Source organism: Enterobacter sp. ECC_219_Taxon_10 (assembly GCF_058354905.1).
This window is the reverse complement of the sequence record NZ_CM178005.1, coordinates 1,309,255-1,422,746: the sequence shown is the minus strand read 5'-3', so window position 1 is coordinate 1,422,746 and position 113,492 is coordinate 1,309,255. Positions and strand designations below refer to the sequence as shown.

The 113,492-nt window shown below is 55.5% G+C and carries 108 protein-coding genes, 7 tRNA genes and 2 pseudogenes (1 of these 117 running past the window's edge); 73 read left to right on the top strand and 44 right to left on the bottom strand.

Annotated elements, in window-relative coordinates; translation table 11 throughout:
* Positions 1 to 151: 151 nt before the first annotated feature.
* From ybfF to fur, 4 genes are all read left to right on the top strand, one after another.
* Positions 152 to 925: an esterase gene (gene ybfF / locus AC4ICF_RS06785; protein WP_316380488.1), complete on the top strand. Its 774-nt coding sequence runs from the start codon at positions 152 to 154 to the stop codon at positions 923 to 925.
* Positions 926 to 1,053: 128 nt separating this feature from the next.
* Positions 1,054 to 1,341, top strand: a complete 288-nt coding sequence (gene ybfE, locus AC4ICF_RS06780; RefSeq protein ID WP_014883017.1) for a LexA regulated protein — start codon at positions 1,054 to 1,056, stop codon at positions 1,339 to 1,341.
* A 155-nt stretch (positions 1,342 to 1,496) separates the two neighbouring features.
* A complete protein-coding gene (gene fldA, locus AC4ICF_RS06775) occupies positions 1,497 to 2,027 on the top strand; it encodes a flavodoxin FldA (RefSeq protein ID WP_008501067.1) in 531 nt (176 codons plus the stop codon).
* 290 nt (positions 2,028 to 2,317) lie between these two features.
* Positions 2,318 to 2,764, top strand: coding sequence for a ferric iron uptake transcriptional regulator (fur, locus tag AC4ICF_RS06770; RefSeq protein ID WP_028012361.1), 447 nt, complete (start codon positions 2,318 to 2,320; stop codon positions 2,762 to 2,764).
* A 92-nt stretch (positions 2,765 to 2,856) separates the two neighbouring features.
* Here the strand turns inward: fur and chiQ are convergent, their stop codons facing one another.
* The 4 genes from chiQ to nagE all read right to left on the bottom strand — a co-directional run bounded on the left by chiQ (position 2,857) and on the right by nagE (position 8,872).
* A complete protein-coding gene (chiQ, locus tag AC4ICF_RS06765) occupies positions 2,857 to 3,183 on the bottom strand; it encodes a ChiQ/YbfN family lipoprotein (protein WP_316380509.1) in 327 nt (108 codons plus the stop codon).
* Between the two features lie 47 nt (positions 3,184 to 3,230).
* Positions 3,231 to 4,628, bottom strand: coding sequence for a chitoporin ChiP (gene chiP / locus AC4ICF_RS06760; protein ID WP_316380489.1), 1,398 nt, complete (start codon positions 4,626 to 4,628; stop codon positions 3,231 to 3,233).
* Positions 4,629 to 5,075: 447 nt separating this feature from the next.
* Entirely contained in the window at positions 5,076 to 6,743 is a 1,668-nt protein-coding gene (glnS, locus tag AC4ICF_RS06755) for a glutamine--tRNA ligase (RefSeq protein WP_316380490.1), read from the bottom strand.
* Positions 6,744 to 6,922: 179 nt separating this feature from the next.
* A complete protein-coding gene (gene nagE / locus AC4ICF_RS06750; protein ID WP_439209961.1) occupies positions 6,923 to 8,872 on the bottom strand; it encodes a PTS N-acetyl glucosamine transporter subunit IIABC in 1,950 nt (649 codons plus the stop codon).
* A gap of 328 nt (positions 8,873 to 9,200) precedes the next feature.
* Between nagE and nagB the strand changes: the two genes are divergently transcribed.
* The 12 genes from nagB to AC4ICF_RS06690 all read left to right on the top strand — a co-directional run bounded on the left by nagB (position 9,201) and on the right by AC4ICF_RS06690 (position 16,066).
* Entirely contained in the window at positions 9,201 to 10,001 is an 801-nt protein-coding gene (gene nagB / locus AC4ICF_RS06745; RefSeq protein WP_028012356.1) for a glucosamine-6-phosphate deaminase, read from the top strand.
* Between the two features lie 55 nt (positions 10,002 to 10,056).
* Positions 10,057 to 11,205 (top strand): N-acetylglucosamine-6-phosphate deacetylase, encoded by a 1,149-nt coding sequence (nagA, locus tag AC4ICF_RS06740; RefSeq protein ID WP_028012355.1) that lies wholly within the window; start codon positions 10,057 to 10,059, stop codon positions 11,203 to 11,205.
* An 8-nt stretch (positions 11,206 to 11,213) separates the two neighbouring features.
* Complete coding sequence (nagC, locus tag AC4ICF_RS06735; RefSeq protein ID WP_028012354.1) at positions 11,214 to 12,434, top strand: DNA-binding transcriptional regulator NagC; 1,221 nt, start codon at positions 11,214 to 11,216, stop codon at positions 12,432 to 12,434.
* A gap of 45 nt (positions 12,435 to 12,479) precedes the next feature.
* Positions 12,480 to 13,232 (top strand): ribonucleotide monophosphatase NagD, encoded by a 753-nt coding sequence (gene nagD / locus AC4ICF_RS06730; protein WP_116343890.1) that lies wholly within the window; start codon positions 12,480 to 12,482, stop codon positions 13,230 to 13,232.
* Between the two features lie 248 nt (positions 13,233 to 13,480).
* The gene (gene asnB / locus AC4ICF_RS06725; protein ID WP_316380491.1) at positions 13,481 to 15,145 is read left to right on the top strand and encodes an asparagine synthase B; all 1,665 of its coding nucleotides are present in this window, start codon (positions 13,481 to 13,483) and stop codon (positions 15,143 to 15,145) included.
* 227 nt (positions 15,146 to 15,372) lie between these two features.
* Positions 15,373 to 15,449 (top strand) — tRNA-Met (locus AC4ICF_RS06720).
* A gap of 8 nt (positions 15,450 to 15,457) precedes the next feature.
* Positions 15,458 to 15,542 (top strand) — tRNA-Leu (locus tag AC4ICF_RS06715).
* A gap of 23 nt (positions 15,543 to 15,565) precedes the next feature.
* A tRNA-Gln gene (locus tag AC4ICF_RS06710) sits at positions 15,566 to 15,640 on the top strand.
* A gap of 32 nt (positions 15,641 to 15,672) precedes the next feature.
* Positions 15,673 to 15,747, top strand: a tRNA-Gln gene (locus AC4ICF_RS06705).
* Positions 15,748 to 15,764: 17 nt separating this feature from the next.
* A tRNA-Met gene (locus AC4ICF_RS06700) sits at positions 15,765 to 15,841 on the top strand.
* A gap of 39 nt (positions 15,842 to 15,880) precedes the next feature.
* A tRNA-Gln gene (locus AC4ICF_RS06695) sits at positions 15,881 to 15,955 on the top strand.
* Between the two features lie 36 nt (positions 15,956 to 15,991).
* A tRNA-Gln gene (locus tag AC4ICF_RS06690) sits at positions 15,992 to 16,066 on the top strand.
* Between the two features lie 108 nt (positions 16,067 to 16,174).
* On the opposite strand, the gene ubiF is transcribed toward AC4ICF_RS06690, so the two are convergent.
* Positions 16,175 to 17,350 carry a 3-demethoxyubiquinol 3-hydroxylase gene (ubiF, locus tag AC4ICF_RS06685; RefSeq protein WP_316380492.1) on the bottom strand — a complete coding sequence of 392 codons (1,176 nt, stop codon included), beginning with the start codon at positions 17,348 to 17,350 and terminating at the stop codon, positions 16,175 to 16,177.
* 135 nt (positions 17,351 to 17,485) lie between these two features.
* Between ubiF and miaB the strand changes: the two genes are divergently transcribed.
* The 10 genes from miaB to rihA all read left to right on the top strand — a co-directional run bounded on the left by miaB (position 17,486) and on the right by rihA (position 27,763).
* Entirely contained in the window at positions 17,486 to 18,910 is a 1,425-nt protein-coding gene (gene miaB, locus AC4ICF_RS06680) for a tRNA (N6-isopentenyl adenosine(37)-C2)-methylthiotransferase MiaB (protein ID WP_116341175.1), read from the top strand.
* Positions 18,911 to 19,073: 163 nt separating this feature from the next.
* Entirely contained in the window at positions 19,074 to 20,120 is a 1,047-nt protein-coding gene (locus AC4ICF_RS06675) for a PhoH family protein (RefSeq protein WP_028012349.1), read from the top strand.
* Entirely contained in the window at positions 20,117 to 20,584 is a 468-nt protein-coding gene (ybeY, locus tag AC4ICF_RS06670) for an rRNA maturation RNase YbeY (protein ID WP_003858677.1), read from the top strand. Before AC4ICF_RS06675 ends, ybeY begins: the two co-directional genes overlap by 4 nt.
* 84 nt (positions 20,585 to 20,668) lie before the next feature.
* Positions 20,669 to 21,547 (top strand): CNNM family magnesium/cobalt transport protein CorC, encoded by an 879-nt coding sequence (gene corC, locus AC4ICF_RS06665; RefSeq protein WP_021242574.1) that lies wholly within the window; start codon positions 20,669 to 20,671, stop codon positions 21,545 to 21,547.
* 5 nt (positions 21,548 to 21,552) lie between these two features.
* Positions 21,553 to 23,091, top strand: a complete 1,539-nt coding sequence (gene lnt, locus AC4ICF_RS06660; RefSeq protein ID WP_316380493.1) for an apolipoprotein N-acyltransferase — start codon at positions 21,553 to 21,555, stop codon at positions 23,089 to 23,091.
* A 409-nt stretch (positions 23,092 to 23,500) separates the two neighbouring features.
* Entirely contained in the window at positions 23,501 to 24,406 is a 906-nt protein-coding gene (locus AC4ICF_RS06655; protein ID WP_014831086.1) for an amino acid ABC transporter substrate-binding protein, read from the top strand.
* A 155-nt stretch (positions 24,407 to 24,561) separates the two neighbouring features.
* Positions 24,562 to 25,302, top strand: coding sequence for an amino acid ABC transporter permease (locus AC4ICF_RS06650; RefSeq protein ID WP_028012347.1), 741 nt, complete (start codon positions 24,562 to 24,564; stop codon positions 25,300 to 25,302).
* Entirely contained in the window at positions 25,302 to 25,976 is a 675-nt protein-coding gene (gltK, locus tag AC4ICF_RS06645; protein WP_013097580.1) for a glutamate/aspartate ABC transporter permease GltK, read from the top strand. Before AC4ICF_RS06650 ends, gltK begins: the two co-directional genes overlap by 1 nt.
* Positions 25,976 to 26,701, top strand: a complete 726-nt coding sequence (locus AC4ICF_RS06640) for an amino acid ABC transporter ATP-binding protein (protein WP_014883001.1) — start codon at positions 25,976 to 25,978, stop codon at positions 26,699 to 26,701. The genes gltK and AC4ICF_RS06640 overlap by 1 nt, the downstream gene beginning before the upstream one ends.
* Positions 26,702 to 26,821: 120 nt before the next feature.
* Positions 26,822 to 27,763: a pyrimidine-specific ribonucleoside hydrolase RihA gene (rihA, locus tag AC4ICF_RS06635; protein WP_316380494.1), complete on the top strand. Its 942-nt coding sequence runs from the start codon at positions 26,822 to 26,824 to the stop codon at positions 27,761 to 27,763.
* Positions 27,764 to 27,909: 146 nt separating this feature from the next.
* On the opposite strand, the gene AC4ICF_RS06630 is transcribed toward rihA, so the two are convergent.
* Positions 27,910 to 28,392, bottom strand: coding sequence for a zinc ribbon-containing protein (locus AC4ICF_RS06630; protein ID WP_316380510.1), 483 nt, complete (start codon positions 28,390 to 28,392; stop codon positions 27,910 to 27,912).
* Between the two features lie 216 nt (positions 28,393 to 28,608).
* Here AC4ICF_RS06630 and leuS point away from each other — a divergent pair, with 216 nt between their 5' ends.
* From leuS to lipA, 14 genes are all read left to right on the top strand, one after another.
* On the top strand, positions 28,609 to 31,191 hold the full coding sequence (gene leuS, locus AC4ICF_RS06625; RefSeq protein ID WP_116341181.1) for a leucine--tRNA ligase: 2,583 nt from the start codon (positions 28,609 to 28,611) through the stop codon (positions 31,189 to 31,191).
* Between the two features lie 14 nt (positions 31,192 to 31,205).
* Positions 31,206 to 31,775, top strand: coding sequence for an LPS assembly lipoprotein LptE (gene lptE, locus AC4ICF_RS06620; RefSeq protein WP_232935945.1), 570 nt, complete (start codon positions 31,206 to 31,208; stop codon positions 31,773 to 31,775).
* Positions 31,775 to 32,806, top strand: a complete 1,032-nt coding sequence (gene holA, locus AC4ICF_RS06615; protein ID WP_316380511.1) for a DNA polymerase III subunit delta — start codon at positions 31,775 to 31,777, stop codon at positions 32,804 to 32,806. Before lptE ends, holA begins: the two co-directional genes overlap by 1 nt.
* A complete protein-coding gene (nadD, locus tag AC4ICF_RS06610) occupies positions 32,799 to 33,464 on the top strand; it encodes a nicotinate-nucleotide adenylyltransferase (protein WP_316380495.1) in 666 nt (221 codons plus the stop codon). Before holA ends, nadD begins: the two co-directional genes overlap by 8 nt.
* Positions 33,465 to 33,732: 268 nt before the next feature.
* Complete coding sequence (rsfS, locus tag AC4ICF_RS06605) at positions 33,733 to 34,050, top strand: ribosome silencing factor (RefSeq protein WP_003858696.1); 318 nt, start codon at positions 33,733 to 33,735, stop codon at positions 34,048 to 34,050.
* Between the two features lie 3 nt (positions 34,051 to 34,053).
* On the top strand, positions 34,054 to 34,521 hold the full coding sequence (gene rlmH / locus AC4ICF_RS06600; RefSeq protein ID WP_003858701.1) for a 23S rRNA (pseudouridine(1915)-N(3))-methyltransferase RlmH: 468 nt from the start codon (positions 34,054 to 34,056) through the stop codon (positions 34,519 to 34,521).
* A gap of 28 nt (positions 34,522 to 34,549) precedes the next feature.
* Entirely contained in the window at positions 34,550 to 36,451 is a 1,902-nt protein-coding gene (gene mrdA, locus AC4ICF_RS06595) for a peptidoglycan DD-transpeptidase MrdA (protein ID WP_163330468.1), read from the top strand.
* Between the two features lie 2 nt (positions 36,452 to 36,453).
* Positions 36,454 to 37,566 (top strand): peptidoglycan glycosyltransferase MrdB, encoded by a 1,113-nt coding sequence (gene mrdB, locus AC4ICF_RS06590; RefSeq protein ID WP_042715186.1) that lies wholly within the window; start codon positions 36,454 to 36,456, stop codon positions 37,564 to 37,566.
* Positions 37,567 to 37,582: 16 nt separating this feature from the next.
* Entirely contained in the window at positions 37,583 to 38,692 is a 1,110-nt protein-coding gene (gene rlpA / locus AC4ICF_RS06585) for an endolytic peptidoglycan transglycosylase RlpA (RefSeq protein ID WP_316380496.1), read from the top strand.
* Positions 38,693 to 38,831: 139 nt separating this feature from the next.
* Positions 38,832 to 40,043: a D-alanyl-D-alanine carboxypeptidase DacA gene (gene dacA, locus AC4ICF_RS06580; RefSeq protein WP_116341193.1), complete on the top strand. Its 1,212-nt coding sequence runs from the start codon at positions 38,832 to 38,834 to the stop codon at positions 40,041 to 40,043.
* A 105-nt stretch (positions 40,044 to 40,148) separates the two neighbouring features.
* Positions 40,149 to 40,412: a DUF493 family protein YbeD gene (gene ybeD, locus AC4ICF_RS06575; RefSeq protein ID WP_003858718.1), complete on the top strand. Its 264-nt coding sequence runs from the start codon at positions 40,149 to 40,151 to the stop codon at positions 40,410 to 40,412.
* 95 nt (positions 40,413 to 40,507) lie between these two features.
* Entirely contained in the window at positions 40,508 to 41,149 is a 642-nt protein-coding gene (lipB, locus tag AC4ICF_RS06570; protein WP_316380497.1) for a lipoyl(octanoyl) transferase LipB, read from the top strand.
* A 290-nt stretch (positions 41,150 to 41,439) separates the two neighbouring features.
* Positions 41,440 to 42,393 carry a YbeF family transcriptional regulator gene (locus AC4ICF_RS06565; RefSeq protein WP_116341195.1) on the top strand — a complete coding sequence of 318 codons (954 nt, stop codon included), beginning with the start codon at positions 41,440 to 41,442 and terminating at the stop codon, positions 42,391 to 42,393.
* A gap of 207 nt (positions 42,394 to 42,600) precedes the next feature.
* On the top strand, positions 42,601 to 43,566 hold the full coding sequence (gene lipA / locus AC4ICF_RS06560) for a lipoyl synthase (protein WP_028012333.1): 966 nt from the start codon (positions 42,601 to 42,603) through the stop codon (positions 43,564 to 43,566).
* 81 nt (positions 43,567 to 43,647) lie between these two features.
* Here lipA and tatE read toward each other — a convergent pair whose 3' ends face one another.
* Together tatE and AC4ICF_RS06550 are read right to left on the bottom strand one after the other, a co-directional pair.
* Positions 43,648 to 43,848, bottom strand: a complete 201-nt coding sequence (tatE, locus tag AC4ICF_RS06555; protein ID WP_014882988.1) for a twin-arginine translocase subunit TatE — start codon at positions 43,846 to 43,848, stop codon at positions 43,648 to 43,650.
* Between the two features lie 125 nt (positions 43,849 to 43,973).
* On the bottom strand, positions 43,974 to 44,762 hold the full coding sequence (locus AC4ICF_RS06550; protein WP_166710426.1) for a deaminated glutathione amidase: 789 nt from the start codon (positions 44,760 to 44,762) through the stop codon (positions 43,974 to 43,976).
* A gap of 67 nt (positions 44,763 to 44,829) precedes the next feature.
* Between AC4ICF_RS06550 and crcB the strand changes: the two genes are divergently transcribed.
* The gene (gene crcB, locus AC4ICF_RS06545; protein ID WP_163330472.1) at positions 44,830 to 45,213 is read left to right on the top strand and encodes a fluoride efflux transporter CrcB; all 384 of its coding nucleotides are present in this window, start codon (positions 44,830 to 44,832) and stop codon (positions 45,211 to 45,213) included.
* Positions 45,214 to 45,432: 219 nt separating this feature from the next.
* Here the strand turns inward: crcB and cspE are convergent, their stop codons facing one another.
* Together cspE and pagP are read right to left on the bottom strand one after the other, a co-directional pair.
* A complete protein-coding gene (gene cspE / locus AC4ICF_RS06540) occupies positions 45,433 to 45,642 on the bottom strand; it encodes a transcription antiterminator/RNA stability regulator CspE (protein WP_002439184.1) in 210 nt (69 codons plus the stop codon).
* 190 nt (positions 45,643 to 45,832) lie between these two features.
* Positions 45,833 to 46,450, bottom strand: a complete 618-nt coding sequence (pagP, locus tag AC4ICF_RS06535) for a lipid IV(A) palmitoyltransferase PagP (RefSeq protein WP_439209962.1) — start codon at positions 46,448 to 46,450, stop codon at positions 45,833 to 45,835.
* A gap of 392 nt (positions 46,451 to 46,842) precedes the next feature.
* On the opposite strand from pagP, the gene dcuC reads away from it, so the two are divergent.
* Positions 46,843 to 48,210 (top strand): anaerobic C4-dicarboxylate transporter DcuC, encoded by a 1,368-nt coding sequence (gene dcuC / locus AC4ICF_RS06530; protein ID WP_163330473.1) that lies wholly within the window; start codon positions 46,843 to 46,845, stop codon positions 48,208 to 48,210.
* Between the two features lie 94 nt (positions 48,211 to 48,304).
* The gene (gene rna / locus AC4ICF_RS06525; protein WP_116341206.1) at positions 48,305 to 49,114 is read left to right on the top strand and encodes a ribonuclease I; all 810 of its coding nucleotides are present in this window, start codon (positions 48,305 to 48,307) and stop codon (positions 49,112 to 49,114) included.
* Here rna and AC4ICF_RS06520 read toward each other — a convergent pair.
* Positions 49,108 to 49,725, bottom strand: a complete 618-nt coding sequence (locus AC4ICF_RS06520) for a flavin reductase family protein (RefSeq protein WP_163330474.1) — start codon at positions 49,723 to 49,725, stop codon at positions 49,108 to 49,110. The two genes, rna and AC4ICF_RS06520, sit on opposite strands and share 7 nt — an antisense overlap.
* Positions 49,726 to 49,971: 246 nt before the next feature.
* On the opposite strand from AC4ICF_RS06520, the gene rnk reads away from it, so the two are divergent.
* Positions 49,972 to 50,382, top strand: coding sequence for a nucleoside diphosphate kinase regulator (gene rnk / locus AC4ICF_RS06515; RefSeq protein ID WP_061098890.1), 411 nt, complete (start codon positions 49,972 to 49,974; stop codon positions 50,380 to 50,382).
* Positions 50,383 to 50,505: 123 nt separating this feature from the next.
* On the opposite strand, the gene AC4ICF_RS06510 is transcribed toward rnk, so the two are convergent.
* A complete protein-coding gene (locus AC4ICF_RS06510; RefSeq protein ID WP_028012324.1) occupies positions 50,506 to 51,744 on the bottom strand; it encodes a zinc-dependent alcohol dehydrogenase in 1,239 nt (412 codons plus the stop codon).
* Positions 51,745 to 51,925: 181 nt separating this feature from the next.
* On the opposite strand from AC4ICF_RS06510, the gene uspG reads away from it, so the two are divergent.
* The gene (gene uspG, locus AC4ICF_RS06505) at positions 51,926 to 52,354 is read left to right on the top strand and encodes a universal stress protein UspG (RefSeq protein WP_316380499.1); all 429 of its coding nucleotides are present in this window, start codon (positions 51,926 to 51,928) and stop codon (positions 52,352 to 52,354) included.
* Between the two features lie 39 nt (positions 52,355 to 52,393).
* Here uspG and AC4ICF_RS06500 read toward each other — a convergent pair whose 3' ends face one another.
* The 6 genes from AC4ICF_RS06500 to ahpC form a co-directional block, all read right to left on the bottom strand.
* The gene (locus AC4ICF_RS06500; protein WP_163330476.1) at positions 52,394 to 53,161 is read right to left on the bottom strand and encodes a dimethyl sulfoxide reductase anchor subunit family protein; all 768 of its coding nucleotides are present in this window, start codon (positions 53,159 to 53,161) and stop codon (positions 52,394 to 52,396) included.
* Positions 53,161 to 53,718, bottom strand: a complete 558-nt coding sequence (locus tag AC4ICF_RS06495) for a 4Fe-4S dicluster domain-containing protein (protein WP_080327917.1) — start codon at positions 53,716 to 53,718, stop codon at positions 53,161 to 53,163. The genes AC4ICF_RS06500 and AC4ICF_RS06495 overlap by 1 nt, the downstream gene beginning before the upstream one ends.
* On the bottom strand, positions 53,715 to 55,991 hold the full coding sequence (locus AC4ICF_RS06490) for a molybdopterin-dependent oxidoreductase (RefSeq protein ID WP_316380500.1): 2,277 nt from the start codon (positions 55,989 to 55,991) through the stop codon (positions 53,715 to 53,717). The genes AC4ICF_RS06495 and AC4ICF_RS06490 overlap by 4 nt, the downstream gene beginning before the upstream one ends.
* Positions 55,988 to 56,563, bottom strand: a complete 576-nt coding sequence (locus AC4ICF_RS06485) for a TorD/DmsD family molecular chaperone (RefSeq protein ID WP_316380501.1) — start codon at positions 56,561 to 56,563, stop codon at positions 55,988 to 55,990. Before AC4ICF_RS06485 ends, AC4ICF_RS06490 begins: the two co-directional genes overlap by 4 nt.
* A gap of 189 nt (positions 56,564 to 56,752) precedes the next feature.
* Positions 56,753 to 58,318 (bottom strand): alkyl hydroperoxide reductase subunit F, encoded by a 1,566-nt coding sequence (ahpF, locus tag AC4ICF_RS06480; protein ID WP_163330479.1) that lies wholly within the window; start codon positions 58,316 to 58,318, stop codon positions 56,753 to 56,755.
* Between the two features lie 241 nt (positions 58,319 to 58,559).
* A complete protein-coding gene (gene ahpC / locus AC4ICF_RS06475) occupies positions 58,560 to 59,123 on the bottom strand; it encodes an alkyl hydroperoxide reductase subunit C (protein WP_014882974.1) in 564 nt (187 codons plus the stop codon).
* Between the two features lie 623 nt (positions 59,124 to 59,746).
* Here ahpC and citR point away from each other — a divergent pair.
* The 3 genes from citR (at position 59,747) to AC4ICF_RS06460 (ending at position 62,657) form a co-directional block, all read left to right on the top strand.
* A complete protein-coding gene (gene citR / locus AC4ICF_RS06470) occupies positions 59,747 to 60,646 on the top strand; it encodes a DNA-binding transcriptional repressor CitR (RefSeq protein WP_316380502.1) in 900 nt (299 codons plus the stop codon).
* 176 nt (positions 60,647 to 60,822) lie between these two features.
* Positions 60,823 to 62,046 (top strand): phosphoadenosine phosphosulfate reductase, encoded by a 1,224-nt coding sequence (locus AC4ICF_RS06465; RefSeq protein ID WP_316380503.1) that lies wholly within the window; start codon positions 60,823 to 60,825, stop codon positions 62,044 to 62,046.
* Positions 62,031 to 62,657, top strand: coding sequence for an IbrB-like domain-containing protein (locus AC4ICF_RS06460; RefSeq protein WP_316380504.1), 627 nt, complete (start codon positions 62,031 to 62,033; stop codon positions 62,655 to 62,657). The genes AC4ICF_RS06465 and AC4ICF_RS06460 overlap by 16 nt, the downstream gene beginning before the upstream one ends.
* Here the strand turns inward: AC4ICF_RS06460 and AC4ICF_RS06455 are convergent, their stop codons facing one another.
* Positions 62,658 to 63,818, bottom strand: a complete 1,161-nt coding sequence (locus AC4ICF_RS06455) for a pyridoxal phosphate-dependent aminotransferase (protein ID WP_316380505.1) — start codon at positions 63,816 to 63,818, stop codon at positions 62,658 to 62,660. It lies immediately after the preceding gene.
* A gap of 247 nt (positions 63,819 to 64,065) precedes the next feature.
* On the opposite strand from AC4ICF_RS06455, the gene AC4ICF_RS06450 reads away from it, so the two are divergent.
* The 4 genes from AC4ICF_RS06450 (at position 64,066) to AC4ICF_RS06435 (ending at position 67,345) form a co-directional block, all read left to right on the top strand.
* A complete protein-coding gene (locus AC4ICF_RS06450; RefSeq protein WP_316380506.1) occupies positions 64,066 to 64,680 on the top strand; it encodes a methylthioribulose 1-phosphate dehydratase in 615 nt (204 codons plus the stop codon).
* The gene (gene mtnC, locus AC4ICF_RS06445) at positions 64,677 to 65,366 is read left to right on the top strand and encodes an acireductone synthase (protein ID WP_166710410.1); all 690 of its coding nucleotides are present in this window, start codon (positions 64,677 to 64,679) and stop codon (positions 65,364 to 65,366) included. The genes AC4ICF_RS06450 and mtnC overlap by 4 nt, the downstream gene beginning before the upstream one ends.
* On the top strand, positions 65,363 to 65,905 hold the full coding sequence (locus AC4ICF_RS06440) for a 1,2-dihydroxy-3-keto-5-methylthiopentene dioxygenase (protein WP_316380507.1): 543 nt from the start codon (positions 65,363 to 65,365) through the stop codon (positions 65,903 to 65,905). The genes mtnC and AC4ICF_RS06440 overlap by 4 nt, the downstream gene beginning before the upstream one ends.
* A gap of 111 nt (positions 65,906 to 66,016) precedes the next feature.
* Entirely contained in the window at positions 66,017 to 67,345 is a 1,329-nt protein-coding gene (locus AC4ICF_RS06435) for an IS4 family transposase (RefSeq protein ID WP_479984861.1), read from the top strand.
* Positions 67,346 to 67,439: 94 nt separating this feature from the next.
* On the opposite strand, the gene AC4ICF_RS06430 is transcribed toward AC4ICF_RS06435, so the two are convergent.
* Positions 67,440 to 67,910: an SRPBCC family protein gene (locus AC4ICF_RS06430; RefSeq protein ID WP_316380937.1), complete on the bottom strand. Its 471-nt coding sequence runs from the start codon at positions 67,908 to 67,910 to the stop codon at positions 67,440 to 67,442.
* Between the two features lie 42 nt (positions 67,911 to 67,952).
* The gene (gene mtnA / locus AC4ICF_RS06425) at positions 67,953 to 68,969 is read right to left on the bottom strand and encodes an S-methyl-5-thioribose-1-phosphate isomerase (RefSeq protein ID WP_316380938.1); all 1,017 of its coding nucleotides are present in this window, start codon (positions 68,967 to 68,969) and stop codon (positions 67,953 to 67,955) included.
* Between the two features lie 104 nt (positions 68,970 to 69,073).
* Here mtnA and mtnK point away from each other — a divergent pair, with 104 nt between their 5' ends.
* The 6 genes from mtnK (at position 69,074) to AC4ICF_RS06395 (ending at position 74,627) form a co-directional block, all read left to right on the top strand.
* On the top strand, positions 69,074 to 70,273 hold the full coding sequence (mtnK, locus tag AC4ICF_RS06420; RefSeq protein ID WP_316380940.1) for an S-methyl-5-thioribose kinase: 1,200 nt from the start codon (positions 69,074 to 69,076) through the stop codon (positions 70,271 to 70,273).
* Between the two features lie 209 nt (positions 70,274 to 70,482).
* Positions 70,483 to 71,469, top strand: a complete 987-nt coding sequence (locus AC4ICF_RS06415; RefSeq protein WP_316380942.1) for a tyrosine-type recombinase/integrase — start codon at positions 70,483 to 70,485, stop codon at positions 71,467 to 71,469.
* 24 nt (positions 71,470 to 71,493) lie between these two features.
* Positions 71,494 to 71,826 carry a hypothetical protein gene (locus AC4ICF_RS06410; RefSeq protein WP_491466198.1) on the top strand — a complete coding sequence of 111 codons (333 nt, stop codon included), beginning with the start codon at positions 71,494 to 71,496 and terminating at the stop codon, positions 71,824 to 71,826.
* 381 nt (positions 71,827 to 72,207) lie between these two features.
* A complete protein-coding gene (locus AC4ICF_RS06405; RefSeq protein ID WP_316380944.1) occupies positions 72,208 to 72,684 on the top strand; it encodes a hypothetical protein in 477 nt (158 codons plus the stop codon).
* 16 nt (positions 72,685 to 72,700) lie between these two features.
* On the top strand, positions 72,701 to 74,230 hold the full coding sequence (locus tag AC4ICF_RS06400; RefSeq protein ID WP_316380946.1) for a PAAR domain-containing protein: 1,530 nt from the start codon (positions 72,701 to 72,703) through the stop codon (positions 74,228 to 74,230).
* A complete protein-coding gene (locus AC4ICF_RS06395) occupies positions 74,211 to 74,627 on the top strand; it encodes a hypothetical protein (protein WP_316380947.1) in 417 nt (138 codons plus the stop codon). The genes AC4ICF_RS06400 and AC4ICF_RS06395 overlap by 20 nt, the downstream gene beginning before the upstream one ends.
* A 43-nt stretch (positions 74,628 to 74,670) precedes the next feature.
* On the opposite strand, the pseudogene pbp4b reads toward AC4ICF_RS06395, so the two are convergent.
* The 5 genes and pseudogenes from pbp4b to AC4ICF_RS06370 all read right to left on the bottom strand — a co-directional run.
* Positions 74,671 to 75,593: pseudogene (pbp4b, locus tag AC4ICF_RS06390) on the bottom strand (penicillin binding protein PBP4B); the annotation flags it as partial.
* Positions 75,594 to 75,717: 124 nt separating this feature from the next.
* Entirely contained in the window at positions 75,718 to 76,959 is a 1,242-nt protein-coding gene (locus AC4ICF_RS06385) for an LVIVD repeat-containing protein (RefSeq protein WP_316380949.1), read from the bottom strand.
* Entirely contained in the window at positions 76,956 to 78,020 is a 1,065-nt protein-coding gene (locus AC4ICF_RS06380; RefSeq protein WP_116341243.1) for a sugar ABC transporter substrate-binding protein, read from the bottom strand. The genes AC4ICF_RS06385 and AC4ICF_RS06380 overlap by 4 nt, the downstream gene beginning before the upstream one ends.
* Positions 78,021 to 78,039: 19 nt before the next feature.
* Positions 78,040 to 79,035: an ABC transporter permease gene (locus AC4ICF_RS06375; RefSeq protein ID WP_232935925.1), complete on the bottom strand. Its 996-nt coding sequence runs from the start codon at positions 79,033 to 79,035 to the stop codon at positions 78,040 to 78,042.
* Positions 79,032 to 80,534, bottom strand: a pseudogene (locus AC4ICF_RS06370) (sugar ABC transporter ATP-binding protein). The gene AC4ICF_RS06375 and the pseudogene AC4ICF_RS06370 overlap by 4 nt, the downstream one beginning before the upstream one ends.
* A 158-nt stretch (positions 80,535 to 80,692) precedes the next feature.
* Here AC4ICF_RS06370 and AC4ICF_RS06365 point away from each other — a divergent pair.
* The 4 genes from AC4ICF_RS06365 to AC4ICF_RS06350 all read left to right on the top strand — a co-directional run bounded on the left by AC4ICF_RS06365 (position 80,693) and on the right by AC4ICF_RS06350 (position 83,447).
* Complete coding sequence (locus AC4ICF_RS06365; RefSeq protein ID WP_316380952.1) at positions 80,693 to 81,781, top strand: oxidoreductase; 1,089 nt, start codon at positions 80,693 to 80,695, stop codon at positions 81,779 to 81,781.
* A gap of 57 nt (positions 81,782 to 81,838) precedes the next feature.
* A complete protein-coding gene (locus AC4ICF_RS06360; protein WP_316380954.1) occupies positions 81,839 to 82,582 on the top strand; it encodes an SDR family NAD(P)-dependent oxidoreductase in 744 nt (247 codons plus the stop codon).
* A gap of 183 nt (positions 82,583 to 82,765) precedes the next feature.
* Positions 82,766 to 83,062, top strand: coding sequence for a type II toxin-antitoxin system RelE family toxin (locus tag AC4ICF_RS06355; protein ID WP_316380956.1), 297 nt, complete (start codon positions 82,766 to 82,768; stop codon positions 83,060 to 83,062).
* Positions 83,043 to 83,447 carry a helix-turn-helix domain-containing protein gene (locus AC4ICF_RS06350; protein WP_316380957.1) on the top strand — a complete coding sequence of 135 codons (405 nt, stop codon included), beginning with the start codon at positions 83,043 to 83,045 and terminating at the stop codon, positions 83,445 to 83,447. Before AC4ICF_RS06355 ends, AC4ICF_RS06350 begins: the two co-directional genes overlap by 20 nt.
* On the opposite strand, the gene AC4ICF_RS06345 is transcribed toward AC4ICF_RS06350, so the two are convergent.
* From AC4ICF_RS06345 to entC, 7 genes are all read right to left on the bottom strand, one after another.
* On the bottom strand, positions 83,444 to 83,641 hold the full coding sequence (locus AC4ICF_RS06345) for a YbdD/YjiX family protein (RefSeq protein ID WP_006809671.1): 198 nt from the start codon (positions 83,639 to 83,641) through the stop codon (positions 83,444 to 83,446). The two genes, AC4ICF_RS06350 and AC4ICF_RS06345, sit on opposite strands and share 4 nt — an antisense overlap.
* 116 nt (positions 83,642 to 83,757) lie before the next feature.
* Complete coding sequence (cstA, locus tag AC4ICF_RS06340; protein WP_163330488.1) at positions 83,758 to 85,863, bottom strand: pyruvate/proton symporter CstA; 2,106 nt, start codon at positions 85,861 to 85,863, stop codon at positions 83,758 to 83,760.
* A 149-nt stretch (positions 85,864 to 86,012) separates the two neighbouring features.
* Positions 86,013 to 86,426 (bottom strand): proofreading thioesterase EntH, encoded by a 414-nt coding sequence (entH, locus tag AC4ICF_RS06335; RefSeq protein WP_116341260.1) that lies wholly within the window; start codon positions 86,424 to 86,426, stop codon positions 86,013 to 86,015.
* Complete coding sequence (gene entA / locus AC4ICF_RS06330; protein WP_316380960.1) at positions 86,426 to 87,178, bottom strand: 2,3-dihydro-2,3-dihydroxybenzoate dehydrogenase EntA; 753 nt, start codon at positions 87,176 to 87,178, stop codon at positions 86,426 to 86,428. Before entA ends, entH begins: the two co-directional genes overlap by 1 nt.
* The gene (locus AC4ICF_RS06325) at positions 87,178 to 88,032 is read right to left on the bottom strand and encodes an isochorismatase (RefSeq protein ID WP_116341264.1); all 855 of its coding nucleotides are present in this window, start codon (positions 88,030 to 88,032) and stop codon (positions 87,178 to 87,180) included. The genes entA and AC4ICF_RS06325 overlap by 1 nt, the downstream gene beginning before the upstream one ends.
* Before the next feature lie 10 nt (positions 88,033 to 88,042).
* Positions 88,043 to 89,653: a (2,3-dihydroxybenzoyl)adenylate synthase EntE gene (gene entE, locus AC4ICF_RS06320; protein WP_316380961.1), complete on the bottom strand. Its 1,611-nt coding sequence runs from the start codon at positions 89,651 to 89,653 to the stop codon at positions 88,043 to 88,045.
* A 9-nt stretch (positions 89,654 to 89,662) separates the two neighbouring features.
* On the bottom strand, positions 89,663 to 90,838 hold the full coding sequence (gene entC / locus AC4ICF_RS06315; RefSeq protein WP_316380962.1) for an isochorismate synthase EntC: 1,176 nt from the start codon (positions 90,836 to 90,838) through the stop codon (positions 89,663 to 89,665).
* 187 nt (positions 90,839 to 91,025) lie between these two features.
* Between entC and fepB the strand changes: the two genes are divergently transcribed.
* On the top strand, positions 91,026 to 91,985 hold the full coding sequence (gene fepB, locus AC4ICF_RS06310; protein WP_316380964.1) for a Fe2+-enterobactin ABC transporter substrate-binding protein: 960 nt from the start codon (positions 91,026 to 91,028) through the stop codon (positions 91,983 to 91,985).
* An 83-nt stretch (positions 91,986 to 92,068) separates the two neighbouring features.
* Here the strand turns inward: fepB and entS are convergent, their stop codons facing one another.
* Positions 92,069 to 93,304 carry an enterobactin transporter EntS gene (gene entS / locus AC4ICF_RS06305; RefSeq protein ID WP_316380965.1) on the bottom strand — a complete coding sequence of 412 codons (1,236 nt, stop codon included), beginning with the start codon at positions 93,302 to 93,304 and terminating at the stop codon, positions 92,069 to 92,071.
* Between the two features lie 108 nt (positions 93,305 to 93,412).
* On the opposite strand from entS, the gene fepD reads away from it, so the two are divergent.
* From fepD to fepC, 3 genes are read left to right on the top strand one after another with little or no spacing between them, the layout of a single operon-like run.
* Positions 93,413 to 94,417, top strand: coding sequence for a Fe(3+)-siderophore ABC transporter permease (fepD, locus tag AC4ICF_RS06300; protein ID WP_316380967.1), 1,005 nt, complete (start codon positions 93,413 to 93,415; stop codon positions 94,415 to 94,417).
* Positions 94,417 to 95,406 (top strand): iron-enterobactin ABC transporter permease, encoded by a 990-nt coding sequence (gene fepG / locus AC4ICF_RS06295; RefSeq protein WP_316380972.1) that lies wholly within the window; start codon positions 94,417 to 94,419, stop codon positions 95,404 to 95,406. The genes fepD and fepG overlap by 1 nt, the downstream gene beginning before the upstream one ends.
* Entirely contained in the window at positions 95,403 to 96,197 is a 795-nt protein-coding gene (fepC, locus tag AC4ICF_RS06290) for an iron-enterobactin ABC transporter ATP-binding protein (protein ID WP_316380968.1), read from the top strand. The genes fepG and fepC overlap by 4 nt, the downstream gene beginning before the upstream one ends.
* Before the next feature lie 87 nt (positions 96,198 to 96,284).
* On the opposite strand, the gene entF is transcribed toward fepC, so the two are convergent.
* Genes entF through fes form a run of 3 tightly spaced genes read right to left on the bottom strand, consistent with a single transcriptional unit; the run spans position 96,285 to position 101,558 of the window.
* Positions 96,285 to 100,142, bottom strand: coding sequence for an enterobactin non-ribosomal peptide synthetase EntF (gene entF, locus AC4ICF_RS06285; protein ID WP_316380728.1), 3,858 nt, complete (start codon positions 100,140 to 100,142; stop codon positions 96,285 to 96,287).
* A complete protein-coding gene (locus AC4ICF_RS06280) occupies positions 100,139 to 100,351 on the bottom strand; it encodes an MbtH family protein (RefSeq protein WP_316380729.1) in 213 nt (70 codons plus the stop codon). Before AC4ICF_RS06280 ends, entF begins: the two co-directional genes overlap by 4 nt.
* A gap of 10 nt (positions 100,352 to 100,361) precedes the next feature.
* Positions 100,362 to 101,558 (bottom strand): enterochelin esterase, encoded by a 1,197-nt coding sequence (gene fes, locus AC4ICF_RS06275; protein ID WP_316380730.1) that lies wholly within the window; start codon positions 101,556 to 101,558, stop codon positions 100,362 to 100,364.
* Positions 101,559 to 101,704: 146 nt separating this feature from the next.
* Between fes and AC4ICF_RS06270 the strand changes: the two genes are divergently transcribed.
* Positions 101,705 to 103,945 carry a TonB-dependent siderophore receptor gene (locus AC4ICF_RS06270; RefSeq protein ID WP_316380731.1) on the top strand — a complete coding sequence of 747 codons (2,241 nt, stop codon included), beginning with the start codon at positions 101,705 to 101,707 and terminating at the stop codon, positions 103,943 to 103,945.
* Positions 103,946 to 104,006: 61 nt separating this feature from the next.
* Complete coding sequence (gene entD, locus AC4ICF_RS06265) at positions 104,007 to 104,681, top strand: enterobactin synthase subunit EntD (RefSeq protein WP_316380732.1); 675 nt, start codon at positions 104,007 to 104,009, stop codon at positions 104,679 to 104,681.
* On the opposite strand, the gene AC4ICF_RS06260 is transcribed toward entD, so the two are convergent.
* From AC4ICF_RS06260 to AC4ICF_RS06245, 4 genes are read right to left on the bottom strand one after another with little or no spacing between them, the layout of a single operon-like run.
* On the bottom strand, positions 104,632 to 105,474 hold the full coding sequence (locus tag AC4ICF_RS06260; protein ID WP_316380733.1) for a metal ABC transporter permease: 843 nt from the start codon (positions 105,472 to 105,474) through the stop codon (positions 104,632 to 104,634). The genes entD and AC4ICF_RS06260 overlap by 50 nt on opposite strands.
* A complete protein-coding gene (gene sitC / locus AC4ICF_RS06255; RefSeq protein ID WP_316380734.1) occupies positions 105,471 to 106,319 on the bottom strand; it encodes an iron/manganese ABC transporter permease subunit SitC in 849 nt (282 codons plus the stop codon). The genes AC4ICF_RS06260 and sitC overlap by 4 nt, the downstream gene beginning before the upstream one ends.
* Complete coding sequence (gene sitB / locus AC4ICF_RS06250) at positions 106,316 to 107,122, bottom strand: iron/manganese ABC transporter ATP-binding protein SitB (RefSeq protein ID WP_116341291.1); 807 nt, start codon at positions 107,120 to 107,122, stop codon at positions 106,316 to 106,318. Before sitB ends, sitC begins: the two co-directional genes overlap by 4 nt.
* 2 nt (positions 107,123 to 107,124) lie before the next feature.
* Positions 107,125 to 108,036: a metal ABC transporter substrate-binding protein gene (locus tag AC4ICF_RS06245; protein WP_316380735.1), complete on the bottom strand. Its 912-nt coding sequence runs from the start codon at positions 108,034 to 108,036 to the stop codon at positions 107,125 to 107,127.
* A gap of 212 nt (positions 108,037 to 108,248) precedes the next feature.
* On the opposite strand from AC4ICF_RS06245, the gene AC4ICF_RS06240 reads away from it, so the two are divergent.
* Genes AC4ICF_RS06240 through AC4ICF_RS06230 form a run of 3 tightly spaced genes read left to right on the top strand, consistent with a single transcriptional unit; the run spans position 108,249 to position 109,653 of the window.
* Positions 108,249 to 108,809, top strand: a complete 561-nt coding sequence (locus AC4ICF_RS06240; RefSeq protein WP_316380736.1) for a type IV secretion protein Rhs — start codon at positions 108,249 to 108,251, stop codon at positions 108,807 to 108,809.
* Positions 108,806 to 109,162 carry a putative T6SS immunity periplasmic lipoprotein gene (locus AC4ICF_RS06235; RefSeq protein WP_316380737.1) on the top strand — a complete coding sequence of 119 codons (357 nt, stop codon included), beginning with the start codon at positions 108,806 to 108,808 and terminating at the stop codon, positions 109,160 to 109,162. Before AC4ICF_RS06240 ends, AC4ICF_RS06235 begins: the two co-directional genes overlap by 4 nt.
* Positions 109,162 to 109,653, top strand: a complete 492-nt coding sequence (locus AC4ICF_RS06230; protein WP_316380738.1) for an Hcp family type VI secretion system effector — start codon at positions 109,162 to 109,164, stop codon at positions 109,651 to 109,653. Before AC4ICF_RS06235 ends, AC4ICF_RS06230 begins: the two co-directional genes overlap by 1 nt.
* Positions 109,654 to 109,794: 141 nt before the next feature.
* Here the strand turns inward: AC4ICF_RS06230 and nadS are convergent, their stop codons facing one another.
* The 3 genes from nadS to betT all read right to left on the bottom strand — a co-directional run bounded on the left by nadS (position 109,795) and on the right by betT (position 112,529).
* Positions 109,795 to 110,079: a NadS family protein gene (nadS, locus tag AC4ICF_RS06225; protein ID WP_316380739.1), complete on the bottom strand. Its 285-nt coding sequence runs from the start codon at positions 110,077 to 110,079 to the stop codon at positions 109,795 to 109,797.
* A gap of 2 nt (positions 110,080 to 110,081) precedes the next feature.
* The gene (locus AC4ICF_RS06220; RefSeq protein WP_316380802.1) at positions 110,082 to 110,357 is read right to left on the bottom strand and encodes an addiction module toxin RelE; all 276 of its coding nucleotides are present in this window, start codon (positions 110,355 to 110,357) and stop codon (positions 110,082 to 110,084) included.
* Positions 110,358 to 110,495: 138 nt separating this feature from the next.
* A complete protein-coding gene (betT, locus tag AC4ICF_RS06215; protein ID WP_029741651.1) occupies positions 110,496 to 112,529 on the bottom strand; it encodes a choline BCCT transporter BetT in 2,034 nt (677 codons plus the stop codon).
* Positions 112,530 to 112,657: 128 nt separating this feature from the next.
* Here betT and betI point away from each other — a divergent pair, with 128 nt between their 5' ends.
* Both betI and betB read left to right on the top strand, forming a co-directional pair.
* The gene (betI, locus tag AC4ICF_RS06210) at positions 112,658 to 113,245 is read left to right on the top strand and encodes a transcriptional regulator BetI (protein ID WP_491466214.1); all 588 of its coding nucleotides are present in this window, start codon (positions 112,658 to 112,660) and stop codon (positions 113,243 to 113,245) included.
* A gap of 13 nt (positions 113,246 to 113,258) precedes the next feature.
* Positions 113,259 to 113,492, top strand: partial view of a betaine-aldehyde dehydrogenase gene (gene betB / locus AC4ICF_RS06205; RefSeq protein ID WP_316380740.1) — the beginning only. The gene runs 1,239 nt beyond the window's last position; the window shows 234 of its 1,473 coding nt (coding positions 1–234); its start codon is at positions 113,259 to 113,261; its stop codon lies beyond the right edge, outside the window.

Here is a 113,492-nt window from a genome sequence, read left to right as displayed (position 1 = left end):
AGTCATTGGGATTATAAGGTCAAATCCCAACAGCGGATAGCGTCAAACCAGGTTGGCGGCAAAAGTCAGATTAAACTGGAACCTTGCAGCCGGGCGGCAGAATGGTCAACATGATACCCTAACCTGACATACGTAAAAAAAGAACTTTGCCATGAAATTGAATACCCGAGCGCAAACTGCACAATCGCCGAACAATAATTCCCCCATCGTGCTGGTTCATGGACTTTTTGGCAGCCTGGATAACCTGGGCGTGCTGGCCCGCGATTTGGTCAGCGATCACGATATTCTACAGGTTGATATGCGCAATCACGGGCTTTCCGGCCGCTCAGACGTAATGACCTATGCGGCAATGGCGCAGGACCTGCTGGATACGCTTGATGCGCACAATCTGCAGAAGGTGACCCTCATCGGGCATTCAATGGGCGGTAAAGCGGTTATGGCGCTCACCGCGCTGGCGCCAGAACGCATTTCCGGGCTTGTGGTCATTGATGTTGCCCCTGTGGACTACGACGTTCGACGTCATGATGAGATTTTCGCAGCAATTAATGCTGTAACGGCAGCTGGCGTTTCCACACGTCAGCAGGCGGCAACGGTTATGCGTGAGCATCTTGATGAAGAAGGCGTGGTGCAGTTCCTTTTGAAGTCGTTTGTTGACGGGCAATGGCGTTTTAACGTGCCGGTGCTGTGGGACCAGTACAACAACATCGTGGGCTGGGAAACCGTCCCCGCCTGGCCGCACCCTGCTCTCTTTATTCGCGGCGGCCACTCTCCTTATATTACCGACGCTTACCGCGACACGCTGCTGGCACAGTTCCCGCAGGCGCGCGCCCACGTGATTGCCGGGGCCGGGCACTGGGTTCACGCCGAAAAACCTGACGCTGTACTGCGCGCTATCCGCCGCTATCTCGCTGATACTGCAAATTGATTAAAAAGAGAGCGACTGGAAGATGACAGGCTTCCAGTCGTTGGCGTGCCGTTTTTGGTGATGTATGATGGCGCGCTTATCGCCCGGGCTTTAGCAGGGCGGCGTGTTTCCCCCGAAGTCTCAGAATCATGGCCAAAGAACAAACGGACCGTACGACACTAGATCTGTTCGCGAATGAGCGTCGACCGGGACGACCGAAAACGAATCCGCTTTCGCGCGATGAACAGCTGCGTATCAATAAACGCAATCAGCTTAAACGCGATAAAAATCGTGGGCTTAAGCGTGTCGAACTGAAGCTCAACGCTGACGCTGTCGATGCGCTTAACGAGCTGGCCGAGGCGCGTAATATCAGCCGCAGCGAGCTTATTGAAGAGATGCTCATCGCTCAGCTTGAGACGCTTCGCAGCCAGGCATAAGTCTGAAAAACCTCTTTATCGCCCTTTTCATGTAGCACAGAGTGCAGTCCTGCGCGATAGCGGTTTCCGCAGGGTTGCCAGTTCTGCTATTATTGCCCTTATCCGTGGCCGAATTGCGCCACCATACCATTAAGTTTCAAGAGGTTATTTTACTCATGGCAATCATCGGCATTTTCTTCGGCAGTGATACCGGCAATACCGAAAATATCGCAAAAAACATTCAGAAACAGCTCGGTAAAGACGTTGCTGATGTGCATGACATCGCCAAGAGCAGCAAAGAAGATCTCGAGGGCTATGACATTCTGCTGCTGGGTATTCCAACCTGGTACTACGGTGAAGCCCAGTGCGACTGGGACGATTTCTTCCCGACGCTGGAAGAGGTGGACTTCAACGGGAAGCTGGTCGCACTGTTTGGCTGTGGCGATCAGGAAGACTATGCCGAGTACTTCTGTGACGCGCTGGGGACGATTCGCGACATCATTGAGCCGAATGGCGCGGTTATTGTTGGTCACTGGCCGACTGCCGGTTACCACTTCGAAGCCTCTAAAGGCTTGGCCGATGACGATCATTTTGTCGGTCTGGCCATTGACGAAGACCGTCAGCCTGAGCTTACGGCAGAGCGTGTAGAGAAGTGGGTTAAGCAGATCCGTGAAGAACTCCACCTGGACGATATTCTCAACGCCTGATTTTTTCTACGGCGCAACGCAGGTTGCGCCCGTTTTCCAGGTAAAACCGATTAAATTAATTGCTACAAACTTTTAACTTTTTCGCCCAGACCTGTACAATGTCTCCCTGGCAAAATGTGGTTTCCATTGAGCAAGTTTGTTGGTGATACCACGTTTTTATAAGCATATTTTGCCTGAGACTTGCAGTTTTCATTTAGGCATGGCAGTTCTATAATGAGACGCATTAACCCAGGTGCATTTTCTGTCACTTCCTTCAGAAGTGAATCGTTTAGCAACAGGACAGATTCCGCATGACTGACAACAATACCGCATTAAAGAAGGCTGGCCTGAAAGTAACGCTTCCTCGATTAAAAATCCTCGAAGTGCTTCAGGGTCCAGACAATCACCATGTCAGTGCGGAAGACCTTTATAAACGTCTTATCGACATGGGTGAAGAGATTGGGCTGGCCACCGTTTATCGCGTGCTGAACCAGTTTGATGACGCGGGCATTGTTACCCGTCATAATTTCGAAGGCGGTAAATCTGTATTCGAACTGACCCAGCAGCATCACCACGATCACCTGATCTGCCTCGATTGCGGCAAGGTCATTGAATTTAGCGATGATTCCATCGAAGCGCGTCAGCGTGAAATCGCAGCTCGTCACGGCATTCGCCTGACCAACCACAGCCTGTACCTATACGGTCACTGCGCTGAAGGGGATTGCCGCGAGAATGAACACGCTCACGACACAAAATAAGTTAGCGTTCATACTCTGAGCCAGCCGCGAGGTTGGCTTTTTTTTGCGTCAAAAAAGCCCGGTAAGCAAAGTGCCACCGGGCGTAAAGCAACTTATTTATTGTTATTGCGTATCTCGTTCCAGATCTTATCGCAACGCTTCGCCACTTCCTGATCGTTACCGGTTTTACGCGCCTGAATACAGGCCTGATAATCCATCACCCGAACGTTCTCCTGCGTCGCGAACTGCTCATGCGCTTTCTCTTTCTTCAACACATTCAGCACGCTCCGACAGGCTTCGATTTTCTCCGGCGATCCTTCCGCGGTATTAATACAGGCGCTATACGCCTCCTTCAGACGGGAATCCTCTTTTGGCGCCTGAGTCTGAGCGCACGCCACCAGCCCTGATGCCAGCAACGCGACGATTACGATTTTTTTCATCATGTGCAGTCTCCAGACCGGCGGGACTCAGCCCGCCGGTGTGCTCATCAGAAGATGGTGAATGGGGCGATAACCATGAATTTGACGTCACGTTCATCCTGGAAGATGTTGCCGTAACCGCCCGCATAGCTTGGAATATCGGAGTGGTTGTCATACTGGGTGAAGTGCAGCTTGAACATCGTGCCTTTCGCGCGGCCATCCTGCAGGGTATAGATAGCATCCAGGCTGTAGGAGGACTCTTTCAGGCGATAGTTAGGATCGTAGTAGGCATCCGGCGTCGCCATGTCTGCTGGTTTTGCGTCCCAGGCGTATGCGTAAGAAGCCCCCACCGCCCAGCCAGGCAGGTTCCAGTTTTTCAGGTCATACATGGCGCCGAAGAAGACCGCTTTCTCGCCGTCGGCGTTGAAGTCGGAGCGGTTATCCCACCAGATATCCAGACGACCGTTGGATGATGCATAGGTCGGGGTCATACGCTGCAGGAAGTAGCCCTGCTGCCCTTCCGCCTTCACCCATGTCCCTTCCAGACGCAAATCAACCTGACCGACTTTGTAGCCGAAGGTCAGCGCCTGAAGCCACGCGGTGCCGTTATAAATGTCATTTACGCTGCCATCGCTGACCTTATCGCGCGTACCGTAGAACTGGTAGCTGGTGCTCAGCGGGCTACCGGCGATATCAAATTTGTAGCTGGCTTTAGCAAAATACTGATCGATATAGCCTTCCGCCTGACCAAATGCGGCTTCCAGAACCAGATCGTTTTTAAAGTCGTACTTCGCGCCCAGCGAGTGGAGGTAATCGACTTTGGTTTTCTTATCGTTCTGGTAGAACTTATCCATTTCGATGTGCCACGGCGCTTTGTACTCGTTGGTCCACATATAGGAGAAGCTCAACGCACCTGCGTCACCGTAGTCAAAGTTAGCCCCGGCTTCTGCACCCTGATAGGTACCAGGCATAAAGCTCCAGTGCGGCGCTAACAGCGTCTGGCCGGTTGGCTGAATATACCCCCCGCGCGCCCAGACCGGGCCGTATTTAAATTTCGCTGCAGCCTTATAAAGGCTGATACCGCTTTTATCTCCGGACCAGTCTTCGTCATAGGCTTTATTGCTGGAGGAGAAGGCAATTTCGTTCGGGTGGCCGCTGTCGCCGTTTTCCGCCATTTCGATTGCGGTAAATGCAGCAATATCCAGACCGAACATATCAGCGGCATAGCCTGACTGGAAGTCCAGGTTGGCGTTCCAGGTGGAGTGAGAGAGGTTGGTTTTGTATTTATCTTCTGTGACATCTTTACGGTCACGTTCACGCTGCCAGTAATAAATACCGCCAGTGAGGGTAGAATCTTCGATGAAACCTGCTGCTTTCGCCTCTGGTGTCACCACCAGGCCCGACATTGCTGTCACACCGGCAATAGCCAGCGCCAGCGCATTACGTTTGCCACTGAACGTACGCATAGATTATTCCTCTTTGACGAATTAAAACGCCTTAAACGGCGAAAATATAAAAGACCAAATGGTCAGGGGTAGTTATAAATACCCTCGAATTAACTACCGTCTTTAGGTTATTTTTCGCGACGCGAATTATCAATGCTTTTCAGTGGGCAAAAGTCAGGATTATGACGAAGTGCACATAATTGGTAGTGCTTTGTAACATTTAGCCGGATGCGAGGTGTGGCGGGGCTAAAACAGGTAATTTCAGCGTATTAGACCGTAAAAAAACACGTATTTGTTCTTATTCTCTTTTTTATCATAAAGACAAACTTTTTTTAGAAAAATAAGTAGCACCACGTTGACCAAAAATTTTAGTTGGCCTAATTACGGGTCTACTTTAACGATATGATCATTAAATAAAAAAACGCCGCTATAAGCGGCGTTTGTTTCTCATTGACCAGTGCAGCGTTATTATTCGCCGATCTTCGTCCAGGTATCACGCAAACCTACGGTACGGTTAAATACCGGCTTTTCTGCCGTACTGTAACGGCTGTCCAGGCAGAAGTAACCTTCACGTTCAAACTGGAATGCTTTGCCCGCTTCAGCCGCTTTCAGCGACGGCTCCGCGTAACCCTGTTTGATCACCAAAGATTCCGGGTTGATAGTCGCCAGGAAGTCTTCAGCTGCACCCGGGTTAGGGACGCTAAACAGACGATCGTACAGACGAATTTCTACCGGCAGCGCGTGGGAAGCGCTCACCCAGTGGATCACGCCTTTCACCTTGCGGCCATCTGCCGGATCTTTGCTCAGCGTCTCTGCATCGTACGAACAGAAGATGGTGGTGATGTTGCCTTCTGCATCTTTCTCTACGCGCTCGGCTTTGATGACGTAGGCGTTACGCAGACGCACTTCTTTACCCAGCACCAGACGTTTGTACTGCTTATTGGCTTCTTCACGGAAGTCAGCACGATCGATCCAGATTTCACCGCTGAACGGCACGTCGCGGCTTCCCATTTCCGGTTTGTTCGGATGGTTAGGCATGGAGACCAGCTCGCTTCCACCCTGCGGGTAGTTTTCGATAATCAGTTTCACCGGATCGATAACGGCCATCGCGCGCGGGGCGTTTTCGTTGAGATCTTCACGAATGCAGGATTCCAGAGACGCCATTTCGATGGTGTTGTCCTGCTTGGTCACGCCAATACGTTTGCAGAACTCACGAATAGAGGCGGCAGTGTAACCACGACGGCGCAGACCAGAGATGGTTGGCATACGCGGATCGTCCCAACCCTCAACGTGCTTGTCTGTTACCAGCAGGTTCAGCTTACGCTTGGACATCACGGTGTATTCCAGATTCAGACGAGAGAACTCGTACTGACGCGGATGCACAGGAATGGTGATGTTATCCAGCACCCAGTCGTACAGACGACGGTTGTCCTGGAACTCCAGCGTACACAGGGAGTGCGTAATGCCTTCCAGCGCATCGCTAATGCAGTGGGTGAAGTCGTACATCGGGTAGATGCACCACTTGTTGCCGGTCTGGTGGTGTTCCGCAAATTTAATGCGGTACAGCACCGGGTCACGCATCACGATAAACGGAGACGCCATGTCGATTTTGGCGCGCAGGCACGCTTTGCCTTCTTCGAAACCACCGGCACGCATTTTTTCAAACAGCGCCAGGTTCTCTTCCACGCTGCGATCGCGGAACGGGCTGTTTTTACCTGGCGCAGTCAGCGTACCGCGATACTCGCGGATTTCGTCAGCAGACAGTTCGTCGACGTATGCCAGACCTTTATTGATCAGCTCCACCGCGTAGGCATACAGCTGATCAAAATAGTCAGAGGAGTAGCAGATATCGCCAGACCAGTTGAAGCCCAGCCATTGCACGTCGTTTTTAATGGACTCAACGTATTCGATGTCTTCTTTTACTGGGTTGGTGTCATCGAAACGCAGGTTGCACTGCCCCTGGTAATCTTGCGCAATGCCAAAATTCAGGCAGATCGATTTCGCGTGACCAATGTGCAGGTAGCCGTTCGGCTCCGGCGGGAAACGCGTATGTACCGTGGTGTGCTTACCACTGGCCAGATCTTCATCGATGATCTGACGAATAAAGTTACTCGGGCGGGCTTCTGCCTCACTCATCGTGGATTCCTCAAAGCGTAAACAACGTATAACGGCGTATGATCTTATAAGCCGGACGTAGTGACAACCCTTAGTTACGGAAAATACGTATCAGATGAAAATAATGGGGGCATTTGCTGCAAAAAAAAGCGGCGGAGGATATCCCCCGCCGCTTAAGGCATGACTCTACTCAGGAGCGATTACTTGCCTTTAATCTCATACAGCGCTGTTTGGCCTGCAACTACCTGACCTTTCGCCTGAATGACCAGGCCGCTGAAGTCATCAATGTTGCTGCAAACGACCGGGCTAATCATGGAGCGCGCGTTGGCGTTCAGGAAGTCCAGATCCATTTCCAGAATCGGCTGACCCGCCACCACTTCAGCGCCCTCTTCTACCAGGCGAGTAAAGCCCTGACCGTTCAGCGCAACGGTATCGATACCCATATGGACAACGATCTCCGCGCCTTTTTCGGTTTCGAGGCAGAACGCGTGGTTGGTGTTGAAGATTTTCACGATGGTACCGGCCGCCGGAGACACAACGGTTTTGTCCGTTGGTTTCACCGCCACGCCGTCACCAACCGCTTTGCTGGCGAACGCTTCGTCAGGCACCTGCTCAAGCGCAACCACGTCACCGGTGACCGGGGACACCAGCGCAGCGATAGTCACCGCATTTGGCACGGCCTGCGGTTTTGCAACCGGCGCTTCAGCTACTGGAGCGCTATCCGTTGAGGCGGCAGCAACCGGCCCACGGGCGACCACTTTTTTCATTTCATCGCCGATAGATTCAGCTTTCGCACCCACGATAACCTGGATGGTTTGCTTATTCAGTTTCACCACACCAGACGCGCCCAGGCGTTTACACATCGCATCACTCACGCGCGCGGAATCACCCACGGTCAGACGCAGACGAGTAATACAGGCGTCAATCGCTTTCAGGTTGTCGGTACCGCCGACTGCGGCAATATAGCTGGTCGCCAGCTGGGTTAAACCTTCTTCGGTATTGCTGTTTGCTTCACTGGTAACAACATCTTCTTTCGTATCTTCGCGGCCCGGCGTTTTCAGGTTAAACATACGAATCACCGCGCTGAACAGAACGAAGTAGATAACGAAGAAGATCAGGCCCATCACCACCAGCATCCAGACGTTGCTGCTTGCCGCCGGCAGGTTGTACATCAACACGTAGTCAATGGCGCCTGCGGAGAAGGAGAAGCCCGCATGGATACCCAGAAGGGTGGCAACGAACAGGCTGATACCGGTCAGGATTGCGTGCATGAGGTACAGCAGCGGAGCCAGGAACATGAACAGGAATTCCAGTGGCTCGGTAACACCGGTCAGGAAAGCGGTAATCGCAACAGACAGCAGCATGCCGCCAACCATCGGACGACGCGCTTTTGGCGCGGCCAGGTACATAGCAAGCGCAGCACCAGGCAGACCAAACATCATAATTGGGAAGAAACCGGACATAAACATGCCCGCGGTGCCGTCACCCGCGTAGAAGCGGTTGATGTCGCCGTGGAAAACGGTGCCCGCCGCATTGGTAAACTCACCAATCTGGAACCATGCGATGGTATTCAGCACCTGATGCAGGCCTGTAGGGATCAGCAGACGGTTAATGAAACCGAAGATACCTGCGCCCATCGCACCCGCAGAAACGATCCACTCGCCGCCCGCATGAATGGCATGCTGCACCGGCGGCCAAACGTAGCCAAAGATCGCTGCCAGAACCAGGCAGAAGAAGCCCGTCGCGATCGGAACGAAACGTTTTCCACCGAAGAAACTCAGGAAATCAGGAAGCTTAATATTTGCCCAGCGGTTATACACGGCGCCGCCAACCAGACCGGTAATGATACCCGCCAGCACGCCCATATTGATTTCAGGGTTAATGGTTACCATCGCTTTCGTCAGGATGAAATAACCGACTGCGCCTGCCAGAGCCGCAGCCCCTGCACTGTCTTTTGACCAACTGGACGCGACGCCGATGGCGAATATCAGCGCCAGGTTATCAAAAATAGCGCCGCCTGCCTGAGCAATGAACGGCACATTAAGAAGATCGGGTTGCCCGAATCGCAACAGTAATGCTGCAACCGGTAGCACGGCGATAGGGAGCTGCAAAGCCCTACCGAGGCGCTGGAAAAAACCTAAAATATTCATCCTATTCCCCCTACGAGGCCCGTTATCGGGCTCGTGCAGTAACTATGTTTTTATTGTGTCGACAACGATTAATACAGTTGATGATTCACTGGCATTGTGAGTGTGTGAAAAATTAATTCGTATCGCAAATTAAACACCCATTTTTTGTGATTTTTGTCACCAAATATCGTAATCCCCCCTCCCTTTCACTGGCTAACAGCCAAAACTTATTTTATCATTCAAAAAATCAAGACGGATTGATCCGGCCTGAAAGGTTCCAGGTTACGCTTAAGCATCAGGTTCCGATTACCATCCGCCCACTCTTCTACTTTAACTCTTGAGGTGAACAATGAGACTGATTCCCCTGGCAACTGCTGAACAAGTCGGTAAATGGGCCGCTCGCCATATCGTTAACCGTATTAATGCCTTCAAGCCTACTGCCGATCGTCCGTTCGTTCTTGGCCTTCCAACCGGTGGTACTCCACTGACCGCGTACAAAGCGCTGGTTGAAATGCACAAAGCGGGCCAGGTTAGCTTTAAACATGTTGTAACCTTCAACATGGACGAATATGTTGGCCTGCCAAAAGAACATCCTGAAAGCTACCATAGCTTCATGCACCGCAATTTCTTTGATCACGTTGATATCCCAGCTGAAAATATTAACCTGCTGAATGGAAATGCGCCTGATATTGACGCAGAATGCCGTCAGTACGAAGAAAAAATCCGTTCTTACGGTAAAATCCACCTGTTTATGGGTGGCGTGGGCAACGATGGGCATATCGCGTTCAACGAACCAGCCTCTTCTCTGGCTTCCCGTACCCGCATTAAAACGCTGACCCATGACACCCGCGTGGCAAACTCCCGCTTCTTTGACGGTGACGTGAACCAGGTTCCAAAATACGCCCTGACCGTTGGCGTAGGCACCCTGCTGGATGCCGAAGAGGTGATGATTCTGGTGCTGGGCGGCGTGAAAGCGCAGGCGCTCCAGGCTGCCGTTGAAGGCAACGTTAACCACATGTGGACCATCAGCTGCCTGCAGCTGCATCCTAAATCAGTCATCGTCTGCGACGAACCGTCAACGATGGAGCTGAAAGTGAAAACGCTGAAATACTTCAACGAGTTAGAAGCAGAGAACATCAAAGGTCTGTAATTGAATAACCGCCTCTTCCACAAGAGGCGGCCGCTTTTTTTAACCGGGGGTCGTTATGTACGCTTTAACCCACGGTCGGATTTATACCGGCCATGAAATTCTGGATGACCATGCGATTGTTATCGCCAATGGCCTGATTGAACGTGTTTGTCCGCTGGCAGAGCTGCCGCCGGAGATTGAACAGCGCTCACTCAATGGAGCAGTAATCTCCCCCGGTTTCATCGACGTACAGCTGAACGGCTGCGGCGGCGTGCAATTCAACGACACCGCCGAGGCGGTGACGGTTGAAACGCTGGAAATCATGCAGAAAGCTAACGAGAAATCAGGCTGCACCAGCTATCTGCCGACGCTCATCACCAGCAGTGATGACCTGATGAAACAGGGTATCCGCGTGATGCGCGAATACCTGGCGAAACACCCGAATCAGGCGCTGGGTCTGCACCTGGAAGGACCATGGCTGAATATAGTGAAGAAAGGCACGCATAATCCGGATTACGTGCGCAAGCCTGATGCTGAACTGGTCGACTACATGTGTGCCAACGCTGATGTAATCGCTAAAGTGACGCTGGCGCCTGAAATGACCGGCACTGAGGTCATCAGCAAACTGGCTGCCGCCGGGATTGTGGTTTCCGCAGGCCACTCAAACGCCACGCTGAAAGAAGCCAAAGCGGGCTTCCGTGCGGGTATTACCTTTGCCACGCACCTTTACAACGCCATGCCGTATATTACCGGCCGTGAACCGGGTCTGGTCGGAGCGATTCTCGACGAACCAGACGTCTACTGCGGCATTATCGCTGATGGTATGCACGTTGATTACACCAACATTCGCAATGCCAAGCGGCTGAAAGGTGACAAGCTCTGCCTGGTCACCGATGCCACTGCGCCAGCAGGTGCAAATATTGAGCAGTTCATTTTTGCCGGTAAAACAATATACTACCGCAACGGACTGTGTGTGGATGAAAACGGTACGCTGAGTGGCTCCTCTTTGACCATGATTGAAGGGGTGCGTAATCTGGTTGAGCATTGCGGGATTGCGCTTGATGAAGTCCTGCGTATGGCCACCCTTTATCCGGCTCGCGCCATCGGCGTGGATAAACAGCTTGGCGGAATTGCACCAGGTATGGTTGCAAACCTGACGGCATTCACACACGATTATAAAATTATTAAGACCATCGTTAATGGTAACGAGGTCGTCACTGAGTAAGTAAAAGTATGACACCTGGCGGACAAGCTCAAATCGGTAATGTCGATCTCGTTAAACAACTTAACAGTGCGGCGGTTTATCGCCTGATTGACCAACATGGTCCAATCTCGCGGATCCAGATAGCCGAACAAAGCCAGCTTGCTCCCGCCAGCGTGACAAAAATCACCCGCCAGCTCATTGAGCGCGGTTTGATCAAAGAAGTCGATCAGCAGGCCTCCACCGGGGGCCGCCGCGCCATCTCCATTATTACCGAAACCCGCAACTTTCAGGCCATTGGCGTCCGGCTTGGTCGTCATGACACCACGCTCACGCTCTACGATCTGAGCAGCAAAGCCATTGCCGAAGAGCACTACCCGCTGCCCGAACGCACCCAGGAGACGCTGGAACACGCGCTGCTGAATACCATCGCGCACTTTATAGAAAGCTGTCAGCGCAAGATCCGCGAACTCATCGCCATCTCCGTCATTTTGCCGGGCCTCGTCGACCCGGAAAGCGGTGTAATCCGTTACATGCCGCATATTCAGGTTGAGAACTGGGCGCTGGTCGACGCGCTGGAGAAACGCTTTAAGGTGACCTGCTTTGTCGGCCATGATATTCGATCTTTAGCGCTGGCTGAGCACTACTTTGGTGCGAGTCAGGACTGCGAAGACTCTATTCTGGTGCGCGTACACCGCGGTACGGGCGCTGGCATTATCTCCAATGGCCGTATATTTATTGGTCGCAACGGTAACGTTGGCGAGATCGGCCACATTCAGGTTGAGCCACTCGGCGAACGCTGCCACTGCGGCAACTTCGGCTGCCTTGAAACCATTGCCGCCAACACGGCCATCGAGCAGCGCGTTCGCCACCTGCTTGAGCAGGGTTATCAAAGTCGCGTCACGCTGGACGATTGCAAGATAGGCACCATCTGCAAAGCCGCCAATAAAGGCGACGCCCTGGCCTGTGAGGTGATCGAGCAGGTAGGTCGCCATCTGGGGAAAACCATCGCTATCGCCATTAACCTGTTTAACCCACAGAAAGTGGTGATCGCCGGAGAGATTGTTGAAGCGGAAAAGGTGCTGCTGCCCGCCATCGAAGGCTGTATTAACACCCAGGCGCTGAAAGCATTCCGCCAGAATCTTCCGGTGGTTCGTTCGAAGCTTGACCATCGCTCGGCGATTGGCGCATTTGCGCTGGTCAAGCGCGCCATGCTCAACGGGATCCTGCTCCAGCATTTGCTGGAATCCTGATCGGACCTTATAGTAACGCCTTCTTTTTTTGATGTCGGAATGTCCATGACCATTAAGAATGTAATTTGTGATATCGACGGCGTGCTGATGCACGACAACGTTGCCGTGCCGGGTGCTGCGGAGTTTCTGCACCGCATCATCGACAAAGGAATGCCACTGGTTCTGCTCACGAACTACCCTTCCCAAACCGGTCAGGATCTGGCGAACCGTTTTGCCACCGCAGGCGTCGACGTGCCGGACAGCGTGTTTTATACCTCGGCAATGGCCACGGCGGATTTTCTGAAGCGTCAGGAAGGGAAAAAAGCTTACGTAGTGGGTGAAGGCGCGCTGATCCACGAACTGTATAAAGCAGGCTTTACCATTACCGATGTGAACCCGGACTTTGTGATTGTCGGCGAAACACGCTCCTTTAACTGGGAGATGATGCATAAAGCTGCCTACTTTGTCGCCAGCGGCGCACGCTTTATCGCCACCAACCCGGACACGCACGGGCGTGGTTTTTATCCTGCCTGCGGCGCGCTGTGCGCCGGTATCGAAAAAATCTCCGGTCGTCAGCCGTTTGTGGTCGGAAAACCGAGCCCGTGGATCATTCGTGCCGCGCTGAACAAAATGCAGGCCCACTCTGAAGAAACGGTCATCGTCGGCGACAATCTGCGCACCGATATCCTGGCCGGTTTCCAGGCGGGTCTGGAAACTATCTTAGTGCTTTCCGGCGTCTCGCAGATTGATGACATTGACTCAATGCCGTTCAGGCCAAGCTGGATTTACCCCTCCGTCGACGAAATCGACATTATCTGATACTGAACCACGCCTCAGGGCGTGGTTTTTCATTTTCAGCCATACAAACAAAACCCTATCTAACAAAAAGCGTATTTTATTGCATAATCATCAATAAAAGGATGAGTGACGTACTCTTTTTTCACTATTCCACAATCACTATTGCACTATTTCCGTTTTAGCCCGTAAAACCCTTGCGCCCCTTCCCCCTTTGCGGCATTTTCATAAGCAAGCAACATCACAATGCAACAGGGTTAACGGAGAAGGTTATGTGTTCAATTTTTGGCGTACTGGATATTAAAACTGACGCGGGCGAACTGCGTAAAAAGGCACTCGAACTGTCCCGCCTGATGCGCCATCGCGGACCGGACTGGTCAGGCGTATACGCCAGCGATAAAGCGATTCTGGCTCACGAACGTCTGTCTATTGTTGACGTCAACGCCGGTGCACAGCCGCTGTATAACGAGAAAAAAACGCACGCGCTGGCTGTCAACGGTGAAATCTATAACCATCAGGCGCTGCGCACCGAGTACGGCGACCGCTACGCGTTCCAGACAGGGTCTGACTGTGAAGTGATCCTGGCGCTGTATCAGGAGAAAGGTCCCGAGTTTCTCGACGATCTGCAGGGCATGTTTGCCTTCGCCCTGTACGACAGCGAAAAAGACGCCTGGCTGATTGGCCGCGACCACATCGGCATTATCCCCCTGTACATGGGCCACGATGAACACGGCAACTTCTATGTCGCGTCCGAAATGAAAGCCCTGGTTCCGGTCTGCCGCACTATTAAAGAGTTCCCGGCTGGCAGCTATCTGTGGAGTAAAGACGGTGAAATCCGTCCGTACTATCAGCGCGACTGGTTCGATTATGACGCGGTTAAAGACAACGTGACGGATAAAGCCGAGCTGCGTCAGGCGCTGGAAGATTCCGTGAAAAGCCACCTGATGTCAGACGTGCCTTACGGCGTACTGCTTTCCGGCGGTCTGGACTCCTCCGTGATCTCCGCGATTACCAAGAAATTCGCTGCTCGTCGCGTGGAAGATCAGGAGCGCTCCGAAGCCTGGTGGCCGCAGCTGCACTCCTTCGCCGTGGGTCTGGAAGGGGCACCTGACCTGAAAGCCGCGCAGGAAGTGGCAAACCATCTCGGCACCGTGCACCATGAAATTCACTTCACTGTGCAGGAAGGTCTGGATGCAATCCGCGATGTGATCTATCACATTGAGACCTATGACGTGACCACCATTCGCGCCTCCACACCGATGTACCTGATGTCGCGTAAGATCAAAGCGATGGGCATCAAGATGGTGCTCTCCGGTGAAGGTTCTGATGAAGTGTTTGGCGGCTATCTGTACTTCCACAAAGCGCCAAACGCCAAAGAGCTGCATGAAGAGACCGTGCGTAAGCTGCAGGCGCTGCACATGTTCGACTGTGCGCGAGCCAACAAAGCGATGTCGGCCTGGGGTGTGGAAGCGCGCGTGCCGTTCCTGGATAAAAAATTCCTCGACGTGGCGATGCGCATCAACCCAGAGGACAAGATGTGCGGCAACGGCAAGATGGAAAAACATATTCTGCGTGAATGCTTTGAATCCTACCTGCCGGCGAGCGTGGCCTGGCGTCAGAAAGAGCAGTTCTCTGATGGTGTTGGCTACAGCTGGATCGACACCCTGAAAGAGGTGGCGGCAAAACAGATTTCTGACCAGCAACTGGAAACCGCAAGCTTCCGCTTCCCGTACAACACGCCGGGCTCGAAAGAGGCGTACCTGTACCGTGAGATCTTTGAAGAGCTGTTCCCGGTTCCGAGCGCTGCCGAATGTGTTCCTGGCGGTCCGTCCGTGGCCTGTTCATCCGCAAAAGCCATTGAATGGGATGAATCTTTCAAGGCGATGAACGATCCATCAGGACGCGCAGTTGGCGTTCACCAGTCCGCCTATAAATAATCACAACGATTTCAAACAGGCTCCTCAGGGGCCTGTTTTTTTTGCCTCACCTTTCACCACCGAAAACCGATTAATAACCAATAATTGCCGAATATTCGGCCACGCTGTTCGCAACCTAACCAAACAGTCACATTCCGGCTATTTTCGTTGAAAAAGGTGTTGACGCTGCAAGGGTCTATACGCATAATGCGCCCCGCAACGCCGATAAGGTAACGCGAAAAAAAGATGGCTACGTAGCTCAGTTGGTTAGAGCACATCACTCATAATGATGGGGTCACAGGTTCGAATCCCGTCGTAGCCACCATCTTTTTTGCGGGAGTGGCGAAATTGGTAGACGCACCAGATTTAGGTTCTGGCGCCGCAAGGTGTGCGAGTTCAAGTCTCGCCTCCCGCACCATTCCCGGGTAAGCGTTGCACGGATGGGGTATCGCCAAGCGGTAAGGCACCGGTTTTTGATACCGGCATTCCCTGGTTCGAATCCAGGTACCCCAGCCATATTTCTTCGATTTTGCGGTTCTCCGCGGTATTGGGGTATCGCCAAGCGGTAAGGCACCGGTTTTTGATACCGGCATTCCCTGGTTCGAATCCAGGTACCCCAGCCATCGAAGACTGCAGTACTGGCTACGTAGCTCAGTTGGTTAGAGCACATCACTCATAATGATGGGGTCACAGGTTCGAATCCCGTCGTAGCCACCAAATTAAGATTATCGATTTGTTTCGGTAATAAAAAATTGTTGGGGTATCGCCAAGCGGTAAGGCACCGGATTCTGATTCCGGCATTCCGAGGTTCGAATCCTCGTACCCCAGCCAATTTAAAAAGTCGTTAAGCCGTATGTTTAACGCAATTGGGGTGTCGCCAAGCGGTAAGGCTCTGGTTTCTGATACCAGCATTCCGGGGTTCGAATCCCTGCACCCCAGCCACTCAAAACAAATAAGCCCGCTCTGCGGGCTTATTTGTTTTTGTTGCTCAGAATTGTGCGGCCTGATGCCCTCACCCTGGCCCTCTCCCACTGGGAGAGGGAATAATGATTAGAGTCCTAAGGCGTATTTCAGCGCCTGACGCTTCAGACCACCGGCACGCTCTGCTGCCATCAATCCGATGTTACGCAGAATGCGCACCGGAGCTACGTCATTGCTGAACCCGGCATAGAACAGATCCATCCCCGACTGCATGATGAAGTTATCCGCCATACGGCGCGTCTGGTAGCGCTTGAGTACCTGATGGCTGGCCCATGCCTCCGCATGACCGCGCGCATTGCTTAAAACATCCAGCAAGGCGTCGACGTCACGGTATCCAAGGTTGACTCCCTGCCCCGCCAGCGGGTGAATGGTGTGTGCCGCATCGCCCACCAGCGCCAGCCCTTCACGGGCATACTGTAACGCGTGGCGCCGCGTGAGCGGAAATGCCCCTGCGGCGACCGGCGTCACGTTGCCCAAACGGCTCGGGAAGTGAAGCAAGATCTCGCGCTGCAGCTGCTCCATCGACAGCCCCTGCAGCTGGCGAATGCGCGCCGGCTTGTCGTACCAGACCAACGACGCCCAGTTATCATACAGCGGTAAAAACGCGTGCGGACCGTTCGGAGTAAAGTGCTGCCAGGTGCTTTCGCCCGGCGCATTTTCGCACTGAACGGTAATCAGCATACAGGACTGCTGGTACTGCCAGGCATGAACGCCGATGCCCGCCATCTCCCTGACCTGCGAGTTAGCGCCATCGGCCCCGACAACCAGCTTCACTGCCAGCTCATCGCCGCTGTCGAGGATCAGTAGATAGCCACTCTCGTGAGGATGCAGAGCCTTAAGTGACGCAGGCATACGCAGCGTCACCTTCGGATGTGCCTCCAGCGCCTGCCAGAGCGCCAGCTGGAGCACGTTGTTTTCCACCATATAGCCCAGGCGCGGCAACTTCAGCTCAGCGGCGTCAAACGACACGTGAGCATTTTCCCACTCCCAGGTTTCAAGGCGGCTGTAAGGATGCGCACGCATCGCCAGCACCGCCTCCCAGACGCTCAGGCCGCGCAGCAGATCGACGGACGACGCGCTGATGGCGGAAATGCGCACGTCCGGTTTGCTGGCGGGATCGAATGCCGGCGGTGCCGACTGCTCAATTACCGTTACCTCAAATCCCTGCTGCGCCAGCCCCAGCGCCAGCGCGCCGCCGACCATACCGCCGCCGACAACGGCAACTTCGGTGTGTTGGAGTGTCATGGTCATTTTTCCTTCTTGGAGAATCCCTTAAGTTTACCGGATTTTTGCGGTCATGAGACACATAACCGTCACACTGGTCACAACCCCACCAAAGCATTACAATACGCGGCTTGCAATCCTGAGCTGAGCAAGTCGATGACTAAAAAACTCCATATAAAAACCTGGGGCTGTCAGATGAACGAATACGATTCATCCAAGATGGCCGATCTGCTGGATACCACCCACGGATACCAGCTGACTGAAAATGCGAAAGAAGCCGATGTGCTGCTGCTGAACACCTGTTCAATTCGTGAAAAAGCACAGGAAAAAGTCTTTCATGTGTTAGGCCGCTGGAAGCTTCTGAAACGGAAAAATCCGGACCTGATCATCGGCGTGGGTGGCTGCGTCGCGTCGCAGGAAGGTAAGCTGATCCGCCAGAGAGCCCCGTATGTGGATATCGTCTTTGGCCCTCAGACCCTGCACCGCCTGCCTGAGATGATCAATCAGGTTCGCGGTAACCGCAGCCCGGTTGTTGACGTCAGCTTCCCGGAGATCGAAAAATTCGACCGCCTGCCAGAGCCGCGCGCCGATGGCCCGACCGCTTTTGTCTCCATCATGGAAGGCTGCAACAAATACTGTACCTACTGCGTGGTGCCTTACACCCGTGGTGAAGAGGTCAGCCGCCCGGCAGATGACATTCTGTTTGAAATCGCGCAGCTTGCCGCGCAGGGCGTCCGTGAAGTGAACCTGCTGGGCCAGAACGTTAACGCCTGGCGTGGGGAAAACTACGACGGCACCATCGGCAGCTTTGCCGAACTGCTGCGCCTGGTGGCCGCGATTGACGGTATCGACCGAATTCGCTTTACCACCAGCCATCCGATGGAGTTTACCGACGACATCATTGACGTATATCGCGATACGCCAGAGCTGGTGAGCTTCCTGCACCTGCCGATTCAGTGCGGCTCTGACCGCGTTCTGAACCTGATGGGCCGCCCGCATACGGTGCTGGAGTACAAATCCACCATCCGCAAGCTGCGTGAAGCGCGTCCGGATATCCAGATCAGCTCCGACTTCATCGTTGGCTTCCCTGGCGAAACCGCTGATGACTTCGAGCGCACCATGAAGCTCATCGGTGAAGTAAACTTTGACGTCAGCTACAGCTTCATCTTCTCAGCGCGTCCTGGAACACCCGCGGCCGACATGGTTGACGATGTGCCGGAAGAAGAGAAAAAGCAGCGTCTGTATATTCTGCAGGAGCGCATCAATCAGCAGGCCAACGCCTGGAGCCGCCGTATGCTCGGCACCGTCCAGCGCATTCTGGTGGAAGGCACCTCCCGCAAGAGCATTATGGAGCTGTCCGGTCGTACCGAAAACAACCGCGTAGTGAACTTTGAAGGCACCCCGGATATGATCGGTAAATTCGTGGACGTCGAGATTGTCGAGGTGCTGACCAACTCGCTGCGCGCGAAGGTGGTACGCACCGAGGACGAAATGGGCCTGCGTATCGCAGAGTCACCGGAATCCGTGATCTCGCGTACCCGCAAAGAAAACGATTCTGGCGTTGGGATTTACCAGCCTTAATCCTTCAGGCCTGCCGCTTTGGCAGGCCTTGTATTTCCTCTCATCGCCCCCAATATCTTCCGCAACGCTTGCGCCTTTATTCTGTGGCGTGAATAATTTCGGTAATGACCGTTTTATTGCGCCGTGTGGCAGCGGGTCAGTTAACCAATCAAAGAGGAACAGTTTGAACATAGATACGCGTGAAATTAGCCTTGAGCCCGCAGACAACGCTCGCCTGCTGAGCCTGTGCGGGCCGTTTGATGACAACATCAAACAACTGGAACGACGTCTGGGTATCGAAATCAATCGTCGCGATAACCATTTCAAACTCACCGGACGCCCTATCTGCGTCAACGCGGCTGCGGATATTCTGCGCAGCCTGTATGTCGATACCGCCCCAATGCGCGGCGAGATTCAGGACATCGAACCGGAACAAATTCACCTCGCCATTAAAGAGGCGCGAGTGCTTGAGCAAAGCGCGGAAAGCGTGCCGGACTACGGCAAGGCGATCAACATTAAGACCAAGCGTGGCGTCATCAAGCCGCGCACGCCAAACCAGGCGCAGTACATCGCTAATATTCTTGACCATGACATCACCTTCGGCGTGGGTCCGGCGGGTACGGGTAAAACCTATCTGGCGGTTGCCGCGGCGGTCGATGCACTGGAACGCCAGGAGATCCGTCGCATCCTGCTGACCCGCCCTGCCGTGGAAGCGGGTGAAAAACTGGGCTTCCTGCCTGGCGATCTGAGCCAGAAGGTCGACCCGTACCTGCGCCCGCTGTATGACGCGCTGTTCGAAATGCTCGGCTTTGAGAAGGTTGAGAAGCTGATTGAGCGTAACGTTATCGAAGTGGCTCCGCTCGCCTACATGCGCGGTCGTACGCTGAACGATGCGTTCATCATTCTTGATGAAAGCCAGAACACCACCATCGAACAGATGAAGATGTTCCTGACGCGTATTGGTTTTAACTCGAAAGCGGTCATTACCGGTGACGTCACCCAGATCGACCTGCCTCGCAGCACCAAGTCCGGCCTGCGCCACGCCATTGAGGTGCTGTCAGAGGTAGACGAAATCAGCTTTAACTTCTTCCACAGTGAAGACGTGGTACGCCACCCGGTGGTCGCGCGCATCGTTAACGCCTATGAAGCCTGGGAAGAGGCGGATCAAAAACGCAGGGCCGAACAGGCCGCGGAACGTAAGCGCGAAGCGCAGGAGCAAGAACAGAAATGAGTCAGGTGATCCTCGATTTACAGCTGGCCTGTGAAGACAATTCTGGCATGCCAGAAGAGGCACAGTTTCAGAAATGGCTGGATGCCGTTATTCCTCAGTTTCAGGAAGAATCAGAAGTCACGATTCGCCTGGTGGATGAAGCGGAAAGCCACGAGCTTAACCTGACCTATCGCGGGAAAGATAAGCCGACCAACGTGCTCTCTTTCCCGTTCGAAGCGCCGCCGGGCATCGAGATGCCACTGCTTGGTGATTTGATCATCTGCCGTCAGGTAGTGGAACAGGAAGCCAAAGAGCAGCAGAAACCGCTGGAAGCCCACTGGGCGCATATGGTGGTACACGGCAGCCTGCACCTGTTGGGCTACGATCATATTGAAGATGACGAAGCGGAAGAGATGGAGTCCCTTGAGACAGAGATAATGCTTGCTCTGGGCTATGAGGATCCGTACATTGCCGAGAAAGAATAGTCAGTTACTGACTACCATGCCGCCGCGCAGGGACATAGCGCGGTGGTTAACGTTGAACTAATAAGAGAACCCTTAACAAACGCCATGAGCGACGACAATTCACACAGTAGCGACACGACAACCAGTAAAAAGGGATTTTTCTCCCTCATTCTGAACCAGCTTTTCCACGGCGAGCCGAAAAACCGTGATGAACTGCTGGAGCTGATTCGTGATTCCGGGCAGAACGACCTTATCGACGAAGATACGCGCGAAATGCTCGAAGGGGTTATGGACATCGCTGACCAGCGCGTCCGCGACATCATGATCCCCCGCTCGCAGATGATCACCCTGAAACGTAACCAGACCCTGGACGAGTGCCTCGATGTGATCATCGAATCCGCCCACTCGCGTTTCCCGGTCATCAGCGAAGATAAAGATCACATCGAAGGGATTTTGATGGCGAAAGATCTGCTGCCGTTTATGCGCAGCGATGCCGAAGCCTTCAGCATGGAAAAAGTGTTACGCCAGGCCGTGGTTGTGCCGGAAAGTAAACGTGTGGATCGGATGCTGAAAGAGTTTCGCTCTCAGCGTTACCACATGGCGATTGTTATTGATGAATTCGGCGGCGTCTCAGGTCTTGTCACGATCGAGGATATTCTTGAACTGATCGTGGGTGAAATCGAAGACGAGTACGACGAAGAAGAGGATATCGACTTCCGTCAGCTCAGCCGCCACACTTGGACCGTGCGCGCGCTGGCCTCGATTGAAGACTTTAACGACGCCTTTGGTACTCACTTCAGCGATGAAGAGGTCGATACCATTGGCGGACTGGTGATGCAGGCCTTTGGCCATCTTCCGGCGCGCGGTGAGACCGTTGACATCGACGGTTACCAGTTCAAAGTAGCAATGGCCGACAGCCGACGTATTATACAGGTTCACGTCAGAACGCCGGACGATTCACCGGTGCCAAAACTGGAAGATTAATGTAAATGGCATTTGCCCCATTGCTTGAACGCCAGCGCGTCCGTTTGCTGCTGGCGCTGTTGCTCGGAGCCAGCGGTACGCTGGCTTTTTCTCCTTACGATATCTGGCCCGCGGCCATTCTCTCCCTGATGGGACTTCAGGGCCTGACCCTGAACCGTCGTCCGGTACAGGCCGCCGCCATTGGCTACTTCTGGGGGCTGGGGCTGTTTGGTTCCGGCATTAACTGGGTCTACGTCAGTATCGCCCAGTTTGGCGGGATGCCGGGCCCGGTTAACGTCTTCCTGGTCGTACTGCTCGCTGCTTATCTCTCGCTGTACACCGGTCTGTTCGCCGGTATCCTTTCTCGCCTGTGGCCTAAAACCACCTGGCTGCGCGTCGCCATTGCCGCGCCGGTAGTCTGGCAGATTACCGAGTTCCTGCGTGGCTGGGTGCTGACCGGTTTCCCGTGGCTACAGTTCGGCTACAGCCAAATTGACGGCCCGCTGAAAGGTCTGGCGCCGGTAATGGGCGTTGAAGCCATTAACTTCCTGCTGATGGTGGTGAGCGGCCTGCTGGTCCTGGCGCTGGTCCAGCGCTGCTGGAAACCGCTGGCTGTGGCGCTGGTGCTGTTCGCCCTGCCCTTCCCGCTGCGCTATATCCAGTGGTTCACGCCTGAGCCTGAGCGCACCATGCAGGTTTCCATGGTGCAGGGGAATATCCCGCAGTCCATGAAGTGGGACGAAAAAGAGCTGCTGAACACCCTGAAGATCTACGCCAACGCCACCGAAGAGGTGATGGGTAAATCGCAGCTGATTATCTGGCCAGAGTCTGCCATTCCCGATCTGGAAATCAACCAGCAGCCGTTCCTGAACATGATGAACGACCTGCTGGTAGCGCGCGGCAGCACGCTGATTACCGGCATTGTCGATGCGCGGCTGAATCAGCAGAACCGCTACGACACCTACAACACTATCATTACGCTTGGGAAAGATAGCGAGTACAGCTATCACTCTACTGACCGGTACAACAAGAACCACCTGGTGCCGTTTGGTGAATTTGTCCCGCTGGAGTCGATTTTGCGCCCGCTGGCACCGTTCTTTGACCTGCCGATGTCCTCCTTCAGCCGCGGCCCGTACGTTCAGCCCCAGCTGCATGCGCACGGTCTGGCTCTTACGGCGGCCATCTGCTACGAAATCATCCTCGGCGAGCAGGTGCGGGATAACTTCCGTCCGGATACCGACTATCTGCTGACCATCTCCAACGATGCCTGGTTTGGTAAATCTATCGGCCCGTGGCAGCACTTCCAGATGGCGCGCATGCGTTCCCTGGAGCTGGCGCGTCCGCTGCTGCGCAGCACCAACAACGGCATCACCGCCGTGATTGGTCCGCAGGGTGAAATCCAGGCCATGATCCCGCAGTTTACCCGTGAGGTGCTGACCACTAACGTCACGCCAACCACGGGACTTACGCCGTACGCCCGCACCGGCAACTGGCCGCTGTGGATTTTGACCGCGCTGTTCGGCTTTGGCGCCGTGCTGATGAGCCTGCGTCAGCGTCGTAAGTAATCTCACCCCTCACCCTAGCCCTCTCCCCATAGGGGAGAGGGAACTGTTCTCTGCACATTTTCACTATCCAGCTCCGCCTTTTCCCCTCTCCCTTCCAGGGTGAGGGTGGAATTCAAATCTGGCACGCCTATTGCTTTATTTATTCACGCAAACGCAGTTTGGCTTAACGTGTAACCTTGTCGCACCAGCGTAGATCATCGGTAGCACCGAAACGGTGCAACGGGAGATTATTGCCTCTGAATGGTGCGGCGCGCTTCGCAAAAATAAACAATAACGCAGCAAAATCTTTACATTAAGCCAGACTAAATGTTAACAAGCTTGCATAACACTGCACTCGCATCGCGCGAGATATAACAACATCACAATGGGTATCAATGCGTCACTGGCGCTGATAAGAAAGGAGTTGGGTATGCAATTACGTAAACTGGCCACAGCAATGCTGGTTATGGGAATGTCCGCAGGCGTGGTTCACGCTGAAGACGCTCCGGCAGCAGGCAGCACTCTCGACAAGATTGCCAAAAACGGCGTCATCGTGGTCGGCCACCGTGAATCTTCCGTCCCGTTCTCTTACTACGACAACACGCAAAAAGTCGTGGGCTATTCACAGGATTACTCCAACGCCATCGTTGAAGCTGTGAAGAAAAAGCTGAACAAACCTGATCTGCAGGTGAAGCTGATCCCAATCACTTCACAGAACCGTATTCCACTGCTGCAAAACGGCACCTTTGACTTCGAGTGTGGCTCTACCACCAACAACCTCGAACGCCAGAAGCAGGCGGCCTTCTCTGACACCATCTTTGTCGTGGGTACCCGTCTGCTGACCAAAAAAGGCGGAGCGATCAAAGATTTTGCTGACCTGAAAGGCAAAGCGGTCGTTGTGACCTCCGGTACCACTTCTGAAGTCCTGCTGCACAAGCTGAACGACGAGAAGAAAATGGACATGCGCATCATCAGCGCGAAAGACCATGGCGACTCTTTCCGTACCCTGGAAAGCGGCCGTGCCGTCGCGTTTATGATGGATGACGCCCTGCTGGCGGGCGAACGTGCGAAGGCGAAGAAACCAGACAACTGGGATATCGTCGGTACCGCGCAGTCCAAAGAAGCCTACGGCTGTATGCTGCGTAAAGACGATCCGCAGTTCAAAAAGCTGATCGATGACACCATCGCTCAGGTTCAGACCTCCGGCGAAGCGGAAAAATGGTTCGACAAGTGGTTCAAGAACCCGATTCCACCAAAAAACCTGAACATGAATTTTGAACTCTCTGACGACATGAAAGCGCTGTTCAAATCTCCAAATGACAAGGCTCTTAACTAATTAGAACAACAGGGGCGGGATCTCCTGCCCTCTCGATTGTCGGGAAGCATGGACAGACTATACGTTGAGTGGTCGTTCCCCACTCAGCGCGAAAAATGAGCTTCTCACCAATCTTCGAGGGTAGCGCTGCTACCCTCTTTTTTCTGGAGTTTATTATGTCAATAGACTGGAACTGGGGCATATTCCTGCAACAAGCCCCGTTCGGCAACACCACCTATCTTGGCTGGCTGTGGAGCGGCTTTCAGGTTACCGTGGCATTATCGATAACGGCGTGGATCATCGCGTTTCTTGTCGGTTCGCTGTTCGGTATTCTGCGCACCGTCCCTAACCGTTTCCTTTCAACCATTGGCACACTGTATGTGGAACTGTTCCGTAACGTTCCGCTCATCGTGCAGTTCTTCACCTGGTATCTGGTCATCCCGGAACTGCTGCCGGAAAATATTGGCATGTGGTTCAAGTCGGAACTGGATCCGAATGTGCAGTTCTTTGTCTCCTCCATGATGTGTCTGGGGCTGTTTACCGCTGCGCGCGTTTGCGAGCAGGTGCGTGCCGCCATTCAGTCATTGCCGCGCGGACAAAAAAATGCGGGCCTGGCCATGGGCCTGACCCTGCCACAAACCTACCGCTATGTGCTGCTGCCTAACGCCTACCGCGTTATCGTTCCACCGATGACCTCTGAGATGATGAACCTGGTGAAAAACTCGGCCATCGCCTCAACCATCGGCCTGGTGGATATGGCTGCACAGGCGGGCAAGCTGCTGGATTACTCCGCTCACGCGTGGGAATCCTTCACCGCGATCACGCTCGCCTATGTTCTGATTAACGCTTTCATCATGCTGGTGATGAACCTGGTTGAACGCAAAGTACGCCTGCCGGGCAATCTGGGGGGCAAATAATGTACGAATTTGACTGGAGTTCTATTGTTCCATCCATGCCCTACCTGCTCGATGGTCTGGTAATTACCTTAAAGATCACCGCGATCGCCATCATCGTGGGTATCGTCTGGGGCACCCTGCTGGCCGTCATGCGACTGTCGAGCTTTAAGCCGCTCGCCTGGTTTGCGACCGCCTACGTTAACGTGTTCCGCTCTATTCCGCTGGTGATGGTGCTGCTGTGGTTTTATCTGATCGTCCCCGGCTTCTTACAGAACGTGCTGGGGCTGTCGCCGAAAACTGATATCCGCCTGATCTCCGCTATGGTGGCGTTCTCAATGTTTGAGGCCGCTTATTATTCAGAGATTATCCGCGCGGGTATCCAGAGTATCTCCCGCGGGCAGTCCAGCGCCGCGCTGGCACTGGGAATGACGCACTGGCAGTCCATGCAGCTCATCATTCTGCCGCAGGCGTTTCGCGCCATGGTTCCGCTCCTGCTGACCCAGGGTATCGTGCTGTTCCAGGATACCTCTCTGGTTTATGTTCTGAGCCTGGCGGACTTTTTCCGTACCGCGTCGACCATCGGTGAACGTGATGGTACGCAGGTCGAGATGGTGCTCTTCGCGGGTGCGGTCTATTTTGTGATTAGTTTAAGCGCGTCGCTGTTGGTCAGCTGGCTGAAGAAAAGGACGGTATAATGATTTCCCTGAAAAATGTTTCTAAATGGTATGGGCACTTTCAGGTGCTGACCGACTGCTCCACCGAAGTCAAAAAAGGCGACGTGGTGGTGGTGTGCGGGCCGTCCGGTTCCGGTAAGTCCACGCTGATCAAAACGGTTAATGGTCTGGAGCCTGTGCAGCAGGGCGAAATTGTTGTGAACGGCACCAAAGTGAACGATAAGAAAACCAACCTCGCCCAGCTTCGCTCTCACGTTGGCATGGTGTTCCAGCATTTTGAGCTGTTCCCTCACCTCTCCATTATTGAGAACCTGACGCTGGCGCAGGTAAAAGTGCTTAAGCGTGATAAAAAAGCGTCGCGAGAGAAAGGGCTGAAGCTCCTGGAGCGTGTGGGGCTTTCTGCGCATGCCGATAAGTTCCCGGCGCAGCTTTCCGGCGGCCAGCAGCAGCGTGTGGCGATCGCGCGCGCGCTGTGTATGGATCCGGTGGCCATGCTGTTCGATGAGCCCACGTCGGCGCTCGATCCTGAAATGATCAACGAAGTGCTGGACGTGATGGTCGAGCTTGCGCACGAAGGGATGACCATGATGGTGGTGACGCACGAAATGGGCTTCGCCCGTAAAGTGGCCAACCGCGTGATCTTTATGGACGAAGGGAAAATTGTCGAAGACTCACCGAAAGAAGAGTTCTTCGCCAACCCGAAATCCGAACGCGCCAAAGATTTCCTCGCGAAAATCCTGCACTAATCTTCTCGGTGCGCAATCTGCGGATTGCGCACTGCTTCACGCTTTCACTCAGTTCCTCTCGTCGGCGTCACATTGCAGCGTTAACCTTGTCACAAAATAACGCTACGTATGGAGAACGCTATGGCACAGCCAATTATTCTCGATTGCGATCCGGGTCATGATGACGCGATCGCGCTCGTCCTTGCACTTGCCTCCCCTGAACTCGATGTAAAAGCGGTCACCTCGTCCGCTGGAAACCAAACGCCTGATAAAACCCTGCGCAACGTGCTGCGCATGCTGACGCTGCTCAAACGCACCGATATTCCTGTCGCCGGCGGGGCCGTGAAGCCGCTGATGCGCGAGCTGATCATTGCCGACAACGTTCATGGGGAAAGCGGCCTGGACGGTCCGGTACTGCCGGAGCCGGGCTTTGCGCCGCAAAACTGCACCGCCGTGGAGCTGATGGCGAAGGTGCTGCGCGAAAGCGCGGATCCCGTGACGCTGGTAGCCACCGGACCGCAAACCAACGTTGCGCTGCTGCTAAACAGCCACCCGGAACTGCACGGTAAAATCGCCCGTATTGTGATTATGGGCGGCGCGATGGGGCTGGGGAACTGGACGCCGGCTGCGGAGTTCAACATCTTTGTCGACCCGGAAGCTGCTGAGATTGTCTTCCAGTCCGGCCTACCGATTGTGATGGCTGGGCTGGACGTTACCCACCGCGCGCAGATTATGGCGGACGATATTGAGCGTTTCCGCTCCGTGGGTAATACGGTCGCGACAACCGTGGCCGAACTGCTCGACTTCTTTATGGAGTATCACAAAGCCGAAAAGTGGGGTTTCCACGGCGCGCCGCTGCACGACCCGTGTACCATTGCCTGGCTACTGAAGCCTGAGATGTTTACCACTGTGCACAGATGGGTTGGCGTCGAGACGCAGGGGAAATACACCCAGGGGATGACGGTGGTGGATTACTATTCGCTGACGGGGAATAAACCGAATACAACCCTGATGGTGGATATCGACCGGGGGGCGTTTGTGGATTTGCTGGCGGAGAGACTGGCTTACTATAGTGCGGCCTGATGCCCTCACCCCAACCCTCTCCCACGGGGAGAGGGAGCAAACACTAAAAACGGCAACAGGTTGCCGTTTTGCTTTTACCTTTTGCGGCCTGATGCCCTCACCCTGGCCCTCTCCCACCGGGAGAGGGAACAAACCTGCGCTTTTATCTAAGGCTCAAACGGGCGACGCTGGAACTGATCGTACCCACACTTCGGACACAGCGGCAACACATCCGGCGTATACACCGCAATATGGTGATGGCACTTCTCACACACCAGATTCCCCAGCCCCACGACTTCACCGCTCTGGTACACGCCGTGATGGTTTAAATCCTGGAATACTTCGCGCCACTCCAGTTGGGTTTTATCGGTAATATCCGCCAGCTCCTGCCACAGGCTCTCTTTGATCACCCGCATAAAGACGCTGTCCGTGACCTCTTCCTGGCTCTCTTCGTAGCTACGCGCAAACTCCTCAAGATCGCGGCGCACGGCGCGCGTCACCTCTTCCACTTCGGTTCGCGTTAACTCACCCGTTTGCGTCACCCGGGCACGCGCCTGTTCGACCAGCGCGTCAATATCGCGCTCACCGTTACGCAGCCGTTCCGTCAGTGTCGCCACCAGTTCGCGGTAAAATTGAGCAACCTTGTTCATCATTTTGCCTCCCGGGTAAGTAACTATTTCTAATAATAGACCTTATTTCACCGCCGCTTTGTCAGGTGAAGCACAGACCCGGTAAATTCCTGCAAAGTGCAATTGCGCGAAAGGCTGTTTTGACGCGGGCGTTTGGGCTATGCTATGCGGATCTGAATTACCACATCCATTGGCTACATTTTTGTAGCTGTATTGAACACAGGACCACTGGCTGCCATGCAAGAGCAATACCGCCCGGAAGAGATAGAATCAAAAGTCCAGCAACACTGGGACGAGAAGCGCACCTTTGAAGTAACCGAAGACGAGAGCAAAGAGAAGTATTACTGCCTGTCGATGCTTCCCTATCCTTCTGGTCGACTACACATGGGCCACGTGCGTAACTACACCATCGGTGATGTGATCGCTCGTTACCAGCGCATGCTGGGAAAAAACGTTCTGCAGCCAATCGGCTGGGATGCGTTCGGCCTGCCTGCAGAAGGCGCAGCGGTTAAAAACAATACCGCTCCGGCACCATGGACGTATGACAACATCGCGTACATGAAAAACCAGCTCAAAATGCTGGGCTTCGGTTATGACTGGAGCCGCGAGCTGGCGACCTGTACCCCGGAATACTACCGCTGGGAGCAGAAGTTCTTCACCGAGCTGTACAAAAAAGGCCTGGTATACAAGAAAACGTCTGCCGTTAACTGGTGCCCGAATGACCAAACCGTTCTGGCGAACGAGCAGGTTATTGACGGCTGCTGCTGGCGCTGCGACACCAAAGTTGAGCGTAAAGAGATCCCGCAGTGGTTTATCAAAATCACCGCTTACGCTGATGAGCTGCTGAACGATCTGGATACGCTGGACCACTGGCCTGACACCGTTAAGACCATGCAGCGCAACTGGATCGGCCGTTCTGAAGGCGTGGAAATTACCTTCAACGTTGAGAACTACGATCAGACCCTGACCGTCTACACCACCCGTCCGGACACCTTCATGGGCGCGACCTACCTGGCCGTGGCCGCAGGTCACCCGCTGGCGCAGAAAGCGGCAGAGAACAATCCGGAACTGGCTACCTTCATCGACGAGTGCCGCAACACGAAAGTGGCCGAAGCCGACATGGCGACGATGGAGAAAAAAGGCGTTGCGACGGGCTTCTATGCTAAGCACCCGCTTACTGGCGAAGCGATCCCGGTCTGGGCGGCAAACTTCGTGCTGATGGAGTACGGTACCGGTGCGGTAATGGCCGTTCCGGGTCACGATCAGCGCGACTACGAATTTGCCACCAAATACAACCTGCCGATTAAAGCCGTTATTCTGGCTGCCGATGGTTCTGAACCCGACCTGACCGAGCAAGCGCTGACCGAAAAAGGCACCCTGTTCAACTCCGGCGAATTCAGCGGTCTGAGCTTCGAAGAGGGCTTCAACGCCATCGCCGACAAGCTGGCCTCACTGGGCGTGGGCGAGCGTAAAGTGAACTTCCGTCTGCGCGACTGGGGCGTCTCCCGTCAGCGCTACTGGGGTGCGCCGATTCCAATGGTGACCCTGGAAGATGGCACCGTGATGCCAACGCCGGAAGATCAGCTGCCGGTGATCCTGCCGGAAGACGTGGTTATGGACGGCATCACCAGCCCGATCAAAGCCGATCCTGAGTGGGCAAAAACCACCGTCAACGGCCAGCCTGCGCTGCGTGAAACCGACACCTTTGACACCTTTATGGAGTCGTCATGGTACTACGCGCGCTATACCTGCCCGCAGTACAAAGAAGGTATGCTGGATTCTGACGCCGCCAACTACTGGCTGCCGGTAGACATCTACATTGGCGGCATCGAACACGCCATCATGCACCTGCTCTATTTCCGCTTCTTCCACAAGCTGATGCGCGATGCCGGCATGGTGAACTCTGACGAGCCCGCTAAACAACTGCTGTGCCAGGGCATGGTGCTGGCAGACGCCTTCTACTACGTTGGCGCGAACGGCGAGCGCAACTGGGTTTCTCCGGTTGATGCAATCGTTGAACGCGACGAGAAGGGCCGTATCGTTAAGGCGACAGACGCTGAAGGCCATGAACTGGTTTATACCGGCATGAGCAAGATGTCCAAGTCTAAGAACAACGGTATCGACCCGCAGGTGATGGTTGAGCGTTACGGCGCGGATACCGTGCGTCTGTTCATGATGTTTGCCTCTCCGGCTGATATGACGCTGGAGTGGCAGGAATCCGGCGTGGAAGGCGCGAACCGCTTCCTGAAACGCGTCTGGAAACTGGTGTACGAACACACCGCACAGGGTGATGCCCCGGCACTGAACGCCGCTGCGCTGAGCGAAGATCAGCAGGCGCTGCGTCGTGATGTTCATAAAACGATCGCGAAAGTGACCGATGATATCGGTCGTCGTCAGACCTTCAATACCGCAATTGCGGCTATTATGGAACTGATGAACAAGCTGGCGAAAGCCCCGCAGGACGGCGAGCAGGATCGTGCCATCATGCGTGAAGCGCTGCTGGCCGTCGTTCGCATGCTGAACCCGTTCACGCCGCACGTCAGCTTCACCCTGTGGCAGGAGCTGAAAGGTGAAGGCGATATCGACAACGCGCCGTGGCCGGTGGCTGACGAGGCAGCGATGGTGGAAAACACCACGCTGGTGGTGGTCCAGGTCAACGGCAAAGTCCGTGGTAAAATTACCGTGGCGGTTGATGCAACTGAAGATCAGGTTCGCGAGCGCGCGGGCCAGGAACCTCTGGTTGCGAAATATCTTGAGGGCGTTACCTTACGTAAAGCGATCTACGTACCGGGTAAACTGCTCAATCTGGTCGTTGGCTAAGCGCGGGAGGAAACGTGCGACAACTGGCAACAATACTCTTATCTCTGGCGGTGCTTGTCACCGCTGGCTGTGGCTGGCACCTGCGCAACACCACGGCGGTGCCACCTGAAATGAAAACGATGATTTTCGACTCATCAGATCCGAATGGCCCGCTCAGCCGGGCTATCCGTAATCAGCTGCGCCTGAATGACGTTGAGCTTATCGAGAAAGGTACGCTTCGTCAGGATGTACCGTCCCTGCGTGTTGTCGGAGGGGGACTGTCTAAAGACACCGCCTCTATTTTCCAGGATGGTCGTACCGCTGAGTATCAGATGGTGTTGACGGTCAACGCGGCTGTACTGATCCCTGGTAAAGACATCTATCCGATCAGCACGAAAGTGTATCGTTCGTTCTTTGATAACCCGCAAACCGCGCTGGCGAAAGATGCCGAAGAGCAGATTATTATCAACGAAATGTATGACAAGGCGGCGGAACAGCTGATCCGCAAACTGCCAGGTATTGCAGCGTCTAACCGGGAAGGTTCTGACATTATTGAAAAACCGGATGCCAGCACGCCTCCTGTTTCTACCTCTCTGGGTAAATGATGATCAGGCTGTATCCTGAACAACTCCGCGCGCAGCTCAATGAAGGGCTGCGCGCGGCGTATCTGCTGCTCGGAAACGATCCGTTGCTACTTCAGGAAAGCCTGGATGCCGTGCGGCATGCGGCCGCGGCTCAGGGCTTTGATGAACACCATACCGTTCAGGTGGATAACACCACCGACTGGAACGCCCTCTTCTCACTCTGTCAGGCGATGAGCCTTTTTGCATCGCGCCAGACAATCCAGATCCTGCTGCCGGAGAACGGCCCTAACGCGGCCATCAATGAGCAACTCGCCACCCTGGTGAGCCTGTTGCACAGCGATCTGCTGTTAATTGTGCGCGGCAGCAAGCTTACCAAAGCGCAGGAAAATGCGCCGTGGTTCACCCAGCTCGCGACCCACGCGGTACTGGTCACCTGCCAGACGCCTGAGCAGGCGCACCTGCCTAAATGGGTGGCGGCGAGAGCAAAGCAGAACAACCTTCAGCTGGACGATGCGGCGAACCAGCTGCTCTGCTACTGCTATGAAGGCAACCTGCTGGCTCTGGCACAGGCGCTGGACAGGCTTTCCCTGCTCTGGCCGGACGGCAAGCTGACCTTACCGCGCGTTGAGCAGGCCGTGAACGACGCAGCGCACTTTACGCCGTTCCACTGGGTGGATGCGCTGCTCTCGGCGAAAAGCAAACGCGCCCTGCATATTCTTCAGCAGCTGCGCCTGGAGGGCAGTGAACCCGTCATTCTGCTGCGCACGCTGCAGCGCGAACTGTTGCTGCTGATAACGCTCAAGCGCCAGTCGGCCCATACGCCGTTGCGCTCCCTGTTTGATAAACACCGGGTGTGGCAAAACCGGCGGGCAATGACCACCGAGGCCATCAACCGCCTGAGTCATGAACAGCTTCGCCAGGCAGTGCAGCTTCTGATGCGCGCCGAGCTCACCCTAAAACAAGATTACGGCCAGTCGGTGTGGGCAGAGCTGGAAAGCCTTTCCCTGCTGCTCTGCCACAAGGCGCTGGCTGACGTATTTATTGATGGATAGTATGCACTCTTTACAGGCCCTGTATGGCGGCACCTTTGACCCGGTACACTACGGGCATCTGAAGCCGGTAGAAATTCTGGCGAATCTGATCGGCCTGCAGCGCGTTACCATCATGCCCAATAATGTCCCTCCGCACCGCCCCCAGCCTGAAGCAACCAGCGAGCAGCGAAAAGAGATGCTCGCTCTGGCTATCGCGGATAAGCCGCTCTTCAGGCTGGACGAACGGGAATTGCGTCGTGACACCCCCTCGTGGACGTCGGAAACGCTGCAGGAGTGGCGAGCTGAGCAAGGGCCGAACCAGCCGCTCGCCTTTATTATCGGTCAGGACTCCCTGCTCAACTTTCCCACGTGGCACAAGTATGAAACCATTCTGGAGAACAGCCACCTGCTCGTCTGCCGCCGTCCGGGCTACCCGCTGACCATGCGAGAAGCGCAATATCAGCAGTGGCTTGAACACCATCTCACCGATAACGTTGAAGATCTTCACAACCAGCCCGCCGGAAAGATTTATCTGGCGGAGACGCCGTGGTTTGACATCTCAGCCACCCTTATTCGCGAACGTTTACAGCAGGGTTTAGCCTGTGACGATCTGCTGCCAGCCCCGGTGCTGGCGTATATTCATACGCACGGGTTGTATCAGAAAACCGCAGATAAATAGCCGGAAGGCATAAAAAGCAGCATATTGATTATCCTGCCTTGACAGGTTAAGCCATACTGTTATCCTCCGCTGCCAGACTTTCCCGCCGAACGTTGCTTTACAGAAATTGTTTTACAAAAATGGCGATGCAATCTCAGGCGGAGGGTGGGATGATACCCGCCTTCAAAAACCCGGACGGCGACATTTGTCCCGACAGGGGCGTCAGTTCAGGTATACTGTCTGGCCACGAATTCATAGTTGTACAATCTCATTCACCCAGGGGGAAAACTTGCAGGGTAAAGCACTCCAGGATTTTGTTATCGACAAAATTGATGACCTGAAAGGTCAGGACATCATCGCTATCGACGTTAAGGGTAAATCCAGTATTACCGACTGCATGATTATCTGCACCGGGACCTCTACGCGTCATGTTGTTTCGATTGCCGACCATGTGGTTCAGGAATCGCGTGCAGCAGGACTGTTACCGCTTGGCGTTGAAGGTGAAGCAACCGCTGACTGGGTGGTTGTTGACCTCGGCGATGTAATTGTCCACGTCATGCAGGAAGAGAGCCGTCGCCTGTATGAGCTGGAAAAACTCTGGGGTTAATGCGTGAAGTTGCAGCTGGTCGCCGTCGGCACCAAAATGCCGGACTGGGTACAAACCGGTTTTACTGAATATCTGCGTCGTTTTCCAAAAGACATGCCGTTCGAACTGGTGGAGATCCCCGCCGGGAAGCGCGGCAAGAACGCGGATATCAAACGTATTCTCGACAAAGAGGGTGAACTGATGCTGGCTGCCGCAGGCAAGAACCGCATCGTCACTCTCGATATTCCAGGTAAACCCTGGGATACGCCGCAGCTGGCGCATGAACTGGAGCGCTGGAAGCAGGATGGCCGCGACGTCAGTCTGTTGATTGGCGGGCCTGAAGGGTTATCCCCCGCCTGCAAAGCGGCAGCAGAACAAAGTTGGTCTCTCTCTGCGCTGACGCTGCCCCACCCGCTCGTTCGGGTCCTGGTGGCGGAAAGCTTGTATCGCGCGTGGAGCATTACTACCAACCACCCCTATCACCGCGAGTAATGACTGACCAGGGTAGATTAAGCAGCGGATGAAACTACAGAATTCTTTTCGCGACTATACGGCTGAGTCCGCGCTGTTTGTGCGCCGGGCGCTGGTCGCCTTTTTGGGGATTTTGCTGCTTACCGGCGTGCTGATCGCTAACCTTTATAATCTGCAAATTGTCCGCTTTACCGATTACCAGACGCGTTCAAACGAAAACCGCATTAAGCTGGTGCCTATCGCGCCCAGCCGCGGCATTATCTACGACCGTAACGGCACCCCGCTGGCGTTAAACCGCACCATCTATCAAGTCGAGATGATGCCGGAGAAGGTTGATAACGTGCAGAATACGCTGGAGGCGCTAAGAAGCGTTGTCGATCTTAACGATGATGATATCGCGGCCTTCAAAAAGGAGCGCGCCCGCTCGCACCGTTTCACCTCCATTCCGGTGAAAACCAATCTGACGGAAGTCCAGGTCGCCCGTTTTGCGGTGAACCAGTACCGCTTCCCCGGAGTGGAAGTGAAGGGTTACAAGCGTCGCTACTATCCTTACGGCTCCGCGCTGACGCATGTGATTGGCTACGTTTCCAAGATTAACGATAAAGACGTCGAGCGTCTTGATAAAGACGGCAAGCTGGCGAACTACGCCGCGACGCATGATATCGGCAAGCTGGGGATTGAACGCTACTACGAAGATGTCCTGCACGGGCAGACCGGCTATGAAGAAGTTGAGGTTAACAACCGTGGCCGCGTCATCCGCCAGCTTAAAGAAGTACCGCCTCAGGCGGGGCACGACGTCTATCTGACGCTAGATCTCAAACTGCAACAGTATATTGAAACCCTGCTGGCAGGCAGCCGTGCGGCCGTGGTGGTCACAGACCCGCGCACCGGCGGCATTCTGGCCATGGTTTCTATGCCAAGCTATGACCCGAACCTCTTTGTTGACGGCATATCCAGTAAAGACTACTCCGGCCTGCTGAATGACCCTAACACCCCGCTGGTGAACCGCGCTACGCAAGGCGTTTACCCGCCGGCATCAACGGTTAAACCTTACGTGGCAGTCTCAGCGCTGAGTGCGGGCGTTATCAACCGCAATACCAGCCTGTTTGACCCGGGCTGGTGGCAGCTCCCCGGCTCTGAAAAACGCTATCGCGACTGGAAAAAATGGGGTCACGGCCATCTGAACGTCACTAAATCGCTGGAAGAATCTGCGGATACTTTCTTCTATCAGGTGGCGTATGACATGGGCATTGACCGCCTGTCTGAGTGGATGAGCAAATTCGGCTACGGACACTACACCGGCGTGGATCTGGCAGAGGAACGGTCCGGCAACATGCCCACCCGCGAGTGGAAGCTGAAGCGTTTTAAGAAGCCGTGGTATCAGGGTGATACCATACCGGTGGGTATCGGCCAGGGCTACTGGACGGCTACACCGCTTCAGATGAACAAAGCGATGATGATCCTCATCAACGACGGCGTGGTTAAGGTCCCGCACCTGCTGCAAAGTACCGTTGAAGACGGCAAAAAAGTGCCGTGGGTGCAGCCCCATGAAGCGCCGGTGGGTGACATCCATTCCGGCTTCTGGGAAATAGCGAAAGACGGTATGTACGGTGTGGCAAACCGTCCAAACGGAACCGCGCACAAGTATTTCGCGGGTACGCCATATAAAGTAGCCGCGAAATCCGGTACGGCACAGGTCTTTGGCCTGAAAGCCAATGAAACCTATAACGCACACCGCATTGCCGAACGTCTGCGTGACCATAAGCTGATGACGGCGTTTGCCCCTTATGATAACCCGCAAGTAGCGGTGGCGATGATTCTGGAGAACGGCGGCGCTGGCCCGGCGGTAGGGACCATCATGCGCCAGATCCTGGACCACATTATGCTGGGTGATAACAACACCGAACTGCCGGCTGAAAACCCGGCCGCCGCTGCGGCGGAGGACCAATAATCATGACGGATAATCCAAATAAAAAATCGCTGTGGGATAAAATTCACATCGACCCAGCCATGCTGCTGATCCTGCTGGCCCTGCTGGTTTACAGCGCCCTGGTTATCTGGAGCGCCAGCGGCCAGGACATCGGCATGATGGAACGCAAGATCGGCCAGATCGCGATGGGTCTGGTCATCATGGTAGTGATGGCGCAGATCCCGCCGCGCGTCTATGAAGGCTGGGCACCCTATCTCTACATCTTCTGCATTATTTTGCTGGTGGCGGTAGATGCGTTCGGTGCCATCTCAAAAGGGGCACAGCGCTGGCTGGATCTGGGCATTGTCCGTTTCCAGCCCTCGGAGATTGCCAAAATCGCGGTCCCGCTGATGGTAGCGCGCTTTATCAACCGTGACGTCTGTCCGCCGTCACTGAAAAATACCGCTATCGCCCTGGTGCTGATATTCCTGCCGACGCTGCTGGTTGCGGCGCAGCCTGACCTCGGTACCTCAATCCTTATCGCCCTCTCCGGCCTGTTTGTCCTGTTCCTGTCGGGCTTAAGCTGGCGCCTGATTGGTATCGCGGTGGTGCTGGTGGCCGCGTTTATCCCTATCCTGTGGTTCTTCCTGATGCATGACTACCAGCGCCAGCGCGTCATGATGCTTCTCGATCCGGAAACCGATCCGCTCGGTGCGGGCTATCATATTATTCAGTCCAAGATTGCGATTGGCTCCGGTGGCCTGCGCGGTAAAGGCTGGCTGCACGGTACCCAGTCACAGCTGGAGTTTTTACCGGAACGCCACACCGACTTTATCTTTGCGGTACTGGCGGAAGAGCTGGGACTGGTTGGCATCCTGATCCTGCTGGCGCTTTACGTGCTGCTCATCATGCGAGGATTGTGGATTGCGGCACGCGCGCAAACCACCTTTGGCCGCGTCATGGCAGGTGGATTGATGCTGATTTTATTCGTTTATGTCTTCGTAAATATTGGTATGGTGAGTGGTATTCTGCCGGTCGTAGGCGTACCGCTGCCGCTGGTGAGTTACGGGGGCTCGGCACTGATCGTGTTGATGGCCGGGTTTGGTATCGTGATGTCGATCCACACCCACAGAAAAATGTTGTCAAAAAGCGTATAAAAATAAGGGGATCGGAATGCGTAAGCAGTGGCTGGGGATCTGCATTGCGGCAAGTTTACTTGCGGCCTGCACAAGTGATGATGGTCAGCAACAGGCAACCGTCGCGCCGCCGCAGCCTGCGGTGTGTAATGGCCCAATCGTTGAAATCAGCGGTGCCGATCCCGTTTATGAACCGCTGAATGCCAGCGCGAATCAGGATTACGAACGCGACGGCAAAAGCTACAAAATCGTGCAGGATCCGTCCCGCTTTAGCCAGGCTGGCTTTGCCGCCATTTATGATGCTGAGCCGGGCAGTAACCTGACGGCATCGGGTGAAACATTTGATCCAATGCAGCTGACTGCGGCGCACCCGACGCTACCGATCCCAAGCTACGCCCGTATCACCAACCTGGCGAACGGCCGAATGATCGTCGTGCGTATTAACGACCGCGGCCCGTACGGTAACGACCGGGTAATTTCCCTGTCGCGCGCGTCAGCCGATCGCCTGAACACCTCGAACAACACCAAAGTTCGCATTGACCCGATTGTCGTGGCGCAGGATGGTTCGCTCTCCGGGCCGGGAACCGCGTGTACCACGGTGGCGAAACAGACCTATGCCCTCCCTGACCGCCCAAATCTGGACGGCGGCATGGGAAGCGTCTCCTCGCCAGCAGAGCCTTCTCAGCCGGCGGGAGAAATACGCCCGATCAGCAATGACACCCTGCAAAGCGATGATTCCACTGGCGCACCGGTAAAAAGCAGCGGCTTCCTTGGCGCACCAACGAACTTAGCCTCGGGCGTGCTGGAGGGCAGTGAGCCGACTCCCGCGCCGGTTGCCGCCCCCGTCGTGCAGCAGCCTGCCCCCGTAACGGCTCCGGTCACGACCCAGAGCGCAGCCGTTGCCGCTCCCGCAGCAGCCAGCGGCGGCTTTGTCGTTCAGGTGGGGGCTGTGAGCGATCGGGCCCGTGCCCAGCAGTATCAGCAGCGTCTCAGCCAGCAGTTTGGCGTACCAGGACGCGTCGAGCAAAACGGCGCGGTCTGGCGTATTCAGATGGGGCCGTTCTCCAGCAAGTCGCAGGCGGCGTCCCTGCAGCAGCGTTTGCAGAGTGAGGCACAGCTGCAGTCCTTTATCGCTGTTACGAAGTAATTAATCGGCGGTATCCGAAATGTCAGTTTGTGTAAAACACATTCACAAACTCATGCTTAAAGTCGGATGCCTGCCTGAATAGCATTTGCTATAGTAAGGCACTTTTTTTAATTCCATCACGGATGTCGTAGTTCTGACCATGAAGACCACTTTTTCTGCTCGTTTTGTGCAGCGCATGGCGCTGACCACGGCCCTTTGCGCGGCTGCACTCTCTGCAGCTCATGCTGATGACCTGAATATCAAGACCATGATCCCTGGCGTTCCGCAAATCGACGCGGAATCCTACATCCTGATCGATTACAACTCTGGCAAAGTGCTGGCAGAACAGAATGCCGATGCCCGCCGTGACCCGGCCAGCCTGACCAAAATGATGACCAGCTATGTTATCGGTCAGGCAATGAAAGCCGGTAAGTTCAAAGAGACGGATCTGGTCACCATCGGTAACGATGCGTGGGCTACCGGGAACCCGGTTTTCAAAGGTTCCTCGCTGATGTTCCTGAAACCAGGAATGCAGGTTCCGGTTTCTCAGTTAATTCGTGGTATTAACCTGCAGTCCGGCAACGATGCCTGTGTGGCCATGGCCGATTTCGCCGCCGGTAGCCAGGATGCTTTCGTCGGTCTGATGAACAGCTACGTTACCGCGCTGGGCCTGAAGAACAGCCATTTCCAGACCGTACACGGTCTCGATGCAGACGGTCAGTACAGCTCCGCGCGTGATATGGCGCTGATTGGTCAGGCGCTGATCCGTGATGTGCCGAACGAGTACTCTATTTACAAAGAGAAAGAGTTCACCTTCAACGGTATTCGTCAAACCAACCGTAACGGCCTGCTGTGGGATAACAGCCTGAACGTTGATGGCATCAAAACCGGCCACACCGACAAAGCCGGCTACAACCTGGTGGCTTCTGCCACTGAAGGCCAGATGCGTCTGATCTCAGCCGTGATGGGGGGTCGCACCTTCAAAGGTCGCGAAACCGAAAGCAAGAAGCTGCTGACCTGGGGCTTCCGCTTCTTCGAAACCGTGAACCCACTGAAGGCCGGCAAAGAGTTTGCTTCTGAACCCGTCTGGTTCGGCGATAACGACCGTGCTTCCCTGGGCGTGGATAAAGACCTGTATCTGACCATTCCACGCGGTCGTATGAAGGATCTGAAAGCAAGCTATGTGCTCAACACCACCGAACTGCATGCCCCGCTGCAGAAAAACCAGGTGGTGGGTACCATCAATTTCCAGCTGGACGGTAAAACAATCGACCAGCGCCCACTCGTGGTATTGGAAGAAATTCCTGAAGGCAATTTCTTCGGCAAAATCATTGATTACATTAAATTGATGTTCCATCACTGGTTTGGCTAAAAATCGAACACTTGAAAGTGTGATTTTGATCCCCATATACTAAGTATCCTGATAACTCCCACCTGACGTGGGAGTTATTCTTTTTGACGTTACGCCGGAGCTGACATGAAAACCAAACTTAACGAACTGCTTGAATTCCCTACCCCATTTACCTACAAAGTAATGGGTCTGGCGAAACCTGAGCTGGTTGATCAGGTGGTTGAAGTGGTACAGCGCCATGCGCCGGGTGACTACTCTCCGTCAGTAAAACCAAGCAGCAAGGGCAACTACCACTCGGTTTCTATTACCATCACTGCTACACATATCGAGCAGGTTGAGACGCTGTACGAAGAGCTCGGCAATATCGAAATTGTTCGTATGGTGCTGTAGTCCCTTTGCGGTTACCCGGTTTACCGGGTAACCCCTCTCCCCCGCTGTGATATACTCCCCCCTCATCTTTTGTTCCTCGTCTTCGGAGACGCGTTTTGTATCAGGATAAAATTCTGGTCCGTCATCTCGGGCTGCAACCTTATGAGCCTGTCTCCCAGGCTATGCACGAGTTCACCGATTCACGCGATGACGCTACCCCTGATGAGATTTGGCTGGTCGAACATCTGCCGGTATTTACGCAGGGCCAGGCGGGAAAAGCGGAACACTTATTAATGACGGGCGATATCCCGGTGATCCAGAGCGATCGTGGCGGACAGGTGACTTACCACGGCCCGGGTCAGCAGGTCATGTACGTCCTGCTTAATCTGAAGCGCAGAAAGCTTGGCGTGCGTGAGCTGGTCACTTTGCTGGAGCAAACCGTCGTCAACACGCTGGCGGAATATGGTATTGACGCGCATCCGCGTGCCGATGCGCCGGGCGTCTACGTTGGCGAAATGAAGATCTGCTCTCTGGGGCTACGTATTCGTAAAGGCTGTTCCTTCCACGGCCTGGCATTGAATATTAATATGGATCTTACGCCTTTCCAGCGCATAAACCCCTGCGGCTACGCCGGCATGGAAATGACGCAAATGCGCCAGTGGGTCGACACCGCTACGCCGGGGAATATACGCCCCGTGCTTCTGAAGAACATGTTAGCACTACTTAACAATCCCCCACACGAATATATCCCTGCTTAATATATCTTCCAGGCGGCCCGATAATTTGACGGGCCACTGTTTATTTACCGCTTTTACGCTTTACAATAAACCGCAGATTCTATATTTTCGAAGCGCCCGAATATTGCCGTTACATATTATTTAGCCTCCGGACAGCACGGCATACACAGGCTAAGTAACTTGAGTGATAATCACACAACTGTTTGTTTTTGATAAACAAGTGGAACAAAACCAACACTTTACGAATCTCTACAAGCATAATAAATAAATTCAACTATCATTCATGTTGTGAATGTATACGGAGTGAAAGCGTGGAGTATAATAATTTACCAGCCAAACGCCTGAATGACCCTGGTGGCGAAGACAAGCCGCAAATTTTTCGGACTTTACGTAATATTGACCTCAATTTACTGACTATTTTTGAGGCAGTATATGTCCATAAGGGGATCGTTAACGCTGCGAAAATTCTTAATCTCACGCCGTCTGCAATAAGCCAGTCAATTCAAAAGTTACGGGCTATATTTCCCGATCCCTTATTTATCCGTAAGGGTCAGGGCGTCACGCCGACGGCCTATGCAACACATCTCCACGAATACATTAGCCAGGGGCTGGAGTCGATTCTGGGTGCGCTGGATTTAACCGGAAGCTATGACAAACAGAGAACCATTACCATCGGCTGTTCTCCTTCTGTCGGCGTGCTGGTGATGCCTGCGATCTTCCAGGCCGTAAAAGAGCATGCGCCACAGCTTCTGCTTCGCAATGTGCCTCTCAACGAACCTGACGTTCAGCTTGCTCAGTTCCAGACGGATCTGGTTATTGAAAGCGGCAGCTTTAGTGCCCGGGCGCTGGGGCAAAATGTGCTTTACGCGGATAACCTGGTGCTGGTTTGCCGCAAGCAGCACCCCGCTCTCAGCGAGCCGTTAACCATTGAGAACCTGCGCAACTACGACCACTCGTCTTTCATGACCGAAGGACAGTCAAACCATGCCCTGCGTCAGCGTATTGATGAAATTTTCCCGGAACGTCAGATCAGCTTCAGCAGTTACAATATGTTCACCACCGCATCCCTGATCGGCAGCAGCGATATGCTGTGCATCATGCCTTCACGCCTGTATAACCTGCTGCGGAAATGCTGGCCGCTGGAGAGCATCCCGCTTAGCCAGCTCAATGCAGAATCTATCGAGATTTCACTGCATTACAACAAACTCAGCTTGCGCGATCCGGTGCTGGAAAACGTCATCCGCATTATCCGTCAGGCCTTCTGACCAAGCGTGCCAGTACACGTTCCTGCCGCTTGCAGGGCAAAACGCACAAAACAACAACTATTTTACAAATTGGCGACCTGACAGGCTGCTTTAAAACCCCTTTCAATGATATACTGCCTGTCGTTCGTTCAAAAATAGTTGATAAATACAACATTCCCTTGAATTGAAACGCTTTCCTTCGATATTCGCAACTGGAACACGCACGCTATGAGTAAACCCATTGTGATGGAACGCGGTGTTAAATACCGCGATGCCGATAAAATGGCCCTTATCCCGGTTAAAAACGTGGCTACAGAGCGCGAGGCGCTGTTAAGAAAACCGGAATGGATGAAAATCAAACTTCCGGCAGATTCTTCGCGTATCCAGGGGATCAAAGCGGCGATGCGTAAGAACGGCCTTCATTCAGTTTGTGAAGAAGCCTCTTGCCCGAACCTTGCTGAATGTTTCAATCACGGCACCGCGACGTTTATGATTCTGGGTGCCATCTGTACCCGCCGCTGCCCATTCTGCGACGTAGCTCATGGCCGCCCGGTGGCTCCCGATGCCAACGAACCGCAAAAACTGGCGCAAACCATCGCCGACATGGCGCTGCGTTATGTGGTTATCACGTCCGTCGACCGTGACGATCTGCGTGATGGGGGTGCTCAGCACTTCGCCGACTGCATTACTGCCATTCGCGAAAAAAGCCCAAATATCAAAATCGAGACGCTGGTTCCCGACTTCCGCGGCCGTATGGATCGCGCGCTGGACATCCTGACCGCAACGCCGCCAGATGTGTTTAACCACAACCTGGAGAACGTTCCGCGTCTTTATCGTCAGGTGCGTCCAGGCGCAGACTATAACTGGTCTCTGAAGCTGCTGGAGCGCTTTAAAGAAGCGCATCCGCATATTCCAACCAAGTCAGGTCTGATGGTCGGCCTGGGCGAAACCAATGACGAAATCATCGACGTTATGCGCGATCTGCGCCGCCACGGTGTGACCATGTTGACGCTCGGTCAGTATCTGCAGCCAAGCCGTCACCACCTGCCGGTTCAGCGCTACGTCAGCCCGGATGAGTTTGACGAGATGAAAGCCGAAGCGCTGGCGATGGGCTTTACCCACGCAGCGTGCGGTCCGTTTGTTCGTTCTTCTTACCACGCGGACATGCAGGCGAAGGGTGAAGAAGTCAAATAACGCAGTAATATTCATTTACAGTAATGCAAAAAAACCGGCCTCATGAGCCGGTTTTTTTTCGCAAGCCCTCAGGCATTGCCGTTACTCTTTGTGGGAAAGCTTCTCTGCCGGGATGTCCTCAGCGCTTTTCTTCGCGGCTGCGTCATCGTCGTTCATCGCTTTCTTGAAGCCTTTGATGGCAGCCCCCAGGTCACCACCCAGCGTGCGTAACTTCTTGGTACCAAACAGCAGGACGACCAGTGCGGCAACCACCAGCAGTTTGGTAATACTAATCTCACCCATAGATACCTTCTTTACATAAAACAGGCTGCATTCAGCGCCAAAACCCGATTGTATTAACGGTCATTTGGCGCGTGCACACAATAGCAATCTGTAACAAGGTGAATCAAGCATTGTTGAAAAAAACATCACAATAATTGCGGTGGCGCAAAGCGTCGGTTGCGAAGAACAGGTAATTGCTGACGCGCAAGCGCAATTCTTTCTAAAATTATCTCCGCCATCAGCAGAACGGGCGCTTCCGCTGCGGCGGCAATCGTGACGCCCAGCGGATCAACCACCCTGCTCTGTCCAATGTTTTTATTGCCGCACTCTCCGGAGGCAACGACATAGCAGGTCGTGTCCAGCGCGCGTGCCGCAAGCAGCGTTGCCCAGTGCTGCTCTTTTAGCGGCCCCTTAACCCATGCGGCAGGCAATACCAGCACGTCCGCCCCTTGCAACGCCAGATGCAGGGCCAGCTCCGGGAAACGCAGGTCATAACAGGTCATCAACCCCACCTTAAACCCGTCGATATCAATGAGCGGCGGAACAACATCTCCCGGATCAACGCGTCGCGATTCCTGAATGCTGAACGCATCATAGAGATGAAGCTTGGCATAGCGCGCAACAATTGCACCGTCACGGATAGCCACGAGCGTATTTACTGCGCGACCCGGCGTTGAGGGAACGTGCACGGTTAAGATGGTGGTCATCGTACTGCCCACGCTCTGGGCAAGCAGCTGCTGTAAAAATTCGCCGTCAAGGGATTGCGCGGACTTCACGGACAAATCAGGGTCATGATCATCCCTTGCCAATAGCGCCTCAGGAAGTACCAGCAGCGATGCCCCTTTCCGTCGGGCCTGCATCATCAGGTTAACGCACTGCACTGCGTTAACCCGCCAGTCAGGCGTGACTGCAAACTGCCCTACCGCAACATACATATTTGTCCCCTCATCATAAACAGCGTTAAACTCGCTACTCTTACACATCAAATAGCAGGTATTTAGCGTGTTACAACTCCTTTTAGCTGTTTTTATTGGTGGAGGCACAGGGAGCGTTGCGAGGTGGTTCCTGAGTATGCGTTTTAATCCGCTGCATCAGGCGATTCCAATGGGGACACTGGCCGCCAACCTGATTGGTGCTTTTATCATTGGTATGGGCCTGGCCTGGTTTAACCGGATGACGCACATCGATCCCATGTGGAAAGTCTTGATTACCACCGGCTTCTGCGGCGGTTTGACCACCTTTTCAACCTTTTCTGCGGAAACAGTTTTTCTCTTTCAGGAAGGTCGTATCGGCTGGGCGCTGGTGAATATCGCCATCAACATGATCGGATCCTTCGCGATGACGGGGATCGCATTTTGGTTATTTTCCTCTGTCAGCACGCATTAACTGCCGGAGCGTTAATGTTGGCTTAATTTTTCTCTGTCACTCTGGAGGCAATACTGAACGAGGGTGACAGAATGAAACAGAGTCTGATGAGCGCAGGCATAGTGTTGTTGAGCGTACTGATCGTGGCCAGCTTCCTGAAAATGTACCTGCTTGGCTGATTCATAACGAAAAAAACCCGCTCAATGAGCGGGTTTTGAAATTCTTGCTGACGCGTCTGAATTACAGAGCGATTACGTTAGCAGCAGAAGGGCCTTTGGCACCGTTAGTGATTTCGAACTCTACACGCTGACCTTCAGCCAGAGTTTTGAAACCATTAGACTGGATTGCAGAGAAGTGTACGAACACGTCTTTGCTGCCATCTTCAGGAGTAATGAAACCGAATCCTTTGGACTCATTAAACCACTTAACGTTACCTTTAATCTTAGACATCAAAATTACCTTTACATTAAAAAACGACACAAATGCTGTGTCGGTTACCAGTACATCAATTGTGGGACCTTTTGTCCAGCGGATCTTTGACAAAAAGTGACTAAAGTCGCGTTAATTTTCACTGGCAGATTTTTATCGCTTATGAATCAACGACTGCGCGTTTTTTCACCACCAAGTAACGTTATGTCAGTTAAAACTGAAAACGCATCCAGGCGAAGTAAACGTTACCGTTGTTGTATGTCCCCGGAATGTAGGTCATCTGGAACGTTGCAGGGCCATAGCCAACAGAGGCCAGAGGCAGCAACACAGGGATCGGAATATACTTCCAGTTGTCGCGCGCGGTCACCCCGGCGGTATAGCCCAGACCAACGTGGAAGTTCTCATCCGCTAACGGGCGCCAGGTTTTTTCCCAGCCGTAGCCACCAATCGGTTCCCACTTGTTAAAGGAGTCTTTGAAGGCCATCAGATAGATGCCATGCCAGTTTCCTTTTTCATCCCAGCGCGACTGCCCAAAACCCGCGCCCCAGGGACGCTCGTTGTATTTATCCGTTTTCTCTTTGTCGTAAGCAAAGCGCGCGTGCCACGTTATTGCCGGAACATAGAGATCATAATGTTCAGGTGCTGACCAGGTCTGCGATACATTATCCGTAAAAGTAGAGAACCAGCCTTTATCCGTCGCATTGTCCTCTGCCTTTGCAACAGAAGAAAACGTTAACTGGCCAATAATAAACAATAAAATAGAGAAAAAAGTATTACGTACACTCACAATGCAATTACCATTCTTGATATTCGAGGCAAAGTTTACCATAAAATAATTGAACCAAGCCTTAACAGCATCAGCGCTACTCTTAAATATCAGGCCCCTTTTCGGGAATATTCTTAAAGCGGAGTTCTGCACACGCTGAATAAACCCATACTATGTATGCCTACTGCCCGTTAACCGTCTCCAGGATTAACGGGCCAGATCACACAAAATCTTAACATTTTGTTATCATTAGATAGACATGTTACGCTATCTTTGACGGTCAAGATCCTTATGACATAAATGCCTGAGCCACGGCAAAAACGCTGTTATGCTGTTCGTTAGTCGTCTGTTTATTGATTTTAATCAGCAAGGACAGGCCATTAATTCGGCACATTTTCATCCTTCTTTTTATATTAATTTTTTATATCTCAGGGCATAAAGATACAGGGGAAATCATGCTTACGTTTATCGAGCTCCTAATTGGGGTCGTCGTCATTGTGGGTGTAGCGCGTTACATCATCAAAGGATACTCAGCCACAGGCGTTTTATTTGTTGGTGGGTTAACGCTGCTGATTATCAGCGCAGTAATGGGTCATCAGGTTTTACCTGCCAGCGCAGCCAGCACGGGTTACACCGCTACAGATATTGTTGAATATATTAAAATACTGCTCATGAGCCGCGGTGGCGATCTGGGTATGATGATCATGATGCTGTGCGGTTTTGCAGCCTATATGACCCATATCGGCGCGAACGACATGGTTGTGAAGCTTGCCTCGAAACCCCTGCAGTACATTAACTCGCCGTATCTGCTGATGGTTGCCGCCTATTTCCTCGCCTGCCTGATGTCGCTGGCCGTTTCATCGGCAACCGGGCTTGGCGTACTGTTAATGGCCACGCTGTTCCCGGTGATGGTGAACGTGGGCATCAGCCGCGGGGCGGCGGCGGCAATTTGCGCTTCCCCGGCGGCCATTATTCTCTCCCCTACGTCAGGTGACGTGGTGCTGGCGGCGAAAGCAGCCGAAATGTCGCTTATCGACTTCGCCTTTAAGACCACGCTGCCAATCTCGATTGTCGCCATTGTGGGAATGGGTATCGCGCATTTCTTCTGGCAGCGCTATCTCGATAAGAAAGAGAACATTAGCCATGAAATGATGGATGTAAGCGAAATCACCACCACCGCGCCTGCGTTCTATGCCATTCTGCCGTTCACGCCGATTATCGGCGTGCTCATTTTTGACGGAAAATGGGGCCCACAGCTGCACATTATTACTATTCTGGTTATCTGCATGCTGCTGGCTGCTGTGCTGGAGTTCATACGCGGTTTCAACACGCAAAAAGTCTTCTCCGGCCTTGAGGTGGCATATCGCGGTATGGCGGATGCCTTCGCGGGCGTGGTGATGCTGTTGGTTGCGGCGGGCGTCTTTGCCCAGGGCCTGAGCACGATTGGCTTTATCCAGAGCCTGATCTCCATCGCCACCTCGTTTGGCTCAGCCAGTATTATCCTGATGCTGGTCCTGGTGGTACTGACCATGCTGGCGGCAATGACCACGGGTTCGGGTAACGCGCCATTTTACGCCTTCGTTGAGATGATCCCTAAGCTGGCTCACTCGTCCGGTATCAATCCGGCTTATCTTTCCATTCCCATGCTCCAGGCCTCAAACCTGGGTCGTACCATCTCGCCTGTCTCAGGCGTGGTGGTTGCGGTTGCCGGGATGGCAAAAATCTCGCCGTTTGAAGTGGTGAAACGCACGTCAGTACCGGTGCTGGTTGGCCTGGTCATCGTCATTATTGCTACCGAAGTGCTGGTTCCCGGCGCCGCCTAAGTTAAATTCCTGATTGCCAAAAAGCGCCTGCGGGCGCTTTTTGTGCTTTAATAACCCACAAAAATGAATTGCGCACAACCAATCTGGAAATCACATGTTCAGGAAGGATATCGTTATCCCGTCTGGCGCAGCAGCGCTTGCACTCAGTCTCTTCTCAGCACAGGCCGAACCCCTCAAGGCCACGCAGTACGGCGATTTCGATCGCTATGTGCTGGCTTTGTCCTGGCAAACGGGGTTTTGTCAAAGCATGGTTGAGCGTAACCGCAATGAACCGGATGAATGTCGTTTGCAAAAAGAGCGCGATAATAAAACCGATTTTCTGACCGTTCACGGATTATGGCCAGGCCTTCCAAAATCGATAGCTGCACGCGGCGTGGATGAACGTCGTTGGATGCGATTTGGCTGCGCCACGCGTCCCATCCCGAACATGCCGGAAGTGAAGGCCAGCCGCAAGTGTGCTGCCGCCGAAACAGGGTTGTCGCTCTCCGGCGCGGCTAAGCTGAACGAGGTCATGCCGGGCGCGGGTGGAAACTCCTGTCTGGAACGGTACGAATATGCCAAACATGGTGTCTGCTTTGGTTTTGATCCCGACGCCTATTTCGGCACCATGGTGAGAATGAATCAGGAAATGAAAAACAGCGCCGTCGGTCATTTCCTTGCGGAAAATTACGGTAAAACCGTCAGCCGCAGTGATTTTGACAGCGCCGTTGCCAAAACCTGGGGCAAGGAAAATATCAAAGCCTTCAAGCTGACCTGCAACGGTAATCCTGCGTATCTGACCGAGATGCAGATTTCGCTGAAAGCAGACACCATTAACGCCCCGCTTTCTGTGGCATCCTTTGCCCCGCAGCCGCATCCAGGCAACTGCGGAAAACAATTTGTCATTGATAAAGCCGGTTACTGACCCACCGTCGGGCGCACCATGTCGAACCGGTGTTCGTCACTGATACCATAGTAAGCCGTCGGCCCACCCGCTCGCAGGATGGGCTGCGCTTTCGCCGTCTGGTATATCCCCTCTTCCAGCAGCGTTTCGGCAATATGGATCCCGACCACTTCTCCCAGCACCAGCCAGGTATCCACCGGCGTACCGTCGGCGCCGGTAAGCTGAATGCACTGAGACAGGCGGCACTCAAAATTGACCGGGCTTTCCGCCACACGGGGAGCGCTCACCAGCTGGCTTGCGGCAGGCGTTAATCCCGAAAAGGTGAATTCATCCCGGTCGTGAGGAAGCGTGGCGGAGGTTAGATTCATCGCTTCAGCGAGATCCCGCGTCGCCAGGTTCCAGACAAACTCCTTTGTTTCAGCAATATTACGCACGCTGTCTTTCCAGCCGTTGCTGGAAAAGCCGATGATCGGTGGGCGATAGTTAAAGCAGTTAAAGAAGCTATACGGCGCGAGGTTCTGCTGCCCGGCCTTATCGCATGAGGAGATCCAGCCGATCGGACGTGGACCAATAATGGCGTTCAGCGGATCGTGCGGCAGGCCGTGACCCTGAGACGGTTGGTAGAAGTACATAGTTCTCTCTCGTTGGCGGGCAACGCCCTGGTTCAGGACACACAGCGTAACGCAATCCGTCAGGAATGAAGACTGAATAAATTTCAGCAAAAATTCATATGGCCCATGAATGTGACTTTCATCACTTCAAACTTGCCCGTTCAGCCAGTATCATCGGAAGAGTAAAACCCTCGCTGCCAGACGGCGAGGGTTTTCTTTTGGATTGGTTTCTGCGTTAGACGCAGCATTAACGACATGGAGTAAAAAATGTCCAGACCTACAATTATCATCAACGAGCTCGACGCAGAACGTATCGACAGACTGCTGGAAAAAGCAGAATTCGCCTCACTTCCGGTGGCCGACGCCCTGAATGAGGAGCTCGACCGCGCGCAGATGTGCACGCCAGAGTCCATGCCGCATGACGTGGTCACCATGAACAGCCAGGTGAAATTCCGCAACCTCACCACCGGTGAAGAGCTGACCCGCACGCTGGTTTACCCGGCTCAGATGACCGACAGCAGCGCGCAGCTTTCGGTTCTTGCTCCAGTGGGAGCCGCGCTGCTGGGGCTGCGCACGGGCGATACTATCCACTGGGAATTGCCGGGCGGTGCCTCCACCCATCTGGAAGTGCTGGAGCTGCTCTACCAGCCAGAAGCTGCGGGCGATTACCTGCGTTAATGTCATTCTGAACAAACGCGACCCGCGTTGCACAGAGGATGCGCCTGCATCCTCTTTCCGAACATCTTCACCCGATTGTGCTACAACCCGGGACAGTATCCTGAACGCCACTGGCGAGTGACCTCACACGACGCCGCCCGGGAACGCATTCACCAGGCCCTTCACTTTTTGCTCGGCCGCCTCAGGCGTTTCTGCGCCGGGCACCAGAATCACCTTCCGGCACTCCTCCTCCCGTTTTTCAAAAATCTTATAGGCACGCTCCGCATCCGCCAGGGGGAGATAATGGGTCACAATCTCTTCCGGCGTCAGCAGCCCTTTTTCGATCAGCGGTAACAGCTCGCCCAGCCAGGCGTGGACGTGCGTCTGGCCCATCTTAAACGTCAGCCCCTTATCGAAGGCATCCCCAAACAGGAAGCCATGAATAAACCCGGCATACACGCCGGGTACGCTGACTACCCCGCCGCGCCGGACGGCAGCGATACACTGGCGCAGCGCTTTGCCGCTGCTGCCCTCGATTTTAAGGTTGCTGAGGATCGTCTCCGTCGTGCTGCCTTTGGCTTCGAACCCGACGGCATCAATGACGGCATCGACGCCCCGCTGCCCGGCGGTTTGCTCAATGATCTTTTCCGCCGCGTCGTTATCATCATCGAAGTTGATGGGGATGGCGCCGTAACGCGCCTCGGCAAACCGCAGCCTGTAGGGGTGATGGTCGATAACAAAGATCTGCTCAGCCCCTAGTAGCCGCGCGCAGGCTATAGTCAGTAACCCCACCGGACCGGCACCAAAAACGGCAACGCTGGAGCCTTTTTCAATTTGCGCATTTTTTGCCGCCTGCCAGGCGGTGGGTAAAATATCAGACAGGAAGAGGGCCTTATCATCGGAGAGCAGCTGCGGCACCTTAAACGGTCCGACGTTGCCTTTCGGCACACGCACATATTCCGCCTGTCCTCCCGGCACGCCGCCGTAGAGATGGCTATAGCCAAACAGCGCTGCCGGCGCGGGAATTTGCTTTTTGTTCAGCGCGGCGCCCTGCCCGGCATTGGTATTCTCACAGGCCGCGTACTGCTGCAGACGGCAAAAGAAGCAGTCACCACAGGCGATGACAAAGGGGATCACCACGCGATCGCCTTTTTGCAGATCCTTCACCTCCCGACCGCACTCGACGATCTCGCCCATAAATTCATGTCCAAAAATGTCGCCGTGCTGCACCTTTGGGATCTTTCCGCGATAGAGATGCAGGTCGGAGCCGCAAATCGCCGTGGCCGTGACGCGCAGGATGATATCGTCGGGCTGTTCAATGATGGGATCGGGGACATTCTCGACGCGAACATGGTGCGGACCGTGATACGTGAGTGCTTTCATGCAACCTCCGAAAGGTTTCAGGTAAGTTTATAAAGGGTAGCTACCTCTGAATGTCTGCCGGGAAATACGCGCCTTTTGAGATTTATCCTGGCGAGAGAGGAAAAGTGCCGAAGCGCTTACAGAAACCATTCATATTTTGTGGTTGAATGTATCCAGCGTTTATAAACAAGGAGAAACGGTTATGTATAAGACAATCATTATGCCGGTTGATGTTTTCGAAATGGAACTGAGCGACAAGGCTGTGCGCCACGCGGAATTTCTCGCGCAGCAGGACGGAATTATTCATCTTTTACATGTCTTACCTGGCTCTGCCAGCCTGAGTCTGCACCGCTTTGCCGCCGACGTGCGTCGCTTTGAGGAGCATTTACAGCGCGAAGCCGAGACGCGCCTGCAGACCATGGTCGGGCATTTCAGCATCGACCCTTCCCGCATCAAAACCCACGTCCGGTTCGGTAGCGTGCGCGATGCCGTCAATGAGCTGGCCGCGGAGTTGGATGCAGACGTGGTGGTGATCGGTTCACGTAATCCTTCCATTACCACTCACCTGCTGGGGTCGAATGCCTCCAGCGTGATACGCCACACCCACATTCCGGTGATGGTGGTCCGGTAAATACCGACAAAAAACCCCGCTTTCGCGGGGTTTTGTTTATCAGTACAGGTGACCAATATTGACGATGGTGCTGACGGTATCGCCGAAGAAGGTCAGACGGCTGAGCACCACGCCCACCAGCAGGAGCGCAAACACCGCTTTCTGCATCGGTTGGCGCTTCATCGACAACACGCCTCCCACGACGCAGCACAGCAGGCTGCCCAGATAGAGCGGCGAGCTTAGCCAGGCGTGAGCGGTCATCTTCATGATAGTGCCACCGCTGAGCCACATCACTGGCGCGGCAATCAGCAACGCCATCAGAGCGATAATCCCCTGGCGCAGCGCGGCGTTTGATGCTTTCAGCCCGAGCAGCGGCGTTGCGGCACAGCCCATCACCCAGACCGTCGCAAAGAACAGCATCATGGTGATGCCGTTGGCAATAGCCTGCATCGCCGGTGCCGCGTAGGTCATCCCCTGCACCACCACCAGCAGGATCCCGAACAGGGACGCCAGCAACGCCGCGCCTTTGTTCCCCTTACTCAGGAAGGCCAGCCCAATCATGGCGCCGTAGAGGGTCGCGCCCAGAATTTCACGGCTCAGCCAGGCATGCTTCAGGTTAATGAGCGCATTGTAAGCGTGTTCCGGGTGCGCCAGATGCAGCACCGCGGCGACGGAGGCCACGCCCAGAATCAGCCCGGTAATCAGCCAGTGCATGCGGTTGCCAATGACTTCGCCACGCAGCGTGCGCCAGGTCAGGAGCAGCGTCATCCCGACGGACATCTGGCTCAGCACGGTAAAGATAACGAGCGGTAATTCATACTTTTCCATTATTTATCCCCCGGCTGTTTTGGCTGACGGGCCAGAATGAAGCGCGTACCCGGATTAAGCTGAGGCATCTTCGGGAAGCCAGGCGGATACTGCACAGCATTGTTCGGCAGCGGATCGGCATCCAGATCGATAATCGTCAGCGCACCGACCGGGCACGCGTTAACGCAGGCCGGGGCCATTCCGATATCCAGACGTTCATAGCACATGCTGCACTTCTCAGCCTTTTGCGTCTCCTCATTAAAGCGCGGGGCGCCGTACGGGCAGTTACGGATGCAGTTTTTACAGCCGATGCAGCGTTCAGGGTTATGCACCACCACGCCGTCATCACGTTTGGTGTAGGCTTCCACCGGACACGCCGCCAGACAGGCCGGGTTTTCACAGTGGTTACAGGCCAGCGAGAAAAACGCACGCTCCTCATGCGGATAAATTTCTTTATCCAGCGGATAGACATAGCGCCAGAAACGATCCGGCTCAAGCTGGTTAAAACTCTTGCAGGCCATGGCGCATCCGCGGCAGCCAATACATTTATCACTGTTTACTAAAAATGCGCGTCTCATGCGTCTGCTCCTTCATTCACGATAAGGGCAATGTCGACAAACTGGCTGTGGATCGCCGCGCCAGGTGCACCGGTTGCCATTTTGCCCATATCGGCTGGCGTATCTTTCACGACGTTCTGCACGTTGTACTTAAGCTTGTTAAACCAGGACTCATACATCACCAGGAAATCTTCCGGCACGTTGGTGGTGATCTTCGCCCGCAGCTCCACTTCGCCCACGTCGTTAAACACGCGGACTTTTGCCAGCTCGCGAATGCCCTTCTTCTGCGCAGCGGCAGGATGGATATAGACAAACGGCTCCGGCCAGAAGACCTGCATCCAGTCGAGGTTGACGAACTGAGAGTGGAGGCCGTACTGCAAGTGCGGGGTGAAGAGATGGAACGGCAGCTTGCCCTCTGCGGCCGGCATATACTCCGGCAGCGCTTTATGGCCGTTCTTTTCACATAGCTCAGAGAGGAACTCATACTTGCCCGATGGCGTTTTAAACTTGCGGTCGTGCCAGGCTGCAGAGCTGACCATTTTGGCTTTCACCGGCCCATCCAGCAGATCGTCCCAGGAGTGGATGCCGAACTGTTTCGCCATGCCCTCATTAAACTCAAGGTCGAGCCATTTTTTCTGGTCAATGTCCTGCGGGAAGGTACAGGAGCCCGGCTCCATTTTGTTGATGGTACGCGAGAGCAGCACGGCAATATCCAGATCGCTCTTGCATTCGTACATCGGCTTAATGGCCGGTTCATTCACCGACAGCCAGTAATGCCAGTAAGACGACGACAGGTTCCAGTGCTCAAAGGTCGTGGTCACCGGCAGCACGATATCGGCATGCTGCACTGTCTCGTTGAAGAACTGATCGACGCAGACCACCATCTCCAGCTTGCTGAAGGCTTTTTCCATTTTGTTGCGGTCAAAGTCCTGGGCAAACGGGTTCTTACACGCCACCCAGAGCATACGAATGGGCGGATCGTTGGCATCAAGAATGCTCTGCGCGGTCTGGTTCAGGTTCAGCGCGCGGTCGGAGTAGTGGCTCTTCTCGCCACTGTCGCTGACGAACTCGCCTACCGGGCCGCTTTCGCCCACCATGCCAACAGACCCGACCGGTGGCTTCTGCGTCATCGCATGGTAGTTGTAGCCCCAGGTCTGCAGATGGCCGTAGCGGGCACCGCCGCCTTCCACACCGATGTTGCCGGTCATGGCAACGAAGGCGTCAATGGCGCGGACGTTCGCCCCGCCGTTGACGTGGCGCTGCATCCCGTAGCCGATCCAGACGGTGGCGGGTTTTACCGCGGTGAACTCTTCCGCCAGTTGGCGAATTACGTCTGCCGACAGGCCACAGATTTCAGACGCCCACTCAACGGTGATATTGCTTCGCAGATACTGCTCGAACTCCGGGAAACCGTGCGCGAAGTTATTCACAAACTCCTGGTCGACGCGGCCTATATCCAGCAGATGGCGCGCCATCCCCAGCGCCAGCGCACCGTCTGAGCCTGGGCGCACGCGCAAATACAGATCGGCTTTCGCGGCGGTTTGCGAGAACAGCGGATCAATGACCACCACTTTCGCCCCTTTCTCACGCGCCTGATAGATGTACTTCATGGTGTGCATGGAGCACCACGCCGGGTTTGCGCCCCAGATAATGATGTATTTTGCTTTAACCAGATCTTCCGGGTCGTTACACCACATGTCGCCCATGTCGTAGTGCTGAGCATCGATCCCTGCCGGCCAGCATGGCGTACCGGCAAACCGCGTGGTGTAACCGAGAGAAGACATCATTCCTTCCACGGCATAGCTCATCACGCCCAGGTTGCCGGAGTATTTCGACAGCGCCAGGCCGAGCATAGAGCCGTCTTTCTTTTTAATCTCCAGCATTTTGCTGGCAATGCGCTGCATGGCTTCATCCCAGGAGATGCGACGCCATTTACCGCTGCCGCGACCATCCTGAATCATCGGGTATTTAATACGATCCGGGGAGTAGACCCGGCGCGGGTAGGTCAGCCCTTTCACACACGGCGCGCCGTGCGTAAACGTGGACTCGCTCGCCCCGTCGACAAAGGTGATAACGTCATCTTTGACCCAGGTTTTTAAGCTGCAGGTGTCGTAGCAGTTACGCGGGCAAGCGTTACGGAAAATTTTGTAGGTTTTCGGGTTAAATGGAATGGGAGGCTGTGCCATGGCACATCGGGATGATAATAATCCGCCGGGTAATGCGGCGACGGTACCCAGCGCAATCAGTCCTTTTAAAAAGGAGCGTCGGTTTAGCTGCCCTTTATCAATACTCATAATATTACTCTCGTTTTTAATTCATCAAACCAATTAGTTAGTTGCGACGCGAGACATTTCATTGCGGAAGTTTTTGCACAATCATTTATTTTTGTGATAAATGCAGGGAGCCATAATTCGAGATGGCCGAGTACGAAGCGGGTAAGCGCATCGTGATATTGCGGCGAATGTCTGGCATGCGCAGAGAGCATCACCGCCAGCTCCATTTCATAGCTGATGTGATCGTCGGGAACGCTATTCTCCTCCGTCACGAACAGCCCCATGTTTTGCAGGAATTCGCGCATGCTGAGCGTAGTGGCCCCCATCAGCAGCGGCTCATCATCCAGATACGCCGAGGCATAAGGCGGTGCCAGCAGCGTTGCAGGGCCGACAAACAGAGCGTTGAAGTCATACTCAACCTCTAACGCCTCATCCTGCTGCCAGGCTCGACTCTCCGGAAATAAAAGGTGTAACGAGGCGCATCGCGATGTTGTATCCGCCGCGTTAAAAAAATCGCGAAACGTTAGCCCCTTTATTTCAAAAGAGGTTAACGCCTCATATATTGAAGAGGTGAATATATCTTTATCATTCATGTTAAATATAAATATTTATCGACGGGAAAACGACGAGATATTATCAGCAGACTTATTAATTTCTTTGATCGAAGCAGGTAATTAACGCATGAAGTAGTCAATAACGAGGATAATTGAGGGTAAAAAAAACTAAAAAAAAGCCACCCCATGATGAGGTGGCTACTGCAGGTATCGTCTTACTTTCTTTTATTATGCGGTTTTGGTGCGGATCAGATAGTCAAACGCGCTCAGGGACGCTTTCGCACCTTCGCCAGTGGCGATGATGATCTGCTTGTACGGCACGGTGGTGCAGTCGCCTGCGGCAAACACGCCCTTCACGCTGGTTTCACATTTCGCATCGATGATGATCTCGCCCATGCGGTTGCGCTCAATCGCGCCTTCAAGCCAGGTGGTGTTTGGCAGCAGGCCAATTTGTACGAAGATACCCGAAAGCTGAACGCTATGAACGTCGCCGCTTACGCGGTCACGGTATTCCAGCCCGGTCACTTTGCTGCCGTCGCCCTTCACTTCCGTGGTTTGCGCGTTCAGGACGATATCAACGTTTTTCAGGCTGCGAACTTTATCCTGCAGAACCTGGTCGGCCTTCATCTCTGGCGCGAACTCCAGCAGCGTCACGTGCTCAACGATCCCCGCCAGGTCGATAGCCGCTTCCACGCCGGAGTTACCGCCGCCGATTACCGCCACGCGTTTACCTTTGAACAGCGGGCCGTCGCAGTGTGGGCAGTAGGTCACGCCTTTGGTGCGATACTGATCTTCACCCGGCACGTTCATGTTGCGCCATTTCGCGCCGGTGGCAACGATCACGCTGCGCGCTTTCAGCACCGCGCCGGACGCGGTTTCAATCTGATGTAATCCACCCTCAACCGCTGCCGGAACCAGCTTGCTGGCGCTCTGGCTGTCGATCACGTCCACGTCGTAGTCGCTGACGTGCGCTTTAAGCGCCCCCGCCAGCTTCTGGCCTTCGGTTTTCGGCACGGAAATGTAGTTTTCGATGTCTACGGTATCCAGCACCTGGCCGCCAAAGCGTTCGCCCATCAGGCCGGTACGGATCCCTTTACGCGCAGAGTACACCGCCGCCGCCGCACCCGCCGGGCCGGAGCCGACAATCAGTACGTCGTACGCATCGCGCTGGTTCAGCGCTTCCGCCGCGCGTTTTTCCGCGCCGGTATCCACTTTGGCAACAATTTCGGTCAGGGTCATACGCCCCTGCCCAAATTCCTGACCATTCAGATACACCGCCGGAACGCCCATTACGTTGCGCTCGGTGATTTCGTTCTGGAACGTACCGCCGTCAATCGCCGTGTGTTTGATGCGAGGGTTCAGAACCGACATCAGGTTCAGCGCCTGCACCACATCCGGGCAGTTGTGGCAGGAGAGCGAGTAATAGGTTTCAAACTCAAAATCACCGTCGATATCGCGGATCTGCTCCAGCAGCGCCTGCGCTTCTTTAGACGGATGACCGCCGGTCCACAGCAGCGCCAGCACCAGCGAGGTAAATTCATGTCCCAGCGGAGAGCCGGCAAAGCGCGGCCCCTGGTCAGAGCCTGGGTTGGCGATCAGGAAAGAAGGCTTACGGACGGCAAGCGTATTATCTTCTTTAAAGGTCACCTTCGGTGACAGTTCAGCGATCTCTGCCAGCAGTTCCTTGATCTCTGCCGATTTCGCGCTGTCGTCCAGCGTGGCAATCAGCTCAACAGGTTTGGTCAGTTTCTCAAGGTAAGCCTTGAGCTGGGTTTTCATCGTAGTGTCGAGCATGGTTCTTCCCTCTCTTAAGACGTCATCATGCAAGCTGCCTTATAGGGGCGGCCTGAATGCAACTTGCATCATGGTGCTGGAATGAAATGGGCGCGGGAGCGCCCATAACTGAAACAACTTCCAAAGTATTTCGCGTCAGAGCAAGGCGGCTAGCCTGAGAATCCCCGGGAGCTTACTGAAGTAAGTGACCGGGGTGAGCAGGCGACGCCAACGCAGCTATGGCGTGAAAGACGACGGAAATTTAGATCTTGCCGACCAGGTCCAGGGATGGCGCCAGGGTCGCTTCGCCTTCTTTCCATTTCGCCGGGCACACTTCACCTGGGTGAGAAGCCACGTACTGAGCCGCTTTCACTTTACGCAGCAGGTCAGAAGCATCACGGCCGATACCTTCAGCGGTAACTTCGATAGCCTGAATAATGCCCTGCGGGTCAACCACGAAGGTTGCACGGTCGGCCAGGCCTTCATCTTCACGCATGTTGTCGAAGTTACGGGTCAGGGCGCCAGTCGGGTCGCCGATCATCGCGTATTTAATTTTCGCGATGGTTTCAGAGCTGCTGTGCCACGCTTTGTGGGTGAAGTGGGTATCGGTAGAGACAGAGTAAACGTCGACGCCCAGCTTCTGCAGTTCTTCGTAGTGGTCTGCCACGTCACCCAGTTCGGTCGGGCAAACAAAGGTGAAGTCAGCAGGATAGAAGAAGAACACGCTCCAGCGGCCTTCGGTATCTTTCTCGGTGACTTCAATGAATTCACCGTTTTTGAACGCCTGGTTTTTGAAAGGTTTAATTTTGGTATTAATCAAAGACATCTGTACTTCCTCCGTGTTTTCGTTGAGATGTAAGGTAACCAACTTTGTTCATCGGGGCTAATGCGTATGCTTTATCAAATCAATCAGCCAAACCTAACAACATCAACAAGACAGTAAGGTGAACCTTTTAAAGGAAACGCCAAAAGTAAAAAGGCCGCCTCGACGGGCGGCCCTGATACCTGAATTCCCCGCAGGTACATTCAGTGCCAGCCGAAGCTGGCGTTGCGTTGCGCTCTACAACCCTTAATATCAAGGCGGTAACAGCGGTTTGATTACACCACCCGTGCAGAGATTGAGCAATCCATAACAGAAGCATTTCTGCCTATGGCTGTGATAGGCAGTATCGAACATCATTTCGGGGCGTTATAAATTTATTTTTATGATAAAAATACCTCGATATATAAATGACAATTGTCATTTAAGCTCTTCACCCCACTTTCAAAGATAAAATTATCTTAATCATCTTTGAAGCGCTATTTTAATAATCTGATGTCGTGATATATTAAGGTGAGTTTAATTTAAAATTAAGAGAGTTAACCGAAAGGATTGTAAATGGTTAACTTCAAACTATAGTTATCAGTGATGTGATAACCACAGCAAACACGACATCATCAGGACGAAAAATGGCAAACCTCTACGATCTTAAAAAATTCGACCTCAACCTGTTGGTCATTTTTGAGTGCATTTATCAACATCTGAGTATCAGTAAAGCCGCTGAGACGCTCTATATCACCCCTTCCGCGGTAAGCCAGTCACTGCAGCGTTTGCGCGGGCAGCTCAACGATCCGCTGTTTATTCGTTCAGGTAAGGGGATCACGCCGACTACGGTCGGGGTCAATCTGCACCATCATCTTGAGCAAAACCTGAACCAGCTTGAGCAGACCATCAATATCATGCACAGCAGCGGGTTAAAGAAGAACTTTATCATTTACTGCCCGCAGTTTATGAGCACCAAAACGATGCTTGCCCCTATGAAGCTGCTGATGGATAAGTACAATTACTCCATTGAATTACATGATGTTTTTCTTGCGCCTGACTCTGCTGAAGATCTCTTAGCCTACCGCAAGGCTGACCTGGTATTTTCTTTTGCCTCCTCTAACAGCCGTTCTGTCGCCAGCACGCTGTATTACCAGCTTCCCTTTGTCCTTGTTTGTCGTGAGGGCCATCCCCGCCTGAGCGGAAATCCGACCCGTGAAGAGGTCCTCAATGAAGGTTTTACCGCCTACCTGAGCGATGAGAACAGCGTCAAAGACTATCAGGAAAAAGCCGAAAACATTTTAACCGAAAGGAATGTTGTCTATCGTAGTGATTCCTTTATTTCTCTGTTGTCGATGATCAGTTCATCGGACCTCATCGGATTAGCGCCAACCCCGGCCTTTGAGCAATATGGCCAGGCACTCAACCTGCGCAAAGTAGAAACTGATATTCAATTCCCCAGCATTGATATTTACATGATGTATAATCGTTCCGCACTGAATAGCTCAGCATTCGCGAGTTTTATTGAAGAAATAACGTTCCCATGAATAACTATCGTGGTTCTCGCTGAGAATGCCGAGCCACGATATTACTGAAACATACACCCTCGTTATAGAAACAATCGGCATTAACTTTATACATTTATTTATTATTTGACTGATATAATTCTCACCTTAGTATTGACACTTAAGCCCGGCATTAATTACTCAGGATGAGAATGCACATGTCAATTTATAAGTACCCCCTGCACCAGGATGTTCTTAGTGCGACTCAGGAACGAATAAAATGGACTCTCGAGAATTTACCCAGAACCTGTGTCTCTTTTTCTGGCGGTAAAGACTCCACCGTCATGCTGCATCTGGTTGCCCTTCGAGCGCGACAGATGAAAACAAAAATAGATGTGCTGTTTATCGACTGGGAAGCGCAATTTTCTTATACCATCGCCCACGTTGAACATATGCGCGAATTGTACAGCGATGTCATTGACCATTTCTGGTGGGTGGCCCTCCCCCTGACAACGCAAAATTCCCTGTCGCAATTTCAGCCAGAGTGGCAATGCTGGGAACCGGGCACCCGGTGGGTTCGCCAGCCTCCTGAAGATGCAGTAACCGATCCCGCCTTTTTTCCTTTCTACCAGCCAGGCATGACGTTTGAAGTCTTTGTTCGCAGTTTCTCCGACTGGTATTCACGCAACCGCCCGGCGGCCGTACTGATTGGTATTCGTGCCGATGAATCCTACAACCGCTTTCTGGCTATCGCTTCAGCACGAAAGCAGCGGTTTGCCGACGATAAACCCTGGACGACCATCGCGCCGGGGGGGCATGCCTGGTATATCTACCCTCTCTACGACTGGAAAACCGCCGATATCTGGACCTGGTTCGCCAAATCGGGGAGTTGCTATAACCCACTCTATGACCTGATGTTTCAGGCCGGCGTGCCGCCACGCTACATGCGCATCTGCGAACCCTTTGGCCCGGAACAGCGTCAGGGGTTATGGCTCTACCACGTTGTAGAACCCGAACGCTGGGCAATGATGTGCGAGCGCGTCAGCGGCGTACGCAGCGGAGGAATTTACGCAGGGCATGACAACCATTTTTACGGTCACCGCAAAATACTCAAACCGGACCATCTCTGCTGGCGCGAATACGCCATGCTGCTTATCAACAGCATGCCGCAAAATACGGCTGAGCATTACCGCAATAAAATCGCCGTTTATCTGCACTGGTATCAGAAGAGAGGCATGGAGGATATCCCCGATACCCAGGAAGGCGATATCGGCGCCAAAGACATTCCCTCGTGGCGCCGTATTTGTAAGGTTTTACTGAATAACGACTACTGGTGCAGAGCACTGTCATTCAGCCCAAATAAACCCAAACATTATCAGCGCTACAGCGACAGGGTGAAGGCTAAACGCAAGGAGTGGGGCATTTTATGCGACAAAGAATAATCAACGATATCGAAACATATCTTCAGTCTCTTCCCGAAGAGGATCGAATAAACGCCATTAATGCCTTTCGCCAGGCACTACACAAAAATAGCCCGTTTTACGATCAGCCTGTCGACTGCGTACTGTGGATCAAACAGGACGCTATTACCGCCAACAATTACAATCCCAATAATGTGGCCCCGCCGGAAAAACGGTTGCTCAGCAAATCCCTGGAACTTGATGGATTCACCCAGCCAATTGTTGTGACCGAAAGCGAACCGCAACATTACGAAATTGTGGATGGATTTCATCGGCATGAAATTGGCAAAAACCGGGCGGCATTGAAGCACCAGCTTAAGGGATACCTCCCCGTCACCTGCCTACGCCAGGATCGACAGGATAAACATAACCGTATGGCCGCAACCATTCGGCACAACCGGGCGCGGGGTCGACACCAGATTAACGCGATGTCGGAGATCGTTCGCGAACTGGTGCAGCTTGGCTGGAATGACGAGAAAATAAGCAAGGAACTGGGAATGGACAGCGATGAAGTCTTGCGCCTCAAGCAAATCAACGGCCTGCTGGAGCTGTTTGCAGACCGCCGTTACTCAGAAGCCTGGACGGTGAAATAATCAGAGCGTGTTCAGACGCTCCGCCGCGGCCAGCAGCGTCGATTCCTGCTTCGCAAAGCAGAGACGGATCAGCTTGTGCGGGAAGGGATCGGCGCAGAACACCGACAGCGGAATGGCGGCCACGCCGACCTCTTTCGTCAGCCACTGGCAGAAACTGACGTCGTCCAAATCGGAAATGGCGCTGTAATCGGCCAGCAGGAAGTAGGTTCCTTCAGACGGCAAAATTTCCAGGCGGCTTTGGCCCAGCGCCGTCACAAACAGATCCCGGCGCGCACGGTAAAAATCCGGCAGGTCGCGATAGTGCTGTGGTTCAGCGCGCAGCATATCCGCCAGCGCCAGCTGAGCCGGAGTATTAACGGCAAACGTCAGGTACTGGTGCACCTTGCGCAGCTCAGCGCTGATGGCGGCGGGCGCCACGCAGTACCCCACCTTCCAGCCGGTCATATGATAAGTTTTACCGAATGACGAGACGGCTACGGCGCGTTCACGAAGCTGCGGATGAGCCAGCACGCTGGCGTGCCCTTCTTTCGCGAAACAGATGTGCTCATACACCTCGTCGCTCAGGACATAGATTTCACGTTCGGCGATGGCCTGCCACAGCGCGGCAAAATCGGCCTTTTGCCACACCGTCGCCGACGGGTTGTGCGGCGTATTCAGAATAACCAGACGGGTTTTGTCACTCAGCAGTGCCGTGAACGCCTGCCAGTCCGGACGGAAATGCGGCGGCTGCAGCGCCACGCGTTTCACCACGCCGCCGGAAAGTTCAACCGCAGGCGCATAGCTGTCATAGCTCGGGTCAAAGCAGATCACCTCATCGCCCGCGCGCACCAGCGCGGTAATGGCCGCATACAGCGCTTCGGTCGCCCCTGCCGTCACCGTGATCTCGCTGTTCGCATCGGGCTTATGGCCGTACAACTCCGCCGTTTTATCCGCAATGGCCTCCCGCAGCGCCTGCACGCCGGTCATCGGCGCATACTGGTTCGCCCCCTGCGCAACGTGGTACGCCAGGCGCTCCTGCAAATAGCCTGGCCCGTCAAAATCCGGGAACCCTTGCGAAAGGTTAATAGCGTTGTGCTGCTGCGCCAGGGCGCTCATCTGCGTAAAAATGGTGGTACCGAGACCGGGAAGTTTACTCTGCGGGATCAATGCGTTATTGCTCATTTTGTTGTGCCTGCTTGTAATACTTATGTTGCTGCCACTATAACACGATGTTAGTCTTTGGCAATCAAGACGCTTAGACGTCTATACCCTAAATAATTCGAGTTGCAGGAAGGCGGCAAGGGAACGAATCCCCGGGAGCGTACAAAAGTACGTGACTGGGGTGAGTGAGTGCAGCCAACGCACCTGCAACTTAAAGTATGACGGGTATAAACCATATGAATATTCCTGACCGAGAGGGTAAAAGGAAATGACAGACAACCTGCAACTCACGCATCTGGTCGACGCCTGCCGCTGGATCGGCGCCAAAGGCTGGGCCCCCGCCACCGGCGGCAACATGTCGGTGCGTCAGGACGAACATCTGTGCTGGCTCAGCGAATCCGGCAAGGACAAAGGCAGCCTGACGACGGAAGATTTTTTGCAGGTTGAAATCGCCACCAACCGCGCGCCGTCCGGTCGAAAACCGTCGGCGGAAACCGGACTGCACACCCTCATCTATCGCCTGTTCCCGGAGGCCAACGCCGTCCTGCACGTTCATACCGTTAACGCCACGGTGCTGTCGCGTCTGGTCAAAGATGCCGAGCTCAACATCAGCGGTTTCGAGATGCAAAAATCGCTCTCCGGGCAGACCACGCATCTGGATACAGTCGCCATTCCGGTATTTGATAACGATCAGGACATCGATGCCCTCGCCTCGCGAATCGCCCATTACGCCCAGGAACGCTCGCTTAATTATGGTTTTCTTCTGCGCGGTCATGGCTTAACCTGCTGGGGACGCGACGTGGCCGAAGCCCGGCGTCATCTGGAAGGACTAGAATTCTTATTTGAATGCGAAATGCGTTTACGACAACTGGAGAGAGTATGATTCGCGCGATTGTGACGGATATTGAAGGGACCACCAGCGATATTCGTTTTGTCCATGATGTTTTGTTCCCCTACGCGCGTGAGCGGCTGGCGGCCTTCGTGACCGCGCAGCAGTACGCCGAGCCGGTCAAATCCATTCTGGACAACCTGCGTGATGAAATCGGTAGTCCGCACGCCAGCGTCAGCGAGCTTATCGAGGCCCTTTTTGCCTTTATGGATGAAGACCGCAAATCGACGGCGCTGAAAGCGCTGCAGGGGATCGTCTGGCACGACGGCTACGTGAACGGCGACTTTACCGGCCACCTCTACCCGGACGTGCTGCCCGCGTTGGAAAAGTGGAAAGCGCAGGGGATTGATCTCTATGTATATTCCTCTGGCTCCGTCGCCGCGCAGAAACTGTTATTTGGCTACAGCGACGAAGGTGATATTACTCATCTGTTCAGCGGCTATTTTGATACCCACATCGGCGCCAAGCGCGAGGTGCAGTCTTATCAAAACATTGCGGCGCAAACGGGCATCGCCCCGTCTCAAATCCTGTTCCTGTCTGATATCCATCAGGAGCTGGACGCGGCTGAACGGGCAGGTTTTCGCACCCTGCAGCTGATTCGCGGCGATGATGACGGCGCAAGCCATCACCATCAGGTCCACCAGTTTGACGAGATTAATCCGGAGCAGATCCCTTCATGAGCGCATTGACCATTTATTCCGACAAAGACGCCAGCCAGCCGCAGTGGCACAGCACCGACGCCGCCGAGATCGCCCAGCAGCTCAACGCTAAAGGCGTACGTTTTGAACGCTGGGACGCGGATCGTGATTTAGGGCAGGATCCCGCGCCCGAGGCCGTGATCGCCGCGTATCAGCACGCCATCGACAAGCTGGTGGCGGAGAAAGGCTATCAGAGCTGGGACGTAATCAGCCTGCGCGCCGACAATCCGCAGAAAGAGGCGCTGCGCGCGAAGTTCCTGAATGAACACACCCACGGCGAAGACGAAGTGCGCTTCTTCGTGGAAGGCGCGGGGCTGTTCTGCCTGCACATTGGCGATGAGGTGTATCAGGTGCTGTGCGAGAAAAACGACCTGATTTCCGTGCCCGCGGGCACGCCGCACTGGTTTGATATGGGCTCAGAGCCGAACTTTACCGCCATTCGTATTTTCGATAACCCGGAAGGGTGGGTTGCCCAGTTTACGGGTGATGCAATCGCGGATGCATATCCAAAGCTGGCATAGGTAAAAGCAAAACGGCAGCTATAGCTCTAATGCCGATCAGTTAAGGATCGGTTGACCGATCCAGTGGCTGTGTAAGAATCCGGAAATGTTTACCCGTTTCCGGATTTTTTTATGCACATTGGACAGGCTCTTGATCTGGTATCCCGTTACGATTCTTTGCGTAACCCTCTGACTTCTCTGGGCGACTGTCTTGACCCGGAACTGATTTCCCGCTGCCTTGAAGAATCCGGCACCGTCACGTTACGCAAACGGCGCCTTCCTCTGGAAATGATGGTCTGGTGCATTGTCGGTATGGCCCTTGAGCGCAAGGAGCCGCTTCATCAGATAGTTAACCGGCTGGATATCATGTTACCCGGCAATCGTCCGTTCGTTGCCCCCAGCGCCGTGATCCAGGCCCGTCAGCGGCTGGGAAGCGAAGCCGTCCGCCGCGTGTTCACGCAAACAGCGCAGCTCTGGCATAACGCCACGCCGCATCCGCACTGGTGCGGCCTGACCCTGCTGGCCATCGATGGTGTGTTCTGGCGAACACCGGACACGCCGGAAAACGACAGCGCCTTTCCCCGCCAGACGCATGGCGGAAACCCGGCACTCTATCCGCAGGTAAAAATGGTCTGCCAGATGGAGCTGACCAGCCATCTGCTGACGGCAGCGGCCTTCGGCACGATGAAAAACAGTGAAAATGAGCTCGCGGAGCAACTGATAGAGCAGACCGGCGATAACACCCTGACGTTAATGGATAAAGGCTATTACTCGCTGGGGTTGCTGAATGCGTGGAGCCAGGCGGGAGAACACCGTCACTGGATGCTCCCTCTCAGAAAGGGAGCACAGTATGAAGAGGTCAGAAAGCTGGGTAAAGGCGACTATCTGGTGAAGCTGAAAACCAGCCCACAGGCACGAAAAAAATGGCCGGGTCTGGGAGATGAGATGACAGCCCGCCTGCTGACCGTAACACGCAAAGGAAAAGTCAGCCATCTGCTGACGTCGATGACGGACGCCATGCGCTATCCCGGAGGAGAAATGGCAGACCTGTACAGCCATCGCTGGGAAATAGAGCTGGGGTACAGGGAGATAAAACAAACGATGCAACTGAGCAGGCTGACGCTGAGAAGTAAAAAGCCGGAGCTTGTGGAGCAGGAGTTATGGGGCGTGTTACTGGCGTATAATCTGGTGCGATATCAGATGATTAAAATGGCGGGCCATCTGAAAGGATACTGGCCGAATCAGCTGAGCTTCTCAGAATCATGCGGCATGGTCATGAGAATGCTGATGACGCTGCAGGGCGCTTCACCAGGGCGTATCCCGGAGCTGATGCGTGATCTTGAAAGCATGGCGCAACTGGTAAAGTTGCCGACAAGAAGGGAAAGGGCCTTCCCGAGGGTGGTAAAGGAAAGGCCCTGGAGATACCCCACAGCCCCGAAAAAAAGCCAGTCAGTTGCTTAACTGACTGGCATTACAACCGAAGTTGCCATTTTTAGTGTTTGCTCCCTCTCCCTGTGGGAGAGGGCCGGGGTGAGGGCATCAGGCCGCTCGAGCTTCAACGCTCCAGTCCCTTCACATATCCCACCAGCTGATCCAGCACAATCCCCCACCCTTCGTGGAAGCCCATCTGTTCATGCTGCTCACGAATTTCCTTCGTCGGGTGGCGCGCAATCGCCGTGTAGCGGGTTTTGCCCTCGCCCACATCCTCCAGCAGCAGGATCGCCGTCATAAATGGCTTTTCAGCCGGCTTCCAGCCTTCAGTATAGCCGTCGGTAAAGACCAGCTTTTTACCCGGGTCGATTTCAAGAAATACGCCCCGGTTATCCATTCGCTGCCTGTCCACTTCAAACACGGTGTTGAACCGCCCGCCCACCCGCAGGTCAAGGTCGCATTCGGTCACCTTATGGGGAGCAGGAATGAAGAAGTTTTTGATGTGTTCCGGCGTGGTCCAGCAGAGCCACAGCAGGTCGCGCGGCGCGTCCACCACGCGCTCCAGTTTTAAGTCTGTTTCAGGATCGAGCGTCACGATATTGTCCTCTTAAGGGAGCCCCTTAAAGGATAGCCGGACTCAGGCAAATTTCCCGTTTGCCACCTCTTCCGGCGTGACCACGCCCGTATCCAGCACCCAGCCGCTAATCAGCGAGGCTGGCGTAACGTCAAACGCCGGGTTGTAGACCTGCGCGTCTTCCGGCGCCCACTGCACCGCGCCAAAGCTCCCCGCGACGCCCGTCACCTCGCTGGCGGCGCGCTGCTCAATCGGGATCGCGTCACCGTTCGGGCAGTCCGGGTCGAGGGTCGTTTGCGGCGCGGCCACGTAGAACGGAATGCCGTGGAACTTCGCCAGCACCGCCAGAGAATAGGTACCGATCTTGTTCGCCACGTCGCCGTTGGCGGCAATGCGGTCTGCGCCCACCCACACGGCGTCCACCTGCCCTTTCGCCATCAGGCTGGCGGCCATGGAGTCGGTAATCAGCCGATACGGCACGCCCAGCTCGCCAAGCTCCCACGCGGTCAGTCTACCGCCCTGCAGCAGCGGACGGGTTTCATCTACCCAGACGCTGCTGACGTTACCCTCCCGATGTGCGCGGGCAATCACGCCCAATGCGGTGCCGACGCCCGCCGTTGCCAGCCCGCCGGTATTGCAGTGGGTCAGCAGGCGGCTGCCGGGCTTCACCAGCACGCTGCCGGCTTTCGCAATCGCGTCGCAAAGCCGTTTGTCTTCGTCAATCAGGCGCAGCGCCTCGGCCACCAGCGCCGGAACGAAATCTTCCTGCCACAGCGCCCGCTTCATGCGGTCGAGGTTGTTCATCAGGTTCACCGCCGTCGGGCGGGATGCGCGCAGGGTTTCCAGCGCCGCCGCCAGCTCGTCGCGGCTTTTACCGTTTTCCGCAAGCAGCGCCAGCAGCAGGCTTGCAGAGAGACCAATCAGCGGCGCGCCGCGCACCCGCAGGGCATGAATGTGCCCAACCAGCGCCTCGACCGTCGAAGCATCCAGCCAGCGTTTCTCCTGCGGAAGCGCCTGCTGGTCGAGAATAAAGAGCTGATTATCCGCCACCCGCAGGCTGGTCGTCTGTAATGTCTGCATGTCGTTAATTCCCTGTTGCGTTGTTGTAGCACATTGTGTCAGGATGAAATCCAGATGTATAGACGTCTACATGTCTTAATTAGGAAATTCGTGAGGAGCAGGCCATGTCGCAATACCGTACCTTTACCGCTCAGGATGCCGTGGAGTATGCCAGGCAGTTTGGCGGACTTGACGATCCTTCATCGCTGGTAGAGGCGCAGGAGGTAGGCGACGGCAACCTCAATCTGGTTTTTAAAATTTTCGACAGCGCGGGCGTGAGCCGCATCATCGTTAAGCAGGCGCTGCCCTACGTGCGCTGCGTTGGTGAGTCCTGGCCGCTGACGCTGGACCGCGCCCGCCTTGAAGCGCAAACCCTGGTCGAGCACTACCGGCACAGCCCGCAGCACACCGTGAAAATCCACCACTTTGACCCGGAACTGGCGGTAATGGTGATGGAAGATCTATCCAGCCATCGCATCTGGCGCGGCGAGCTGATCAACAACATTTACTACCCGCAGGCGGCGCAGCAACTGGGCGAATATCTCGCGCACGCGCTGTTCCACACCAGCGATTTCTACCTGTACCCGCACGAGAAAAAAGCGCAGGTGGCGAAGTTCATCAACCCGGAGATGTGCGAGATCACCGAAGATCTGTTCTTCAACGATCCGTACCAGCTCCACGAGCGCAACAGCTACCCGGCCGAGCTGGAACACGACGTGGCCGCCCTGCGCGACGACGCCCAACTTAAAGTTGCCGTAGCCTCCCTGAAGCACCGCTTCTTCTCGCATGCCGAAGCGCTGCTGCACGGGGACATCCACAGCGGCTCAATTTTTGTGGCCGACGGCAGCCTGAAGGCCATCGACGCCGAGTTTGGCTATTTCGGGCCGATTGGGTTTGACGTCGGTACCGCCATCGGCAACCTGCTGCTGAACTTCTGCGGCCTGCCGGGGCATCTGGGCATTCGCGATGCTGCCGCCGCGCGCGAGCAGCGCCTGACCGATATTCAGGAGCTGTGGAACACCTTCGCGGAACGCTTCCAGGCACTGGCAAACGAGAAAGCCCGCGACGCCGCGCTCGGCGCGCCGGGCTATGCCTCCGCGTTCCTGAAAAAAGTCTGGCATGATGCCATCGGGTTCTGCGGCACCGAATTAATTCGCCGCAGCGTCGGGCTTTCCCACGTGGCGGATATCGACACCATCCAGGATGAAGCCATGCGCCACGAATGCCTGCGCCACGCGATAACGCTCGGTAAAGCGCTGATTGTCATTGCCGACCGCATCGACAGCGCGGAAGAGCTGGTAGCACGAGTGCGGCAGTACAGCTGATTTTTCCCCTCTCCCACAGAGAGAGGAACATTCACAATCATTGACTATAATTTAATCGCAGACTTGTTGTAACTCACTGATTAACAAGTCTATTTAACAGTTGTGCAATCCTATTCGGATGCATACGATTTCAGTGTAACAGCACCCGCAACAACACCCGCTGTTATGCAAATTGTATGCACCGCTTATGCAAAAAGGAGAAAGCAACAATGCGGTTAAATGATAGTGTGATCGGCGGACTACGCGCAAAAGAGTCAGCTTACTATGTTTTCCGGGACGACGGTACGAGGGGAACCGGGCGGTTAGGTATAAAAATTTTTCCTTCAGGCCGTAAATCGTTCGTCTATCGCTTTCAGGTCGGGGGCAAGCGCAAGTTTAAAACGTTGGGAGACTGGCCTCGTTTCACGCTCGAACAGGCAACGCAACGTTATGCTGAATTGGCAGGTATGGCGCACCAGGAGCGTTCTGACGCGATGGGTAAAAAAATGCGTACCGGAACATTGCGCGAACTGTTTGCAGCATTCATAGCGTTTAAATCGCGTTCAGGACATCGCAGTACAATCAGTCAGTACGGCGCACTCTCGGAACAGGTGATCAAATTAAAGCTATTTACAGGCGATGAAATAGCAAATGAGATTACATCTGTGCAGATTACGCGCTGTATCCAGCACTGGACAAAGCAAGGTTATATGTCAAGGGCTAAAGAAGTCCGAAAGAAGCTACATGCGCTGTACGAATACGGCGCTGTAGCTGATAATGATCCAATGAGTGATTCAAACTCAAGCGGTGTGCAGTTTCAGATTTCAAATAATCCTGTTCGTAACGTTCAGAACTTTGACGCAGGAACCCCCGGAGAACGTTATCTAGATTTTAAAGAGTTACGATATCTATTAACGCTACTCAATAACGAAAAAAACATACTCCCTCCTGACGTTCACTCTTTAATAGAGTTGGGATTTTATACATGCGGTCAACGCCCCTTTGAATTGTGTCATTTACAGAAAAGTAGATATGTTCCTGAAAATAACAAAATCATACTTGCTAAAGAGTTTTCGAAAACAGGGATAGAATCTGTAATATATCTTTCTGAAAAGGCGAAAGTAGTTCTGGCAAAACAGGCTGAAAGATATCCTGACAGTGATTTCTTTTTCCCCAATGTCAACTTTGATGAACAATTAAAAAAGTATAATAAATAAATAAAAATGAATCCAGTTACTAAAATGGAAAAGCCCACTAAAGGGCTTAATAGTGATGCATGGAAAAAGCATATGAACGAATTCACAAAAAAACATTTCGATCAGTCGTTCACAATGCGCGACATTCGTCGTACATTCAAAACACTTGGAGGAATGTTACACTTCACTGAAAATGAGCGTGATATAGTCAACCAGCACGTAAATAAAACCATTAGTAAAAAACATTATGATAAATATGATTATTTCGTAGAGAAGCGTGAAATAACTTTAAAATGGGATAAAGCGCTTGGAATTTTGTTATCAAAGGATGGGTTACAAAATATAGAAATGATTGTCGAGAAACAAAAAATGCTATAAAACATTCTTCTTATAAATGCATTTTCAAGTAGTAATTTACGGCCTGAATTTTTACAAAAAAAATTCAGGCTTTTTTTTGATTGATGTGATGCAAACCACATTAATTGTATGATAAATACATTTTTATTATACCTTTCATCCAAGGAGATAATCCATAAATGTATTTTGTACAAAGCAATAAAAACTTTAAACAATATATATGCGACCATCAATTATGGGTCTTAGCACGAGTGACCGATTTATATGATTCCAATACTGATAAAGGAATAAAATGGCTGGAACCACTGTGGCGTAGTTACAATGAAGAAATAAAGGGAATATCAGTATTTCTGTCACGAATGGAAGCTGCAATTTATAGTGTGTTTATTGAGAGAAAATTTAATGAAAAAATGGTCAGCATATTCATTAAACGAATTAAACATACAAGAAATGATGACTCATAATCAAGCTGTGCAAAATACCGATCAATATCATGTGTTGCTCAATTCTGGCTTTTGGACCAACAAAGATATTAATGTTTTATTTTCAAAGCGTCACATACTACAGGCAACAATCCCAATTACATTTAACACCAAAATAATATGTACTGAGGATAAGTATGCAACACTAAAAATCCCAAAACAAGTGACTGAAAAATTCCAAAAAATGTGGAGAAATAGAGTAGGATATTATGAAAGCTATTGTAAGAACAATATTTCGTCTGACAATGAATGTTTAATGCAGCAAGCTGTGATTGCATATGAAACCATGAATCTAATTGAGTGCGATGTAGTTGATATTGACGAGTGCAAGTATATCACAACATGGAACAACGAATGGTTTAATACCAATCCAAATAATTTAACTGAAATTAAGTAATACAAGTGAGGGAATTATGGCTACAGGCTATTTTTTGGTAGTAGGTGATAAAACAAGCTGTGGGGGGAGAATAATTTCAGGCAGTGAGAATCACTCATTTTACAACAAAGCAACGGCACGTAACGGTGACAAATATATCTGTGGAAAAGATAATAAGATATATCATATTGCTGGCGGTATACCTAATTACATGATACATGGTGTTAGTGCGGCAGGAACATTACATAGCAGAGGAACTTGTCCATGCAAATGCAGATTTATAAATTCCAGGTACGAATCAAGCTATGACTTTGAAAGTGAGCGCAAAGTAGCGTCAACGCCAAAACCACAAATAAATAATGCTCATACAAGCGTGGCTCAGAATAGAGAAGTATCACTAGCAAAAGTAGAAGTAACGCCACAGTTCAAAGAAAAAGTAAACTCTCCACGTGCGCCTGTTGATGCGGGATTTTGTGTACTACCCTTCGGGGCCAGACCTGCGTCATATGAACCATGGTTTTTTATAAATCCGCCAGCAGGGACACGTGAGCTTTATCACAAATTAAATCCAGATGTACAGAAACAACCAGGCTCGATTTTGATTGTTGTTGATCCCGAAAAGCAAGATAAGCAACAAATTGAAACACTGCAAAAAGCGCGTGACAGGATAGATAAAGCATTAGAACCGCTTACATTGAAGGAAGCTAAATTATTGCATGATAACAGAGGGGCAGTAGATGCCTTTTCGTATCAGCTTTATAGTAAGTATTTAGGAAATGCAGGTGATAGCTTAGGTGCGATCAGTGAAGTAGGTAAAGGCTACTATGAAGAAATTAATAGAATATTAAAAGAAATAGAAAATCTTTATAAAGATGCATACAACCGTAACAACGGGATTATTTCAGGGCAAGAGTTTTTCGGGAGAAGGAAAATCTTGTTTAATAAGTTAGAACTAATATTAACCAAATTCAGCAAATCCAGCCTTGATTTAGAAGAATACAATGATATAAAAAAATCTTTAGGATTATCCACAAGCTCTATAATGCATAAATGGGATAGAACAGGAGTTAATAATATTGAAGGATATGCTACATATATTGAAAACTCTGCAAAATTAATAAAAATAATGAAAAACGTAGGATACGTTGGAATAGGATTGGATTTTGCATCATACACATCCAATATTTATGAGGCTTGTGCGACGGGGAGAGAAAATGAATGTAGAAAAGCAACAATAAATGAATATAGTAAATTCACGCTTAAACAAGCATCGGGTATAACAGCGGGAGGTGCCGCTGGGGTAGCTGCCAGGGGAGCTTGTATGTGGGTTTTAGGTTTGGCAACGGCAGAAGTGGGTGCGATCGGAGCTGGCTTATGCCTTGTAACCGGCATTGGAACTGGCATAATAGCCGGGAAACAAGCTGAAAAGGTGGGTGAATCCATGGGTGAAAAACTAGGTCAAGGAGTTAATAAAGGAATTGATAAACTAAAAGATAAATCAATTCCAACTCCCGATTCATTCAATGAAGAATCTGGGTTGATGATGTATGAAAAGCTTTTTTATTGAAAACCTAGAAATTATAGAAATAACTTCAATAGTGGTTTTTCTATTGAGTTTTTTATTTTTGTTATTTATTTCACATGTAATCAACAAAGATAATTATACTGAAATAGTTAAATTATATGAACAGCAATTTGGTCAATTACCGCTAACAGCAAGAATGTCTAAAAATGCCAGTTTAATAGGTACACCGAGTGCTTATCATGCAAAAATTGGATTTATAATGGGAAGCCTGATATTTCCCTACAACCGGGTAACTAATCATGATATGAGTATTGAAGCATATAATTTTATACGCCATTTACCTAGAGAGCTAACTTTTGGGTTCAAAATCGAAGCGGCACTTTGGGTTATTTCTATATCAGCAATGGCTATCGCAATGTGTTCTGAAGCATTCATTTGATAAAAAAAGGGACTTTAACGAGTCCCTTTTTATATTTATATCTTTATTTTAATGCACCGTATATTTGATCAACTATCCATCCATATGTCGCCGCTGGTAGCAAGCCACTGACAAATACATTAGGATTGACGGCTGGATTCGCTACTTGTGAATGCGGCCTGTTACCGAGTATAACGATAGCCATATTGTTAACCGGATCTATAGCTGTCAGTGTACCTGTCCATCCTGTATGGCCGTATGTCAGAGGACTTGCCAACACACCGAACGTTGGCGTCATCGAGGCAGTAGCATTGACGCGCCAGCCCAGGCCGAACGTAACATCTTCTGACGAGCTTTGTGTGAACTGCTCAACTGTAGCTCTGTCAAACAGCCTGACGTTCCCATACGCCCCCCCATTCAGCATAACTTGCATCAGAACAGCAATATCGCTTGTGTAGAGAATAACCCCGCATGGCCCGATACGCCACCCATCGAGTACCAGGCTTTTTCATCATGAACCTGGCCCCATATCGTACTGGTACGTATTTTAGGGAAGTTGACAACCCCATCGCGGGTATTGCCGTTCAGTTCAGTAGCGGCGATTTGTTTAGGCGTAAATCCTTTCACCAGTGGATTAAACACTGTATGCGTTAATCCGAGCGGTTTGTATATGTTATTTTCAACATACCTATCGAGCGGCATTGATGTTACAGATTCAATAATAAACCCGAGGATCATGTAATCAACATCACTGTAGATATGCTTTGTACCTGGCTGGTATTCAAGCGGGGTTTTCTTAATCATTTCCAGCGTAGTGGCTTTATCCTGAGAAAATAAATCCCCGGCTACTTTTTGATTAGGATATTGTGGGTCAGCAGGAAACCCGGCAGTATGATGAAGAATATCAGTTATGCGAAGGGCATTTTTACCTTTAATTGCATCGCTAGGTGAGTCGCTGAAACCCGGAATATATTTCGAAACCAGATCATTAACGTTTATCTTTCGTTCGATTTCCTCGTAACCCATTGAAAATGCAGGTATTTAATTGTATTCCTTCTGCTTATTCCCTCTCCCTGTGGGAGAGGGTCAGGGTGAGGGGCAACAACCGCACTCACCCCAGATACTCAATCACCGACAGCCCGCCGTTATAATCCGTGCTGTAGATAATTCCCTGCGCGTCCACAAACACGTCGCACGACTGGATCACCTGCGGGCGATTCGGCCGCGTGTCCATCATTCTCTCCGGCGCGGCGGGCACCAGCGCCCCGGTTTCCACCGGGCGATACGGGTTGGAAATGTCATATGCGCGCACGCCCGCGTTCTGATACGTCGCAAAAATCAGCGTCGAGCTGACAAAGCTCCCCGGCCGGTTCTCGTGCAGATTGTGCGGGCCAAAGTGCGCCCCTTTCGCCACGTAGTCGGTTTCATCCGGCTGCGGGAAGGTCGAGATGCTTACCGGGTTCGACGGCTCTCGGATATCAAACAGCCAGATGAGCTTCTCGCCGTCCTGCTGGTTATCCAGCACCGCTTCGTCCAGTACTACCAGCAGATCGCGGTCCGGCAGCGGCAGCGCGGTGTGAGTTCCCCCGCCAAACGGCGGGCTCCAGTTGCGGTGGCTAATCAACTTCGGCCGGGTGCGGTCCTTCACGTCCAGCAGCGTCAGGCCGCCGTCGCGCCAGCTGCCGTAGGCGGTATCCCCCGCGATAATCGCGTGGTGCAGTGCGTAGCGTTTCCCTTCAGGCCAGTTCGGCTGTTCGCCTGCGGACTGGTTCATCCCCGGCAGCCACCAGCGCCCCGCCACCTCGGGCTTTCGCGGGTCCGCCAGGTCGATGGTCAGGAAGATGTAGTCGGTAAAGCCGTCGATCAGCGCCGACACGTAGGCCCAGCGCCCGCCAACGTACCAGATGCGGTGAATGCCGATGCCGCTCAGCGACAGAAAGCCGATTTCGTGCGGCCTGTCGGGTGTGGAGATATCAAACACTCGAAGCCCGGCGCTCCAGCCTTTGTCCTGCACGTCGCTGACGGTCTCCCCCACCTGGCGGGTGTAGTAGACCTTCTCGTCGGCAAAGCGGGCATCGGCAAACAGATCCCGGGCGTTAATCACCAGCAGCAGGTCGTCATGCGCCTGCAGGTGCACGTTCCAGGTGCCGGGCGGCGCGGGCACATAGCCCGCCGCTTTCGGGTTTTTCGGGTCGCGCACGTCAACAATCGAAAAGCCCTGCGACACCATATGGCCGATATAGGCGAAGCCGCGATGCACCATCAGCTGCACGCCGTCCGGGCGGCCGCCCTGGTCGCTATGGCCAATCAGCCGCATATTGCGGCTGTATTCTGGCGTAGGAAGCATGCTCATTTATTTTTCGCTTCCAGCGTCGCAAACCACGGCGCGATGAAATCTTCCGTCTGGCCCCAGCCCGGAATGATTTTCCCCAGAGACGCCACGTTCACCGCCCCTGGCTGGGCGGTCAGCAGCGCCTGCGGAATGGCCGCCGCTTTGAAATCGTAAGTTGCTGGCGTCGCTTCTCCTGCAATCTTATTGGCGATCAGGCGCACGTTAGTCGCGCCAATCAGCTTCGGATCCACCGCCACGCTCACTGCCCACGGGCTGCCCGGTTCGCGCATCAGCTGCAGATCCTGGTTGGAGATGTCGATGCTGTAGAGCTTGATCTCGGTGCGTCCATTTTCTTTCAGCGCCTTATACGCGCCCTGGCTAAAAGCGTCCCAGGTGCCCCAGATGGCGTCGATTTTGCCCTTCGGGTATTTCGCCAGGATCGCACCCACCTTGTTGGCGGTATCGCCCTGCACATCAGAGGAGACGGCGCCGATGGACTCCAGCTCTTTAATATCCGGGTACTGCTTTTGCAGCGCTTTATAGGCTGCCTGACGGCGCTCCATCGGCGGGAAGCCCGCGACCCACAGCTTGACGATATTCGCCTTGCCGTTGAAATCTTTCGCCAGCTGGCCGAAAGAGAGGTTCGTCAGGGAGGCGTCGTCCTGCTGGGTGACGGTCACGCCCGGGATCTCGCCGTTAACGGCGGTATCAAAGACGGCAACTTTGATACCGGCATCCACCGCTTTCTTCACCAGCGCGGTGGAGTACGGATCGCGCCCCTGAGAGAGAATAATCCCGTCATATTTCTGGCTGATGGCCTGGTTAACGAAGTCCTGGAATTTGGCGTCATCGCCGTTGCTTAAAAAGGTGCTGACCTTAAAGCCGAGCTTTTTCCCTTCCTGAATCGCCCCGGCAACAAACTGCGTGGTGTTGTCATCCGAGCCCAGGTTGCGGATCACCGCGATGCGAATGGGGCCGTCATGGTTGGCAATGGCCGCCGGAAGCGGCGCGGGCGTGGCCGCGAAGCCCGGCAGAGCAGTGAGCAATCCAAGTGCCACCAAAGAGAGTGCAATCTTTTTCATTTTTTATCCCGTTGTGTTGTCAGCGTTTTTGTATGTAGGTAATCGCCAGTGCCACCGCGAGCACCAGCCCTTTTATAATGTCCATGGCGTAATACGGCACGGAGAGCATCACCAGCCCGTTCGACAGCACGCCGAGAATGACCGCCCCGACCAGGGTTCCCAGCGCGTTCGGCTTGCCGGAGCCTGCCAGCGAGAAGCCAATCCACGCCGCCGCCACCGCATCCATCAGGTATCCGCCGCCCGCATTCACCTGCGACGATCCAATGCGGGAGGCCAGCAGAATGCCGCCCAGCCCCGCCAGCAGCGAGGCAATCACGTAGGCCGCCACCTTGTAGCGCGTGGTGCGAATGCCGGAGAGACGCGCCGCCTCCGGGTTGCCGCCAATGGCGTACATCCGGCGTCCGTGAGTGGTCAACGAGAGGCCAAGCTGCGCCAGCACGGTCACCACCAGCATGACGATCACGATGGTCGGCACCTGCCCCAGCAGGCTAAACGCCGCCGGAATGGTCCCTTCCGCCATGTCGCCGCTCGGCAGCACCATGTTCTCGGTAATCGACCCGCCGTAGCTGTAGGTCATCGCCACGCCCTGAATGACGAACAGGCTGGCAAGCGTCGCGAGCATGTCCGGAATACGCAGGATGACGATCAGGAAGGCGTTAAACAGCCCCACCAGCGTGCAGAGTGCGAGGGTGATCAGAATCGACTCGGTGGTACCAAAGCCGTGCCAGACGAAAAGGGAAATCACCAGCGCGTTCGCCAGCGACGCGGTGGAGCCCACGGAGAGATCGAACCCGCCAACGGTCAACGAAATTGACACGCCAACGGCAATCACCGTCACGATGGCAATCGAGCGCAGAATGTTGATGATGTTGTTCGGATCGAGGAAGCTGTCCGACGCCAGGCCAAAGACGGCCACCAGCGCGACGACGGTTAACAGCATGCCCCACCTGTAGAGAAAATCAAAAAGTTGCTGACGGCCAGACGCCGCCGCCGTTACTGAAAGGGCCTTGCTCACGACGCCGTTCCTCCGGTTGAATAATAAAGTAGTGTCTCTTCGCGGGCCTCCGCCCCGGCGATTTCCGCCACGATACGCCCGTCCCACAGCACGCAGATGCGGTCGCACAATCCCACCAGTTCAGCAAATTCGCCCGAGGCGTAAATCACCCCTTTGCCCTCGCGCGCCAGGCCGTCAATCAGCTGGAACAGGTCGGTTTTGGCCTTCACGTCCACGCCCTTGGTAGGCTCGTCGAATATCAGCACGCTGGCGTCATTGCGCAGCCATTTACCGATGGCGACCTTCTGCTGGTTGCCGCCGGATAAGCGGCGCAGCACCTGCCCCGGCCCGCGCGCGCGCACGCCGACGCGGGCAATCACCTCTTCAGCCCAGCGCCACGCCTGACGATGGCCAAACAGGCTCCAGCGCGAAAAGCTGTTATCGGCGCTCACGGCAAGGTTCATGCTCACCGGCTCGTCGATAAAAATGCCCTCTTTGCGCCGCTCCTCCGGCACCAGCGCCAGACCTCGCAGCACGGAGTCGGCCGGATCGCGCGGCTACCAGGATTGATGATTCAGCTCACCGCGCGCCACGCGGCTTTTGGTGGCGCCAAACAGCGCCTTGCAAAGTTCGGTTTTCCCCGCCCCCGCCAGCCCGGCAATCCCGAGGATTTCGCCTTTGCGCAGGTGCAGGGAGATATCTTTCAGCAGCGCGTCGTCGCGCAGTCCCTCCACCCGCAGCAGCGTCTCTTCGCCGTGCGGGGGCCGCGCGGGCGGATAGATATCGCTCAGCACGTGGCCGAGCATCTTCTCGACGATCGCTTCGCCGCTGAGCTCCGCCATCGGGCCGGATTCGATCAGCCTGCCGTCGCGCAGCACCGTTAAGGTGTCGCAGATGGCCTTCAGCTCGTGAATGCGGTGGGAGATAAACACCACGCCGATGCCCTGCTGCTTTAAACGTCTCACCACCGTAAACAGACGCTCGCTCTCGTGCGCGTCCAGCGGCGCGGTGGGTTCATCAAGAATCAAAAAACGGCAGTGATGAGACAAGGCGCGCGCCAGCAAAATCTGCTGCTTTTCGGCCAGCGAACAGCTGTCGATGGAACGGCGCACGTCCAGCGTAACGTCAAGCTGCGCCAGCGCCTGCCTCGCCTGCTGGCGGACGCCGCGCCAGTTGAAGCGATGCCCCGGCAGCGCCAGTTGGTCGAGCATAATGTTTTCAGCAATGCTTAACCCCGGGATCAGCGCCACATCCACCTCCTGCTGTACGAGGTGGATCCCCAGCCGTTTGGCATCAAGCGGTTCACGGATGCTCACTGGCTGATTGTTGATGCTGATCTCGCCCTCATAGTGGTCGTGCGTGCCGCACAGCACCGCCATCAGGGTCGATTTCCCCGCGCCGTTGGCACCGGTCAGCGCATGTACCGACCCGCCGGTTAAGGTGAAATTCACGCACGACAGCGCCTGAAAACCGGAAAAGGCCAGGCTGATACCGCGCATTTCAAGGCGACTGGAAACCATCCGCGTAAATCCTTCATTACTCTTCTGATTTATCGAATTTTTCACAGCTCCGGTTGACTGACAACGACGGAAAAGGCATAACTTAAAGCGAAATATTATTAGCCATCCGGATGTCCAGACATAACATCGGGTTAGCGCTTGCTAAAAAGGACAACACCATGAGCAACACCGATATCCGCGTCGTGCCCGGCCCGGCGAACTACTTCTCTCATCCCGGAAGCCTTGCGCAGCTGGATAACTTCTTTACCCCGGAACAGCTTTCCCGCGCGGTATGGATCTACGGCGAGCGCGCTATCGAAGGTGCGCGCCCGTTCCTGCCGGAGAGCTTTAACGCGCCGGGGGCGAAACACCTGCTGTTTAAAGGCCACTGCAGCGAGCGCGACGTCACCCATCTGGTGAACGAGTCCGGCAGCGACGCCAGCGTGGTGATTGGCATCGGCGGCGGCGCGGTACTGGATACCGTCAAGGCCGTGGCGCGCCGCTTAGGGGTGCCGTTTGTGGGCATCCCTACCATTGCCGCCACCTGCGCGGCGTGGACCCCGCTCTCCGTCTGGTACAACGATGCCGGTCAGGCGCTGCATTTTGAGATCTTCGACGACGCCAACTTCCTGGTGCTGGTGGAGCCGCAGATCGTCCTTAACGCCCCGGAGGAATATCTACTGGCGGGCATCGGCGATACGCTGGCGAAGTGGTATGAGGCGGTAGTGCTTGCCCCGCAGCCTGAAAATCTGCCGCTGACCGTGCGGCTGGGCATCAACGGTGCGTTGGCGATCCGCGACGTACTGCTGGAACACAGTGAGCAAGCGCTGGCCGACCAGCAGCGCGGCGAACAGACGCAGGCGTTCCGGGACGTGGTGGATGCAATTATCGCAGGCGGCGGGATGGTCGGCGGCCTGGGCGAACGCTACACCCGCGTGGCGGCAGCGCATGCGGTACACAACGGATTAACCGTGCTGCCGCAGACGGAAAAATACCTGCACGGCACCAAGGTGGCCTACGGCATTCTGGTGCAGAGCGCCCTGCTCGGCCAGGACGACGTGTTGGCGCAGCTGATGGCGGCGTACAAGCGCTTTAACCTGCCGACCACGCTTCACGAGCTGGAGGTCGACATTAATAACCGGGAAGCGCTGGATAAGGTCATTGCCCACACCCTGCGTCCGGTGGAGTCGATTCACTATCTGCCGGTTGCGCTAACGCCTGACGTTCTGCGCGCCGCGTTTGAGAAAGTGGAATCCTTCAGCCGTTAATCGCGCCGACGGGCTATACCTAATGATGATTCTTACCACTCTCGTAACGAGGTCATCATGCAGATCGATTTAACAGGTAAAAAGGCGCTGGTTACCGGCGCCAGCCGCGGGCTGGGCCGGGCAATTGCACTCTCGCTGGCGCGCGCCGGTGCGGATGTGATTATTACGTATGAAAAATCGGCCGATAAAGCCCAGGCGGTCGCCGATGAGATTAAGGCGCTGGGACGGCACAGCGAAGCCGTGCAGGCGGACAGCGCCAGCGCGCAGGCGATTCAGGATGCCGTCACCCATGCGGCGCGTTCCCTTGGCGGGCTGGACATTCTGGTCAACAACGCCGGGATCGCGCGCGGCGGCCCGCTGGAGTCCATGACGCTGGCGGACATTGACGCCCTTATCAACGTCAACATCCGCGGCGTGGTGATCGCCATTCAGGAAGCGCTGGTGCATATGTCCGACGGCGGGCGCATCATCAACATCGGCAGCTGTCTGGCAAACCGCGTGGCGCAGCCGGGCATTGCCGTTTACTCGATGACCAAATCTGCCCTTAACTCCCTCACCCGCGGACTGGCCCGTGATTTAGGGCCGCGCGGCATTACCGTTAACCTGGTGCACCCCGGCCCGACCAACAGCGATATGAACCCGGAAGACGGCGAACAGGCTGACGCTCAGCGTCAGCTTATTGCCCTGGGCCATTACGGCCAGCCGGAAGACGTCGCGGCGGCGGTCACCTTCCTTGCCAGCCCGGCTGCTAGTCAGATCTCCGGTACCGGTCTGGACGTAGACGGCGGTTTGAACGCCTGATCGCATATTTTCTGCAAGCCTCTGTCGCCCGGCAGAGGCCTTCCCGAGCGCTCTCGACGGTTCGCGTTTTGCCGCTTTCTCCCGTTTTTTCTCCGCTCTACAGTAGGCCATTAGAAATTCAGAATTTATCTAATAGTCTTATTATTTCCTTATGTTTTGTGTGGGCGTACAGTGGAGGTACGGATGAAGATTGTGTGGTCAAAGGTAGCAAAGAAGTCGTTGTCCCGAATTGATAGTCGCTTTCGACAACGCATTGAAACAAAACTGGCTGAACTGGATGACCGCTCGGCTCCCCGCCCCGATATCATAAAAATATCGGTTTTAGAAAATCATTACCGGTTACGCGTAGGCGATTACCGCATCCTTATTACGCTGCGGGACGATCCGGATAACGATTGTTATGTTGTGGACGTTAAACGTAGAACATCAACCACTTACCTGCATGAGGAAAGAGCTCCCTATGGCTGTTCAGCTGATTAAGGACAATAATGGGAAAACACAGTTCGTGGTCATGCCCTATGACGAATACTTTCGTATGTGCTTACAGATGGCAGAGATTGACGACGAAACCGACGACGATTTGGAGGATATTGAAGTCGAACACGATTGCTATGATGACGTGGAATTGCCCGGAGAAGTGTGCAGCATCATGACCTGGCAGAACGTCAGCCTGCAGGCCGCGTGGCGTATCCTGCGCGGCATGTCCCAGCAGGAGGTGGCTGAGAAACTCGGCATCAGCCAGTCTGCCGTGTCACAGCTGGAAGCGCTGGACTCCAGACCGCAAAAGCGCACCCGTGAAAAGCTGGCGGCCATCTACGGCTGTAAACAGGAGCAAATCAGCCTCTATTTACCTAAAGAGGGTTAACAGCACTTCGCCCCGCCCTTGCCGCCGTAGCGGGCATCCTGACGGTCGCGGAAAAATTCTTCGTAGGTCATGGGCGTCTGGTCCGGATGGTTGACGCGCATATGCTCGACGTAGTTGTCGTAATCCGGCACACCAATCATCATTTTGGCGGCCTGGCCCAGGTACTTACCTGCTTTGGAAAGGGTGTCGAACATAGGTCGTTTCTCGCATGTTCCCCTCACCCCGGCCCTCTCCCCAAAGGGGAGAGGGTATTAAAAGTCCCCTCTCCCCTTTGGGGAGAGGGTTAGGGTGAGGGGTATATTTGGTTAAATTAATGCGCCCCTTTCGCCTGGGTGACAATCTCTTCCAGGTTTTCAGGCATTGGCTCGTACGGCGTCTCTTTCGCTGTTGGCTTATCGTTTTTCAAAGCCGCCAGCGCGGTCTTGAGAGAATATAACGCCAGCACCACGACCACCACCATAAAGAAGATGGTCAGCCCGGCATCCAGACGGTTGTTAAACACCAGTTGCGACAACTGGGACTCAGTGTACTGCGCCGGGATCTTACCGCTGTCGATCATCGCCTGGAACTTGTTGGCGATCGCCAGGAAGCCCACCTTGTTGTCCGGGCTGAAGGCTTTCTGCCAGCCCGCCGTCAGGGTACAAATCAGCAGCCACGCGGTGGGCACCAGCGCCACCCAGGCGTAACGCTGGCGCTTCATCTTGAACAGCACCACCGCGCAGAGCATCAGCGCCATGCCTGCCAGCATCTGGTTGGCGATACCGAACAGCGGCCACAGGGTGTTAATCCCGCCCAGCGGATCCACCACGCCCTGGTGCAGGAAGTAGCCCCACGCCAGCACACACAGCGCTGTCGCCAGCAGGTTAGCCGGGAGCGAGTCGGTACGCTTCAGGTTCGGGGAGATCACCCCCAGCAGGTCCTGCAGCATAAAGCGCGCCGCACGGGTTCCCGCATCCACCGCCGTCAGGATAAACAGCGCCTCAAAAAGTATGGCGAAGTGATACCAGAACGATACGTCCATCAGCCCGCCCAGCGCGCCGTGGAGGATGTAGGCCATGCCCACCGCAAGCGTAGGCGCTCCGCCCGCACGGGAGATGATCGACTGTTCGCCCACCTCATCAGCAATGTGCGTCAACGTTTCCGGAGTAATCGCAAAGCCCCAGCCACTCACCACCTGCGCGGCAGAGGCCACCACGTCAGCGGTTCCGGCCGGGGCCAGCACCGCCATCGGGCTGTTCATCGCGAAGTACACGCCCGGGTCAATAATGCAGGCGGAAACCAGCGCCATAATCGCCACAAAGGACTCCATCAGCATGCCGCCGTAGCCAATCAGGCAGGCCTGATTTTCATTCGCCAGCATCTTCGGCGTGGTCCCGGAGGCAATCAGCGCGTGGAAGCCCGACACCGCGCCGCAGGCGATGGTGATAAACAGGAACGGGAACAGGTTGCCGGTCCAGACCGGACCGGTACCGTCGATAAATTTGGTCAGCGCCGGCATGGTCAGGGTCGGACGCATAATCAGAATGCCAATCGCCAGCCCGACGATGGTGCCGATTTTCAGGAAGGTAGAGAGGTAGTCACGCGGGGCCAGCAGCAGCCACACCGGCAGCACCGCCGCCACAAACCCGTAGCCCACCAGCATCCAGGTCAGCTGTACGCCGGTAAAGTCGAAGAACGGCGCCCAGGTCGGGCTTTCCGCCACCCAGCCGCCGGAGATAATCGCAAACACCAGGAACACCAGGCCAATCACCGACACTTCACCGATGCGGCCCGGGCGCAGGTAGCGTATGTAGATCCCCATAAACAGCGCCAGCGGAATGGTGAAGGCAACCGTGTAGGTCCCCCACGGGCTGTGGGTCAGCGCTTTCACAACGATCATCGCCAGCACCGCGAGGATGATCACCATGATCATAAAGGTCGCCACGAGGGCAATCACCCCGGCGGTTGCCCCCATCTCCTCTTTCACCAGCTCGCCCAGCGAACGGCCGTCGCGGCGGGTGGAGACGAACAGCACCATAAAGTCCTGCACCGCCCCCGCCAGCACCACGCCCGCGAGGATCCAGATCATCCCCGGCAGGTAGCCCATCTGCGCCGCCAGCACCGGCCCCACCAGCGGACCCGCCCCGGCAATCGCCGCAAAATGGTGACCGAACAGCACTTTTTTGTCGGTCGGCACGTAGTCCAGACCGTCATTGTGGCGCACGGCAGGCGTCATGCGCGTGCCGTCAACCGCCAGCACGGTATTAGCGATATAGCGGCCATAAAAACGGTACGCGATCAGATAAATGCAGACGGAGGCGACGACGATCCAGAGCGCATTGATCTGTTCCCCCCGGTTGAGGGCGATATAGCCCAGGGCAAAGGCTCCCACAACGGAGAGCACCGCCCATGTAAGGTATTTCCCTGAGTTGTTCATAGCTGTTATCCGTTGTTGTGAAACAGTGAGATGTTACATTTTGTTTCTAGAACAACGGATAAAATTTAACAACTTTGAAACGCAATAATGCGTGGTCAAACCAGAGATTTACACCACAGTGTTAAGCCGATCACTTTCAGCCGAATGGCCTACCCCAGCACCATCGTACTCAACCGACAGGTGCAGCACCGCCGCCCCTGTTCGTCGAATACCACGATCTCCCAGCTCTGACTCGAACGCCCCAGATGCAGCGGCTGGCACACCCCGCGCACCTTACCGTGAGAGACGGCGCGATGGTGCGTGGCGTTCAGCTCCGTGCCCACCACGCTCTGCCCGTCGCGGGTCATCAGAAAACCGGCCATTGAGCCCAGCGTTTCCGCCAGCGCCGCCGACGCCCCGCCGTGCAGCAGGCCAAACGGCTGATGGGTGCGCGCATCCACCGGCATCTCCGCTTCCAGCGTGTCGTCCCCGAGGCGGGTATAAACGATGCCCAGATGTGCCACAAGGGTGTTCACGCTGGTGGCGTTCAGTTCTTCAGGCGATAAATGACGTTTCCAGATCATCAGGCCCCCAGCGTGGAGCCGCCGTCCACCACAATATCCTGCAGGGTGATATGGCTGGCGGCATCGGATGCCAGGAACAGCACCGTGCTGGCAATCTCCTGCGGACGGGCAATCTTGCCCAGCGGAATACCGAGCTTGAACTGCTCGCCAAAGCCACGAATACGCTGCTGCTCCGCATCGTCGCTTTTCCACAGGGTGCGCTGCATGTCGGTGTCCGTTGAGCCCGGCGACACCAGGTTACAGCGCACGCCGCTGCCCGCCAGCTCCAGCCCGACGGTCAGGGCCAGGCTTTTCAGCGCCGCTTTCGAGGCACCGTAGGCGCTCATGCCGATGCGCGGCGCGTGTGCCGCGTCGGATGCCACAGTGACAATCGCCCCGCCCTGCTGACGGCGGAACTGGCCCATCGTCTGCTGGAACAGGTTGAACGCGCCGCCAACGTTGACCGCAAAGGTCTGCTGCCAGTCCTCCTGCGAGAGCTGGTCCGTCGCCCCCATACGCAGAATGCCCGCCGCGTTGACCAGCACGTCCAGACGTTCGAGGGTATTAAGCAAACGGCCACACGTATCGCTGACCTGAGCAAAATCCGCCACGTCCAGCGTCTCGGTGGCGAAGGGGTAATCGCCCTGCGGGAAGGCCAGGTCGAACCCGGTCACCTCTGCGCCCGCCTCAGCAAACGCCAGCGCCGTCGCGTAGCCAATCCCCTTCCCCGCGCCCGTTACCCAGACGGTTTTGCCGGTAAAATCAAAACGCATTACTTCACCTCGCGGGAGAGCAGCGCCCACCAGGCGTCGATTGTTGGATTTTTTGCCAGCATCACGAAATCGATATCGCCGTGCACTTTGCGCCAGCGGGCGGCCAGCGCCATCATGCGCACCGAGTCCAGACCGTAGTCGATCAGGTTTTCGTCATCCATCGGCTCGTCGGACTCGTCCAGTAAAGGCAGGATCAGCTCGCGTAGCGCGGCTTTCGAGGCCGGAACGGACGGCAGTAGTTCGTCGGTCATCACCACGCGGCCCGAGCGTCCTGCCACGTAGTTGAGCGACATCAGGTGCTCGTCGCGGGTGAAATCCGCCAGCGCGTCGGCAATGAAGAACGGCTTGATGTCGCGCATAAAGGCATCGGTGGCGGTGGTCATACAGCCGATATGGGCGTAAACGCCGGTAATCAGCAGCTGGTTGCGGCCCGTCTCTTTTAGCATCTGCTCCAGCGGCGAGCGGTGGAACGCGCTGTAGCGCCACTTCACCAGCACCGTGTCCGCTTCGTCCGGGGTCAGCTCAGCGACGATGCGCTGCTGCTCCGGTGAGCGGGTCAGGCCCGGCCCCCACATGTCGTTCAGCAGGGCGCGATCTTCGTCGCTCTGCTCTTTCGGCTGGGCGGTGTAGTACACCGGAATGTTGTGCGCTTTGCACCAGGCGCGCAGTCTGGCGATGTTCGCCACCACCTGCTGCATCATCGCGCTGTTTTCGCCCCAGAAGTTCAGGAAATACTCCTGCATATCGTGGATTAGCAGCGCGGCGCGTTCCGGCTCAAAGCTCCAGTTCACCTTGTTGGTCGGCAGCTCTGCGGCAGTCGGCAGCGCGTAAGCGGTTAATTTTGGAATGGCCATACTCTGTTCCTCAGCCCTGTGCCCGTTCAGCAAGCCACAGGCGCAGCTGTTTCTTATCGACTTTGCCGACCGGCGTTAACGGAAGCGCATCCACGCTCTCCACGCGGTCCGGCAGCTTAAATTCGGCAACGCCCTGCTCGCGCAGGAAGCGACGCACCTCGACCGCGCGCAGGGGCTGTTTCACCACCAGATACGCACAGCTTTTTTCGCCCAGCAGGCTGTCCTCCATGCTCACCAGCGCGGCGTGGATCACCGCTTCGTGGCGCAGCAGCAGGTTTTCGATCTCTTCGGCGGCGATCTTCTCGCCGCCGCGGTTGATCTGATCCTTCTCACGCCCCTGTACGGTGATGTAGCCCTGCTCGTCAATGGCGATCAGATCGCCGGAGCAGTAAAAGCCGTCTGCGTCGAAGGCGCTGGCGTTGTGTTCCGGGCTGTTGAAATAACCGCGGAAGGTATACGGTCCGCGCGTCATCAAACGCCCGACCTCACCGCGCGGCAGCGGGTTGCCGTCCTCGTCCGCCACCCACACTTCGTCGTCCGGGCACATCGGACGGCCCTGAGTGTTGATGATGCGCTCCGGCGCGTCGTCGAGCGCGGTGTAGTTCACCAGGCCTTCCGCCATGCCGAACACCTGCTGAAGCTGGCAGCCGATTTCCGCCGGAATACGCGCCGCAAGCGTGGCGGACAGACGCGCGCCGCCCACCTGCAGCAGCTTCAGTGATTTAAGCTGCGCGTTGCCCGCCCCGTCGGCAATCGCCTGAAGCCAGAGGCTGACAGCAGGCGGCACCAGCGAGGTGACGTTAATCTGATGCTGTTCAATCAGCGGGAAGCAGAGCGTGGCGCTCGGATCGTTCGCCAGCACCACGCAACCGCCTGCCGTGAAGACGCCCAGCGATCCCGGCGAGCTCATGGCATAGTTATGCGCCGCAGGGAGCGCGTTCAGGTAACGCGTTTCGGCGGTGATACCGCAGATCTCGTTGCTGCGGCGGATGCTGTAGTCGTAATCGTTGTGCGTGCGCGGGATCAGCTTCGGCGTGCCGGTGCTGCCGCCGGAGAGCTGGAAAAACGCTACTTCGTCGGCGGGCGTCGGGTTCGGAATGAAGTTGTCCGCCGGACGCGCAGTCGCCGCTTCCAGAGCATGTGCGCCCTTATCGCCGCGCAGCAGCACGGCGCGAACCGAGCGGTGTTCATCCACGAAGGTATTAAGAAAATCATCGCCCGCGAACAGGGCATGGTCACGATCGGCGATCAGCACGGCGGGTTTGATCTGCACGGCATAGGCGTTCAGCTCGCTGCGCTGATGGCTAAAGAGCGCGTTCACCGGCGCGACGCCGATCTGCAGCAGCGCGAAGAAGGTGATGTAGAACTCGGCCACGTTGCCGAGCTGCACCAGCGCGGTCTCGCCGCGGTGCAGCCCCTGCGCCTGAAGGGCGGACGCCAGATTGTTCACCGCCTGATGAAACGCGCGGTAGGTGATGCGCCGATCGCCGTCGATAATCGCCACGGCATCGCTGTCCGCATGGTCCGTCAGGATGTGGGTCAGCGGCAGATCCAGCCAGAAGCCTTTTTCGCGGTAGCGCCGGGCGAATTCCTCAGGCCAGCGGGTAAAGGGAATGGTCATGAGTGTTCCTTAGTGCAGGCCAAACACGTTGAGCATGGTGGAGAGCTTCACGCCGGTTTCGCGCCACTCGCCCACCGGCGAGGAGGCGGGGACAATGCCCGCACCGGCAAACAGGCGAACGGTGTTTTTATGCAGACGCGCGCAGCGGATGGTTACCACCCACTCGCCGTTGCCTTCGCTGTCGCACCAGCCGACGATGCCGCCGAACAGCTCGCGGTCGAACGGCTCCAGCTCGGCGATCAGTTCTTTCGCCGCCTGATGCGGGAAGCCGCTCAGCGCCGGGGTCGGGTGCAGCAGGCAGGCCAGGGTCAGGGCGTTTTCGTTCTCGCGCGCGTCGCCTTCAACCGGCGTCGCCAGGTGCCACAGCGTCGGCGTGGTAATCAACTGAGGAGAATCAGGCATGCTGAGATGGTGGCTGCGCGGAGCCAGAATGGCCTTCATCGCCTGGGTGACCAGATCGTGCTCGTGACGGTCCTTTTCGGAAGCCAGCAGCTTATTACCCGCTTCGCGATCCAGCACGTCGTCCGGCTGACGGCGCGCGGAGCCTGCCAGCGGCAGAGAGCTAAAGTGCCTGCCCTCTTTGCGCAGCAGCAGTTCCGGGCTGGCGCCGAGCAGCACGCCGCCGTCTTCCAGCGGCACGTGGAAGTTAAAGCTAGCCGGGTTCTGGGCGATCAGACGCTCCATCAGCGCGCCGCTGTCTATATGTTTGTCGGTGGCAATATCAATCAGACGCGACAGCACCACCTTGTTCACCTGCGGCGTGGCGGTCAGCGACGCGGCGCGGGCGACCATCTCTTCAAAAACGGGCTGAGCGGGGATCTCGGTGCGCTGTTCCACCTTCAGCGCCTGCGCGCCGGAGAAATAGCGCGCGGACTGCTGACGCGCAGGACGGGAAAACGTCTCCCAGCGTTGCGGAATAAACAGTGACGACGGCTTGCGGGTATCGAACGGGATGGCCCCTACCATGACGGGATGGGCGATGCCGCTGGCTTTTGCATTCCGGAAAGCCTGGGCGAATTTCTGCTGGAAGTGCCCTGCCGGATCGTCGCCGCCGACGGCAGGTTCAGAGAAGCGGGCAAAACAGCCTGAGGTAGTAAAACTGCGATAAGGCGACATAAAGAAAAAGCTGTCTGATTGCAGCGTGGTCGCGGCGTGCTGAACTTCCTCAGCCAGGGACGTGTCCATATCATCCTCCTCAAAATGATAAAAGAAGCAATAATGATTATCATTTATATTTTCGTCGGCTAACCTAATCCCACATCGCCCCTCTGTCAACCATCGGGTAAAGACTTGTGCGACAAACGCTTGCATCCCTCCCTCACAACCATGAAAATGAGAAGCATTATCTTCAACAAAAACAGGATGCCGCTCAGTGAAATTCCCTGCCGTTTGCCGCAATGCCCTCTTTTTGACAGGACTTTTTGTTTTAGGACTAACCTCAGCCACCGCCGCAGACTGGCCGCGCCAGGTGACCGACAGCCGCGGCGTGCATACGCTGGAGCGCAAACCGACGCGCATTGTCTCCACCAGCGTGACCTTAACCGGCTCCCTGCTGGCAATTGACGCGCCGGTCATCGCCAGCGGCGCAACCACGCCGAACAACCGCGTGGCGGATGCACAAGGTTTTCTGCGCCAGTGGGGCGATATTGCGAAACAGCGTAAGGTTGCGCGGCTGTACATCGGCGAGCCGAGCGCCGAAGCGGTAGCGGCGCAAATGCCGGACCTGATTTTGATCGGCGCCACCGGCGGGGATTCCGCGCTGGCGCTGTACGATCAGCTCTCCGCCATCGCCCCGACGCTTATCATTAACTACGACGACAAGAGCTGGCAGGCGCTACTGACCCAGCTGGGCAGCATCACCGGACAGGAAAAACAGGCAGCCGGGCGCATTGCCGAGTTTGATAAACAGCTCGCGCAGGTGAAACAGCAGATGAAGCTGCCGCCGCAGCCGGTGAACGCCATCGTCTACACCGCCGCCGCGCACAGCGCCAACCTGTGGACCGCGGAATCGGCGCAGGGCAAGCTGCTGCACCAGCTGGGCTTTACGCTGGCCGCTCTGCCCGCCGGGCTGCACACGTCAAAAAGCCAGGGCAAACGCCACGACATTATTCAGTTGGGTGGGGAAAACCTGGCGACGGGGCTGAACGGCGAAGGGCTGTTTGTGTTTGCCGGCGACCAGAAAGACGTGGATGCGATTTACGCCAACCCGCTGCTGGCGCATCTACCTTCGGTGAAAAACAAACGGGTTTGGGCATTGGGAACCGAGACGTTCCGCCTGGATTATTACAGCGCGATGTTGGTATTACAGCGTTTAGAAGCACTCTTTGGGTAACGGCTGCGCCCGGTGGCGCTTCGCTTACCGGGCCTACGGGTGCAAAATGTAGGCCGGGTAAGGCGCAGCCGCCACCCGGCAAATCACACCGGAGCACTCTCCTGCCTGAATCGGCGCAATTCTGCCAACGTCATTAATAAAATCACACCAATAATTGCCAATACAAACCCGCTGCTGCTCGCCGAAGCCACCGGGGTCATCATCGCCCCCAGCCCACCGAGGATCGCCGCGCCAATCGCATCGCCCGTGACGTTCTGCGCCGTCCACAGGCCATTAATGCGCCCGAGCATGCCTTCCGGCGTCTGGGTCTGGATCAGGGTGTACTGAAGCAATGAGCTGATGGCGCTCAGCCAGCCGAAAATCACCAGGCACAGCACGCCCAGCGCCCACACCGGCATCAGGCTAAAGAAGCCGATGGCGATAAACGAGGCCAGCGTGGCAAGCAGCATAATCAGCCCTGGACGCGCGCTCTGCGCCAGGTTGCCGCTGGTCAGCGCCCCGCACGCCGCGCCGAGCGGAATGGCGGCGTACAGCACGCCAATCTCCGAGGCGCTCATCTGCCACTCGCCCGCCAGCGCCGGGTAGAGCACGCGCACGGCGCTCGCCATCGTCAGCAGGCCGCCGAGCAGCGCAATGCCGCCAATCAGCGGGTTGCTGAACAGAAAACGAATCGCGGCCATCAGCGATTTCAGAGGATGCTCGCGCGGCTGCGGCGGAGGTGGCAGCAGCGGCAGGCGCAGCAGCGTTAGCGTGGTGATAAAGGTCCCCGCCGCCGCCAGCCCGTAGTTCCACGCCACGTTGCCAGTCGCCAGCAGCAGGCCGCCCACCATTGGTGAAATCACCGAGCCGAGGCGCACGGTGAGCATGGTGATCGCCCCCGCCTGCATCAGATTCTCGCGCCCGACCAGCGCGGGCGTTGCCGCCAGCAGCGCCGTCACGCCTAACGAGGCGAAGAAGCCGTCCCACAGCCCCAGGGCATAAATGGCAATCAGCGACGGCTCCGGCAGCATCGCGTTCAGACACAGCCCGATAAAGCCCACGCCGCAGGTGCCGCGCGCCAGCAGGATCAGCTTTTTACGCTCGTAGCGGTCCGCCAGCACGCCGCCGACCATCAGGCCGATGAACATCGCCCCGCCGGTTAAGGTGACGGATAACCCCACCAGCCAGCTGGAGTGCGTCATGGTCTGGATCTGGACCGGCACGGCCACGCCGAGCAGCCCGAGGGATAAAATAGAGATAAAGCGAGCGATAAAAACGGCGCGATACGCCGGGTGCGTTTTCAGCAGGCTGAGGTTGAGCAGCCAGGATTTTTGATTCATGACAAAGCCTTGAGTCTATTTCTACCCATTCAATGGGCGCACATGCTAACATAGCCAAATAAGATAGATAACGATAATCACTATCATTATCAAATCATGGATGTTGCTATGTCGTTTTCCTCTTCTGCGGTGCGCACCGCTGCCGCGCCCGTTTTACTGCTGCTCCTGAGCCTTGCGGTTGCACTCAGCCTGCTGGTCGGCGCGAAGCCGCTGCCCGCGTCCGTTATCGTTGATGCGCTTACCGGCACCTGCCAGAGCGCAGACTGCATTATCGTGCTCGACGCCCGACTGCCACGCACGCTTGCCGGGCTGCTGGCGGGTGGCGCGCTTGGCCTTGCCGGTGCCCTGATGCAAACCCTTACCCGCAACCCGCTGGCGGACCCCGGCATTCTCGGCGTCAACTCCGGCGCCAGCTTTGCCATCGTGCTCGGCGCGGCGCTGTTCGGGTTGACGTCGCCCTCTGAACAGCTGGTGATGGCCTTCTGCGGCGCGCTGGCCGCCTCGCTGGTCGTCGCCTTTACCGGCAGCCAGGGCGGCGGGCAGCTGAGTCCGGTACGCCTGACGCTTGCGGGCGTGGCGCTCGCGGCGGTGCTGGAAGGCTTATCCAACGGCATCGCCCTGCTCAACCCGGACGTCTACGACCAGCTGCGCTTCTGGCAGGCTGGCTCGCTGGATATCCGCACCCTCGACACGCTGAAAGTGGTGGCGTTCCCGGTCGCTATCGCTGCCGCCGTGACGCTGTTTTTGAGCCGATCGCTCAACAGCCTGAGCCTCGGCAGCGACACCGCCACCGCCCTCGGCAATCGGGTGGCGCGCACGCAGCTGATTGGTCTGCTCGCCATCACCGTACTCTGCGGCAGCGCGACCGCCGTGGTCGGCCCGATCGCCTTTATCGGTCTGATGATGCCGCACATGGCGCGCTGGCTGGTAGGGGCGGATCACCGCTGGTCGCTGCCGGTGACGCTGCTTGCAACCCCTGCCCTGCTGCTGTTTGCCGACGTGCTGGGCCGCCTGCTGGTGCCCGGCGAGCTGCGCGTCTCGGTGGTCAGCGCCTTTATCGGCGCGCCGGTGCTGATCTTCCTGGTTCGTCGTAAACGCGGAGGTGGCGCATGATGGCCCCGTCCCGCCGTTTACTGACCAGTGTCTCGCTGCTGCTTCTCGCCATTCTGCTGCTGGCGGTCTGGAGCCTGCGCAGCGGCGCGGTGTCGCTCGACTTTACTCAGGTGGTTAACGCCCTGCTCGGCAGCGCGCCGCGCAATATCACCATGGTGGTGACGGAGTGGCGACTGCCGCGCGTGGCGATGGCGATTCTGGTCGGCGCGGCGCTCGGCGTGAGCGGTGCGATATTCCAGTCGCTGATGCGTAACCCGCTCGGCAGCCCGGACGTGATGGGCCTCAATACCGGGGCCTGGAGCGGCGTGCTGGTGGCGATGGTGCTGTTTGGTCAGCACCTGACGGCGATTACCTTTACGGCGATGGCGGGCGGCATTCTGACGTCCTTACTGATCTGGGCGCTGGCCTGGCGCAACGGCATCGACACCTTCCGCCTGATCGTCATCGGGATCGGCATCCGCGCCATGCTGATGGCCTTTAACACCTGGCTTTTACTGCAGGCCTCGCTGGAAACCGCGCTCTCCGCCGGGCTGTGGTACGCCGGCTCCCTCAACGGCCTGACGTGGGGCAAAACCTGGCCCGCCGCGCCGCTGATTGTGCTGATGTTTATCGGCGCGCTGCTGCTGGTGCGACGTATGCGTCTGCTGGAGATGGGCGACGACAGTGCCTGCGCACTGGGCGTGGGCGTCGAGCGCTCGCGCCTGATGCTGATGCTGGTCGCCGTACTGCTGACCGCCGCCTCCACCGCGATCGCCGGGCCGATCTCGTTTATCGCCCTCGTGGCACCGCACATCGCCCGCCGTCTTAGCGGAACGGCGCGCTGGGGATTAGCTCAGGCGGCGCTGTGCGGCGCGCTGCTGCTGCTGGCCGCCGATCTCTGCGCCCAGCGGCTGTTTATGCCTTATCAACTGCCGGTGGGCGTAGTGACCGTCAGCCTCGGCGGGATTTACCTCATCGTCTTGCTCGTTCAGGAGTCACGCAAGAAATGACAGATTCAACCACCCGCTTGCGCGGCGAAAACCTCACCCTCGGCTACGGCAAAAAAATCATTGCCCGTGACTTATCCGTTGCCATTCCGGACGGCCACTTCACCGCGATTATCGGGCCGAACGGCTGCGGTAAATCGACCCTGCTGCGCACGCTGAGCCGCCTGATGACGCCGGCTGAGGGCAGCGTGTTCCTCGACGGGGAGCAGATCCAGCGCTTCGCCAGCAAAGAGGTGGCCAGGCGCATCGGGCTGCTGGCGCAAAACGCCACCACGCCGGGAGACATCACGGTGCAGGAGCTGGTCTCGCGCGGGCGCTATCCGCACCAGCCGCTGTTTACCCGCTGGCGCAAAGAGGACGACGAGGCGGTGAACCACGCGATGCAGGCGACGGGAATTACCGATCTCGCCCGGCAAAGCGTGGACACCCTCTCCGGCGGGCAGCGTCAGCGCGCGTGGATCGCGATGGTGCTGGCGCAGGAGACCTCCATCATGTTGCTGGACGAGCCGACGACCTGGCTCGACATCAGCCATCAGATTGACCTGCTGGAGCTACTGAGCGAGCTGAATCGCACGCAGGGGTATACCCTGGCGGCGGTGCTGCACGATTTAAACCAGGCGTGCCGCTACGCCACGCATCTGATTGCCCTGCGAGACGGTGAGATTGTGGCGCAGGGCGCGCCGAAAGAGATTGTGACGCCGGATCTGATCGAGAGGATCTACGGCATGCGCTGCATGATTATTGACGATCCGGTAGCGGGCACGCCGCTGGTGGTGCCGTTAGGTCGGCGGTAATTGCCGGGTGGCGGCTACGCCTTACCCGGCCTACGGGAGCCGAGTGTAGGCCGGGTAAGGCGTAGCCGCCACCCGGCGCTTTTGACGTTACCCCAATATATCCTTCAACACTGGCCCAATTTTCTCAAACGCCTTCGGTGAAATGATATCCACGTGGGTGCAGTCCTGGCTGTACACCTCCAGTTCGCTCACCCACGGCGCCCACGCGACCTGCGGATCCATCGTTCGCGTCCGCTCGGCGACAAACAGCGTCGCTTTGCCGTCAAACCGCGCGCTGTGCGCCGTGGTGAGCAGCCGTACCGCGTCGGCGTAGTTGCCTTCGATAGCGTTAAACAGCTCGCTGGAGCCCAGCCCCTGCTGCGCGGCGATAAACGCCTGACGCTCGCGCTCAATTTCCGCCAACACCTCCGGGTCGAGGCCGTTGGCCTCTTTCTCCGCCCAGTTCTGGGTTTCCGGCGGCCAGGTGTCCAGCAGTCCGAGGAAGGCCACCTCTTCACCCAACTCGCGCAGACGCGCAGCAATGCCCTGCGCCAGCGTGCCGCCGAGAGAATAGCCGAACAGATAATATGGCCCCTGTGGCTGCTGCTTACGCAACGTATTCAGGTGATGCTCAATCACCCCATCCAGATCCGCACACTGCTGCATCGGCCCCTCTGGTCGAGGAGACTGAATGCCGGTAATTGACCAGCGCGGACTGAGGTAGCGCGCCAGCACGCTAAACTGCCAGGCAAAACCGGACGCAGGATGGAAGCAGAACAGCGTCGGGCCGTTGCCTTCGCGCAGCGGCAGAAGGGTTTCATAGCCCAGACGCTGCGCCTGCTCGTCGCTCATCTGTGAATCCAGCAGCGCGCTAAGCTTGCTCACCGTCGAGGCGACCATAATCTGCCCCGGCGTCACCTTGCGCTCGAACACGCGGCTAAGCTGCGCCGCCAGGCGCATCGCCAGCAGCGAGTGTCCGCCGAGGGCAAAGAAGTCGGCTTCGATATCGTTGACCTCACAGCCCAGCAGGGCGGAGAACGCCTGCGCGACGGCGGTTTCGGTTTCCGTCTCCGGCGCGCGGCCGGAGGTTTTGCTGGTCAGCTCCGGCAGCGGCAGCGCCTTGCGGTCGAGCTTGCCGTTGGCGCTGAGCGGCAGCGTGCTGATTTGCAGCAGCACCACCGGCACCATATGCGGCGGCAATTGGGCTTTGAGCGATTCCAGCAGCGCGTCGCGGTCCAGCGGTAAACCGGATTCGGAGACCACATACCCCACCAGCTGGCGGGCATCGCCTCCCGTCGCCGCCGCCTGGTTGAACACGCAGGCGTGGGCGACGGCCTGGGCCACGTCCGGCAGCGCGAGCATCGCCCGGTCGATTTCGCCCAGCTCGATGCGCTGGCCGCGGATTTTTAACTGATCGTCGCTGCGGCCGAGATATTCCACCGCCCCGTTGTCCAGCCAGCGGGCGACGTCACCGGTACGATACATCCGCTCGCCGGGAGCGAACGGGTCGGCAATAAAGCGGCTGGCGGTGAGGTCCGGACGGCCCAGATACCCCTGTGCCAGCTGAATGCCGGTGAGATACAGATCCCCCGCCACGCCAAACGGCACCGGGCGCATCATCGCGTCCAGAATGCGCAGCCCCGTGTTCCACACCGGGAAGCCGATCGGCACGCTGTTGCCCTCCACCGCCGCCAGCTCGGGACCATAAGCCGGATACCAGCTGACGTCCACCGCCGCTTCCGTTGGGCCATAGAGGTTATGCAGCGGCGCATGGGTTAACTGCTCCCACTCGCGGCACAGCTCGGTCGGCAGCGCTTCGCCGCTGCAGAACACCTGCTTAAGGGTTTTGCAGCACGCAGCGTTTTCCGGCGTCAGCGAGGCGACAAAGGCCGCCAGCATCGACGGCACGAAGTGGGTGGTGGTCACGCCGTACTGCGCGAAGAAGCTCTGCATCGCCTGCGGATCGCGGTGCGCGTCCGGCTCTGCCATCACCAGCTTCGCCCCGGCGATAAACGGCCACCAGAACTCCCACACCGATACGTCAAAGCTGCACGGCGTTTTCTGCGCCACCACGTCCTTCGCGTCCAGCGGGTAGTGATCCTGCATCCACTTCAGGCGGTTAACGATGGCGGTATGGCCGACCATGACCCCTTTCGGGCGCCCCGTCGAGCCGGAGGTAAAGATGATGTACGCCGTCTGCTCCGGCCTGGCCAGGCGCAGCGGTTCCACCTCCGCAGCCGGTAACAGTGTGTTGTAACTAAACGCCGTAATCGGCAGATCGCTAAAGCGCGAACGCTGTTCGTCGGTGGTAATGAGCAACGAAGGTTTGGCATCTTCCAGCATCATCCGCAGACGGTCATCCGGGTAGCCGGTGTCGAGCGGCAGCCACGCGGCACCGGCCTCGACAATGCCGTGCAGCGCCAGAGTCAGGAACACCGAGCGCGGCAGGGCCACTGCCACGCTGTCGCCCGGCTTCACGCCGCGAGCGCGCAGCAGGTTTGCCAGCGCGATCACCTGCTGGCGCATCTCACGATAGCTAAGCTCAATATGCGCGTCCGCCAGCGCGGGGGCGTCCGGTGTTTTGCTCGCCTGCTCCGCCACCAGATCCGCCAGCGTGGTGGACGGCAGCGCCAGCCCGGTATCGTTGATGCGCGCCAGCTGCTGGTATTCCTGCGCTGAAACGGTTTCCACTTCGCCACAGCGCAGGTCAGGGTTGGCCGCAAACTGCAGCAGCATCGCGTTCAGACGCGCGACGTGGCGGGTGAGCGTCACTTCATCGTAACGCTGTTTATTGGCGAGGATCTCAATACTCAGGCCACCCTGCTCGTCCGGGAACAGCGCCAGCTCCAGATCGTTCACCGGGCCGGTTGCCAACGTGTGGGTGATGGCCTCCACGCCGTCGATATCCAGCTGATAATCGAACACCTTGACGTTCAGCACCGGGCCAAACAGCGCTTCGTCGCCTGCGGCGCGCCCGCCGTCGCGCACGATCTGCTCGGCGTCGTAGCGCTGATGACGGCGCATTTTTTTCAGCTGTTTCGCGAGGCGCAGCGCCAGCGCCGGCAGGCTCTCCTGCGGGTTGATATTCACCGCCAGCGGCAGCACGTTGAGCACCGGTCCGGTCGCGGTCAGCGCGGCGGAGCCCATGCGGCGCATAAAGATAAACCCGGCGGCGTAATCCAGGCGCCCGGTCAGGCGGCCCAGCCACAGCGCCACCAGCGCAAGCGCCAGATCGGTGCGCTGCGTCTGCCCTGCCGCCTGCGTAAGCTGGCTAAAGGCGCGAGCGTCCGTTGCAATTTTCAGGCGCAGGATATCGGTGGTGGCGGCGCGTCCCGGCAGAGGCGCGGAAGAGAGCGAGACCGGAGAAGGAAGTTGCCTGCGCTGCTCTGCCCAGAAGGCGCCGTCGCGCTGATACGCCTCGCTTTGACGGTAGCGCTGGTACTCCTCCACCACTTCGGCAAACGGCGTAAACGGGGATGCGGGCGTCGGGTCACCCTTCTTCCACGCGGCGTAAATCGCGGCGATCTGGCGGGTAATGGCCGGGAAGCTGAAGCCATCCACCACCAGATGGTGATAGCGCTGATACCAGTACCAGTGGCTTTCACCCACCTGAATCAGCTGGTGAAACGCCAGCGGCTGACCGCTCTCGACGCGCAGGTTTTGATTGAGATCGGCCTCCATCAGCGCCACGGCGGCGTCGTGAGAATCAACGCGAACGACAGGTGGCTCCGGCAAAATGACGGTGTCATCCACCCACTGCCATACCTCGCCGTTATCTTCGGCAAAGCGCATGCGCAGGGTATCGGCCTGCATCATGCCTTCAGCGATGGCTTTAGCCAGCAACGGCGCGTCGATATCGCCTTTCAGCTCGGTGTAGTGCGCCACGCTCCAGGCGTTTGGCAGGGAGGATAGCTGTTCCGCCATCCAGATACCCGGCTGGGCGGCGACGAGAGGTAGACGGTTCATGCGCCCTCCACCGCAAAATGGGACGGTTCAAGCGTGCGCCAGCGTTCGGCCAGCCACTGCTGGCACGCCTCCTGAGACTGTGCCTCGCACACCACGCGCCAGCCTGCGGGCAGTTCGCACTGCTGCGGCCACAGGCTGTACTGCCCCTGGTCGTTTTGCAAAATGGCGAACTGTCCCTGCGGATTATCGAAAGGATTGCTGAATTCCATACAGACTCCGTTATTGAATAAGCGGCTGCCAGAGGGTCATCAGCCCCTGCGTCAGCCCACCGCGCCAGCAAAGCGCGTCGTGTCCGCCGTCAACCTGACGCCAGTAAACCTGCTGCGCGCGGAGTTCGGCGTAAATCGCCTGGTTCGCGCGGAAGATAAGCGGCTCGTTGCGCCCGGCCTCAAGGATGATGCGCAGCCCGCGTGCGTTTTTTTCACCCGCTTTAAGCTGTTCGATGAGCAGCCCGTCCTGCTGCCCGCCGCGGTGCGGCCACCAGTAGGATCCGGACTGGCTGAGGATGCAGCCAAAGCGCTGCGGCCAGTTAAGGCCAGCGTACAGCGAAGAGAGGCCGCCAAAGCTCTGGCCCGCGACCACGGTACGGTCAGCGTGGTCGCTGAAGGGCGCGAGCTGTTTTACATGAGGGAGAAGTTCTTCCTGCACCGCCAGCCAGAAATCGGGATTACAGGGCAGTTCGCGGCTGCGATGTTCCATGTCGATCGCATCAATTAATACGTAGACCGCAGGCGGCAGTTTGCGCTCGGTGGTAAGCGACGCCAGCGCGGGCCAGACGGGCATGCTTTCGGCCCAGAACTGCCCGTCGAGCAGGACCGCCAGCGGACGTTCCGGGCCGTCATCCCCGGTGGTGAAAATCCAGACGCGACGGCGGTTTTTCAGGCGCGCGCTTTCCCATTCAATGCAGATCGGCGCCTTGAAGGGCGTTTTGGGCTGATTCCAGCCGGGCTGAACGGGCGCATCCGGCATCTCCAGCGCCGAGACGGCATGACCGCGCCCGCCGCACCAGCTCTGCGGATTCAGCGGGTCGGAAACCGCGTGCGGCAGCAGCCTGCGCCAGCCTTCGCGCAGCGCCATGCGGTCCGGCTGCTGGCCTTCAAACACGGTATCGGCAAAATCGTTTTCATTTACGGAGGGGATAAAACAGTAGCTGCCGCGCCATTCCGGGCTGAACTCGCCCTGCCACTGCCAGACGTCGGTATCCGGAATGCGTTCAAGAGATTGCGGGCGGGCATTCTGATGATGGTCGGTTACGCCGGTAACGTAGAGCCAAACGCGTTTGATTGTCGACGTTTTCTGCGTTCCTGCCGGGTCACGCCACCAGAAGTTGACGCGATATTTCCCTTGTTCAGGCTTCCATTCCGGCCCGTTTTTGGACTGCCACCACGCTTCACTTCCGGTTGTTAACGCCGTCACCCTTATAACCCCATGTTTAACAGACTTTTTTGTTTCAGGACAAATTTTATTGATAATATTATTGATAACTATTTGCATTTGCAATAGCGTAATGCCCGCGCTGTGGGAAGCGCGTTCATTAAATAACCATAAAAGCGGGACGTACAATGAATAAGAAGATTCACTCTCTGGCCTTGCTGGTCAATTTAGGGATTTATGGTGTCGCGCTGCCCGCCATGGCAGACGACAACACCGCCTCCGCGCAGCACGAAGACACCATGGTGATCACCGCCGCCGAGCAGAACCTGCAGGCGCCCGGGGTTTCCACCATCACCGCCGACGAGATCCGCAAAAACCCGCCCGCGCGCGACGTGGCGGAAATCATCCGCACCATGCCGGGCGTTAACCTCACCGGAAACTCCACCAGCGGCCAGCGCGGGAACAACCGCCAGATTGACATTCGCGGCATGGGCCCGGAAAACACCCTTATCCTGATCGACGGCAAGCCGGTCACCAGCCGTAACTCCATCCGTCTGGGCTGGCGCGGCGAGCGCGATACGCGCGGCGATACCGGCTGGGTGCCGCCGGAGATGATCGAGCGCATTGAGGTCATTCGAGGCCCGGCAGCCGCACGCTACGGTAACGGCGCGGCAGGCGGCGTGGTGAACATCATCACCAAAAAATTCGACGACCAGTGGCACGGCTCCTGGAACACCTACCTGAACGCGCCTGAACACAAGGACGAAGGTTCCACCAAACGCACCAACTTCAGCCTCAGCGGCCCGCTGGGCGGCGACTTCAGCTTCCGCATGTTCGGTAACCTGGATAAGACCCAGGCCGACGCGTGGGACATCAACCAGGGCCACCAGTCTGAGCGTACCGGCGCTTACGCCAACACCCTCCCTGCGGGCCGTGAAGGGGTGGAGAACAAAGACATCAACGGCGTGGTGCGCTGGGACTTCGCACCGATGCAGTCTCTGGAGTTTGAGGCGGGCTACAGCCGCCAGAACAACCTCTATGCGGGCGATACGCAGAACACCAACAACGACAGCGCGCTGGTGAAGAAAAACTACGGCAAAGAGACTAACCGTATTTATCGCCAGAACTTCGCGGTGACCTGGAACGGCGGCTGGGACAACGGCATTACCACCAGCAACTGGGCGCAGTACGAACACACCCGCAACTCCCGCCTGGGCGAAGGGCTGGCGGGCGGTACGGAAGGCCTGTTCAACAGCGATAAATTCACCGACACCGACCTGGCCGACGTGATGCTGCACAGCGAAATCAACCTGCCGATCGATTTCCTCGTCAACCAGAACCTGACTCTGGGTACCGAGTGGAACCAGCAGCGCATGAAGGACTCCACCTCCTTCTCGCAAACTCTGCAGGGCGGCACCATTCCGGGCATGAGCAACGACCGCAGCCCGTACACCTCGGCGGAGATTTTCTCCCTGTTCGCCGAAAACAACATGGAGCTGACCGACAGCACCATGCTGACCCCTGCCCTGCGCTTCGACCATCACACCATCGTCGGCAACAACTGGAGCCCGTCACTTAACCTGTCGCAGGCTCTGGGGGATGACTTCACGCTGAAGATGGGGATCGCGCGCGCCTACAAAGCGCCGAGCCTGTACCAGACCAACCCGAACTACCTGCTCTACAGCAAAGGCCAGGGCTGCTACGCAAGCTCTGACGGCGTGGGCTGCTACATGATGGGCAACGACGACCTGAAAGCCGAAACCAGCATCAACAAAGAGATTGGCCTGGAGTGGAAACGCGACGGCTGGCTGGCGGGTGTGACCTGGTTCCGCAACGACTACCGCGACAAGATTGAAGCGGGCTACGCGCCAATCGGTCACACCTCGTCCGGTAAAGTGCAGACGGACATCTACCAGTGGGAAAACGTGCCGAAGGCGGTGGTGGAAGGTCTGGAAGGCTCCCTGAACGTGCCGGTCAGCGACACGATTAACTGGACCAACAACATCACCTGGATGCTGCAGAGCAAGAACAAGGAGACCGGCGACCGTTTGTCGATCATTCCGGAGTACACCCTGAACTCAACCCTGAGCTGGCAGGTGCATCAGGACGTCTCGCTCCAGTCGACCTTTACCTGGTACGGCAAGCAGCAGCCGAAGAAGTACAACTACAAAGGCCAGCCGGTTACCGGGTCTGAGAAAGACGAAATCAGCCCGTACAGCATCGTTGGCCTGAGCGCGACCTGGGACATGACCAAAAACGTCAGCCTGACCGGCGGCGTGGACAACGTCTTCGACAAGCGTCAGTGGCGCGCGGGTAATGCCCAGACGACCGGAAATGCCACCACCGGTGCGTATATGTACGGTGCGGGTGCGTATACGTATAATGAACCGGGTCGCACCTGGTACATGAGCGTGAATACGCGTTTTTAAGGCACTGAAGTCAATCCTTCCCTCTCCCCTCCGGGGAGAGGGTCAGGGTGAGGGGAAAACCATGCACACCACCCACAGCACTTATTCTCTCGCCGGCCACACCCTCCACCGCATTACCTTCGACCCCGCCACCTTCACCGACGCCGATCTCCTCTGGCTCCCCCATCACGCACAGCTCGCTGACGCAGGACGCAAGCGCAAGGCCGACCATCTCGCCGGACGCATCGCTGCCGCGCACGCATTGAACGATCGCACCATTCCCGCGATCGGCCCCAGCGGGGAACCGCTCTGGCCGGAGGGCGTTTCCGGCAGCATCACCCACAGCGGCACGCAGGCCATGGCGGTGGTGGTTCGCGACAGACTCGCGCTTATCGGCATCGACTGCGAAACCATCCTGCCCGAAAATGAAGCCAGAGAAATTAAAGACGGCGTCATTGATGCCCGGGAAGAGCGCGTGCTTTCCCACTCGGGATACCCGTTTGCCCTCGCCCTGACGCTGGCGTTCAGCGCCAAAGAGAGCCTGTTCAAGGCCCTCTTTCCGCGGGTTCAGGCCTGGATGGGATTTGACAGCGCCCGCGTCACCATGCTCGACGATAAGACGCTTACGCTGGCCTTGACCCGTCAACTGGCAGGCTTTAACGAAGGCGCCACCTTCACCCTGCACTGGCAGCAGCAGGGCGAGCAAGCTATCGCCCTGCTGTCACGCTCTCCTGCCGACGGGCCTTCACGCTGGTAACCCCAAACGTCACGATAAACACCGCCGCGAACAGCACCACAATGGTCGGTGCAGGCGCGCTGTCGAGATAAAACGAGGCATACACGCCGCTAACCGACACGATGGCTGAAACGGCGACCGCCACCAGCAGCGCCATGTGGAAGCGCCGGGTGATGAGCACCGCTACCGCGCCGGGCGCGATCAGCAGTGAAATCGACAGAATAATCCCCACCGCCTTCAGCGTCGCCACGATGGTCAGCGACACCATGCACAGTAAACCATAGTGGAGCCAGCGGGTGCGCAGGCCGCTCGCCTGAGCCTGCTGATAGTCAAAGCAGAACAGCAGAAAGTCCCGCCACTTCAGGCCAATCACCAGCGCGATCAGCCCCGCCACGATCCCGCTTTGCAGAATGTCCATCCCGTTAATGCCCAGCATATCGCCGAACAAAATGTGGTCGAGATGCACCTCTGGCTTGACGGCGATATAGAGGATTAGGCCAGCGCCGAACATGCCGGAAAAGACGATCCCCATGACCGTATCCTGCTTGATGCGGCTGTTGTCCTTCAGGTAGCCGGTGGCAACCGCGCAGAACAGACCGGCCACGAACGCACCCAGCGCCAGCGGCAGGCCCATTATCCAGGCCAGCACGACGCCGGGAAACACCGCGTGGCTCATGGCGTCGCCCATCAGCGCCCAGCCTTTCAGCACCAGGAAAACGGACAGCAGCGCGCAGGGCACGGCCACCAGGAGTGAAATCAGCAGCGCGTTAGTCATAAACGCAAACTGGAAAGGTTCAAGGAGGATTGCCATCATGGGTGTGCCTCCCGCGCGCGACGGCGGCTGGCGAGCAGACCGTGCTTCGGCGCAAAGACGAACGCCAGCAGGAACAGCAGCGTCTGGGCGACGACAATAATGCCGCCGGTGGCGCCGTCCAGATAATAGCTGGCCCACGCGCCGAGGAAGCTGGTGATGCTGCCAATGGCGACGGCAATCATCAGCAGGCGCGGGAAGCGGTCGGTAAGCAGCCACGCGGTCGCGCCGGGGGTGACCACCAGACAGATCACCAGAAATGCCCCGACGGTTTGCAGCGCCGCCACGGTGGAGACCGCCAGCAGGGTAAAGAAGAGGATCTTCAGTCGTTCAGGACGCAGGCCGATGGCGCGGGCGTGGTTCTCATCAAAAAAGGTCACCATCAGATCTTTCCATTTGAACAGCAGGATAACCATCGACACCGCGCCGATAATTGCCAGCTGGACGATATCTTCCGGGGCGATGGCGAGAATATTGCCGAGCACGATGGTCTGAATATTCACCGAGGTCGGATTGAGCGAGACCATAAACAGCCCGAGCCCGAAAAAGGAGGAGAAGATCAGCCCGATGATGGCGTCCTCTTTCAGGCGGCTACGCTGGTTGAGAAACAGCATGCTCCCCGCCGCCAGCCCGCCCGACAGGAACGCCCCCAGCGAGAACGGCAGCCCGAGCATGTACGCTCCCGCCACGCCCGGCACGATGGAGTGCGAGAGCGCATCGCCGATCAGCGACCAGCCTTTGAGCATCAAATAGCAGGAGAGAAACGCGCACAGCCCACCCACCATCGCCGAGACCCACATCGCGTTGAGCATGTACTCGTAGCCGAAGGGTTCGAGAAGCGCGTTCATTTGGCCTCCTGTCGGTGGGTCACAAACGGCCGTTCGTCGTCGGTAATAATGCGATCTTCCGAGCCGCTGAGCACCACGTGGCGCAGCACGCCGCTGAAGGCGCGCTCAAGGTTCTCGGCGGTGAAGGTGGTGTCCGTCGGGCCGCTCGCCAGCACGGTGCCCTTGACCATCACCGTGTAATCGCAAAACTCTGTGACTGAACCTAAATTGTGGGTCGAGACAAGCATGGTTTTGCCCTCGTCGCGCAGCTCCCGCAGCAGGGTGATGATCCTGGCTTCGGTTTTGACGTCCACGCCGGTAAACGGCTCGTCGAGCAGGATCACCTCGCCCTGCTGGGCAATCGCCCGCGCCAGAAACACGCGCTTCTTCTGCCCGCCGGAGAGCTCGCCAATCTGCCGGTGGCGCAGCTCGAGCATATCCACGCGCTTCAGGGCGTCGGTCACTATTTGCCTGTCGCGCGCTTTAGGTCGGCGCAGGAAACCCATATGGCCGTAGCGGCCCATCATCACCACGTCTTCAACCAGCACCGGAAACGACCAGTCAACCTCTTCCGACTGCGGCACGTAGGCGACCAGATTCTGACGCAGCGCCCGGTGAGGCGGCAGCCCCAGAATGGTGATAGTGCCGCTCGCCGCCCGCACAAAGCCCATCACCGCCTTAAACAGCGTGGACTTGCCTGAACCGTTCACCCCCACCAGCGCGGCAATCGATCCGCCCGGCACGCTGAACGACGCATCGCGCAGCGCCGTGTGGCCGTTGCGGTAGGTCACGGTCACGTCTGTGACAACAATCCCCTTGTGCATGGTTACTCCTTCATGCCGTCACGGATGCCCTGCACCAGCGTGCGGGTGGTGACGTTCAGCAGATCGATATAGGTCGGCACCGGGCCGTTTTCCGCGCTCAGGGAGTCAACGTACAGCACGCCGCCGTAATGGGCGCCGGTTTCACGCGCCACCTGACGGGCGGGCTTATCCGAGACCGTGCTTTCGCTGAACACCGCCGGGATGTGATGTTTTTTAACCAGATCGATAACCTTGCGCACCTGCTGCGGCGTGCCCTGCCGATCGGCGTTGATCGGCCACAGGTAAAGCTCTTTCATGCCCAGATCCCGTGCCAGATAAGAGAATGCCCCTTCGCTGGTTACCATCCAGCGTTTGTCTTCCGGGATCTCCGCGACCTGCTTACGCAGCGGTTCGAGGGTGGCAGTGATCTTCTGCTTGTAGGCTTCCGCGTTGCGCTGATACGTCTGCGCGTTGGCCGGATCGTACTTCACCAGCGCGTCGCGGATGTTGTCGATGTAGATCAGGGCGTTGTCCGGCGACATCCACGCGTGCGGGTTGGGCTTGCCGTTATACGGCCCTTCGCCAATCCCCATCGGGGTAATACCTTTGGTGACAATCACCTCCGGCACGCCGTTCAGGTGCTGATAAAAACGCTGGAACCACAGTTCCAGATTCATGCCGTTCGCCAGGATCAACTGCGCCTTCTGCGCGCGTTTGATATCCCCCGGCGTAGGCTGGTACTCGTGGATTTCCGCGCCCGGCTTGGTAATGGAGGTCACGTCTGCGGCGTCACCCGCCACGTTTTTCGCCATATCGGCGATAACGGTAAAGGTGGTGATGACCTGAAACTTTTCAGCCGCCAGCGCGCCGGTAGTGGTCGCAGTCATGAGCAGCGCGCCGAGCAACAGACGCTTCAATCCTTGCAGTGGGTACATTGCAGAAGTCTCCAGAGGTGTTTAAATTCAAAGCAAAATTAGCCCGTGCTATAAGGTATAGCACAGGCTATATTTTAATGAAAATAGTTATCATTAAAGTTATGTCAATGAAGGGCGTGCAGGAGAAGTTTTAGGAAAAGTGCGTTCTTTTTTCTCTCACGGTCAAGAGTATGATTTATGGTCAATACCCATATTAAATAAGTGGAATTGACATGCCGGTTAATGAAAGAATTCATCCCACATCGGGAACCCCGATTAATCCGGGAGGGGTCCGACAGCTCACTGTTGGTGAAATCGCTCTGGCGAAGACGCTTTACGGTTACAGCATTCGCTATCATCGGGTTTGGGTGCACAGGGAAAGTTATCTTCCTTTTAATTTGCAACCGGTTGATGTGGCGATGAGTCCCAACGGGGAAATATGGTACAGAGAGGAAACGTATTCGCCGGATTTTTCGTTAGAGAAAAGCCTCCGAAAACAGCATCGATTCATGCATGAAATGATGCACGTCTGGCAGACGCAAAAAGGTATGTTTGTCAGAACCAGGGGATTATTTTCTGGCATTGCTGATTATTCATACAGCTTAGATAAAGCAGATCTATTGCATTATGGTTTAGAGCAACAGGCATCAATAGTAAGTGACTATTGGTTATTGAAATACCATGGTTTAACAAACAATGAGCATTTATTTGAATATCGTGATTTTAACCGGAATGAGACTATTTATTATCTTCTTCAGAAATACCAAACAATTTTGAGAGGTTTTCCTGGATGAAAAAAATAATTACCTTGCTTAGTTTATGCATTTTACTGACGGGCTGTCCGGGAGGCAAACGTGCACCATATCCCAGAGCCACGTATATTAATGGAGATTATCTCTGTTTTAGCGTAAATAAAAAAGACAAACTTAATTATTATACAATTTACTCTAGTGAAGGTAGCGATATAACCATCGTCACTGGTTCCGGAAGGAAACAATTGAATCTTAACTACCCTGATAATTGCATAGATATCAATTGGAAATATGGATACACCTACGTAATCAACTATGGCCTGAATGGCGCAGATTATGAACATGAGTTTTTTATCGATAACGACGGGCAACTAACTAATCTGGGAGGATTATAATGTCATTACCCGCTTACTTATTTCTCTATGATGAGAATGGAATGCTCATTCAGGGCGATTGTTTGATGCCAGGCCGGGAAGGTGCTATTGAAATCATGAACAGCAGTTACGGCATAAAGCAGGCAGTGGACAGTCATACCGGAAATATGACCGGAACACGGCAGCATGGCCCGGTTACTCTGCATAAGCAATTAGATAAAGTGAGTCCTTATCTTGCCGTTGCCGCCTGCGAGGGCAGACGCCTGCAAAAAGCCATTATCAAATATTATGAAATTGTTGAAGCGGGAGCAGAAAGAGAGATCTACACCATTACGCTTGATAGCGTGGTGATCTCATCCCTAGACTTCACGCATGTCTATTACCCGGGCAGCTCAGCGCCGAATATGCATGAAGTGGTTGGACTTAGATTCCGGGGTATTCAGTGGAATTATGCGAAAGGCAATATTCTTTATGGCGATGCATGGATGAAACCCGCGCAAAAAGAAAAATAAGATGAAAATTTTACATGAAGAAAATATTGCCCTACAGTCCCAATCCACATTCAAAGCCTGATGGCGCTTCGCTTATCAGGCCTGCGGAAAAGTGGTTTTGTAGGCCGGGTAAGCGCAGCGCCACCCGGCATAAAGGGTTGCTTACTGCCCGGCAAGTGCCTTATAAAACGCAGGATTCGCCTGAATCACATTAAGTACCTTCGCCGCAAGTCCGGTTGGGTTACGGCGTTTGGACTCCCAGCTTTTTATCGTATCGACGCTAGTGCCAAGCGCCTTCGCCATCTCACTTTGCGTGATATTGAGCTGCTCTCTGATTGCGCGCACATCTGCAACTTCATAGCGGGTTACTCTGGAAGCGGCTTTCCTTCCGCTATGGATCTCAACGGCCTCTTCAAGCGAAGATTTTAATTCATCAAAGATACTCATTATCAGCCTCCACCTGCCTGATTGGGGTACATAGTACACCTTTCATTTACGGCATTGGAAGCCGTATTTTTCAGAACAGAAGTCAGCTTTTTAAGTTCTACTTTCTCTGCTTCTGTCAGGCTGTCCTTTATGCATTTTGGATAGGCCATGATAAGATCGCCTTTATCAGGCCAGGCAATGAGTTCCTTTTGCAGATCCTTTAATTCATCATCCGTAGCAATGCTTTTAATCTGTCGGGTAAAGAGTGATGTTTCGATAAACTCTATCGCATGACTCATCCATAGTTCCTTCCCTAAACGCAGCAAAAGCCCGAATGCTTCAGCACCAGGCTCTTGCTGCATGGTTACTCTTCCTTGAGTAATACTGCGCCAAATAACTGTATTTATATACAGCTTAAAGGTATTTTAAGAATCCGTTTAAACATCCGGGAACATCACGCTATTACCCGGCGCTTCCCTGTGCAGATGGATAAAGTTCAGGTGCCGTTCATACTGGTCCAGAATATCCGTTATCACCTGCTCCTTGCTGTAATCCATCAAATCATTCCCCTGGCTCCCCTCAAGCAGGAAGGTCTCCAGCCGGTAGTAGGTCGATTTCCCGCTGCGCGCCCGGTAGGTAAAACCGGGGACCGAGTACTGCTGCGGCCAAATCTGATAGACAAAGTTCTGCTCGTCGCCCATGTGCACCAGCAGATCCAGGTGCCCCAGGGTCTCGCCCTCCTCCGGCGGCAGGTTTTTCAGCTCCACGTAAGCACCACGCAGCTTCAGCTCCTGTGCCACCTCTTCCATTGCGGGGAAGCAGACCGTCTCCATCATCTGTTTGGTGTAGCGCGTGCCAGGGTAGTTCATCAGGCGCGAGAGGCGTTTCTTCCAGCTCAGCCTGTCCTGCGCCCCCATCGGACGCGGCGCGGTGTCGCGGCTCGCGCTGACGCGGCGGTAGTCTTCCACCTTGAGCGATTTATACAGCCCGGCCATCACGAAGAAGATGACGAAGCTGAACGGCAGGCCCATGATCACCGTGGTGTTCTGCAGCGCCGAAATGCCGTTGGTCATCAGCATGCCGAGCGTCAGCAGGCCGATGGCGACGGACCAGAAGATGCGCAGCCAGTTCGGCGCATCGCTGTTGATGTCCTTGAGCTTCGAGGTGAAGTTGCCCAGCACCAGCGCGCCGGAATCCGCTGAGGTGACGTAGAACAGCAAGCCGGTGATGGTCGCCACGGAGGCGCTAAAGGTAAACGCCGGGTACTGCGCCAGCAGGCTGTAGAAGCCGCGCTCCGGGTGCGCCATCGCTTCCTGTGCGAAGGTCGCGTTGCCGTGGATGATCTCGTGCAGCGCGCTGTTGCCGAAAATCGACAGCCACAGCAGGGTAAAGGTGAACGGAATAATCAGCGTGCCCATCACGAACTGGCGGATGGTGCGCCCGCGCGAAATACGCGCCAGGAACAGGCCAACAAACGGCGACCACGCCACCCACCACGCCCAGAAGAACAGCGTCCAGTTGTTCATCCACTCCACCGGACGGTCGAAGGCGAAGCTGTTCAGCGTCATGCCCATAAAGCGGTTTACGTAGTCGCCCACGTTAAGCACTAAGGCATTGAGCAGGAACGAGGTGTCGCCCATAAACAGCACGAACAGGATAAGCCCCAGCGCCAGCGCCACGTTCAGCTCGGAGAGCACGCGGATGCCCTTATCGACGCCTGAGGTCACCGAAATGGTGGCGATAATAACGGAGAGCGCAATCAGCGCCGCTTTGGCCGCCATCGAGTCCGGGATGTCAAACAGCACGCTCAGCCCGTAGTTGAGCTGCACCACGCCAATCCCGAGCGTGGTGGCGATACCAAAGATGGTGCCAATTACCGCCGCAATATCAACGCTGTGGCCAATCGGGCCGTTAATTTTTTTACCGAAAATCGGATACAGCGCGGAGCGAATGGTGAGGGGCAAATTATAACGATAGCTAAAGTATCCGAGCGCCATGCCCATCAGGGCATACATCGACCAGCCCGTCAGGCCGTAGTGGAACAGCGTCCAGACCATTGCCTGGCGCGCGGCCTCCATCGTCTGCCCTGCCCCTTCCGGCGGCTGCATATACTGCGTGACCGGTTCCGCCACGGAGAAGAACATCAGGTCGATGCCGATGCCTGCGGCAAACAGCATCGCGGCCCAGCTCAGCAGGCTGAACTCGGGCTTGGACTGCTCTGGCCCGAGCTTCACTGACCCAAAGCGCGAACAGGCAATACAAACCACGAAAACAATGTAAAGCGTCGCCGCCAGCAGGTAGTACCAGCCGAAGGTCTTCGACACCCAGTTCAGGGTGCGCCCAATCCACTCGGCAGAAAAATCGCGAAAGAAGATCGTCGTCAGGGAAAACAACAAAATCAGCCCGGCGGAAGTATAAAAAACGACCGGGTTGATTTTGTCTTTTTCTCTGTCCTGTGAAAGGTCTGTCATCCAGTATCCTCACTGTTTTTGTAACTATTAAAATCCAAATCCGCAACAATTAAGACACATTTTATATTGAACGTCCAATCAAAAACCGCTTTAATATATAACCAACGCTGATGAATGGAGTGGCAAAAATGCCCAAAGTGGGGATGCAGCCGATCCGGCGCAGGCAGCTTATCGACGCCACGCTGGAAGCAATTAATGAAGTGGGCATGCACGATGCGACCATCACGCAAATCGCCCGTCGGGCGGGCGTGTCCACGGGGATCATCAGTCACTATTTCAAAGACAAAAACGGCCTGCTGGAAGCGACCATGCGCGACATTACCGGCCAGCTGCGCGACGCGGTATTGAGCCGTTTACACGCCCTGCCGGGCGGCAGCGCGGAGCAGCGCCTGCAGGCGATTGTCAGCGGCAACTTCGATGAAACCCAGGTCAGCGGCGCGGCAATGAAGGCCTGGCTGGCCTTCTGGGCAAGCAGCATGCACCAGCCGATGCTCTATCGCCTGCAGCAGGTCAGCAGCCGCCGCCTGCTCTCAAACCTGGTGTACGAGTTCCGCCGCGAGCTGCCGCGTGAACAGGCTGAAGAGGCGGGCTACGGGCTCGCGGCGCTGATCGACGGGCTGTGGCTGCGCGCCGCGCTGAGCGGCAAGCCGCTGGATAAAACCCTGGCGCAGTCGCTCACCAGCCACTTTATCAGCCAGCATTTACCGACCGAATAACCGAGGAGAATTTATGTCCCGAATGGCAGAACAGCAGCTTTATATCAATGGTGGTTATACATCCGCCACCAGCGGTCGCACCTTCGAGACCATCAACCCGGCCAACGGTGAAGTTCTGGCGAGCGTACAGGCCGCCGGGCGCGAAGACGTCGACCGCGCCGTGGAAAGCGCAAAACGCGGGCAAAAAATCTGGGCGGCAATGACCGCCATGGAGCGCTCGCGCATTCTGCGACGCGCCGTCGACATC

Bases quoted from the DNA above. Each gene is read 5' to 3' on its own strand.
- fldA (WP_008501067.1), top strand. From the start codon at position 1,497: ATGGCAATCATCGGCATTTTCTTCGGCAGTGATACCGGCAATACCGAA.
- AC4ICF_RS06640 (WP_014883001.1), top strand. From the start codon at position 25,976: ATGATTTCCCTGAAAAATGTTTCTAAATGGTATGGGCACTTTCAGGTG.
- tatE (WP_014882988.1), bottom strand. From the start codon at position 43,848: ATGGGTGAGATTAGTATTACCAAACTGCTGGTGGTTGCCGCACTGGTC.
- dacA (WP_116341193.1), top strand. From the start codon at position 38,832: ATGAAGACCACTTTTTCTGCTCGTTTTGTGCAGCGCATGGCGCTGACC.
- gltK (WP_013097580.1), top strand. From the start codon at position 25,302: ATGTACGAATTTGACTGGAGTTCTATTGTTCCATCCATGCCCTACCTG.
- rihA (WP_316380494.1), top strand. From the start codon at position 26,822: ATGGCACAGCCAATTATTCTCGATTGCGATCCGGGTCATGATGACGCG.
- AC4ICF_RS06245 (WP_316380735.1), bottom strand. From the start codon at position 108,036: ATGTACCCACTGCAAGGATTGAAGCGTCTGTTGCTCGGCGCGCTGCTC.
- sitB (WP_116341291.1), bottom strand. From the start codon at position 107,122: ATGCACAAGGGGATTGTTGTCACAGACGTGACCGTGACCTACCGCAAC.
- AC4ICF_RS06380 (WP_116341243.1), bottom strand. From the start codon at position 78,020: ATGAAAAAGATTGCACTCTCTTTGGTGGCACTTGGATTGCTCACTGCT.
- fepG (WP_316380972.1), top strand. From the start codon at position 94,417: ATGGCCCCGTCCCGCCGTTTACTGACCAGTGTCTCGCTGCTGCTTCTC.
- betT (WP_029741651.1), bottom strand. From the start codon at position 112,529: ATGACAGACCTTTCACAGGACAGAGAAAAAGACAAAATCAACCCGGTC.
- AC4ICF_RS06495 (WP_080327917.1), bottom strand. From the start codon at position 53,718: ATGAGACGCGCATTTTTAGTAAACAGTGATAAATGTATTGGCTGCCGC.
- nagA (WP_028012355.1), top strand. From the start codon at position 10,057: ATGTACGCTTTAACCCACGGTCGGATTTATACCGGCCATGAAATTCTG.
- holA (WP_316380511.1), top strand. From the start codon at position 31,775: ATGATCAGGCTGTATCCTGAACAACTCCGCGCGCAGCTCAATGAAGGG.
- mtnK (WP_316380940.1), top strand. From the start codon at position 69,074: ATGTCGCAATACCGTACCTTTACCGCTCAGGATGCCGTGGAGTATGCC.
- nagB (WP_028012356.1), top strand. From the start codon at position 9,201: ATGAGACTGATTCCCCTGGCAACTGCTGAACAAGTCGGTAAATGGGCC.
- nadD (WP_316380495.1), top strand. From the start codon at position 32,799: ATGGATAGTATGCACTCTTTACAGGCCCTGTATGGCGGCACCTTTGAC.
- chiQ (WP_316380509.1), bottom strand. From the start codon at position 3,183: ATGAAAAAAATCGTAATCGTCGCGTTGCTGGCATCAGGGCTGGTGGCG.
- nagE (WP_439209961.1), bottom strand. From the start codon at position 8,872: ATGAATATTTTAGGTTTTTTCCAGCGCCTCGGTAGGGCTTTGCAGCTC.
- mtnA (WP_316380938.1), bottom strand. From the start codon at position 68,969: ATGCAGACATTACAGACGACCAGCCTGCGGGTGGCGGATAATCAGCTC.
- ybfF (WP_316380488.1), top strand. From the start codon at position 152: ATGAAATTGAATACCCGAGCGCAAACTGCACAATCGCCGAACAATAAT.
- entD (WP_316380732.1), top strand. From the start codon at position 104,007: ATGCACACCACCCACAGCACTTATTCTCTCGCCGGCCACACCCTCCAC.
- AC4ICF_RS06400 (WP_316380946.1), top strand. From the start codon at position 72,701: ATGGCTACAGGCTATTTTTTGGTAGTAGGTGATAAAACAAGCTGTGGG.
- AC4ICF_RS06325 (WP_116341264.1), bottom strand. From the start codon at position 88,032: ATGGCCATTCCAAAATTAACCGCTTACGCGCTGCCGACTGCCGCAGAG.
- AC4ICF_RS06355 (WP_316380956.1), top strand. From the start codon at position 82,766: ATGAAGATTGTGTGGTCAAAGGTAGCAAAGAAGTCGTTGTCCCGAATT.
- uspG (WP_316380499.1), top strand. From the start codon at position 51,926: ATGTATAAGACAATCATTATGCCGGTTGATGTTTTCGAAATGGAACTG.
- miaB (WP_116341175.1), top strand. From the start codon at position 17,486: ATGACTAAAAAACTCCATATAAAAACCTGGGGCTGTCAGATGAACGAA.
- cstA (WP_163330488.1), bottom strand. From the start codon at position 85,863: ATGAACAACTCAGGGAAATACCTTACATGGGCGGTGCTCTCCGTTGTG.
- AC4ICF_RS06490 (WP_316380500.1), bottom strand. From the start codon at position 55,991: ATGAGTATTGATAAAGGGCAGCTAAACCGACGCTCCTTTTTAAAAGGA.
- AC4ICF_RS06485 (WP_316380501.1), bottom strand. From the start codon at position 56,563: ATGAATGATAAAGATATATTCACCTCTTCAATATATGAGGCGTTAACC.
- entA (WP_316380960.1), bottom strand. From the start codon at position 87,178: ATGCGTTTTGATTTTACCGGCAAAACCGTCTGGGTAACGGGCGCGGGG.
- AC4ICF_RS06435 (WP_479984861.1), top strand. From the start codon at position 66,017: ATGCACATTGGACAGGCTCTTGATCTGGTATCCCGTTACGATTCTTTG.
- dcuC (WP_163330473.1), top strand. From the start codon at position 46,843: ATGCTTACGTTTATCGAGCTCCTAATTGGGGTCGTCGTCATTGTGGGT.
- chiP (WP_316380489.1), bottom strand. From the start codon at position 4,628: ATGCGTACGTTCAGTGGCAAACGTAATGCGCTGGCGCTGGCTATTGCC.
- fepC (WP_316380968.1), top strand. From the start codon at position 95,403: ATGACAGATTCAACCACCCGCTTGCGCGGCGAAAACCTCACCCTCGGC.
- citR (WP_316380502.1), top strand. From the start codon at position 59,747: ATGGCAAACCTCTACGATCTTAAAAAATTCGACCTCAACCTGTTGGTC.
- AC4ICF_RS06510 (WP_028012324.1), bottom strand. From the start codon at position 51,744: ATGAAAGCACTCACGTATCACGGTCCGCACCATGTTCGCGTCGAGAAT.
- AC4ICF_RS06655 (WP_014831086.1), top strand. From the start codon at position 23,501: ATGCAATTACGTAAACTGGCCACAGCAATGCTGGTTATGGGAATGTCC.
- AC4ICF_RS06360 (WP_316380954.1), top strand. From the start codon at position 81,839: ATGCAGATCGATTTAACAGGTAAAAAGGCGCTGGTTACCGGCGCCAGC.
- AC4ICF_RS06550 (WP_166710426.1), bottom strand. From the start codon at position 44,762: ATGTATGTTGCGGTAGGGCAGTTTGCAGTCACGCCTGACTGGCGGGTT.
- AC4ICF_RS06220 (WP_316380802.1), bottom strand. From the start codon at position 110,357: ATGAGTCATGCGATAGAGTTTATCGAAACATCACTCTTTACCCGACAG.
- mtnC (WP_166710410.1), top strand. From the start codon at position 64,677: ATGATTCGCGCGATTGTGACGGATATTGAAGGGACCACCAGCGATATT.
- entF (WP_316380728.1), bottom strand. From the start codon at position 100,142: ATGAACCGTCTACCTCTCGTCGCCGCCCAGCCGGGTATCTGGATGGCG.
- AC4ICF_RS06440 (WP_316380507.1), top strand. From the start codon at position 65,363: ATGAGCGCATTGACCATTTATTCCGACAAAGACGCCAGCCAGCCGCAG.
- AC4ICF_RS06415 (WP_316380942.1), top strand. From the start codon at position 70,483: ATGCGGTTAAATGATAGTGTGATCGGCGGACTACGCGCAAAAGAGTCA.
- AC4ICF_RS06650 (WP_028012347.1), top strand. From the start codon at position 24,562: ATGTCAATAGACTGGAACTGGGGCATATTCCTGCAACAAGCCCCGTTC.
- AC4ICF_RS06385 (WP_316380949.1), bottom strand. From the start codon at position 76,959: ATGAGCATGCTTCCTACGCCAGAATACAGCCGCAATATGCGGCTGATT.
- entH (WP_116341260.1), bottom strand. From the start codon at position 86,426: ATGATCTGGAAACGTCATTTATCGCCTGAAGAACTGAACGCCACCAGC.
- AC4ICF_RS06350 (WP_316380957.1), top strand. From the start codon at position 83,043: ATGGCTGTTCAGCTGATTAAGGACAATAATGGGAAAACACAGTTCGTG.
- AC4ICF_RS06405 (WP_316380944.1), top strand. From the start codon at position 72,208: ATGAAAAAATGGTCAGCATATTCATTAAACGAATTAAACATACAAGAA.
- AC4ICF_RS06365 (WP_316380952.1), top strand. From the start codon at position 80,693: ATGAGCAACACCGATATCCGCGTCGTGCCCGGCCCGGCGAACTACTTC.
- entS (WP_316380965.1), bottom strand. From the start codon at position 93,304: ATGAATCAAAAATCCTGGCTGCTCAACCTCAGCCTGCTGAAAACGCAC.
- AC4ICF_RS06455 (WP_316380505.1), bottom strand. From the start codon at position 63,818: ATGAGCAATAACGCATTGATCCCGCAGAGTAAACTTCCCGGTCTCGGT.
- AC4ICF_RS06260 (WP_316380733.1), bottom strand. From the start codon at position 105,474: ATGATGGCAATCCTCCTTGAACCTTTCCAGTTTGCGTTTATGACTAAC.
- mrdA (WP_163330468.1), top strand. From the start codon at position 34,550: ATGAAACTACAGAATTCTTTTCGCGACTATACGGCTGAGTCCGCGCTG.
- AC4ICF_RS06230 (WP_316380738.1), top strand. From the start codon at position 109,162: ATGTCATTACCCGCTTACTTATTTCTCTATGATGAGAATGGAATGCTC.
- AC4ICF_RS06500 (WP_163330476.1), bottom strand. From the start codon at position 53,161: ATGGAAAAGTATGAATTACCGCTCGTTATCTTTACCGTGCTGAGCCAG.
- ubiF (WP_316380492.1), bottom strand. From the start codon at position 17,350: ATGACACTCCAACACACCGAAGTTGCCGTTGTCGGCGGCGGTATGGTC.
- AC4ICF_RS06345 (WP_006809671.1), bottom strand. From the start codon at position 83,641: ATGTTCGACACCCTTTCCAAAGCAGGTAAGTACCTGGGCCAGGCCGCC.
- rlpA (WP_316380496.1), top strand. From the start codon at position 37,583: ATGCGTAAGCAGTGGCTGGGGATCTGCATTGCGGCAAGTTTACTTGCG.
- AC4ICF_RS06460 (WP_316380504.1), top strand. From the start codon at position 62,031: ATGCGACAAAGAATAATCAACGATATCGAAACATATCTTCAGTCTCTT.
- rna (WP_116341206.1), top strand. From the start codon at position 48,305: ATGTTCAGGAAGGATATCGTTATCCCGTCTGGCGCAGCAGCGCTTGCA.
- AC4ICF_RS06465 (WP_316380503.1), top strand. From the start codon at position 60,823: ATGTCAATTTATAAGTACCCCCTGCACCAGGATGTTCTTAGTGCGACT.
- ybeY (WP_003858677.1), top strand. From the start codon at position 20,117: ATGAGTCAGGTGATCCTCGATTTACAGCTGGCCTGTGAAGACAATTCT.
- leuS (WP_116341181.1), top strand. From the start codon at position 28,609: ATGCAAGAGCAATACCGCCCGGAAGAGATAGAATCAAAAGTCCAGCAA.
- fur (WP_028012361.1), top strand. From the start codon at position 2,318: ATGACTGACAACAATACCGCATTAAAGAAGGCTGGCCTGAAAGTAACG.
- glnS (WP_316380490.1), bottom strand. From the start codon at position 6,743: ATGAGTGAGGCAGAAGCCCGCCCGAGTAACTTTATTCGTCAGATCATC.
- pagP (WP_439209962.1), bottom strand. From the start codon at position 46,450: ATGGTAAACTTTGCCTCGAATATCAAGAATGGTAATTGCATTGTGAGT.
- nagD (WP_116343890.1), top strand. From the start codon at position 12,480: ATGACCATTAAGAATGTAATTTGTGATATCGACGGCGTGCTGATGCAC.
- AC4ICF_RS06450 (WP_316380506.1), top strand. From the start codon at position 64,066: ATGACAGACAACCTGCAACTCACGCATCTGGTCGACGCCTGCCGCTGG.
- lnt (WP_316380493.1), top strand. From the start codon at position 21,553: ATGGCATTTGCCCCATTGCTTGAACGCCAGCGCGTCCGTTTGCTGCTG.
- ybfE (WP_014883017.1), top strand. From the start codon at position 1,054: ATGGCCAAAGAACAAACGGACCGTACGACACTAGATCTGTTCGCGAAT.
- AC4ICF_RS06270 (WP_316380731.1), top strand. From the start codon at position 101,705: ATGAATAAGAAGATTCACTCTCTGGCCTTGCTGGTCAATTTAGGGATT.
- nadS (WP_316380739.1), bottom strand. From the start codon at position 110,079: ATGAGTATCTTTGATGAATTAAAATCTTCGCTTGAAGAGGCCGTTGAG.
- lipA (WP_028012333.1), top strand. From the start codon at position 42,601: ATGAGTAAACCCATTGTGATGGAACGCGGTGTTAAATACCGCGATGCC.
- ahpC (WP_014882974.1), bottom strand. From the start codon at position 59,123: ATGTCTTTGATTAATACCAAAATTAAACCTTTCAAAAACCAGGCGTTC.
- corC (WP_021242574.1), top strand. From the start codon at position 20,669: ATGAGCGACGACAATTCACACAGTAGCGACACGACAACCAGTAAAAAG.
- mrdB (WP_042715186.1), top strand. From the start codon at position 36,454: ATGACGGATAATCCAAATAAAAAATCGCTGTGGGATAAAATTCACATC.
- AC4ICF_RS06240 (WP_316380736.1), top strand. From the start codon at position 108,249: ATGCCGGTTAATGAAAGAATTCATCCCACATCGGGAACCCCGATTAAT.
- asnB (WP_316380491.1), top strand. From the start codon at position 13,481: ATGTGTTCAATTTTTGGCGTACTGGATATTAAAACTGACGCGGGCGAA.
- AC4ICF_RS06630 (WP_316380510.1), bottom strand. From the start codon at position 28,392: ATGAACAAGGTTGCTCAATTTTACCGCGAACTGGTGGCGACACTGACG.
- ybeD (WP_003858718.1), top strand. From the start codon at position 40,149: ATGAAAACCAAACTTAACGAACTGCTTGAATTCCCTACCCCATTTACC.
- fepD (WP_316380967.1), top strand. From the start codon at position 93,413: ATGTCGTTTTCCTCTTCTGCGGTGCGCACCGCTGCCGCGCCCGTTTTA.
- entE (WP_316380961.1), bottom strand. From the start codon at position 89,653: ATGACCATTCCCTTTACCCGCTGGCCTGAGGAATTCGCCCGGCGCTAC.
- AC4ICF_RS06395 (WP_316380947.1), top strand. From the start codon at position 74,211: ATGAAAAGCTTTTTTATTGAAAACCTAGAAATTATAGAAATAACTTCA.
- AC4ICF_RS06235 (WP_316380737.1), top strand. From the start codon at position 108,806: ATGAAAAAAATAATTACCTTGCTTAGTTTATGCATTTTACTGACGGGC.
- AC4ICF_RS06520 (WP_163330474.1), bottom strand. From the start codon at position 49,725: ATGTACTTCTACCAACCGTCTCAGGGTCACGGCCTGCCGCACGATCCG.
- sitC (WP_316380734.1), bottom strand. From the start codon at position 106,319: ATGAACGCGCTTCTCGAACCCTTCGGCTACGAGTACATGCTCAACGCG.
- ahpF (WP_163330479.1), bottom strand. From the start codon at position 58,318: ATGCTCGACACTACGATGAAAACCCAGCTCAAGGCTTACCTTGAGAAA.
- cspE (WP_002439184.1), bottom strand. From the start codon at position 45,642: ATGTCTAAGATTAAAGGTAACGTTAAGTGGTTTAATGAGTCCAAAGGA.
- entC (WP_316380962.1), bottom strand. From the start codon at position 90,838: ATGGACACGTCCCTGGCTGAGGAAGTTCAGCACGCCGCGACCACGCTG.
- rnk (WP_061098890.1), top strand. From the start codon at position 49,972: ATGTCCAGACCTACAATTATCATCAACGAGCTCGACGCAGAACGTATC.
- AC4ICF_RS06280 (WP_316380729.1), bottom strand. From the start codon at position 100,351: ATGGAATTCAGCAATCCTTTCGATAATCCGCAGGGACAGTTCGCCATT.
- betI (WP_491466214.1), top strand. From the start codon at position 112,658: ATGCCCAAAGTGGGGATGCAGCCGATCCGGCGCAGGCAGCTTATCGAC.
- AC4ICF_RS06410 (WP_491466198.1), top strand. From the start codon at position 71,494: ATGGAAAAGCCCACTAAAGGGCTTAATAGTGATGCATGGAAAAAGCAT.
- nagC (WP_028012354.1), top strand. From the start codon at position 11,214: ATGACACCTGGCGGACAAGCTCAAATCGGTAATGTCGATCTCGTTAAA.